Origin of the sequence: Jeotgalibacillus haloalkalitolerans (assembly GCF_034427455.1) — a bacterium.
In the GTDB taxonomy this organism is placed as follows: domain Bacteria; phylum Bacillota; class Bacilli; order Bacillales; family Jeotgalibacillaceae; genus Jeotgalibacillus; species Jeotgalibacillus haloalkalitolerans.
Genome location: NZ_JAXQNN010000003.1, coordinates 57,267 through 172,284 on the forward strand (window position 1 = coordinate 57,267; position 115,018 = coordinate 172,284).

Below are 115,018 nucleotides of genomic sequence, written 5' to 3' on the forward strand. Positions count from 1 at the left end.
ATACTTTGGCACTGAAGAACAAAAGCAAAAGTATCTGCCAAAGCTTGCTTCAGGAGAATATATCGGCGCTTACTGTCTAACAGAACCTAATGCCGGATCAGACGCACTTGCCGCCCAGACAACAGCTGTATTGAATGATGAAAAAACGCATTTCGTATTAAATGGAACGAAACTCTACATTACGAATGCAGTCTTCTCAGATACATTTATCGTATATGCAAAAGTGGATGGACAGCATTTCACAGCATTTATCGTGGAAAAGGATTTCCCGGGTTTATCGCTTGGACCTGAGGAAAAGAAGATGGGAATTAAAGGGTCGTCTACAAGATCAGTCATTTTTGAAGACTGCCTGGTGCCGGTTGAAAATCTGCTGGGTGAAGTCGGCAGAGGGCACGTCATTGCGCTGAATGTACTGAATCTCGGACGCTTCAATCTCGGCTCTGCAGGGGCAGGGGTATCAAAGACCGCGTTAAAGAAAACAATTGGCTTTGTAAAAGAGCGTAAGCAGTTCAAACGCTCAATTGCTGAATTCCCTGCGACAAAACAAAAGATCGCCTGGATGGCTGCACGCATTTACGCAGCAGATTCCCTGCAATACCGGACAGCGAGCCTCATCGAAGACGCGCTCGGTGATTTAGCCGAGACGTTTGACTATAAGCTGATCGGAAAACAGATGGGTGAATACGCGGTGGAGTGTGCGGTGTGTAAGGTGTTCGGCTCAGAAACGCTTGATTATGTCGTGGATGAAGCACTTCAGCTGCACGGCGGCGCCGGCTTTATCCAGGAATACGGCATTGAGCAGATGTACCGCGATTCAAGAATCAACCGGATCTTTGAAGGCACAAACGAAATTAACCGTTTGCTGATCCCGACTCATTTATTCAGAAAAGTGATGAAGGGGGAAGTGGATCTGGCTGCCCGTGTGCAGGAGGCTTTTGGAGCGCTTAGTAACAGTGCGTCCGTTGAAGACGGCATTCTGGCACAGGAGCGGGCGGCAGTTGAGACGATCCGGAATCTGTTCTTAGTCAATGCGGGACTTGTCTATGAAGCGTATGGTGAATCATTAGTGGAGGAGCAGGAAGCACTGATGAATCTTGCGGACCTGGCGATTTTACTGTTCGCAGCCGAGTCAGCTATGGCCAGAACGCAAAAGGCTGTATTGAAAAACGGAGAAGAGAAGGAATCGCTGAAAATTGATTTGGCGAGAACGTATCTTGATAGCGCAATGTGGGATGCAGAGCGGATTTCGAGGGTGCTGGCCGGGAATGTGTGCACGGGTGAGAAGCGGGATGAAATGATCGCCTTGACGGTGCGGGCATGCAGTCGTTTTGGTTCTCTTGGCGGGCTGGTTGAGAAGAATCGGGGGATTGCGGAGCGGCTGGTTGAGAAGGGTGAGTTTGTTTGTTGAATAGATCCCTTTAAATAGAAGGACTTCTTCTCATCATGAGAGGGGGTTCTTTTGTTCGTTCACTCACTTCTGAGTTCCGTTTTTAGAATTGACTTGATAAAACTCATATCCATAACTATGGATTTTAAACTGGTTTCTAGCACGCTATATTTTATCTGCGAAGTATGTTAAAATAAATTAACAAATATGTTAAGTTATCAAAAGTGTTGTTTTTGAATATAATATTAAGGAGAAACGGGCTCATGGAATTTAATAAAGATGGTCTTCTCCCACCAGAGGATTATTCATTGACGCTAAATGAGCTGAGAAGTTCAATTCTTGTTCGTGGACCGCACAATGACTTGCCTTGGGATGTAAAGTGGAGATTATATTTAGTTGATAATTTAGAAGCATTGGTTCAGCAGTTATGGGATGTAGGTATTGAGAATATTTATATAGATGGATCTTTTGTTGAAGAAAAAGCTCATCCTAATGATATTGACGGTTATTTTGAATGTGATTTGAAGGAGTTAGCATCGGGGGAATTGGAGAGAAAACTCAATGCGCTGGACCCTTATAAGATTTGGACATGGGATAGCAGCAGTCGCAAGTCATACCGGGGCTTCACTAAAAAGCAATTACCTATGTGGCACAAATATCGAGTTGAATTATACCCGCATTTTGGTCAGCCTTCAGGTATTTTAGATGAATACGGTAACCAGCAGCAATTTCCTGCTGCTTTCAGAAAGACAAGGGATTCTTTTCTTCCAAAAGGAATTGTAAAAATTATAGATTAAAGGTGGTGCGCAGTATGATTAAAACTGAATCAGCTTATAAAAAGGCATTAGAAAAACTTCAGGAAGATCAAGACTTTATTCAGAAACAAAGAAAAGTGCTGGCAGACATGGACCTTACAAAAGAGCAAGTGGAGAAAGCGCTCCAGCCGGCGATCACTTTTCATGAACAATTAAAAGAAGAAGTCATCTATTATGAGCGGATCAAAAGAGGAGAGTTTGAACCGATTATCAATTTTCATAACTTAGGGAAGTCTTTAATTGCCTATCGTATCTATCTCGGCTTAAGTCAACAGGAACTTGCAGAGCGTTTGGATGTCTCTCCTTCGCAAGTTTCCAGAGATGAGCGGAATGAGTATTATGGAGCAACCCTTGAAAGACTTCAACACGTAATGGAAGCGATGCAAATGATTGCGAAAACGGAGATTCAGTCAGAGAAATTGTTGCTGGCATAGAAGAAAAGACTCTGATCAATTAAAGCTGATCAGAGTCTTTTATATATGGGGAGAATGTAACTGGCTCATCCAGTGTACGGGTATTATATCCATCACTGAAATCATTTCAGGTTTTTCTCATAACAATTGCATTCATGGACGCGCTTAAATTTGGCTTTAATATCATCCTGTTGATCCCCGGCATAATGTGCAAATGCCTGTATGATCTTAAATTTAGGATCATCCGCTTTCATTACTTCTTTGACTTCATTCTTTCCTTCAGCAAACACATGGAGATATGAGTAGGTCTTATCAAATCGGCTCTTTTCATACCATTTATTCACCCATTTATCATCCCTGGTCCAGGCTTCGAGATAGTCCAGCCCTATTTCTTTAGCCATCTGCTCTGCCTTTTTCAACAGCTTAGTTGCAATCCCTTTTCTTTGAAAATCGGGATGTGTGGCAATATGCCAGATCATGCCGCCAAGGCCTTCACCTCTTGTGCATACTGTTGTTTCATTTGCATCATATTCAATATCCAGCAGGCCAACAATTTGATCATTCTCTACTGCTACCAGTTCAATCGCTGGATTTTTATAGGTTTCTTTGTTCTTAAGTACATTGTCGTAATAGGCTGTATCCAGAAATGATAACACCCTGCAACGGACCCAGCCGACTTCATCGTCAGTCTTATAGTTTCTGATAATCAAATTTCATCCTCCAGTTTTAAAACGTAACCCTATGTTGATGTTATTGCAATACATTTATGTAATCAGACAAACTCATGTCGGAATAATATCAGTTTTCTTTTTTCTTACCGCCAGCAGCTACAATGCCCCCGATTAATGCAACCGCTATAGCTACCCAAGTCCAAAAGCTCATTAAAACCTCTCCTATCCTAAAAAGATTACGATGATCTTAAATTCTGTATTCTAGTTAAAGTAAAACTTAATTTGTTAAAAATTGATACCTTGGAATAGAGAGATGGTGAGTACGAGTGTCAATAATGAACCCGCAGAAGTTAACGTAATGATTTTTCGATTGTTATGTATTTTTTCAGGTTTTAAAAACTCAAGGATTAAAACGATCCATATAACAGAGGCTATTAAGGCAATGATTCCAGTTGACATCATATCATTTCCTTTCTTTGTATCCAGTTATTTTGTGTAATATGTCAACCTAAGTTTACCACATATTGAGGTATTTGTCATTTTGTTTCCATAGAAAAATGAAGTGATTTAGTGCGAATTTTACTGAGTGTAGAAGCTGCTTATTGTCTACAATTCACGATGGATCTCATATTAATACGAGGGATATGTTGTGAAAATTTTCTGAATATAGATTGTGAATATGATGTATGTTTGAAATAATTGGTATGAATCATGTTTGCATGTATTTACTATTATGAATATGTTTTTCTGAAATTTCACCCATAAGAGGAGTGAGGTAATGAAAGCTGTAAAAATCGGAAGCATTGTAATCATTCCTTTTATGATTCTGTTTTTGATGTTCAGTACCTGGATTGGTTACATTGCTGAAAATATTAGAGATTTCTATAATTTTAAATGGCTTGCAATTGCAGGCATGATAACGGGATACATACTTCAGTTTTATAAGATGTGGGCCGGAGTGATCGTGATTGCTGTCAGTATTTTTGTGTGGTTTTTATTATAGGCACAGCTTTTAATTTCTCAACATATAAGGAGAGTATGGATGATGTTTATCGTAAATGTGGAGGCAGCCATTTATAGAGATGACAGGTGGCTGATGATTCGTCGCAGTGAAAAGGAAGAGCATGCAGGCGGCGGGCTTGCATTTGTTGGAGGACAGGTGGACCAGGAAGGGTTTTCTTATGACATTCTGGAACGCAGTCTTGAGCGTGAAGTGTTTGAAGAAGTTGGTATTAAAGTTGAGGTAGAACAATATGTGAACAGTTCCTCTTTTATCACTGATACGGGAAAGCACGTTGTGGACATTGTCTTTTTGTGCAGACATATCAGTGGAGAAGCTTTTGCGAAAAGCGGGGAAGAGGTGGACAATGTCTACTGGTTCACAAAGGAAGAACTGCTCCGTCAGGATGAATTACCGGATTTTTTGAAGAGGAATCTTGAGATGGCGTTTAGGAAGGCCGTTTTAAGTGAGAGATGACGATCATGCTCAAATGTTTCGTGTAAAGGACCAAAAAAATTGTTTATAACACAAGGAACAATTTGGATGGGAAAAGGGATATAATGATGAAGTGAGTCGAAAGTCATGGGGGGTAAATAGATGACAATAAATGAAATAAACTTTTTGGGATATTATAAAAATCGTGATTTATTAGGGAGTAATTCATGGGAAAGCTTTAACAATTATAAGCTGTTAAATGCTGAACAGTTAAAATTCGATTGTGACCGTTCAAATGAAACAAAAAAAGCGTTAAAGAAGATATTTGGTGAGGCTCAATATACTGATACACTGATTAGTCCGCAAAGCTATGTAACGCTTTACATGCGGTATTATCATTCAGATTTATTAGCGTATAGCGAACGCTATAAGAAATTAATTGTGCCGGACATTTCAGGGTTAAAAAAGCAAATGGTGAGTGAAGGAATAGCTCAAAATACTGGAAAAATTAAAAATCAGGCAGTATGGGCATTTTTTGCTAAGAAAAATGATATTCATGTCCATGAATCGATGCTGGATTTTTTACAGGCAGTATATACATTGCCTAACTTCAGCAGTGTATGTCGTGGCTTTAATATCGGCAGGGCTGCTAAAACGAAAGATAACTTTATTATTGCTCTGCACCATATTTATCATTACTTTAAAAATCGGGAAGTGGAAAGTTCGAACTTAGACTCACGGGCTATTTTAACAAAGTTTTTAAGCTCGAATCATGTACGCCTGACGCAGGATGAAGTTGTAACAGAAGTGCAAAACTGGCTGGACCGTCACTCAAGTTTCGCAAGTTTTATAGAGACATACTATTTACAGGATTTCCTTGAAGATCCCGGTAACACTCACTCCAGTCCGAAAGAATTATGGGAGGGGATTTTTGATGGTAAGCTTCAGCCCTCTAAGCAAGAATTTATTCCGGCAATCACTTTCTTCACTGATGCAATAAAATCCAGAGGAGATCGAATGAGTGCTGTTTACTAATGTAAGAATTCATAGCTGAAAAATACGTATTAGCAGGCAGCAAAGATCATGATTTTATCTTATCACTGCCACTAATTCGATTGATGTAAAGAATGGGATGATACGTCCTGTCAATGGTTTAGCCAGCAAGAAATTTATGCGACGTTTGTTAAAGGGGAGATTAGCATTGGGAGAGACAATTAAAGCTTTAATGTTTGATTTTACAAGAGATAATCTGAATGCGTATGAAGTAGATAAAGCGATGCTGACTTCTGGGGAAAACCTGTTAAGTGATATCATGCAATTTGAAAGCATGAAATACATTGAATCCCCATTCACCAGGTTAATTGACATAGAATGTGATTACGCTAATAACCTCATTAAAGATGAAAAAATGAGTACTATTTTAGGGATAGATAAAGAAAATCTTTTCCATTATTATTTTTTCGATCGTATAAATAAAAAATCACACTCATCTACAAAGACCTATTTGAGTGCTGGTCATCCTGGAGAGTTTAGTATCCTGGCAAGTAAAACGATGCTTGAAGCAGGGGATCCTATTTTTGAAATACGTTTTAAACTGGAGGAGAAATGGTCTTCTTGGCAAGCAATCGCCGGTAAGTTTATTGTTGCGCAGAACTATCGATTCGGTCCTGGAGGTGTCGCTGAAGTCTACCATTCGATGACTGAAAAAGAAATAGAAAGCTTCAAACAGACATTTCAGATCAGATATAGTGGCTCTATCAGGTTAGCGTTAAACATGCCCGATACACTACGGAGAATGATTAACGATCCATTTGATCGTGATATTAGAAAATTGATTGATCCACATACTTTTCAAATATTGTTTGATTCGCAATTAATGCATGAGTTTTCTAGTGAAAAAAGTCAAGAGATCTGGAGTAAATTTGAAACCCGCTATAGATAATATGCTGGTACAGCAGATATATATAACACATCTATCACAGTACATCGTATCAATGAGACTGTCCGGTCGGTCATCCTGACGACTAAAATAAATCAGACTCCTGGTTCCTGTTATATAGTTGCAGTCATCAGCTCAAAGGAGGATCCGAATGTTTGAAGGAGTACAGCTTCCTGTCACGGCGACGCTAATTGCGGCGTCATACATAGTCATTTACCTGATTGACCGCTTGATCATGAAGGGAACATTAGCAGTTGCAGGTTTGTTGTTTTAAACATAACGTTATAAACGCAGAGAAGGAGCGGTTTGATGAAAAAGCGGTCTGAATTTGAAGCCTTCAATTGGATTAAGGAACAAACCATCCCGCTTCCGGAAAAGTGGGATGGATGCCGATTTAATCATCTGATTCCGCCTGTCTTTGAAGCATACTGTAAAATCATTCATCCGATTTACCGGGAGCTGAACGCACCGAATGATCAGGTATCCTGGAGGGAAACAGGGTTTTCGGATGGGTATCTTCAGCCGGGGGAGCGGATCCTGCTTCGTGATCTCGCGGAAAAGTATGGGCTTAACGTAACTAAGGAGTTAGAGCTTGCATCAATTGACCGGAAGACCGGTGAAAGGCCGCGATATCTGATTGGCGGAGGGGAAGGGGTATTAGACTACAAGTCACTTCATCAGGTGATTGAGATCATGAAGCCATTTACGAAAAATATGACTTGTTATTTCTATTATCATCTGTTAAAAACCGCTGATTATGAGGACAAATTATTTGAAGGCAGGCTCATTGACATCAAGCAGCTTCTTACAATGGAAGAAGTGAACGAGAACCCGAGTTACTTCTGGCCGGAAGATCGAAGCTGGTGTTTTTACTCAGACATTGATTTGGATTTTACACTTGTCGGAGGTAGCCGGGAGATGATTGATGCGTTGATGGCTGATACGTGGCTTGAATGTATCGAGACGGATGCAGACACGCGGGTGGATAATCAGGCTGATCAGCAGGAAATGTAAGGCAGCAAGTGTATGACTTAATTTGATTGCAGGAGATGTGACAGACGATGATTTTGAGAAAATTGATAGGTGTCTTTGTGGCGAGTCTTGCTACCATGTTCTTTTTTGCTGCCTGGCAGTATCAGACTGATCCATCCAATAGTTTCTGGGGCTGGTTCTGGTTTGTCGGGTTATACATTATTCCGTTCGTCTTATTTTACGGAATGCTGGTTTCTTTATTATCAGATATCCTGATCGGGAAATTCATTCATTACCCAAGGATGCTCTCTGCATTTATATTTCATTTGTTTTTTGGTGTGATATTTACCTTTGTAATCTATTTATTTCATGACACTTCTTTCGTTCAGTATTGGAATGAGGGCGGAGAGATCGTCATGATTGGAGCGGTTTTGAGTGCGTTGGTATTCTGGTTCGTTGATGAATTGCTGCGTAAGGTATTGGATCTTGAAAAAATCCAGCGCGCAATGTGATCCCCGTGAGAAAGTAAATCATCAAACAATAAAAAGTGACCTCCTGTAAGGTCGCTTTTTATTGTTTAAAATGGTGATGTTAATCGTAGAAAACAGTTTGCCAGCCTCTCAGGCCTGTTCATCGTCAGGCATGTCAATGTTCACTTCTTCTCCCTGCGGCACAATCATATAATGCACTTCACCGACAGCAGCATCAAGTATCCTGTCAGCTGGCACCTCGCTTACACCCTCAATCGGTTCATGGTTTCCATAAGCATATACTACTTTATTTCCGTTCTGCAGATCAAAACCGTCACTTGAATATGTACCCTCAGAATTCATATGATATGTACTCTCTTCGCGTACCCAGCCATCTTCACCTTCTGCAAATAGTGCAAGGCCGACACCGGAATCGTCACCGTTTTCCAATGCGAAAAAAGTCAGTTTCCCATATTCCGTATCAACTTCATCAAGGATGCCTGCATAATCATCTGTCAGATTGGCCAGCTGCTCTTCAATGTTTAACGACTGCTCGCTCTGATTAAAAAATGCAACGATCCCAAATGCTGCAAGAAACACAAATAGATAAAACGCAATCCACAAAATCCTTCTCAAGAGTATCCCTCCTCTAAATATTGGGAATGAATCTACTTAATATTAACATACATGTTTAAAGCTGAGTTGCTCTGAATAATTCTACGGGAGTCAATTTCAGTTCCAGGTCACTGATTATATAATTCAATTAATAGACATTTTCAACTACCAGTGCTAAACTCAAATAAATTAAAGATATCAAGAGTCTTTAATATCTCTTTTCAACCCCCCGGGAGGTCATCATGAAATATTCAAACGCAACTAACTATGCATTGCATACAATGGTTTATCTAACAATTCAGCAGGGAGAAAAGCTGGTAGGCGTGCAGGAGCTGGCTGATATGCAGCGGCTTTCACCAACGTATTTATCAAAAATTTTAACGAAACTTGCGAAGGCTGGTCTGATTGAGTCTACGCCTGGTGCGAAGGGAGGTTACAAAATCTCGAGAACTAAGCATGATATCTCTTTTCTGGATGTGATCAATGCAATCGAGGGTGAGACTAGCTTATTTGACTGTACAATCCATCATGAAGGCTGTCTGATTGAAAATGTGATGAGAAATGCAGAGGAGAATATGAAGACTGAACTGAAATCCAGGCTGTTAGTTGATATTGCTAAAGAAGCGGAAGCAGGGATGAAAAAAAGTTAATTTAAAAAAGGAGTGGAGCGCATGTTATTGGATTGTGCTGTGATTGGCGGTGGACCTGCCGGGCTGAATGCTGCTTTGGTACTTGGGCGGTCCAGGCGCAAAACAGTTTTGTTTGATGATAATAAACCGAGAAATGCGGTTACACAGGAATCTCATGGGTTTATAACCAGAGACGGAATTGACCCGCAGGAATTTAAGCGGATTGGGCAGGAGGAACTAAGCAAATATCCTGATGTAAGTATTGAAAGGCAGCGTGTACAGAGGATTACGAAAGTAGACGGACAATTCAGTGTGGAAGCAGAGGGTGGCGAAGTTTTTCAGGCAAAAAAAGTGATTCTCGCTACTGGCTTCAAGGAGGCACTGCCTGACATCCCTCGTGTTCATGAGTTCTACGGTAAGAGCCTGTTTGGCTGTCCCTTCTGTGATGGATGGGAATTGAAAGACCGTCCGCTTGCTATAATTGCAGAGGATCAGAAGGCCGTTCATATGGCAAAGCTGGTATCTAACTGGTCAGAGGGTTTAATCATATTTACCAATGGGCACCAGGTCATATCATCTGCAGAGAAGGCATTACTGGCCAGTAAAGGAATCGTAGTGAACGAAAAGAAAATCACTTCGTTAATTGGTAAAGAAGGACAGCTTGAAAAAATTCAGCTGGAGGACCAGACTGAAGTGCTTCGCAAAGGTGGATTCGTCGCCTCAGAATGGAAGCAGGCAGCAACGTTTGAATATGATCTTGGTTATCAGTTAAATGAACAGGGCGGAATTGAAACGGATCGTATGCAGCGAACTAAAACGCCAGGCGTATTTGCATGCGGCGATACCAGAATTTCCGGGGCATCTCAGTTGATTATGGCAGCAAGTGAAGGCAGTATGGCTGCAATTGCTGTAAATGCAGAGCTGGTCGAAGAGAAATTCAGTGAAAAGCCAGGACAGCAAAATAAGAAGGGGTGATGAACATGCATCACGGGAAAGTATCGTATTTAGAAAGTCCTTCACGCAGAGAGGAATTTTCACCGGAGCAGCTGCTGGATATGATTCCGTTGAATGAGTCGGATCACGTGTTAGACTTTGGAGCCGGAACAGGTTACTTCACTATTCCTGCTGCAAAAAGGGTAGAAGGAAGAGTCTATGCAATGGATATTGATCCTGACATGCTTGAGATGATCAATGAAAAGGTGGTGAAGGAGCAGCTCGACAATGTTGTCACTGTAGAGGGTAGCATGGAAGCACTTCCATCACCGGACGGTTCAATTGATGTCGTCATTGCTTCACTCGTCTTACATGAGATCCAGCCACTCGCCGCATTACTTGAACAAATGAAAAAAATTTTAAAGAAAAATGGATACCTCATTTGTCTCGAGCTTGAACCAAAGAAAAGTTCAGGACATGCCCCGAGGATTACACAGGAGGGAATGAAGCGGGAAATGATTGAAGCTGGTTTCGATATAAAGGAAGTATATGTTCCTGCGGACTCTTTGTATTTGGTGATTGCACAAAAGGTTAAATAATTTTTATTTAATTAGAGATATTAAGTGTCTTTAAAGTATTTAATAGGAAAACTATATGTCTACTCCTTATCTTGAAAACAATTTTGAACATCCACTACAAAAATATATTGCGTAAAAGAAATCCAGTTATTCTGATCAGGTCATGGATATATCTAGTAGTAGTAAATGTTAGAGGACAGGGAGTTGAGCTGATTAAAAGCTGTTGTGGAGAGTGTTTTCGAGGAAGGCACGCAGACTGGAATCTGCAGAAGTGACCGTTTAGACAATCCATTTAAACAGTATGTATAAATAAGACTATTAAACGTTTAAAAATCCCGCACCATTCAATTGAATGATGCGGGATTTTTTATTGTGATCTTGCTTTGTTAACGTCAGCTTCTAAACTGAAGTTAATTACAAAGCCACCCTAATCACTTTCTTATAATAAACCACCGACAAAATCCCAAAAATCGAATACAGTCCGGCATACAGGACCATCACAATGATCATCGGCGTCCAGAGCTCGGTTCCGAAAAAGAACCAGCCTGACCGGACAGCGAAATAGCTGTGAAGTAAGCCGACTGCGAGCGGAATCCCGAAATTGATGATCTGTTTTTGGAAGATACCCTTTAGCAGATCCTGTCGTGTAAAGCCTAGCTTTCTCAGGATTCTGTAATTCGGCTGTTCCTCGTCACCTTCTTCAACCTGCTTGAAGTAAAGAATGCAGCCTGATGTGATCAGGAAGGTGAGACCGAGGAAACCGACAACGAACATAATAAAGCCCATGCTTAGTTTCTGCATACGTTCTGTAGAATATTGGGAGGCACTGCCGGCTTCTTCGCTGAATGGCATGCTGTTAAACAGCTCATCAGCTTTTTCCACAGTATCAGGGTCCTCTAATGTAAACCCGATATACATTTCATATTCCCGCTGAATTTCCTCATTTATATCTTCAGAAAGCCTGTCATATACTGTCTCATCAACGACCGCTACAGGTAAGCCGCCCGTGAAATAAGAGGGCAATATATATTCATCACTCAAGCCTGCGTATTCCTTTTCAACCTCACTTGTAGCGCCGTACAGTGTGAGTGTTCCTTCATTCTGAAGATTCATCAGGGCCTGCACCGCATCACTGGAACCTGAGAATAAAATCTCATCAACGCTGATATCAAGTCCTTCAATCTGAGCATCACTCACAACTGACATGTTTGTTGTTCCGCCGTCAAATTGAAAGTCTTCCATATCAGTACCGACAATCTCTTCAATACGGATGTCTGCCTGTATGACATCAATCTGCTTTTCACTATACGCAATTGAATTGTCATTTAATACCTCGCCAAATGCTTCTGCATTTTCTGCCTGGGCAAATGTAAAATCATCAGGGGCAGAGGTCTGAGCCGTTCTTTCAGCAGAGTAGTAGGAGATATAGCTTAACGAGAGCAGTCCAATTGCCAGTGCTGACACCGTCGTAATAATCGTAAGCAGCATCGCGTTTGATTTCATACGGAACATAATTGAAGACAGCGACATGACCTGGTTGATATTCAGATAGCCGCCTTTATTCTTTCTGATCAGGTTAGCGATAAAGCTGACTGAACCTTTGTAGAAAAAGTACGTCCCGATGATTACACTCGCAAGGATAAAGATCATAGCTGAAAATAGCTGAGTGATAGATGAAAAATCTCCGTCAAACAGACGTGCCGATACATAATAGCCAGTCGCAATTAAGATGATCCCAAGCAGACCAATCAGAATTTCAACGAAGGACATCTTTTTCACTCTGCTCTCAGCTTTACTTTTCACATGGAAAAGAGAAAGGATGCTCTGCCGCTTAATATACAGCAGGTTCATCACCATGATTAAAAGGTAGACGGCGCTGAATACAAGCAGGGTCTGGAGAAATGCCTGAACCGAAAAGTTAAGTGCTGCCGTCTCGTCCACACCGGTCAGGCTGAAAAAGATCATCGCCACTAACTTTGAAATCGCAAAGCCAAAACCTGTTCCAATGATCAGAGAGAGGTAGTAGAGCAATAGATTTTCAGCGCTCAGAATAAGAAAAATCCGGTTCTTTGTCATACCGATCAGCTGAAACAGACCAATTTCTTTACTCCGCCGTTTGATAAATAAATTATTCGCATACAGCAGAAAGATTGAAACAATCCCGATTAACAGGACAGAAGCGGCCCTGATCCCTGCTGCGCCTCTTACCGAACCTTCAGCTTCATTCATTGAAGGATCAAACTGCAGTGTCACGAATGCAAAGTAGAGAGCAGCACTGAAAACCAATGCAAAGACATAAAGGTAATAGCTTTTCAGGTTCTTGCGAAAGCTCCTGAAGATCAGCTGATTAATGCTCATACTGAACACCACCCAATACACCCTGCGTTTTCATAATATCCTTCAGAAATGAGTTGCGGCTTTCGTCACCCTTATTTAGCTGTGTATAGATCTGTCCGTCCTTAATAAAAATGACGCGGCTGCTGTAGCTTGCAGCAACCGGATCATGACTGACCATTAAAATGGTTGACTGACGTTTTTCGTTTAAATGAGTCAGCTTGCCAAGCAGGTCAGATGCTGATTTTGAATCAAGTGCTCCGGTCGGCTCATCGGCAAAGATAATGCTCGGCTCGTGGATAAAGGCTCTTGCTGCAGAGGTACGCTGCTTTTGACCGCCTGATATTTCATTTGGGTATTTGTCAGCAATTTCTTCAATACCAAGATCCTGCGCGACTGTTTGGAATTGTTCAAGTGCATCTTTTTTAGACGTGCCGGTAATGGAAAGGGGCAGCAGAATATTTTCACGTACTGTCAGCGTATCGAGCAGGTTATAGTCCTGAAAGATAAACCCAAGATGGTGCTTTCTGAATTCTGCCAGCTTCTTTTCCTTACTTCTTGTCAGGTCTTCATTTTCGATAACAAGCGAGCCGTGACTCAGCCGGTCGATCGTTGAAAGGACATTCAATAGGGTGGTTTTACCGGAGCCTGACGCGCCCATAATCGTCACAAATTCACCCTTTTGAATGCTGATATCAATTCCTTTTAAGACTTCCTGCTTTGTAAACTTATTTCCGTAAAACTTATGAATTTTTTTCGCTTCAAGAATAGTCATTGCGAATTCCTCCAGGTGTTAAGATACATTTATTGTATCGGCTTAGGTGAGTGAAGTCCTTTGATTCTCCTAACAAAAAAGCAAAGCGTGTGACATTTTTGTCACACGCCCTGGATTTCAAGAAATTCATTTTCTTTTGGGAAGGTCAGCGTCATGGTCGTGCCGGAACCAGCCTCTGACTGAACGGAAATGCTGATCTCAAGCGGGTCTGCAGCTTTTTTTGCCAGATATAAGCCCATCCCTGTTGCATGCTGATCCTGATGATTGCCGGTTGATGTGAAGCCTTTTTCAAAGATTCTCGTCACATCACGGGGAGCGATTCCCCGGCCCTGATCTGTTACGGTCACAACCGTCTGACCCATCTGCTCACATGATTGAATCGTGATGTCAGTGCCTTCTCCGCTGTATTTAACGGCATTGGTTAACAGCTGCCGGAGAATAAAGGAGAGCCATTTCGCATCTGTGAGTACGTGCGTGGATTCAAGTTCAATCTCAAAGCCGATTTTCTTTCTCAGGCACCAGGAACGCAGCGTATGTATTTCACTATAGATCAGTGACTCAAGCTCAACCTGTTCAATAAACAGATCATTTTCAATAAAAGGGATCCGCTTCTGATGCAGCTGCTGGTCAAGCAGGTAATGAATTCTCAGCCATTCATACATGAGCGAAGACTTTAACTGGGGATCCTCTGTCCGGTCGATGATTAACTTCATCGCGGTCAACGGCGTTTTGACTTCATGAATCCATGACATCAGCTCATCCTTTTCCTGTTCAAGCAGCACCTTGTTCGTTGCAGCTTCTTTCTCAAGCTGTTCCAATGAGGACGTCACCTGCTCATAAATGGATGATTCAAACGGACTGTTCGGCTCAGGGAAACTGGCCAGGTCGGTTGAAGAATCCCGTATATCAAGCTCCCTGTAAAATGGTGTTTCTTTGTAATAGCGTACTGTGACAAATACAGCAGTAATCACAAGTGACAGAAACACATAATAAGTCATCGAGCTGAACGAAAGGGAAGGGTCCAGATACGCAATGATCATAGCTAAAAGCAGTAACAGCAAAATCAACAGGATCCAGCTGATTCTTTCCATTAGAAACTTTTTAATCATTTCTCCACCTGCTCAAGCGCAATGTACCCCTGGCCAACCTTCGTTTCAATCGCGTCCCCAAGCCCGATTCCGGCAAGTTTTTTGCGCAGTCTGTTGACATTGACAGTCAGTGTATTATCACTGACAAACCGCTGATCATCCCAAAGGAGATTCATCAGATCCTCTCTGCTGACCACCTTGTTCTTACGTTCAACAAGCAGCTTCAGGATAAAGATCTCATTTTTAGTGAGCTCAATCATACCCTGATCATTTTTAACCCGGTTACTCTCCATATCAATCGTTGCACCCATCCACATTCTCAGATCTGTTGTGGTAGAGCTGTAATTATATACCCGGCGCAAAATCGCCTGAATTTTTGCGATCAGCACTTCAAAGTGAAACGGTTTCTGGATAAAATCATCGGCACCCAGGTTCATCGACATGACCATATCTGTCGGGTGATCACGAGAAGACAGGAAGACAATCGGCACATTCGAATGCTCGCGGATCATGCGGCACCAGTGGAACCCGTCAAACTTAGGAAGCTGAATATCAATAATGACCAGGTCCGGCTGTACCTCAGTAAAGCTTTCCATGACCTTCTGGAAGTCCTTCACGCCAAATACATCATACTGCCAGTCCATGAGCCGGTCTTTGATCTCTTTAAATAGAGTTTCATCATCTTCAATTAATAGAATCTTAAACAAGAGAATCACCTGCGCTTTCAAGTAAAAGTATAGCAAATAGGAGAGATGGGAGGAAATGGGGGATGCGTATAGAAGAAAAACGCGGGTGATCATTCTCTTAGATATTGCGTAAAACGGTTCTCATGTATATTCTTTAATTAACTGGAGGTGATACCTGATGACAATTGTGAGTAACGTGCAGGCGTCAGAATTGGTACCGACTCATGCAAAGCCTGAATAAGTAGGCGATACTTTGCGTGGGGTTAAGGATCGACTATTAATCGCCAATCAATGTATCTTTCTATTCAGGTTTTGCACTTATCTCATAAATGAAAAGATAAGGAGCGGATAGAAAATGGATACAGCTAAAAAAACGGAACAAATGTTTATTCGAAATGACCAATATAATTTTATTGCACAGCAGGTCTACTTTATTGTGCACACTCAAAATACCGTGAATCATCAGGATACCCGGGATGGTGTAAAGCTTCATGCGATGGCAAAGGTGAGGGAGATGATTCCTGGCATGACAGAGAATCAGGAAGCCCTTCTGAACCGTATGACTGAACTTGAAAACGAGACTGAAGCGAGGACTTTTCTGAATGAGTTAAAACGCGACTGTGTGATTCCATTTCAGGCACTGACGAAGAAAAAAGTGGAAAAGCTATTTCCGAAAGCGAAAAAGCTGCAAATCCCTGATCTGGATGCGCTGGATTTTCAGCGGTTATCCTATCTTGGATGGTTTGATACGCGTGCTCATAAGCAGTATCTAATTGTAGAGTATCAGGGAAGATTGAAAGGGATAGCAGGTCACTTTGCTAACAGTAATAACAAAGGCATCTGCAGTATTTGCAATCATCTGGGTGAAGTTGCATTGTTTGTGACCAAAGTGAAAAGCGGTAAAGAGACGTATACAAGCAGAGGGAATTACATTTGCAAGGATAGTCATGTGTGCAATGAAAATTTGACGGATATAAAAAAGTTAGAGGTTTTTCTGGACCATCTTTTTCAATAGGGCGGTTCTCATGTAACGTTTAATCAAACTGTCTACGAAGCCATCGGAGATTCTTTCGATGGCTTTTCTATACACTAAACTTTAATTAGATCGCTGTTTTCTCTTCTGGGACTCATAAATTAACTGGTCCAGTTCCATACTCAGCCTAAGCGTTTCTGAATGCAGCAAACCGTTTGATAAACCGCTTTTGACCATGGCTTCGCGTTTACAAAGTATTGTAGACTCTAATTCACTTTCTGTTTTGTTCATGTGATCAGCTCCTTAAAAGTTTGACGTAGTAAATAGAAACGTTAAAACTGATGCATAGTGGAGCTCTTGGGTGTATGTAAAGAAAAAGTTTTCTTGCGTTTAGATCTTTTTGAGTATGGATTAACAGATATTTCAAATGAGCTATTTTCCTAATTTTAGATTTTATCTCTTCAACATTCTACATAATTTTACAGAAACATGTGGCTCATTGTAACAACAAAGGTTAATGTTTCTGTTTGCCACATTCACTACATCCGGTATCATTTTGTGTTTTAATAAATCATTATTAAATTGTTGGTTAATATTCTTACAAAAACAACGAGAATTGTGGCTTTAATTACCATAGAAACACCCATTCAATATATGTTTTATTGAATATAAGAGTATTAAATCACGTGATTGTACTTTTTAATGGTTAGGGGATCTGGGATAGCATGAAGCGGGAATGGTTAATTGAACTTAGAAAATCTAAAGGACTTACTCAACAAAAGGTTGCAGATCAATCTTTCATTGACCGGTCATATTATTCTCAGCTGGAAAATGGCTTGCGCGACCCCAGTCCATCAGTAGCCGAGAATATTGCACAAGTATTGGATTTTAACTTTATGAGATTTTTTACAGACTATATTTATTTTGGAGACTTTAATTCCCCTCTGAAAAAAGCTGTAAATGTAAACCAGGACGGTTTTTCTTACTTGAAAGACAAGAAAACTGGTCATGTGATGTACCACTATAGCAGTATTGAAGTGTTTTATAGTAATACGATTAAATTCATTCTTTCTAAAGTAGAACAAAACATCCATTGTATCATCATAGATCAATACCTGAATTATTCAAGAGTGATCAGTGAGTTAAAGAACTTACTGCCGAAAAATAAAATCGATAAATATGTTCATTTTTTTCATCATAACATCAGTACCGACCAACTCCCTCAGCACTTTTTTGCATTCATACATGAAAAAATAAATCCTGATACATATTTTAGTATATGGATTAGTGATACATCCTCAGATAGAAAAGATTCATTTCACTATATCAAAACTTTTATTGAGACCTGTGAGAAAGAGCTGAATGATCATGAGTGGCTGCTCGTTTGCTCATTTGATGCGCATAAGGTAACTGCAAATGAATATATTCGCATCATGAAGTTATTCGAATATATCATGACGGATCAGGAAATGGTTATGTCACCGTTTTATAGTGAGCATGCTAAGATGTTATCTTTCTTTAATCGTCTTGAAGATAAAGAGCATTGAATAAGAGACTGCGGAGGAAGCGTGCCCTTGCAGTCTCTTATTCTATCACTCGTTATTCGTTTAAACTCTGCCTTTCTCACTATATTGTGAAAGGTGGGTGACCTGATTATACTCCCTGATACACCACCTGCCTTCTGTAAAACCAATATGACTCATCCCCGCATTAATCAGCCTGGTCTTTCTCGAACCAATCTCACCGTTTGACAGGATGGATAAGATCGCACCAATTACTGCCCCGTGCGCCACAAGTAATATTTTTTGGTCCCCATAGTGATGATTGATTTTCTGCAGTCCATTCATGATCCGGCGATGGAAAGTTTCTTCTATTTCCTGATTGGGGTACTTTTTATCCGGAAAAGCTGCCACTCTATCTTCTTTCGTCATCCCTTCCGCATCCCCAAAATACCGTTCAGAAAATTCTTCCATCACGACAAAAGGAAGATACAGGTCCTCATTGATGATTTCCGCAGTCTTTCTTGCTCTTTGCAGCGGGCTTGTGATCATCACATCCCAATTTCCGCTGCTTAAAAACTGGCCGCATTCCTGTGCCTGGGCTACCCCGGTTTTATTCAGGTGGATATCCGTTGTCCCCTGAAGTCGTCCTGCTGCGTTCCAATCTGTTTCACCGTGTCTGACGATACAAATAGAAGTGATAATATCCAGCCCCTTTGGTTTCATTTCATAAAACTTTAATAATCCCTCACAACTCTGCCATCAAAAGCAGCCTCAATATGTTCATACTCACCGGTTGCCTCAACCAGTCTCGTCAGCATATTTTCCTCTGCAATAGAACTGAGATAGAGGTGGGAAGCAGATTCTTCATTTTCGATAGATGAATTCATTTGATAGACTTTGAGTGCTTCTGTTATATAAGAATAGAGGTCTCCGTTCCAGTACTTTTCAGCAAAATCCTCAAAGTTCATGGAAAGCTCCTTTCTGATAGCGTATTAAGATATTTCGTTTATTTTATCCTGAATCAGACCGGCAAGTAAATGATAACCTGCTTCGCCAAAATGAAGACCATCATTCATTAATCCTTTTAAGTATTCCGGATAATCCTCCAAAGAAAGCATATATGAGAAAAAATCAATAAAATAACTTCCTGTATCTTTGGCTACCTGCTCAGCAGCTGCTGCGTACTCACTGAGTATTTCGTTTGTTCTAGTAAACTGAACCTTTTCATCCACGGGTGAAGAGGAGATGATGATCGTTCTTTCAGGTTTCAGAAGCTGTGTGATCTGATAAAGATTTGATCTATATGTCTCGATATCTATCATTTTGTGAAATGCAGCATCATTCGCGCCAAATAAGACGGTGACGAAGTCAGGATTATACTGAATGACATCGTTCTCAATCCTCTTTAACGCATCATTTGTATTATCGCCTGCCACACCTGCATTGATAACTTCAGTGTTTTTTAATAGAGCAGTAAGCTTTGCCGTTAACATTGGCTCAGTAAAACCTTCATGTCTGGCAGTAATACTGTCACCAAAACAGACAAGTCTCAGCATAAACATTCCTCCTGCTCAATCCTTAATTAACCGACCTTCCAGAGCCGCAACGTACCTCTCAGCAGACCGCTGCACAGCCAGATCTGCCTGCCCGGTTACTTCTCTGTGAAAAGCATTATATAATTCACCGAACTTCAAAGGTTTCAGTTTCTCTGCAATATTCATGACGATTTCTGCCGGCAGCGGAATCAGGTTAGGGTAGCTGTACATGAAGCTGACCCACTTGCGGTCTGCGACTACCTGAATAATATCTCCTGTAAGCAGCACAGCCTGATGATCTGACTGCTTGGTCCAGTGCAAAACAGCGCCTCCATCAAAATGCCCGCCAAGTCTGTAAAGCACTAAACCTTCTGAGATCTCAAGTGATTCCCCGCTCCAGAAAATGATTCGATCAGTGTATTCCTGCACCCACTGTTTATCATCTTCATGTATGTAGATCGGACAGTTGAATGCCTCAGCCCATTCCACCTGTGTGGTGTAGTAATGAGGATGCGACAGCGCAATCGCGTCAAGTCCGCCTGCTTCATTTATGTCATTCTTCGTCTTATCATCTAAATACGCAATACAATCCCATAAAAGTCTGAAGCCCTGTTCTTCTATCAGATATGCAGTTTGACCAATTCCGAAATCCGGTATAGTCGTAATGCTTTTCATACCCTTTTGTTCATCAACGAAGTGATTTGAGTAATTCCCTGATTGCTGCATCTTCTCTAAAGTGGTCCATTGCTGACCATCGGGATGGACGTACTGTCTTTCCTCCTTGCAGATGATACATGCTTCTGGTGGGTGTGAAGATGCGGGGTACTGTGTGCCACACGTAATACAAATATACTTTTTCATACTTAATCGAAACCTCCATGTTGTTTCTTGCTAAATCCATTATATGGGCTTTTTACTGTAGAATATAGTGTAAGATAAGGGAAGGATTTACTTTGTTAAATAAATGAACACGTTTAGCTGAAACGCTCGTATAAAGGAGTGCAGAAATTGCGCATATTTGGAGAAAAAGAGAGCGGTAAAAACTATATCACCCGACCAGCTGTTTATGCTGTCATGTTCAATTCCGGAAAAGACATGATTGCAGTCATCCAGGTTCAGGATAGGAACTATTTTCTTCCCGGCGGCGGAATTGAAAACGGTGAAACCCATGAAGAATGCCTGGAAAGAGAAGTGCTTGAAGAGACGGGCATAGAGGTGAAGAACTGTCGCTTGATTGGCAGTGCCGGACGATATTTTTATGCTGTCAGTGAGGACACGTATTATCTGAGTGAAGGCCACTTTTATATGTGTGAAGCTGGTGAAAAGATAGGGGAGCCTATAGATGCGGATCATGTATTGAAGTGGATGGAGCCTTTTGAAGCAGTGGAATATCTGGTTCATGATCATCAGCGGTGGGCTATGAGAGAAGCTCTTAGCATTCAATAAAAAGGAGGCAATGAATAATGAGCAGACTTGAAGAGTTGCAACAGTTAATATCGGATATAAGCTTTACGGGAGCAGTGCTGGTTCAGCGTGATCAGGAAGTCGTGATTAAAGATGGATACGGCGAAGCAAATCGGAGTGATCACATTCTTAATTCTGCGGACACAAGATTCGGTATCGCCTCGGGCTGTAAAATCTTCACTTCCATAGCGATTTGTCAGTTAGTTGAAAAAGGCCAGCTGACGTTTGAGTCACTGTTGAAAGACTTGCTGCCAATTTCATTTCCCCATTATAGTGATGATGTCACTGTGCATCACTTGTTAACACACACATCAGGAATACCGGATTATTTTGATGAAAGTGAAACAGCTGATTTTGAAGACATCTGGAAAGACAGACCGATGTATCGTATGCAATCACCAGCAGATTTCCTGCCGATGTTCCAGCATGAAAAAATGAAGTTCGAACCGGGAGCGGAGTTTTCCTATAACAACTCAGGCTTCATTTTACTCGGACTGATTGTTGAAGAGCTGACAGGCATGGCTTTTACCGATTATGTAGAGGCTCACATTTTCAAGCCGGCTGGAATGACTGACTCAGGATACTTCAGAATGGATCAGCTGCCTGAGCGGACGGCGCTTGGATACATAGATGATGAAGATCACTGGAAGACAAATATTTATTCAGTTCCGGTGAAGGGTGGTCCGGATGGCGGAGCCTTTACAACGGTCAATGACTTGAATCGATTATGGAACAGTCTGTTAAGTGATGAAATCTTAAGTGAAGCATTCAGAAAGATTCTACTTACGCCGCACGTTCTGCAAAAGGGCGATATTTATTACGGTTACGGCGTCTGGATCTCTATGAAAGGGAAAGAAATATTGAAGTATTTCGTGATGGGCTTTGACCCGGGCGTGAGAATGTACTCTTCTGTGAATATGGTGACGAAGGTTCAAACGCATGTGTTATCTAACGCTGAAGAGAGTGTTTATCCGATTTTGGAAGCGGTGGATGAGTTTTTTGAGGAGTGACAGTTTGTATAAAGGAAGGAATCTAAAATGAAAAAAGTTGTGAAAGCCAGCGTTGATGATTTAGATCAACTTGTAGAGATCGACAGCGAAGTAATTGGCAACACAAGCCGAAAAGATTTCATTAAAAATGCGATTGAAGCAGAGGCTTGCCTGATCGCTTTAGAAAATGATGAGGTTGCAGGTTATTTAATTTATGACACTCACTTTTTTGGCTGTTCTTTCATCTCAATGATCATTGTATCGCCAGCCAAAAGGCGCAAAGGGTTTGCCAGCCTGCTGATGAATCATATGGTGAGTCACTCTGAAACTGAGAAGGTATTTTCATCTGCTAATCGTTCAAATCATGATATGCAAAAAGTGTTCGAAGCGAATGGTTTTGTTGAAAGTGGCGTCATAGAGAATCTGGATGAAGGAGATCCTGAGATTGTTTACTTTAAATCAGTGAAGGAGAAGCAATAATTGCTTGTTGACCTCTGAATTTCCTGGGAAATTAACTGAAAGAAAAATCATAACATCATTTCAAGGAGAACTGACATGAATAATAAAAAGAAACTGAGTATCCTGTCTATGACAGCTATAGCATTTCTAATGCTGTCAGCAGGTCTTAATGTTCAATCTTATAACCATGCGAAAAATGCCTGTATCGCAAATGACACGACCCCTGTGGTGGATAAAAGTCTGCTCGTTTTTAATTGGAGTGTTTCCTGTCGATAGAGCGTCACACAATCTGTTACATATTGAATCTCATTAAAAAAGAAGGTACGTGAATGGAATTACTGACTGAAAAACTATTATTTATCGCATTATTTATATTTATTATTCATTCAATCGAAACGCTTGCCTATGCTGTCAGGCTATCAGGTGCAAGGGTGAGAATGATCGCGTCCGCTTTATCCCTTTTTAATATCATGGTCATCGTTTCAAGGCTGGCCAATATGATGCAGCAGCCTTTCACAGGGAGCCTCATTGATACAGCGCCAAAGGAGAACACGCTTCAGTTTGTAGAGATGCAGTTCAGGATTCTGATTGGTGCATCAACGGTTGGAACCGTATTTGGCATCATTTTACTTCCTACCTTTATCGCATTATTCTCAAGAGCCATCATTCATTTATCAGAGGAAAAAGGTTCTGTTCCTTCTCTAATGAAAAGGTTACTTTCATTACAATACATAAAGCGGGGGATTACCCATTTCAGCCTGCCTAAGTTTTCATATCTGCAGAATACCGGCGTGAGGGATATTCCAATCAGACTGTTTTTAGTGAATATGGTCATCACCGCGATCTATACAATTGGCGTATTATCCGCTCTATATGCTGCTTTATTAGCGCCTGATAATGCGGCAACGGCGATCATGGCATCAGGATTGATTAATGGGATTGCAACGATACTGCTGGTTATTTTTATTGATCCGAAAATCTCCGTGATTGCAGACGACGTGGTCAATCAGAGAGGAAGCTATAACAGGCTGAAAAGTATGTCGATTATGATGGTGTTTTCAAGGCTGCTGGGTACAATCCTTGCTCAATTTTTATTCATATGGGGAGCAAAATACATTGCCTGGTTTACACATTTCCTTGCGTAGTTTATTGAAAATACGAAGTCTAAATTGGAATCATATGTCGTTCAATTTAGAATTGCAAAACTTAACGTTAACTTAAGAAATGAACACTTCATAGACTATAAAATGGCACCTTTTCAGAGTGCTATTTTAGATGAATTGATTTGTATAAAACTTTAACGGTTACTTAAAAAAGTTACCAAAATAAAAAAGCATCTCATTTTGAGGTGCTCTTTTTAGTGATTAGACATTGTGATTCCATCCTGCTTAATAAAAGACATTATCTAAGGAAATAAGCAAGGATAGGAAGTAGAATTAATACAACAAGACTTTGGATGAAAGTAATCATAATATCTTTTTTCCAACTGTTTTTTTCAGGGTAGCGATTAGCTACTCTTTGGAACACAAAAAACACTACCCACCAGAAGATGAGTGTTAAAAGTGCGGAACCGAAACTACCATACATATCAATATACAACCTGCAACACCCCCATGACATTAACAATTCTTATTTAAATGATAACACGAAGTTTTACTCTATTGGATTTATTCACTTTATTAAAATAATCCTCCCATATATGCAATCAGCAATTCCTTAAGAGGACTCATTTTTGGAGTCTTCTTTTTAAGTTATCTGCTAAATTAAGCTTGAGATACCCTGTGCATTTTGAAATAATTGGTATCAGAGAATGATTGGAACATGAAGAAGGCTGGTGAAAAATTAATGGAATCTCAACTGATTATTTTGCGTGGCAATTCAGGTAGTGGAAAAACGACGATTGCGAAGCGCCTGCAGCGGCATTTAGGTCTAGGTACGCTGCTGGTTTCCCAGGATGTTGTTCGCCGGGATATGCTGATGGTTCACGACCGGGAGGGGAATCCTTCGATTGATCTTACCCGGCAGATTGCTGAATACGGTAAAGGGACATGCGAATTTGTTATTGTAGAAGGGATTTTCAACAGCAGCCGTTACGGGGATATGCTAAAAGAGTTAATTGATTTTTATGACAAAAAGGCTTATACATATTATTTTGATCTATCATTTGAAGAAACTGTGAGAAGACATCATACGCGTGACAAGAAAATGGATTTTGGAGAAGATTCGATGCGTGCCTGGTGGAATCCGGTTGATGTGCTGGGAGTGGAGGGTGAGGTGCTGCTGACTGATGATATGTCAGAGGATGAAGTGCTGGAGCGGGTGTTGGCTTCGTTAAAAGTGGGACTCGAAAAAATATAAGTTAGGTGACAATACATCCCCATTATTAGTAAGCAGACAGGAGGAGTGGGAAGAATGAAGGTGGAGTACTTTATTGGAATCGTCCCACCCAGCGATTACATAGAACGAATCGAGCAGTTTAGAAGTAAATGGACAAGTCAGTCAGGAGTCGAACCGCATATTACTGTAAAAGCACAGGGAGGATTAACACCAGATAAAAAGTGGCTGGATCAGATAAGAAAAGTGTGTGTAAATGTTAAGCCTTTTCCAATCTCACTGGATGAACCAAATTTTCTTGGAGACCACATTTTATACTTGAGCGTACACTCTGATGGTTTACATCAATTGCATCGTAAATTAGTACATGAAATTTCACCTTCAGAAGACTTGATCAAGCAATACTTTGAACTTAACGCTTATATCCCTCACTTAACTCTTGTAAAAGGTCATAACGGTGGTAACTCTTCAGCCGGACCTGCTGAACAGAATCTAAAACAAATAATGGGAAGTGTGGTTGAGGAACTGACACCATATCCTGATTTTGAAGTAAATTTTATCCGGGTTTATGAACTGAATTTTGAAACGCAGGTATGTGAAAAGTATGAAGATATTACATTGGGTTATTGAAATTGTCTTTTCTTTGAAAATTCATTATACATTTATATTTAGATATAAGGAGAATCCAGCGGATGAAAATAGCTGTAATGACCGATATTCACGGGAATGCCCCCGCTTTGAAATCCGTTCTTCACGAGCTGGATCGGAGGGGAGATGTTAAACATATTTACTGTCTGGGAGATATGATAGGGATTGGACCGGATACAAATGAAGTCCTGGAGATTTTATTTGCCAGAAATGATGTCTCTATGATGACTGGTAACCATGATGAAGCAGTATTGGCCCTGCTTAAAGGAGAAGAACATCCGTTAAGTCATGCTCACGCCAAAGCGCATCATCAGTGGATCGCAGATAAAATGGACAAAATCTTTATCTCGCGATTAGATCAATTGCCAAGAACACTAAATGTAACGGTTGAAGGTCAGACGATCCTATTTACGCACTATCATATTGAACAAAAGAAACTAAATGATCATATCAGTCAGGATCCATTTAGCAGAATTGTTGAACCGGAATTAGAGAGCCTAAAGACTTTATTTAAGGAACACAAAGAAAGGTTAATTTGCTTTGGGCACCATCATCCACTTCATTATTTCAAAGATCATGACCAATATTTTTTGAATCCAGGGTCTTTAGGCTGCAGTTCAAAGCCAGCAGCCCCGTACGCAATTGTTAACGTGGAACAAGCTGGAATTGAAGTTAGTTTGCAAGAAGCGTTTTATGACAAGACAGAGTTTTTGGCCTCATATGAATTGCTCCAGGTTCCGGATCGGAATTTTTTAATGAGGGTGTTTCACGGGGAAAAGTAAATTTTACTACATATTTATGTGAAACGATTAAAAGATGAATAGAGCGGGTCGCATTTTGTATGGATGAAGGAGGGATGAAAATAATGGTGCATTTGAAATCTGTTCATATCAATCAGGACCGGATCCCGGTGAACGAGTATCCATTTAACCTGCCCATTATCAAAAACCTTGGATCACTGGCGTTTCATAAACAGGTCACGATCCTGGTTGGGGACAACGGAACAGGGAAGTCTACTTTACTTGAAGCGATTGCTTCTAACAGTGAAAGCATTTTAATTGGTGGTGAGGCGTTTGACTCTGAATTATCGGTAAAACTGAGAGATCAGCTGAAGTTAGTCTGGCGTATTAAAACGAGAAAAGGCTTCTTTTTCAGAGCAAATGATTTTAATCATTTTATTAACAGGTTAAAGGATATAAAAGCTGAATCCAGACAGGCCATCCGGGACATCAAGGAAAGAGATTCAAATTCTCTTGAGGTGATGCCTTATGCAAGAACATTAAGTGATTTGGAAAGGCTGTATGGGCAAGGTCTGGAAGTACGGTCACACGGAGAAAGTTTCCTGGATTTATTTCAGGCCAGGTTACAGCCTGATGGATTATATATTTTAGATGAGCCTGAGGCACCATTATCGCCTCTCAAACAGTTAACGCTTATCTCAATGATGAAAGAAATGGTGCAAAACAACTGCCAGTTCATCATTGCCACACATTCCCCTATCCTGATGGCTTTTCCGGATGCAGAGATATTATCCATCCAGGACGGGATGCTGCAGCAGGCAACTTACGATGAACTGGAGCACGTTACGTTAACGAGAGATTTCTTAAATCACCCTGAGCGTTTTTTGAGGCATTTATGATTTTGTAAAGAAAAACAGCTTTTAATCAGAAGAATAAGGGGAGGAGACAACTGTGGAGATCGTTTTTGTTAGACATGCCCAGGGTGAACACACTTTACAATTACCAGAAAGCCTGCAACTTCAGAATCCTGCCTTGACTGACGAGGGTATACTGCAAGCAGCAAGACTTCCAACTGAAATCCCTCTGACTGAAAGAGACATCATTGTCACAAGCCCTGTCAGAAGGACAATGCAGACTGCATCTGTCTGGAGTCAAAGCATTGATTGCAGAAAAATCGTCAGTCCGCTTGTATCACCAAGAATGTTTCCACAAAAACCTGATGGTCAGACACTGCCCTGCGACCGGATTCTGAATAAAGATGTCATTAATAAGGAATTTCCAAACTTTGTGCTCGAAAATGACCTACATGAGAAACTTTGGATTTCGGGCATTAATACATTGCCGGAACAGGCATTTCATCTAGTGGCACAAAGTTTTTTGAAGTGGTGCAAAAGGCAGAATGCTGAACGTATCTGCGTTGTATCACATGATGGAACGATCACATCTTATAGACAATTAATTAAAAACGAAAAGCTGACACGGGAAGACTTTTTAAAAGATGCCGGATGGGTAAGAGAAATCGTTCACCTTTAGCAAACAAGAGTACCTGAAACTGAAATCAATCCCCACGCCACTTGATCCAAATACATAAACACTCCTCAACCTGCAAATAACTAAAAAGTTAAAGCAGAATGGAGTTGAAAATAATGAAAGTAAAACGTATCAGTTCATTATTAATGATCGCGCTTATCTCTTTTAGTCCTCTTATGCAAAAATCAGAAGTGGAACTGATTCCACAAAACAAATATCCAACCGTAATGGAACTTGCCTTCCTGCGGGAGTTAGGACCGTCTATTCTGGAAGCAATGTATGCACAAGGTGACCGTCAGTTATTCACTTCTGAACGAATAGAGAAAATTGTTCGAAATAAGCAGGATGATCAATATGATGTCACAATTAGGGTGATTGGTTATGAAGGACCGTTTAACCCTCACTATCAATTAATCCGGCTGACATTGCGCATCCCTGGTGACGATGCAAAAGAGTTTAGTGTTGTGTCCTATGAGCGAAAATATATTACTGCAGACGAAGTGAAGAAATTGAGTGAATTTACTAAGTAATGAATAGTTGTCTTCTGTTTCTTAATACAAAAATAAATTTACCCTTAAGTTAAGTTCATCAGCTTTAATCGAAAATTTCTACACATTTTTGCAGTAAGAAAGGTATCCCATGAATTTAAATCACCCAATTGCAACCGGAAATACAGCCAGCATTTATTTACATAATGAAAAGGTTTATAAAATGTTTAACAGGAATCTCCCTGCAGATGAAGCATCACGGGAAGCAGTAAAGCAGCGCTACGCATATGCCTGCGGATTAAACGTACCACAGGTGTATGAGGTCATTGATATTAACGGACAGCAGGGAATCGTGATGGAGCATATGATTGGGAAATCGCTTGGAGAGCTGGCATTTGAAGACATCACGAATGCCGAACCGTATTTACACACTTCAGTTCAGGTTCAGCAGGAGATTCATAGAGTAAGAGCGGATGTCATAGAGCCAATGCACAAAAAACTGCAGCGGCAGATTGAATCTGCAGACCTTCTAACACATATTCAAAAGAGTCAATTACTGAAAAAGCTTGGTGATCTATCAGGTGAAAGCAGGCTTTGCCATGGTGATTTTCATCTGTATAACTTAATCAGTTCAGATAATAAAACTGTTATTTTGGACTGGGTGGATGCAAGCGCGGGAAGTCCTGCAGCAGATGTCTGTCGTTCTTATTTGCTCTACACACAGGTGTCTGAGCAAATAGCCAGCCTTTATCTGAAAATCTATTGCGATACAAGCAGCATCTCCCGCGATGAAATCATTGAGTGGGCACCAGTCATCGCAGGTGCCAGACTGGCTGAGCATGTACAATCAGAAAATCCTGAACGTTTACTTAGGATTGTGAGTAAACATTATTGAATAAGGGGGAGAAAGCATGAGTAAATCATTCATTGAACAGGTTCACTATATTAGAATCCCTGTAAGAGATTTAGAACAATCTGCAAAATGGTACAGTGACATTTTAGGTCTTCAATTGTTAACCATCACGGAAGAACCGGTTGCGATTATCAAAGTGAACGAAGGACCTTTTTTACTGGCATTGGTGCCTGCTGATGAAGAATCCTTTTCACATTTTACAATCAATAACGAACCGGCATTCAGCATTGGTTTCTCGAGTTCCAAATTACCTGAATTCCATCAGCATCTACTGGATCACGGGGCTAAGGTAGAGGATATTCAGGAATATCAGGGGCATTCATATTTCCACTTTTACGATCTGAATGGGAATAAGCTTCAGGTGCATTGGTAAGGTGATTTCAATCAAAAGCACACCAGAACGTATGGACAAGGCTGTAAAATAAAATCAAAGGAATATTTAAATACGCTTCATCTATCTGACCTTCATATACTCTTTTAAGACCGGCCGGACTTTTCGTGAAGCCTATATCAGTCTGTTGATTGCCGATGATTTTCACACTTCCAAATAACTTGGCTTTAAAAGTGATCTCAGGCTGACCTTCAATACTTATGTCGATTTGATCCGTTTTGAAAATGCCTTCAGGTGTTTTGATATGTCCGATTGGCTGATCATTTTTAAAAACCTGCCATTCTGCTCCCCTTGTGAGTTTGAAGCCGGTTTGATCAATCCTATAGATATCGCCGGTTTGAAATTCTTCAATTGTCATATTGACATCATATCTGGTTGTGCTGCTGGTGTTCTTGAAGTAGCGTTTTATTTGTCCGATTTCACGATGTTCATGCGAAATGATGACAGGTTTTTCTGTCCGTCCTATAAAAGGTGATTGATACTTGAAGTCCATTTGAATCCCTCTTTTACATCAGTTGTCTGTTAAGTAAATCTATAAATGATTCACCTTTAAGCCACTAAAACCGCTTCAATTTCTGAAGCTCCTTCACGCGCGTTCTCCTTTTTCGAAAATCATTATATATGGAAATTGTACAAGAAACATTTAACCAGATACAAACACTGTCCTTTTTTCGTGCAGTTTATATTCCGTTTATATTCAGGATGTAGACTTCACTGTGAAGACGAAAAAGGAAGTGACAAGATGAATCGGATTTTACAACCAATTACTGATTTCGTGTCTACACGAAAAGGCATGTGGCTCACATTAATCGCATGGGTGGTGCTGTCCGTCTTATTAAGTGCCGGCCCGCCTGCGTCTGAGTACCGGAGTGCAAGCTTTCAATCGCTCCCGGATGACGCGCAGAGTATCATTGCAGAAAATAAAGTGAAAGAACTGTTCCCTGATGATCAGGCGACACCTGGTATTCTTGTGTTTAATGCACAGGAGGAGATACAGGCTTCTGATGTGCAGGCTGTACTTGACGAGATCAGAGAGGCAGAACTGACAGGCGTTCAGGAAATGATGGATCTATCCGTGCTTCCGCCTCAGGCACTTGAAGGATTCTTCTCAGAAGACAGCCGGACGTTTATCTTTCCAATCGAGCTTGAGCCCGGCATTGGGAATGATAAGTATAGTGAAATCAATGATGAAATTCTCTCGATCGGGCAGACGTATGGAGAAGAGCAGGATGCTTTTGATTTTTATGTGACCGGACCTGCCGGCATTGCGGGCGATACGTTAAAACTGTTTGAGGAAGCTGACTTTGTATTATTGCTTGCCACAATCGGTATTATCTTAGTGCTATTAATTCTGATCTACCGTTCACCGTTACTTGCGGTTATTCCGCTGCTTGCGACGGCGATTGTGTATCAGGTTACAAACCAGATGATTGGTCTGCTTGGAGCGGGCGGTCTTGAGATTAACAATGCAACGACTTCAATTATGAGTATTTTATTATTTGCTGCAGTAACGGATTATTCACTGTTTGTATTTTCACGGTTTAAAGAAGAGCTTTATCAATACGAAAATAAGCATACAGCGATGGCAGTCGCAATGAGAGCGACCGGGAAGCCGGTTTTCTTTGCGGGGGCAACGGTACTTGCAGCCATGCTCGTTCTTTTCATGGCGGACTTCCGTGATTATCAGAACTTCGCGCCCGTGTTCAGTACAGCGCTCGTCGTGATTATTCTGGCGTCAGTGACCCTTGTGCCGGCTTTATTTACTTTGTTCGGACGTAAAGCTTTTTGGCCAAAGGTTCCGCATTACGGGAAGCAGCCGAAGGAGGAAAAGGGTCTCTGGACGCGCATTGCTGAACTGGTCACACGCCGCCCTTATGTATCAGGTGGAGCGGTGCTGGTCTTATTGATCGTAGCTTCACTGAATTTATTCAACCTTGAATATGAGTTTGATATGGTCAAATCATTCCCTGAGAATTTACCATCCAGGAGCGGCTATGAAATTGTTGAATCTAACTTCGATAAAGGTCGGCTGGCACCAATGACGGTTGTGCTCGAAGGGGAGGATGGGTTAAATGAAGAAGTGCGTACTTCATTTGAAGAGTTCCTGGCAAATGAGGATGCAGTGGCTTCCTTCCGTCCTGCAAATGAAACAGAGGATGGTTCAGCCGTCAGTTATTCCGTGACGCTGTCACTAAATCCTTATACGACAGAGGCGATGGATGCCGTAGATGCTATGAGAGCTGAAACAAGTGAATACGATGATGCTGCGGTCTACTGGTCAGGTATGACGCCGAAACTGGTAGATGAGCAGAATATCAACAATCAGGATATAATCAGGATCGTGATTGCAGAAACGATATTAATTATCGTACTGTTATTCTTTATGACACGTTCTTGGAAAATGCCGCTTTATATGATGGCGACGATTCTGCTTTCATTTACTGCAGCACTTGGGATTGGTATTTTTGCAGTTGATGTATTATTTGGCTATGAGGCGATCAGTACACGCGTGCCGCTGTATGCATTCATTTTCCTTGTGGCGCTTGGAATCGATTATAATATTATTTTAGTCTCACGCTTTTTGGAGGAACGGCAGAAGCTTGCGATTAAGCCGGCTCTGAAACGGTCAATTGCTTCAACAGGCGGCGTGATTTCGTCAGCCGGTGTCATTCTGGCTGCAACCTTTGCTGCGTTGATGACGATGCCGATTGCAGATTTATTCGTTTTTGGTTTTATCGTTGCGATCGGAATTTTAATCGATACGTTCCTTGTGCGCGGCGTATTGTTACCGGCACTGATTCTGTTTTTTGAAAAGGACAAAACAACGAAAGCATAAAAGGGGAGAGCTTCATGCGCATTTTAGTAGTAGATGATGAACTTCATATCCGGCAGCTCATTGCTATTCAACTGCAGCAGGCAGGCTATGAAGCTGTGTTGGCGAAGGATGCGCAGGAGGCACTCCGTTATCTGGAAGAAGAAGAGGTAAGTGCAGCCATTGTGGATGTCATGATGCCTGGGATGACAGGGTTTGAACTGACCCGTGTGCTGTCTCAGGAGCTGGACATTCCGGTGATTCTTGTGACAGCGAAAGGGCAGCTTGAGGATAAAGAAGAAGGTTTTCTGGCAGGATCGGAGGATTATCTGGTCAAGCCATTTGAACCGAAGGAATTATTGTTCCGCCTGCAGGCGATTCTGCGTCGCTATGGAAAAGCACAGCGGAATAAAATTCAGCTTGCCAACATGGTCCTCAACAGAACAACCTATGACGTGACAATTGATGATGAAACGTTAATTATGCCAATGAAAGAATTCGATATCCTGGCTGTTCTATCAAATTCATCCGGCCAGACGATCCCGCGTGCTGTCATTCTGAGAGAGGTATGGGATGACGATGAAGGGAAGCATGAGTTTTCGCTTAATACACATATAACAAGGCTGCGTGACCGGCTGAATCAACACGGTGCAAAGGTGGAGATTCAGACTGTGCGCGGGATCGGTTACCGGTTGGAGGTGACCGGATGAAAACACTCTACCGGCAATTTATACAGACGAGTCTGGTGTTTTTAGTGCTCAGTATTGTACTTGGGATCGTATTGACGAATGTGTATTATTTATCTTTTACAAAACAGGAAACGATAGAGCAGAATCTGGACCGGGCGAATGAGGTTGCTTTTACACTCGAGCAGATGCATGGAGATACTGCTGCCCTGGAACCCTTCCTATCTTCAGTTGCCAATCTTGGTTATCAGATTGCGCTCCTTGATTCGAATCAGCAGCTCACAACATTTGGTGAACCGTTTGAAGATCTGACGCTCACCGTTCAGGCGAAGCAGGTGCTAACCGGTCAGCAGATCTATACAGGTGAAAATTCAGGGCTGTCCTTCTTTATGACAAGTCACTTTTCCAGCCGGCTTGATAATACAGTAGGCGTTCCGTTTGAAGTGGATGGTCAACAATACGCCCTCTTTTTGCGTCAGGATATGAATCTGCTGTCATCTGATATTCATACGCTGCTACTGGCATTTCTGCTGTCCATTGCGGTTGTCAATCTGGCAGGGATGTTCCTGATGGCGAGACAGCTGACACGTCCGATCAGCCTGCTGCATCAGGCGACAAGGGAAGTGGCCAATGATAATTACAGTCATCAGCTTGCGATTTCACGACCGGATGAAATCGGGGATCTGGCAAACAGCTTTAATGAGATGATCGGCCGTCTGAGACAAAATGATGAGTCACGCAAAACCTTTATTACGAATGTCTCGCATGATCTGCAATCTCCATTAATGAATATTAAAGGATATGCTGAATTGCTTTCAGCTAAAGCAGCAGATGGATCTGATGAAAGAGAATATGCTGAAGTGATTGAGAGAGAAGCGAAGCGTTTATCCGGTCTTGCAAAGCAGCTGCTGCTTTTGAGCTCGCTTGACCAGCCTGCTTACCATCTGAAAGCGGACACTTATTCACTTGATGACCAGATCAGGGAAGCGATCAAACATTACAGATGGCGCCTTGAAGAAAAAGAGCTAGATGTGAGTCTGAAGCTGATGAAGGTAAGCGTGTATGCCGACCGGGAGTTAATGAATTATGTATGGGATAATCTGATCTCTAATGCAATTAAATACTCTCCGTCCGGCAGCTCAATTCGCATTCATTTAGCAGATGAGGAAGGCATCTCGGTTGTAATTGAAGACAATGGAATCGGTATCTCAGCAGCGGATCTGCCGTATATCACTGAGCGATTCTATCGGGCTGACCAGTCAAGAAGTGAGGAAGGCACAGGTCTGGGTCTTGCGATTGTAAAGGAAATTGTCAGGCTACATGAAGGAAAGATTGAATTTGAAAGTAAGAATGGAGAAGGTACAAAGGTTAAGGTGTATCTTCCGCAGTATGAGGAGGAGTAAAGAATGGAAAAGAAATGGGGATTACGCTTAATTCAGTTCTCAGCAATATTCGGTTTTATCGGAACATATCTTGGTTCACACATGGCAGGCGTGATGGATTATTCACTGCGTCCGATTCACGCGCATATTTTATTGGTTGGCTGGTTATCAGTCTTTGCATGGGGGATCTTCTATCAGATTTTTGAGATTAAATATAAAAAGCTGGTTACAATTCACAGTATTTCAGCCATGATCGGAGCGGTTGGATTAACGGCCGGTATGTGGTTTTATAACCTCAATCCATTGAATCTTGGTGATACATTTGTTCTTGTGTTCTTTATTGTTGGTGGAACGATTTTATTGATTGCATTTTTCCTTTTTGCGGTCGTTACGTTTTTTACGGTGCCGCGGGCGGAAAGAAATTAAATGATGGAAAAGCGAAGTCTGGGATGATGACCTGAACTTCGCTTTATTTGTGTGGAACAGGATTCCGCAATGCTATTCGCTTTAGTATGTCAGATAATAATTATTATCTATTTAACCGGCAGCAGAATTCGGAATATAGTCCCTTTACCGGGTTTACTATTAACATTAATTGAACCTTTGTGTAACTGCACCAGCTGTTTTGTAATTGCCATCCCTAACCCGGTACCGCTTCCGGAATCACTGGTATTGGTTCCACGGAAATAACGGTTGAAAAGGTGGTTCACAGTGGCCTGGTCCATACCGATCCCATCGTCAGCAATCTTGATCTGAAGGAGGTGCTGTTCAATTGTAGCAAGTGTTACAGTTATCTTTGTGCCGGCAGGATTGTATCTGAGTGCGTTTTCAATCAGGTTATTCATAATTCGCTGAAACCATTTAGGATCGATTTCAGCCATCATCTGATTGGATAATGAATGATAACTAAGTTTCTTGTCGCTATAAACAGGATTATTCATAAAGCTGATAATGGTTCGTCGGATCAGCTCATCAATATCTGTCTGTTCCATCTCAATCGGAAGGGCATCATTTTTAATACGATAGGTCAGTGTCAGGTCCTCAAGTAAATCTTTCATATAAATGGCTTTGCTGCTGATCGTTCCGGCGAATGCACGGGTTTCTTCAGCTGACCATGTATATTCCTCAGTCTCCAGCATATTGGCATAGCCTGAGATTGAAGAAAGAGGAGTTTTTAAGTCATGGGAGATACCGCTGATCCATTCTTCGCGAGTAGACGTCATCTTCTCACGCTGTTCCTCATTTTCTTTCAATGTCTGTGTTAAATGAGACAGGTTTAAAATTAGGTCTTTGTATAGTCTGTACTTTTTCTTAAGTCTCCCGTCTTTTTTATAGAGAACAGGCTCCTGAAGGTGATTAATCGGCTGCTGATAAATACCATTGCCTAATTGATCAATCCACTTCATCATCTGCAGCAGCGGGCTACTAAATTTACGGGTATACCAGAATGTGCTGCCTAACAGTAACAGAAATAACAGGATAGAGATCAACACGATGCTATTCTCAATCAGGCTATACAACGGTTCTTCTGACGCGGAGCCTGTTTGCTGCAGTTGAGTGCCGACCAGTAAAGTCTGATTAGTAGATTCATCATAAACAGCCTGGACAGCATTTATATCCGATTGGTTCAACCTAAGGACTTGTTCGATCGAGTAGGAATCAGGCTGACTCCCCGCATCATATTGATAGATTACTTTTCCGGACTGATCAATCAACTGAACCCATCCGCTATTCTCCTTCAGTAAATCAGTTGTTTCATCTTGAAGGGATAGCTGACTATTCTCCCAGTTAACCTGCTGTTTTACTTCTTCAAGAAGAACTGATTCTATCTTTTCGTGACCGAATATTACAACAGGTGAGTCGTCAGTTGTTTCATCCAGTTGCCAGTATGTATAGTCTGAGGTGTTATTGTTCAAAAGCTGACCGGAAAATCCATCAGCGTTTATTTGAGACACTACCTTTTCAGGAGCAAGATAGTCTCCAAGCAGCTTTCCATCTGCAGAGAAGACCGCCAGCCAGCCATTCTGATTTGCAACAATTTCTTTTAAATGATGATCAATAGAGACCGTTTTATCTTCAATTGATATATTTTCTGCTATAAAGTAGCTCTCTGCAGTGGACAAGTCTTTTTTTATTTCATTATCAGATACTGTAAATCCAATGATGGCGCCTAACAATATCATCAAAGAGCCGATCAGAAAAAAGATTAATACGAGTTGAAAAAACAGCTGTGTGGCAAAGCGTCTATGAATATTCATTCTTCAATTTCTTCCGTTACCAGCTTATAGCCAAGCCCGCGCACCGTTATAATGAGCTTCGGCTTGCCGGGGTTCTCTTCTATCTTCTCTCGCAGCTTTCTGATATGTACCATTACTGTGTTATCCTCACCCAGAAACTCTTCACCCCATACCTTTTCATACAGCTGATTTTTACTGAATAACTGGTTTGGATGCTGACAGAAAAAGACTAGCAATTGATAGACTTGAGCCGGCAAATCAATTTTCCGACCGTTCACTGTAACAGTTCCGGACATTTTATTGACTGTAAGTGGACCATACTCATAATAGCTGGATTGTTGCTCAGGCAAATAGCCTGTTTTTCTTTTAAGGTGGGCTTTCACTCGTGCGACAACTTCAAGCGGATTAAAAGGTTTGGTAATATAATCATCTGCTCCAAGTGCAAAGCCGGATAGCTTATCCAGATCAGTAGACCTCGCTGTGAGGAAAAAGATCGGTGCATCGGTCGTTTCCCTGATCAACGGACAAATATCAAAGCCGGTCCGGTCAGGAAGCATGACATCGAGTAAGATCAGATCGTATCTTTTATTTTTACATTTCCCTAAAGCTTCAGCAGCTGTTGCGGCAGTGTCAATGAATCTGAACTGTTCCTTCTTTAAAATGGTATATAACATCTGGCTGATTGCAATTTCATCATCTACAATCAGAATCTTGGCATCTTGCATAGTAGAGTCTCCTGTCTTGACAATAATATAGCTTCATCATATCAATTCTTAACTAGGAAAAATAGGAATTAAGGTAGAATTAAGGTAGAGATTGCAAGGAGTTAAGAGAGCCCATGTAAAGTGAAGGAGTAAATTAAATTCACAGTGCATGACGGAAGGAGTCAAATTAATGTTCGCTATAAGTAAAAGGGAGTTTTTGAGGTTAATTAAAGGAGTTAAGTCAATTATCATCATTGCAATCCTGCTAATTACTGCGTATTATTCTGCGAAATTTTCAGGTCTGCTTCTCACGCTGGCTGATTTTTCAGCCAGTGAAGCTGAAAGTATACAAACTGCAGGCTTATTAGTACTGATGCTTTTTTTCGGTCAGTTATTTGTCATGGGGTTATCGCATGATGTCATCAACCGTGAGACACATGACAGGACGATTCGCTTTTTGGTGACACGAACATCCAGGCTGTCAATTGTGATGGGGAAATTTTTAGGAGTATTTCTCTTCTGGCTAGTATGTATATCAGCATCATTTTTAATTATTTTCTTTTTCTCGAACAAGGTGGACTGGGTCAGTTTTTTACAGTTGATGAGCCTGTTAGTGTATCAGATCTCTTTTACAATCCTGTTATCTGTTCTAGTTCCGAAGCCCGGTTTCACAATGTTTCTGAGTATCATCGTGGGCTTATCTTTTCCAGTCGCGGGATTTTGGCTGACGTTAACGAACAATTCATGGTTCAGCTGGCTGAAATTTACGACACCGTTTTATTACCTGCAGGAGGATCATACATTTCCGATCATCCTGGTCCTGTCAGCATTACTACTGTCAGCGGCCCATCTTTTATTCAAAAGGAGAGAGTGTTAATGAGTGTCATCAATACAAAGCAGCTCTATAAAAAGTACGGAAGTGTTCCTGTAGTCAAAGGAATAGATCTGACAGTCGAAAAGGGCGAGATTTTCGGATTTCTCGGACGCAATGGTGCCGGCAAATCAACTTTTATCAATATACTAACAGGCATTATACATCCAAGCGCCGGATCATTTTCACTGTTTGGTGTTTCCGGACCGAACGATAAAGCTAAAACCCGGATTGGTGTCATGCCTGACTATACCAGCTTTGATGGATCCATGACCGCAATGGGCTACTTACGATTTTTATCAGAGCTGTCAGGCAATAAAGCATCAAAAGAGAAGTGTCTTGCCGTCTTAAAAAAAGTAGGGCTGGAAGGAGAAGCGAATAAGAAAACCGGCAAATTCTCTTTCGGTATGAAAAAGAAGCTTGGGATTGCTCAAGCCATTATCCATGAGCCGGAATTGATTTTTCTTGACGAACCCACATCAGGAATCGATGCGGAATCAGTCATTCACATTCATCAACTGATCCGTGAATTGAACCGTGAAGGGAAAACGATCTTTATGACGTCGCACAACCTTGATGAAGTTGAAAAACTGTGCACACGGATTGCGATTATGAAGGATGGTCAAATTGTTAAAATTGGCTCGATGGATGAGCTCAGATCTTATTATCAATCCACTATTATCGTTAAGATCAAGCACGGAAAAATCCCTTCATCAGAACTGAACCAGTTAAAGCAATGGTTGTTAAAAACCGGACAGGGGCTGGAGATGAAACAGCAGCATATGATTATTTCTGTTGATCAGGAAAAGAAAATTGCAGATATAATCCGTGCTTTTAATCAATGCAAAGTTGACATCTATCGGGTCGAAGTGGAAGAGCCGTCACTTGAGGAAATTTTTCTTGATGAGCAGGTAAGTGGAGCGATCAGGAAAGTCATGTAATGTATAGGCTTGAGAGACGCAGCGAATTAAACAAAAGGACGCCATGTGAGTCATCCAGTAATCGGATGATTCACATGGCGTCTTTTTTCGTTATTTACTATTTAAGAATCTTACAGCAAGTATAACGAAATCAGCGATACAGTTACGGCAAACACAAACCCGCCGGCTATTGAGGAGGCAACCCAGATTCTGTACTGGGGCAAATTGATTTCTTTTCGTTTATAAGCAAGCCTGGAGATTTTGATGATAGCAGATACCGTTATAAGTATGATGATGCATACGGAAAAAAAGAATGCAGCTAGTGAGATCACTTCCATAGATTCCTCTCCTTATCGTTTAAAATCAATGATTAGATATGTAAATCACCGTAAGTTAAGATAATCAGATTGTATCATGTATTTCCTTCTAAGCGCTGTTTTGGGTGATCTTGTCATGTATAATATAGGTAAATAGCATTGATTTTGCAGCATATCTTAATTTAAGTAGCACGGTGCTAAACAAATAAACTGAGGTGTAGTTCATGGCGCGGGGAAAAAGTATTAACCTGTTTCTGATAGATGGAAACGCGAATGGAAGAATTAAATGTACACTGGCAAATTGGACGGGAGTTGCGTACCGTCTGCCAAGGACGGAGATTGAGAAATGCCGTGATCGTGAAGATTTATCACAGACGGGTGTTTATTTCTTATTTGGAACGTCCGAAGATAACGGTGAGGATATTGTCTATGTGGGACAGGCCGGTGTGAGAAAAAATGGTGAAGGTGTTCTGAACCGTCTGATTGAGCACAAGAGAAGTCCGGAAAAAGATTACTGGACAGAAGCCGTCGTATTCACTACTTCAAATAATTCATTTGGACCGACTGAAATCAGCTATCTTGAGAGTCGTTTCTGCACGATGGCAAAAGAGGCTGAGCGATATGAAGTGAAAAATGGAAATGACCCTAACATCGGAAACTTAACTGAAGAGAAGATGAGTGAACTGGAAGAGTTCATTGATTACGCAAAGATTGTGATGGGGACGTTAGGACATAAAGTATTTGAGAAACTCAGTCAGAGTAATGCTGAAGTGCAGGCTGCGCCAGAGGTCGACGCTAGTGTAAACAAACTGCTTTACCTGAAACGGAAGAGTGGTAAAAGCGGCAGAACGATTGAAGCGAAGTGTGAACAAACCAACGAGGGCTTTGTTGTTTTAAAAGGAAGTATGATTGAGACAATCGATTCTAACAGGGTCCCTGTTGGCGTGAAAGCGAAAAGAGAACAGGTACATATTGGGGATGACGGCATCCTCTTAGAAAACGTCCTTTTTAAAAGCCCGTCCTACGCAGCAGCCTTTGTAATTGGTGGCAGTGCAAACGGGCTGACAGAGTGGAAGGATGAGCACGGCGTCAAGTTTGGAGAGATTGAAGAGAATCAGGGGGCGTAAACAATGAAAAATGAATCTGAAAAGAAGACGATCAATGTACCGTTAAATGTGTGGCTGAACGAAAAAAACGGACATATTCATATGAACGTGAATGGCGTATTAACGAGTGTAAATAATGACCCGAAATCTAAAAGGGGTAACCCGAGCCTGTTTTCAATTCTTGAAAAAGAGCTGATTAAAGCTGGGAAGATCCGTGAGGAAAGTGAAGTAGAATAGTTTTATTGACTGTGCCAGATGCAGTTCTTACACGCCTTTTTAATCGAATGAATGTGTGTGGGAATTGATTGCGGCACAGTTTTTTATTTAGTGTGACACATATTAGGGGGATGTATATGACCATCATTTACGAACATGATCTGCCGGCAAAAGAAGTTATTAGAGTGATTCAAACCGGTGAAACAGAAAAATTAAAACTGCTCGTTTCTGAAAATCCAGATTTGATTAAATCCAGAATTGTTGCAAGAGATCATGACCAAAATCAGCAAAGCCTCTCGCGCACACTGTTACATATCATCACTGACTGGCCCGGACATTTTCCAAATGGCGCGGAAACTGTCAAGGTGCTGGCAGATGCCGGTGCTGATGTGAATGCCAGATGCACCGGTCCGCATACTGAAACGCCTTTGCACTGGGCTGCGAGCAGTGATGATGTAGAAGTGCTGAACGCTCTTCTTAATGCCGGTGCTGATATTGATGCGGATGGAGCGGTCATTGGTGGCGGAACACCGCTGGACGATGCAGTTGCATTTGCTCAGTGGAAAGCAGCTCGCCGACTGGTTGAACACGGTGCGAAAACGAAGCTCTGGAATGAAGCAGCACTTGGTATGATAGATCAGGTTAAAAAACGATTTGAAAAAGGCAAACCGCCAACTCCTGACCAGATTACTGAAGCCTTCTGGTTAGCGTGTCACGGCAGTCAGCAAATGACAGCAGCATACCTTCTTGATCAAGGTGCTGATCTTAACTGGATTGGCTATGATGACATGACCCCACTTGATGTTGCAAGACGGAATCAGGATGAAGCGCTCGTTCAGTGGCTTGTTCGCAGAGGTGCCAGAGGTAAATAAATTCAATCATTTATGATTGATCTCAGACTATTATTTGCCAAAAAATGTTTGATTATCATCCAGTATTTTGAAATAATAGGAATATGAAAAAGCGATAGTCAAAAAGGGGGATTACATGAAATCAGCATTTTTCAGATGGGGAATTGCTTTTATACTCAGTGCGGTTTTGTTGGTAGGGACCTATTATTTCACGATGGACTTAGAGTTCGCGGGCTATGATGTAACAGAGCAGGGGCAATTTGTACTGATAGAGGGGTGGAAGCAGCCTTCGCCTTTCCTTAATACAGATGTTAGCAGTGAAACAGAAAGCCTGGCCCAGCTGGGTGCAGATATGGAACGGTTTAACCAGTGGCTGCTGATCGTATTGATTACAGTGGCATTTTTCATTGCGACCTATTATGCGCTTTTCAACAAACATAATACATTCAATCCTGCAAAAAGAAGAAAGTTCTTTTACGTGACCATCGCAGCGAATGCAGCTGTCGCCGGACTATTTATCTTTCAATTTATTCATTTTGTGGAAGTGGTTAATAACAGCATGAACAATGTGTTGTTTTAACTGAAAGCTGTTTCTTATCCTGGACCCGACGCTCACTCGATTTTTAATATTCCTTAAAAATTGAATGAGCGTCGTAAGTGATATTAGCCGTTTTTTCAACTTCCTATTCTGTAGGCACATATCCAATCACTGCGTTGGTCTCAGGATCAATTAGTATGGATGGTGTGCCGGTCAAAACAGTCCCTTTATCATTAAAGGTAACTCTTAATGCCGTCTCTCCTTCAAAATGTTCATCCAGTACCTCATAGCTCTGATCAGCAACGACTTCTGTTACCTCAGCGTTCTGCCAATCTTCTTCTGCAGTATCATCCCAATTTTGTTCCTTCACATAATTCCAGGCCGCTTCTTTTGCTTCAATATACTGTCCCGTCTCACTTTTAGTTTCTTCTGTCTGCTCATTTGAACACCCGACTAACATAAGCGCAGCAAATGTGCTCACCGTTAAATACCAGCATATTTTCTTCATAACAGCACAACCCCTTTTAACAGTAGACGTATACCTTCCAGATAAGTTCCAGTGCATCATTAATTAAGCCTTGTGCTAAGTGATGTTTTTTGAAATAATTGGAATTATAAGTGCGCTCCAAAATTGACAGAGAACAGTGAGGAAATGCATATGAAAAATGTTTTAGTATTGGTGACTAATGGCTTTGCGGATTGGGAAGCTGCCTATGTAACAGCGGAGGTAAATAAACCGGGAACAGGTTATCAGGTGAAGACGATCGCAGTCGATCTTCATCCCAAGACTTCAATGGGTGGCTTCAATGTACTGCCGGATTACAGCCTGCAGGACTTTTCTTTCGACCTCCCGTTCAGCATGCTGATTATTCCCGGTGGAACGGGTTGGAAAAGTGAACAGGATCAGAGGTTAAAGCAGCTTGTTCAGTATTGTGTGGATCATCAGATATCTGTTGCAGCGATCTGTGATGCAACGATCTTTTTAGGAAAAAACGGGTTCCTCGATCACTCAAAACATACAAGTAATACATTACCCTATTTAAAGCAGCACGCGCCGGATTATAAAGGAGAGCAAAACTATATTGATGCGCAATCTGTCAGTGGTGATGACCTTATTACTGCGAATGGGAGCGGAGCGGTTGAATTTTCGAGGGATATTTTAAGCAGATTGAACGTCCTTGAAGGTGAAGCGTTGAATCGTTGGTATGACATATTTAAGGTGGGGTTTGTCAAAGGTTAGGCAGGCAAACGAATGCTGTATAGGGCTGCAACAGATCTGCAGAGAATGGGGGTTGATTCAATGACTTTTCCGGAATTGGAAACTGAACGATTGAAATTAGTAAGGATGGATGAGCGTTATCTTGAGGCGTATTTCAATATCATGTCCAATGATCATGTCATGGAATTCTACGGGATGGAACCTTTAAAGCAAATAGAGGATGCTGAAAAGATCATCACTTCGATGAAGTATACATATGAAAGTGGAAACGGCATCAGGTGGGCGATTGTGTTGAAGGATACTGGAGCGTTTGCTGGGACATTGGGTTTGAATCTGTTGAGATTTCAGATGAAGCGGACCGAGATTGGTTATGAGCTGGGCACGGACTTTTGGGGTAAAGGCATTGCAAGTGAAGCGGTGAAAGAAGTGCTGCGATACTCATTTCAGGATCTTGGTTTATTCAGAATCGGAGCTGTCACTTTTCCTCAAAATGAGTCGTCAATCAAGCTGTTGAAAAAACTTGGTTTTATTGAAGAAGGAAGGTTGCGGGGCTATCTTTATCAAAACGAACAGTCACATGATGCGATGGTCTTTTCACTTTTAAGAACTGATGAGGCAGCAAGCGAATTGGTTTGCGTAGAACGGAGTGAGTCTGCTGGGAAAACAAAGTCCTAACATTTTTAATCATAGAATTATGTTGAGGGAAATCATTGAAAGTGACTGGTCTGCCATACATGAATACGCATCTCAGGAAATTGTATGTCAATATCAAGTATGGGGTCCTAATTCAGTTGAAGATACGAAGGCTTATGTCGATCAGGTGATGAAAGATACGCGTATTAAGCCGAGAACCAGGTATGTATTTGCAATCATCAATAACGATGATAAGCACCTGGCAGGCGTTGGTGAACTTATTATCAGAGACCCTCAAAACAGAAACGCAGAAATCGCTTATATTATTAACCCTGCCTATTGGGGCAAAGGACTCGCTACTGAAGCTGCCGGATTATTGATTCATTATGGGTTTGAAGAGCATAGAATGCACCGGATTTTTGCTACCTGTGCGCCTGAAAATATTGCTTCTTCTAAAGTGTTAAAGAAAAGCGGAATGGTTTATGAAGGCAGACTTCGAGAGAACTTGTTAATCGGAGAGAAATGGCGGGATTCTATGATTTACAGTGTGCTGAAAAATGAATGGAAAGCAGATGCTTACTGAAAGTACAAAGGAGTTTTAACTTGTATATAATAGGTGTTTTAACGACTGTTCTTTTAACTTTTGTTTGTACGATTGTATCTGTGTTGGGTTATAAAATGTTTGTGACAAAAGAAACGCCAACCAACTTTTACACGCCGTTTGATTATATTGCAGGACAGGATCGTGAAGAATTTCATGAAGAACGTAAAGAGGATGAGCAGGCGGAAGAAGCCGAAGCCGGAGACAATCGGAATACATATCGGTTTTAAATCAGGAGGTATTACATGTATACACCACCAAAACATATCATTGCAGTCTCTGCAAATGTAGTAAATGACCAGGGCCACACACTGCTGGTCAAAACACATCTGCGGCCAGACACCTGGGAGACGCCCGGAGGACAGGTGGAGGCCGGGGAGCCACTTGATCAGGCGCTGTGCAGAGAGATCTTAGAAGAAACCGGGCTGGTGATCACGCCGGTTGGCATTACAGGCGTGTATTATAATGCCACAAAGCAGTTATTATCTGTCGTATTTAAAGCGGAATACGTCAGTGGAGACATTCACATTCAGCCGGAAGAAATTCGGGAAGCTGAATTTGTAGCACTCACTGAACATAATATTGATCAATATATCACCCGGCCCCATATGAAATCCCGAACGATAGATTGTATGAAGGCTAAAAGCATTGTTCCTTATGAGACGTGGGAGGTTAATCCTTATAACTTAATAGGCAGGCTGTTTTAAGTGGCTGGGTCACTTCCGCCTTTTTACTGAGATGAAATTCAGTCTTTTGGGTCGTCATGAGGGATTCGAACTGTTTTACACTGAAGTAAATGGAGGTGTCATCATGGATTTTACATATTTTAAAGCAGCACAAATCAGAATGGCCAGACCGACTGACAGGATGAAGGAAATCATTCGTTTTTACGAAAAAGGACTTGGGTTGAAAAGAGTGGCAGCGTTTCAGGAACACGCTGGTTACGACGGTGTGATGTATGGATTACCTGGAACAGAGGTGCATCTCGAATTTACGAGTCACGCGTCAGGCAGTCCATGTCCGGACCCTGGGCGTGATCAGTTGCTTGTGTTCTATATTCCGGATGCTGTTCAGCTGAAGGAAATGGCGGACAGACTGATGGAAATGGGTTACCCGCCGGTTGAGCCTGAGAATCCTTATTGGAAAGAAAAAGGTGTCACGATAGAAGATCCGGATAAATGGCGGGTTGTGCTGATGAATACAGAGGGATTGATATGAACAGAAGGAAGATGTATGAGAATGAGCATCATGCATTAAAAAAGCAGATCCGCGTGGCTGTGGACTTAAGAGTATTAATATTAACGACATCTATTCATAAATTCGTTCATACATAATTATCGAAAGTGATGTGATACTTCTTTGAAAAAGATGCTTGTACTATTAGCGCTGCTATCTATTCTACTTAGTGGCTGTACATGGGGGGACCCTGAAAGTTATACAATATTTATTTTTGAGGGTGAAAGTGAAAGCTGGGAAGGATATATGGAATATGTTGACTTTAGTGAAGGTAAACACCCGGATGATTATGTAGAATTAACATTTAAAGAAGACCGTGCACCTGCCGATGCAGTGATAACAATTGCGGAAACGGATATCAGTCAAAAGCTTTCTTTCACATCCAGCTCAACCATGGTCACATTAAACGAATCTGACATCCGTCAATTAATTGAATTGAAAAAAAATGAGGACAATTCTATTAAGGATTCAATTGACGTTAACATTTCATGGGAAGGTGAGCAGGAAACGATCTCAATGACTTTCAGTACATCCGTGAGGAGAGATGGCAGGGACTTATAGTAGAAACTGCTGAAGATCCGAAAGACGTTTACAGTATGTAAATGATGAAAATAGAAGCAGCTCTTATCTCATGTTTTAACGATCATGTGATTCAACTATATAAAGACTAAAGGAACTTTAGATTAAAGAAGTTCCTTTTTTTAATGAAACGCTTTGTTAAAGTCCATTGTTGTTTCTGCACAGCTGGTGATCGAAGCGTCCCTTTGAAGCGGACATCAACGGCCAACTCAAACAAATTCTAATGAAATAAAATATTTATTAAAAAATCCCAATAAAATCTGAAAGATAACCGTCTACTTAATGTGAAGGGAGGCAGCAAATGAATGAGATGAGTAAACAACAATCAGAAAAACCGGCTGAACATTATGAGGAGTTTAAGCAATTATTCAGTGATCATAAAAAGCATGTATTTGCGATGGCTTTATCGGTCTTAAGGGATTTTGAACTGGCTGAAGATGTTATGCAGGAAGTGTTTATTAAATTATTCCAGCATATGAAGTACAACGATATATCCAACACAAAAGCATGGTTAATCAGTGTTTCGAGAAATACTGCTCTTGATCTCTACCGGAAAAAAAGACGTGAGCTAACAGGTTTTGATGAAGCGTATTTTGAGCAGGTTCCTTATCTGAGTGAGGATCCTTTAGACAAAATCGTATTAGCGAAATACCTTGCCCTGCTTAACGCAGAAGAACGACAGATTGTCGTGATGAAGGATATTTCCGGATTAAAGCACAGAGAAATCGCGAAGATTCTCGATATTCCATTAGGTACGGCGATATGGAAATACAACAGGGCGCTGAAAAACATGAAAAAATCGGTTGAGTGAGGAGGGATTCTGATGAATGAAAAACAGATTAAAAAGCATTTAAACCAGGCAATTGAAAAGCAGGTTCCGGACGTCTGGGACGAATTGGAGCAAAAACTACATAACGCAGATCTGCAGCATTTTAAAGAACCTGTTTCACTCAATCAGGTTAAAGTTCGTAAAAGAAAAAAATTCCCGGGGAAATTAAGCCTTACTGCAGCGATCTGTTTAATTGTTTTCTCGACGCTCACGTTTACCCCCGCACTTGCAGCTCTGCAGGAAGTGTATGAGCAATTATTCTCAAGTGAGCGTATTGATGATACCGGCGTAAGGCATGCAATAGAAATGGGATACGGTAAAGAAATTAATCAGACATATTATGATGAAGAAAATGATATCACGGTCCGCTTTGAAAAGATTATGACTGACGATAAAGAAACTAAATTACTGGTTACCTATCAGAGCGACCGGACGGATTTAGAGGATTATTCTATCGATCTCTTTGAAGGAGACAGTAAAATTTACTTAATTGGGCAAGGTGAAGAAAAGACGGAATTGAATGATGTGGGCTGGGGAAGCAGTTATTACGATGCCAAAGAAAACAAAGTAATCAGCGCATTGTCATTTGAATCCATTAAGCAGTTTGAAGGGAAAGATATCCGATTAGAAATAGAAGATCTGACCATTTACGGTAAAAACTCCAGTGATAAGGTTGAAGCGTTATGGCCGCTTGATCTTACCCTGGATGGAGCAGCCGTTTCAGAAAGGGAATCAGTTGAAGTGGGTAAGGAATTTGAATTTAATCATATGACTTATCGTATCAAACGGGTTGAATATTCAGCATTGGAGACGCGTATTGTGTTCACAGGTGATGACACCAGTGTGCTGACTGATCCCAGCGGAATGAGATATGAAATCATAGGTGAATTGGAGAGTCAGTTTTTAAATGCCAGGAAAATAGATAAGGAATACGGATATATTGTAGATGAGGAAAAATCCGGTGTGTTTTTAAGATCAGCCGGCAAGCGGGTGGATCCGATCTTCAGTAAAGGTGAAGTTCAGGGAGAAGACGATGAGCTGATTTTAGTTTTCGCTCCGGTTGAGGATCGGTCTGACACGGTTCTTGAGGTTGGGGAAGAGATTGAGGTTTCGTTGAGTCCCTGATTGTTTACCAAATAACATTAAAACGCGTACACGATTCAGTTCATCGTGTACGCGTTTTTCAGTAACTTAAAGGTTATTAATTCACTTTCGCAAAACCAAATCCAGAAGCTAAGTCATCACCAACAGCAGCACTGCGTCCGCCGAGGATGTCATTTGCTTTTGCACGGTTCTGAAGCTCAGTACGAAGCTGGACGTGAGAGAAGCCAGGGTTTTCTGCCCATACTTTTGCTGCAAGTCCTGCTACGTGTGGAGAAGCCATTGATGTACCGCTGATTGTGTTATAACCGCCATTTGGCCATGTTGAGAAAATCGCTGCACCTGGAGCTGAGATTTCAACGTCACCTTCCTGAATCAGGTAGTCTCCATCACCTTTACGTACGCCTCTTGAAGAGAAATCTGCGACACGGTATGTACCGTTTTCAAATCTGTTTTCAAGCGCTGCGACTGCAATTGCATTTTCAAGTGCGCCAGGGTAGCCGATTGAACCTACGCGGAATCCTGAGTTACCTGCTGCCGCTACAACAAGAACGCCTTTATCGTATGCATAGTTCACTGCATCCTCAATCAGCGGGCTGTTTGCTGATGAACCAAGAGACATGTTAATCACAGTATTTGTACCTGTTGCAACTGCCTGATCAGCTGTGTGGCGGATAGCCGCTGCGATATCATCTGAGTAACCTGAGCCGTCATCACCAAGTACTTTGTAAGCCCACAGGTCAGCATCCGGTGCTACGCCGTATACGCCTGAACCATCACTGCCGCCATCTGCAAGAACAGAACCTGCAACGTGCGTGCCGTGACCATCTACATCGTTACATGATCCGTTTACAAGTGGAGTAGCCTGTGTGAAGTCTTTACACTGCTCAACTGTACCCTGAAGGTCGTGGTGACCAGTGAATACGCCTGTATCCAGCACAGCTACATTAATGCCTGAACCACCAGACGTTGCTCCTACGTTGGCATCGTTATAAATTGCTTCAATGCCCCATGGCGTCTGGTCTGCCGGTGCAGCGAATGCATTTGTCACATTTTCATTGTTTCTGAGCGCATCCACAGACACCTCGTCCACCTTTGTCAGTTTCAGATTCTTATTGTTTTGAAGGGCGTTAAATTGCGCCTCATTCATATCAGTTGAAAATCCGTTGGCACTCAGCTCCCAGCGAGAATCATATTGCTTCTGCAATGAAGCTTTCGTTTTTTGAGCTGACTCTCCAGATACCTCAACATATACGCGGAATTTTTCAGCATTATTTGACTGCTGATCCGGCGCAGCACTTGCCCCTGCTGGTACTGCCAGACTTGCTGCAAGTAATAGACTCATTGCGATACTTCTTGATTTCTTCATTTCCCCGACTCCTTTTGTCAAAATATTTTGTGAATAAACCTATCCTAACAAAAGGAGCGGGTGTTGTTTATCGGGAAAATTAAATCAGCTTTCATACGGCAAAGGGGTATAATTCCCTTTATCTGTATCGGTTTTAACGGAATGTTGCCGTTCGGAACTTTTAGTGGTTGGGAAAATTTAAGGGAAGGTGAGAAATTTATGCTGAATTTTCTGTAAATATTTTTTTAGAAGTCTGTAAAAGGCGCATTTAAATCACTACTCAATCTATATTTTTACATTTTTCCCTTTCATTCATAGCGAAAATCAAGCGTTATTTTTAAAAGTTTTATTGCTAAAAAGAACATTTGTTCGTATAATTTTCTTAAAAGTGGGTAATAGTATAAAAAGAAATTGATGCTGAACAGAGGAGTGAAGGTGATGGAAGTTGACTATTCGCTTGAAAAGAAAAAAGAAATTCTCTGCGTTGATATGCGAAGCTTTTATGCCAGCTGTACGGCAGTGGAGCTTGGTCAGGATCCATTGACATGCAAAATTGCGATTATCGGCAACCAGGAGCAAAAGGGCAGTGTCGTGCTTGCTGCGTCTCCGCGTGCAAAAAGTGAACACGGTATCAGAACCGGCACAAGACGTCATGAGATCCCCAACATCAGTGACCTTCAATTAATTGAACCGGATATGGGACAGTACCTCAGACTGTCCACTGAAATCACGAAAATTTTTACAAGGTTCGTTCCAAAAGAAAATATACATGTCTACAGTGTAGACGAAAGCTTTATTCAGGTGGATGGCACCTCTTCATTATGGGGAGGACCGCATGCTGTTGCTCAAAAGATCTCTGATGATATGATGCGGGAATTTGGCCTGCCATGTGCAATTGGTATAGGTCCTAATATGCTGATCGCAAAGCTTTGCCTTGATCTGGAAGCGAAAAAGAAGGGTATCTGTGAATGGACGTTTGAGGATATTCCGAAGAAGCTTTGGCCGCTTCAGCCACTTTCAGCCATGTGGGGGATCGGGCGTCAGCTTGAAAAACGATTAAACAGAATGGGCATTTACTCAGTTGGAGATCTCGCGGCCCATGATTTGAGCCATCTTGAATCAGTATTTGGTGTGATGGGGAATCAGCTGTACTATCACGCACATGGCATTGACCGCTCCGAGATCGGTGCGCCGATTATTCAGGGACAGGTGAGCTATGGAAAGAGTCAGATCCTCCTCAGAGACTACAATAAAATAGAAGAAATTGAGGCAGTGCTGCTGGAAATGTGTGAGGAAGTAGCGAGAAGAGCGAGAAATAAACACTTAGGCGGTCGGACAATTCATTTAGGTGTCGGGTACAGCAAGCGCACACCGATCAAATCATTTCACCGTTCAAAGTCACTGGATAAGCCGACATCTATTACAATGGAGATTTACGAAGTCTGTCTTGAAATCCTCCATGATAACCTGCAGCCATTTCCAGTCAGGAAAATTTCAATCTCACTAACCAACCTGGCAGATGACTCAGCTCTGCAGCTTGATCTGTTCAATCCGGGACGCGAAAAAGTTCACCGGCTCGGCTATGTGATGGATGATGTACGTCAGCGATTCGGGTCTACTGCATTACTAAGGGCGATTTCCTACACGGAAGGCGGTACGACAAGAAGAAGGTCAAGATTAATTGGGGGGCATATTTCGAAGAAGTCGATGAGTTGAAGGTGATGCAAATTGAGAATAACCAAAAAAATATTGGAATGATTTTGCGTTAGTGCTTAATTTATTTGTAAAGAGAGCACCAAAGCCAAAAATAGATTTCATGATAAAGGTTTTTTATTAAAGTCCATCTTTATTTCTGCACAGCTGGTGATTGAAGCGTAAGGGGGGCGACTCCTGTGGCAGGAAGGGACAGGTGAGACAGAGCATGGCGAAGCCTGCTGGCTCACCGCCCGGCCACGGAAAGCGTCCCCCCTGAAGCGGAAATCATCAGCCAATTTTAGCAGAACCATAAAAATAAGCAAAGCCCGAAAGAACCTGAACTTTGCTCAAGAATTCAGTAATCCTGCAACAACTCAACCGCCTCAACAATCTCCTCATAAGGCACATCCACCGACATCTCATACTGCTCAAGTATCCGATCACCCACCATCAGATAAAGGGACGTACTATGCACAAACTGATCAGATCCCTCCACGCGCGCAGCAGGGGACAGAAATCCTCTGTTAGCAAACAGTTCAACGTCTTCCTGTTCATACCCCGATACGAAATCCCAGTTGTCGAAATTCACTTCAAACTGTTCTCCATATGACTGTAGAACTTCTGGCGTATCTCTTTCAGGATCAATCGTGAAAGAAACAAACTGATAGTTCAGATCTTTTTCATCCAGCTGATCCTGCAGCTCTGACATGTTATAGGTCATCGGCATGCAGACTGTATCACAGTTTGTGAAGATGAAAGCGGTAAGCCAGATTTGATCTTCCATATCATCAGTATGAAAAGGTTCTTCGCTTTGATTGACTGCCTGCAGGTCAGTGACTTCCCCGTTTAGAGAAAAATGTTCATCCAGGTTAACCCCGGATGAACATCCCTGCAGGATCAGCAGTGCAAAGCATGCTGTGATCCATTTTTTCATCTTTACTGTGCACTTCCTACTTCTGTGTCCTGTGGAACAACTAATTCATCAAACTCAGGCTTTTCTTTCAGGAATTGCAGATCATGTGAAGAGTCAGCGAAGGCCTGAATCACCTCTGCATTGACTTCAGTTGTATAAGTTACGCGCTCCCATGCACTTGCAATGATTGACTCATCCATGCGCTGGTTTGTGATTTCTTCGATCGAGTCAACTGCGATTGTTTGTGCTTCTTCAGGGTTTTCGTTAATAAATTCAATGCTCTTTTCATGCGCTGCTGTAATCTGGTCAACCAGTTCCCCTTGTTCTTCAATCAGCTTGCCGCTGGTCACTAAAACCGTATTCGGTAAAGTTGTTCCATAGGCAATCTCATCTGTATCCACGATGATTTTTGCGCCGTTTGCTACGAGTGTAGAAGCCCATGGCTCAGGTACGGCTGCAAGGTCAACTTTACCTGATTCGAACATTGCCTGATACTGTGCCGGGTTACCTGTTACGTGCTTCAGTGTACCGCCAATCCGTGCTGATGTGATGCCTTGTTCTTTCAGGAATGTTTCCATTTGAACATCATGTGTACAGCCAACGCCCGGTGTAATAAATGTATGGTCACCTAAATCTTCTAAGCTTTCAATTCCACTTTGTTCACTGGCTACTACAACAGTACCACCTGATGATGCACCGGCAAGAATTTTAACATCCGCACCGTTTGCGTAGTTATTCATGACAGGACCGGGGCCGACAAATCCTGCATCAATATCACCTGTTTTCAGTGCTGTCATAAATGCACCGCCATCAGGAAATGTTTTGTATGATACTTCTACACCTTCACCCAGTTCTTCTTCAAAGTACTGCTTTTCTTTTGCGATCATCGCAGGAACGTGGTCAATATTCGGGAAATAGCCAATCACAACTTCATCCTTGCTGCCACCTGATGAGCTGTCTGATCCGCAGGCTGATAGTACCAGTATTGCAGCCAGAAAAAATAGTGCACTAAGATTCTTTTTCATTCATTTCGCCTCCAAAATTTTTAATCTGTTGCCAGTCCCCATTTTTTAAGGACTTTCTTTTCAACACGCTGGAAAAACAGTAAGTCGACAATAATACCAATTAACATAATCATGAGCATGATCGCGATGACGCGGCTCATATCTCCAAAATCTGATGCGAAACGTAAGGAGTAACCAAGTCCAGGGCCCGTGCTGAGCAGCTCACCGGCCATCAGTGCGCGCCAGGCAAATGCCCACGCGAGGCGGATACCAGTCACTGCGTACGGGATAGAAGCAGGAATCGTTACTTTACGGAATAACCTGAAGCCTCTGTAATTCATTGTCTTTGCTGCTTTTATGAAAAGCGGAGGAACATTCATGATCCCCGTGCGGACATTAATCGTCATCACAATCGTTGCACCAAGTACAACAATAAAGATGACGGCCATTTCATTCAGGCCAAACCACATAATTGCAAGTGGTAGCCAAACGATACTGGGTACTGACTGTAGTGCCAGGATCAGAGAACCAAGTGTTTCATCAGCTGTTTTTGACTTTGCCAGCAGCACACCGAGTAAAAGTCCCAGCACAAGTGCAATGGCAAGACCGATAAATAATCGTCTGAAGCTGGCTGCGAGGTCATAGACCAGTGTAAGATTACTGAACCCTTCATATAATGAAGCGAAAACATCTGTTGGTGCCGGCAGAAGTGATGGTGATACGTCAAATACGTAGACAGCACCCTGCCATATGGAAAACAGTAGTACGTAAAAAATAATTCTCTTAACGGCTGGCTGCATTTTTCTGCTCCTTTTCCGTTACCTTATCAATTTCAGATTTCAATAACGCCTGTATTTTTTCTTCATAATAGAGAAGCTCTTCCTTTGATTGAGACCGGGGTCTCGGGAAGTTAAGTTCAATGACTTCCAGAATTGTGCCCGGCTGTGTACCCATAACTACAATCCGGTCAGACAGCTTCAATGATTCTGCAATACTGTGCGTGACAAAAAGAATCGTCTTCTTTGTCTCAAGAAAGATCTTTTCCACAATCTCATGCAGCCGTGAACGCGTCTGCTCATCGAGTGCCCCGAACGGTTCATCCATTAAAAGCAGTGCCGGGTCCATCGCAAGTGCCCGTGCAATTGCTACACGCTGCTGCATCCCGCCAGATATCTCATGTGGTGAGTGCTTTGTGTAGGCACCCAGCTGCACCATTTGTAAATATTTCTGAGCTTTTTGCTGCGCTTCCTTTTTAGACATATCAGGTAAAAGCGGGAACATCACGTTCTCTTCAACCGTCAGCCATGGAAACAAAGCAGCCTGCTGGAACACCATGCCGCGTTCCTTTCCCGGTCCTTTAATTGTTTTACCTTCAAGCTCAATCGATCCTTCCGTTGCATGTGCAAGGCCGGCAACAATTGAGAGCAGCGTAGACTTACCGCAGCCTGATGGTCCTAAAATCGAAACAAACTCGCCTTCTTTTACATCCAGCTGAATATTTGAAAGTACAAGCTCAGTCTTCCCATTGTTCGTAAAAGACTTATGTACATTGTTCATTGATAAAAACAAAACATCACCTGCTTATCTCTTTAATCCTATAAAAATAATCGGAATTGTATGTAAGTATAGCTGAAGTAAATAAAAAGTCAATACTTTTTCGTTTACTTCTTTAACGTGGTGGCGGGGTAGAGAGAAGGGGGGAACCGGGTCTTCTTATTTAATGTATGCAATGGTTTTTAGTTTGTGAGAAGCAGTAGTCCTAACTGCTTCTGATGATAGAAACAGCATGGAATTTTATAAGCTGCTTAACTCCCTCTGAAAGCAGAACCTCCACCATCACAGGAGGTTCTGTTTTTTGGAATAAAACCCATTATTATTCACCACAAATCCATTTAAAACTTCTATTAAAATAAAAATAATTCATAATTTAATTTTACCGACTTTTAACCGGTAAAAAGTGATTGTAACCGATTTCAAACGCTGATATCTTTTATTCACAAGATAAATAACCAAATAATCGGTTAACAAAAGGGGTGATTTTACTTGGCAAATATTAGAGATGTGGCAAACAAATCCAACGTATCCATTGCAACGGTTTCAAGAATTCTGAATGGAGATAAAAACCTGGTTGTACTAGAAGAAACAAGGCAGCGGGTGCTGGATGCAATTGAAGAGCTTGAGTATAAACCCATCGGTGGACGTGGAAGAAAGAAGCAGCACCAGATTGTACTTCCTAAAAGAAAGATTGGCCTACTGACGTGGAATTCTGAAGAAGATGACAAGGCAGATCCTTACTTCAAGGAAATTATTTTTGGAATCGAAGATAAAGCGAAGGAGCTGAATATGGATATTGTCTCAACGCATCGCCTGAGACAGTGGAAGCAGGATGACCAGCTTGAAGGGATGGAAGGCATTATCGTCATAGGTAAATCAAGTGCTGCGGATATTGCTGGAATCTTTCCGGGAAACAATATTGTATTTATTGATCAGAGTCCTGAAAAACATCAGTTTGATTCTGTCAGACCTGACCTTGAGCAGGCGACAGAGGAGGCGCTCGAACATTTAATGTCACTTGGTCACAGGAGTATCGGGTTTATCGGCGGAAGAGAGTTCAAAGAGCGGCTTCTATCGAAAAAACTTGAAGTACATGATGCGCGTTTTACTCATTTTAGACGGTATATGCTTGAGCGGGATTTATACCGGGAAGAGTATGCGTTTCTTGGTAATGATGATGTAGGGGACTGGACGACAAAAGCAGGTTATGAACTGATGAAGAAAGCAATTGCACAAAAGCGTCTGCCTACAGCATTTTTTATCGCAAGTGACCCAATGGCGATTGGGGCAATGCGTGCGCTTCATGAGGCAGGTTACAGGGTGCCGGAGGATGTTTCGCTTGCCAGTGTTGATGATATAGATTTTGCGCTTTATGTTACACCACCTCTCACGACAACGCGTCTTTTCAGCCGTCAGATCGGAATGTCCGCTGTGCAGCTGCTGAAGGAGCGGATAGAAGGTCGTGAAGTCCCTCTTACGATCACGGTATCAACAGAGTTGAAGATCAGACAGTCTACTGGAAAAAAAGAATCTTAACTTTATATAACAAGGGAGGAATTCAGAATGAAAAAATCAGCATTTGTAGTATCAGTAGCTGCAGCAGCAGTACTTGCAGCATGTGGAGGAAATGGCGGGAGTGGCGATGGGGAAGTGACACTGGAGTTTTTTCAGTATAAACAGGAAGCAGTCGGCACATTTGATGAACTGATTGCAAAGTTTGAAGAGGAAAACCCGGGCATCACAGTTGAGCAAAACAATGTGCCGGAATCAGATACAGTCCTTCTGTCTCGTCTGACACAGAATGATGTGCCGGATGTGATTAGCGTAAATGGCGGGGTGATGTATGGGGAGCTTGTCAGAGCAGGCGTACTGACTGAAGTCACTGATCATGAAGCGCTTGACGGTATTAATGATGAATATTCAGATATGATCGCAAGGATTGCAGGCAGCGAAGTTGAGGGTCATTACGGCTTTCCACACACAGTAAATGCGAACGGCGTGATTTACAATAAAACAATGTTTGAAGAACTCGGACTTGAAATTCCACAGACGTGGGACGAGTTTATTGCATTGGCTGAAGAAATTAAAAGCGCAGGAGAGACACCATTCTACTCCACGTATGGTGAAGCATGGACAATCCTCCCTCCATTAAATAGTCTGGCATCTAATATTCAGCCTGATGATTTCTATGAACAGCTGGAAGCCGGAGAGACATCATTCTCTGAAGAGTATGGTGAAGTTGCTGATAAGCTGCAGCAGCTGCTTGAGTATACGGAAAATGATGTGTTTGGATCGGATTACAGCAGAGGGAATATGGAATTTGCACAGGGAGAAGCTGCGATGTATATGCAGGGGATCTGGGCGATCGGACAGGTGCAGGAAGCTAACCCTGATATAGAACTTGGTGTGTTCCCGCTACCGGCGACGAATAATGCTGAAGAAAACAGACTTGTATCCGGCGTTGATCTTGTACTTGCAACTGCAGAAGATGGGGATCACCCGGAAGAAGCACAAAAGTTTGTTGAATTCCTGCTTGAAGAGGAAAATCTGCAGCTTTACATTGATCAGCAAAGACTGTTCTCAGCAGTTGAAGGACCGGAGCAGACGGATGAAGCCATTAGTGAACTGCAGCCGGTATTTGAAGAGGGAAGAATTACTTCATTTGCTGACCATTACTACCCTCAGGGATTTGGAATCGATACAATGTTCCAGAATTTCCTGCTTGAAGGGGACAAGGCAGCATTGCTTAATGAGCTTGATTCAGAGTACGAAAGGTTATCAGGTCAATAATCCAATATAGAAGGGTTTCGGCCCTTCTTTTTTATTAAATGAAAGGGGCAGTCATGATGAAGAAAAAGCCGTCTGTATATGTCTGGATGCTGCTTCCGGCGGTCATTCTGTTCTTCAGCTTTCATACGCTTCCTGTGCTGCAGGGGATCTTCTACAGTTTTACGAATTTCAGAGGTTACGGAGTATGGGAGTTTGTCGGACTTGATAATTACATTAGAATTTTCAATGACCGTAATGCGCTGAATGCATACGGATTTACGTTTCAATTTGCAATTGTTTCAACCATCCTTGTAAATATTATCAGTCTGGTCATTGCACTCGGACTGAATGCAAAAATAAAGTTTCATAAAACTTTGCGCGGTATCTACTTTATGCCGAACATTTTAAGTATCTTGATCGTTGGCTTTATTTTTAACTATATCTTTTCTATTTTCATTCCGGAAATTGCTGAAAACACTGGCCTTACCGGTTTAACGACGAGTATTCTGGGAAGCCCGGATCATGCCTGGATTGCTATCGTGATTGTAGCGGTTTGGCAGGCGGCTGCATTTAATACAATTCTCTATTTGGCTGGGCTCGCAACGATTCCACAGGACTTATATGAAGCCTCGGCACTTGATGGTGCCAGCAAATGGCAGGAGTTCTGGAAGATTACGTTCCCGCTGATCGCGCCATTCTTTACGATCAACATGGTACTTGCGATGAAAAACTTTCTGATGGTGTTTGACCATATCGTCGCATTGACAGGCGGAGGTCCTGGACGGGCTACACAATCTATTTCACTGCTCATTTATCAGGACGGTTTTGCCGGAGGACAGTTCGCTTACCAATCTGCTAATGCAGTCATTTACTTTGTGGTCATCGTGACAATCTCAGTGTTCCAAATCCGTATTCTTCAAAAACGGGAGGTGCAGCTGTAATGAAAATAGGCAAAACCAATTGGCCGGTTACTTTGTTGTTGATTGCAGGAACGATTCTGATCCTGTTTCCGCTCTATATTACAGTCGTGAATGCATTTAAAACGCCCGCTGAAACTGCTGAATCAATTCTGGCGTTGCCTGTTGAGTGGACATTTAATAATTTTACAACGGCGATTGAAATGACGAATTTCTTTAATGCTTTTGGCAATAGCTTTTATATCACGATTGTGACTGTTGTTTTTACAGTGCTTACTAATTCACTTGTTGCTTATGCGATTGCACGTAATATGCATAAAAAAGCTTATAAATTTCTATTTTACTATCTTGTAAGCGCGATGTTTGTACCATTTCCAATTATCATGCTGCCAATCGTCAATCAAATGAGTTCGATTGGTCTAATGAATCAGAATGGTCTTATACTCCTTTATATTGTGTATGGGCTATCATTTAATGTCTTTTTATATGTTGGATATATCAAGACGATTCCAAAAGAGCTTGAAGAAGCGGCAATTGTTGACGGATGCACCAGATGGGGTGTGTTCTGGCGCATTATTTTCCCGATGCTGTCGCCAATCAATGCGACTGTGGGGATTTTGACAGCGCTCTGGGCATGGAACGATTTCCTGCTGCCGCTTGTCATCCTGAGTGACCGGGGAGACCATACTTTGCCACTGGTGCAATATGTGTTCCAGTCACAGTTTGCAACAAATTATAACCTGGCGTTCTCATCTTATCTGATGGCACTGCTGCCAATGCTGGTACTTTACTTATTCCTGCAGAAATGGATCATCAGTGGCGTCACACAAGGAGCGATTAAATCCTGATGAACAACCTATCGAACAAAACAACTGGGATCTTTGTCAGTGAAGACCGAAAAACATTTCATCTTCAGACAGAAGAGACCAGTTATATCATTGAAGTTCATAAAGAATATCTTACCCATGTGTACTGGGGGAAAAGAATTGATGCATACAATGGTCTAATGCATCACCGCTTCAGGGATCGCGGCTTCTCGCCGAATCCGGATAGCAGTGACAGAACTTTTTCTCTGGACACGCTGCCACAGGAATATCCGTCCTACGGGCATACAGACTTCAGGGATCCTGCTGTTCATATTCAGTGGTCTGACGGATCGACGGTTTCTGATTTCAGATTCTCAGAATATGAAGTTAGCAGCGGCAAACCTGCGCTTGAAGGGCTGCCTCACGTATACGCAGAGGCAGCAGAAGATGCAGAAACGCTGGTTATCAGACTGAAGGATCAACTCAAACATGCAGTCATAGAGCTTTCGTATTCAGTGTTTGGAAAAATGAATGCAATCACCAGAAGTGCGCGCTTTGTTAATGAAGGAACGTCATCCTTTCACCTTCAAAAATGTGCGTCAGTCAATGTAGATTTTACAAGAGACGATTTTGATGTAATCAATCTTCCCGGTGCGCATGAAAGAGAGAGGGAGATGGAGCGTTCACATCTTGGCAGACATGCTATTTCACTTGAAAGTCGCAGAGGCTCAAGCTCACATCAGCAAAATCCTTTTCTCGCACTTGCTGAAAAAGGAGCCGGCGAAGAGCATGGAGATGTCTACGCATTTAACTTTGTGTACAGTGGAAGCTTTAAAGCGCTGGCTGAAGTGGATCAATTTAAAAACACCCGTGTAAACATGGGAATTCATCCTTTTGACTTCAACTGGCTACTTGAGCCGGGGGATGCCTTTCAAACACCTGAAGCTGTACTCGTCTATTCTGATGAAGGACTTGGGAAGATGTCGAGAACGTTTCATCAGCTTTATAACACGCATCTGGTAAGAGGTGAGCATAAAGGAAAGGAAAGACCTGTTCTCATTAATAACTGGGAAGCGACTTATTTTGATTTTACTGAAGAGAAGATTAAGGAAATCATTCGTGCAGCTGCCGGTACGGGTATTGAACTGTTTGTGCTGGATGATGGATGGTTTGGTAAAAGAGATGATGATAAAAGGTCGCTCGGTGACTGGATTGTTCATACACAAAAGCTGCCAGGCGGCCTCTCCGGAATTGCAGATCAGGTAAATAAAGCGGGGATGAAATTTGGACTCTGGTTTGAACCGGAAATGGTATCGCCTGATAGTGAACTTTACAGGAAACATCCCAACTGGTGCCTTCATGTTCCGGGCAGAAGACGATCGGAAAGCAGGAGTCAGCTTGTGTTGGACTTTGCTAATCCTGAAGTCAGACATAATATTGTGCAGCAGCTGAAAACGATTTTATCCAGTGCCAATATTGACTATGTGAAATGGGATATGAATCGTAATATGACTGAGATCGGTTCACCTTCACTGCCTGCAGAAAGACAGCGTGAAACCGCCCATCGCTATATGCTTGGATTATACGAAGTGATGGAGGAAATCACTGCAGCGTTCCCACATATTCTGTTTGAGAGCTGCTCAGGCGGTGGGGGGCGGTTTGATCCGGGAATGCTCTACTATATGCCTCAGACCTGGACAAGTGATAATACGGATGCAATCAGCAGAGCATCCATTCAATACGGTACAAGTCTTGCTTACCCAACAAGCACAATGGGTGCTCACGTATCAGCCTCACCGAACCACCAGACCGGTCGCATCACATCGTTAAAGACGCGTGGTCATGTAGCGATGGAAGCGAATTTTGGCTATGAACTAGATGTCACTAAGATGACTGAAGCACAACTATCCATGATGAGCAAACAAATTGAATCTTATAAAAGCATTCGTTCAACTGTACAGTTTGGAGATCTTTACAGACTTCAAAATGTTCACGAGCACTATTGTTATGCAACGATCAGGGTCAGGCGTGATCAATCTGAAGCAGTTTTTCTCTATTTACACATCCTGAATGAAGCAAATGGCGCTTTCAAACGCGTGAAATTAAGAGGATTAGACTCCTCTGCATTCTATTATGTTGATGGGCTTGATCATGTGTATGGCGGAGACGAACTGATGAACGTGGGAGTGCCGATTCCTTATCCGGATGGTGATTTTGATAGTTTGTTGTGGTGCCTGAAGAAGGTTGAGCATTATGGAAGAGCGAAGTAAGGGACAGACCCTTACTTCGCTCTTATCATTGGTGCTAAAAATTGTAGGAATAAATGCATTGTTTTACAATAGTTTTGTAAGCGGATTCCTCTTTGTGAATTGTTTTAACACTACTTTGAAACAGGAGTGAATGAAAATGAAACGATTTGATGGCAAAGTTGTATTGATTACCGGCGGGGCATCAGGGCTCGGCTATGCTTCAGCGTTGCAGGTAGCAAAAGAAGGCGCGAAATTATCATTGGTTGATTTAAATGGTGAGGCGCTTGAAAAGGCGAAAAGTGACATTTTAGCAGAAGTACCTGAAGCGGAGATTATCACGATTACAGCAGACGTGGCAGATGAAGAAGCGGTCAAACATTATGTGAATGAAACCGTATCAGCTTTTCAGAAAGTTGATGGATTCTTTAATAATGCCGGTATTGAAGGGAAGCAGAATGAGACTGAAAACTATGGCTCAGATGAGTTTGAGAAGGTTGTCTCTATTAACCTGAACGGCGTATTTTATGGGATGAAGCACGTATTAAAGGTCATGAAAGAGCAGGGAAGCGGTTCGGTCGTGAATACAGCTTCCGTCGGCGGGATCCGGGGAATCGGGAATCAGTCAGGCTATGCAGCAAGCAAGCACGGTGTTGTCGGATTAACGCGTAACTCAGGTGTTGAGTACGGACAATATGGTATCAGTATTAAAGCAATAGCACCGGGTGCAATCATGACCCCGATGGTGGAAGGCTCACTTCGTCAAATGGGAGGGGACGACTGGGAAGCAGTTGGAGAGGAGTTCGTAAAGTCTAATCCAATGCAGCGCTTCGGTAAGCCTGAAGAAATCGGCTATCTTGTTGCCTTTCTATTGTCAGATCAGGCAGGATTCATTAATGGCGCTGTCATTCCGATAGATGGCGGGCAGTCTTATAAATATTAAGCATGAACAATAGAGCGAAAAGAAAGGACGACTCAATGTGCTACGGTACATGAGTCGTCCTTTTTTGATTTTAACCACAGAAGGGATCTTTAATTCGTGAAATACTTTGTTTTCAGTTCATGCAGATGATGCAGCTCATGTCCTGCAGAAATATAGGCAAGGGCCCGGGCAGAAAACACGTATTCACCTAACTTCCCCTGATGCAGCCAGTTCTCATCTTTTACATTTTCACATGTTGTGATCATCAGCTGACGGGTGTCCCAAAAATAATTAAACAGCCGTTCAACCGGAATTGAGTCATAATCAATTTGCTGAACAGATTTTTCTCTTTCGAAAAACGGAAGAGAATCTTCAAAGCCTCTGGTGATTCGGAAGATGCGGTAGAGCATGTTCATTTCGTTATCAATCATATGACCGAGTACTTCCTTTGCATTCCACTTACCTTTAGCATAGCGCTTATGCCAGTCAGCAGATGGAACGGATTTTAAAAATTCATTTGTTGTCTGCTGGTGAAGTTTTAATAGATCAATCAGGCTTCCATCAGGGACAAAGTCAATATATTGCTTAAAAGGATTGGCGTATTCACTGCTTTCCGGCTTCATTAGCATGTTTATCTTTCCTTTCGTCCATCATGATTAATCAAGTATGATCGCTTTTCCTTCTTTCCGCAACTTTTCAATGGAAGCAAGCATCTGATGAATCTGTTCATCTGAATGCCTTTCCCAGGAACCTAATTCAGCAACAATTTTTAAAGGTGATGTTGATCTGTAAGAGCGTGTTGGATTGCCTGGAAACCTTTTATCAGTAACATTCGGATCATTTTCAAATTCACCAAGCGGCTCAACCAGATAAATTCTTTCTTTTGCATCGGACTTAGCTAATTCAGCACCCCATTTCGCTGCTTCCAAGGTGGCTGTGAAATAGATATGGTTGGATTTTTTATCCTGGTAGTTTGAAAGGTACTGCGGTTCTAACAGATCACCAATGTTTAATTCAGCTTTTGTCCCATGAAAGAAAGGACCCCGGTCCAGCACATCTTTTTTATCCGTCATCCAGCTCCGCCTCCTGCGTTTTTGGCATTGTCTACACCAGTATAGGGCAGGTTTTTGGAAAAGAGTAGTCTGTAAATGATGCTGGATCAGTAGTATAATGAAGGTAGAGAGCACTACAGTAAAACCCGTCTTCCCGGAAGCAGATCCGGAAAGACGGGTTTTTTAGTGCGACTGCTTTTTACTCAGTATGGTGATTGTCACTAAGATGAGCACCATGCCAAGTACTTGCAGCATATTTAAATAATCTCCAAGCAGAAGTACGCCGAATAATGAAGCTGTTACCGGCTCTACCATTGCAACCATTGAAGCGGTAGTCGCTGTCGTATGGCGGATTCCAATGACATACAGGAAAAATGAAACGCCTGCGCCGACAATGCCGAGTAGTAAAAACAAGGCGGCATCCTCTGAAGTCATTGCGCTTACAAGGTCCTGCTTATCACTAATCGCAAAGAGTATCAGACAGAATACAAAGAAGGCAACTAATAGGGATGACTGCGGCCTTCCATAGGAGGAAGTGTTTTTAAAGCCGAAGATGAATAATGCATAGGATAGGCCTGCTGCAAGTCCCGTAATTGCTCCAGTCACACTGACCGAAATAGAGGTGAAATCATAAGCGCCCGTCAGCAGAATGATCCCGACTAATACGCCAAAAATGCATCCCCATTTAAACCAGGTTGACCGTTCGATCCGAAACATAAAAGAGATTAACAGCACGAATACTGGTGCTGTATACATTAAAGTAGCCGCGATTGCGATACTTGAATGCTCAATACTCAGAAAATAAAAAGTGAAATTCCCGGCAATTCCAATACCGGCAAGTGTTGCCCATATGAATAAACGTTTATTGAACGTCCTGTTTTTGCTGAGGCGGGAAAGAAACCATACAAGAAAGAAGACGAGTCCAACAACGCCTCTGTAAAAGGAGATAACCGTTGGATCCCATCCCTTATTCATTAAAATGTCGGCAATCCCGCCGCTGACTCCCCAAAATACAGCAGCCATCATGACTAAGCCTATTCCCTTAAACTTCATTGTTAGCCTCCTTTAAAACTGAAAAAATGTAAAACTGCCAGTGATTTGGGGGAATTTTTATAAACCATTTAATTGGTATTAGAGGTAATTCCTTCTAAAAACATTGCGTAAACATAGAATATTGAATTAAAAACAGGATTATGATAATCAAACGAAAAAAGCCCATTCCCTCAGGCTTTCGCTTGAGAAAATGAGCTTTTTTAACTAGATAAATAATATAGACTGCAACACCCAGACTAAATCATTATGAAATTAAAATCATGAAAGATACCATGAACATGAATAACGTGATGATCAAAAAATGTATGATTAGAGTTTTTTCAGAAGATATAAGGTTAACTCATCGCTATTATTACAGTCAGCATATTGCGCAAGTGGTTTTCCTTTATACCAGACGCCAGAGCCGTCAGGTATATAACCGCGCTTAATATAAATCCTTTGAGCAGATCCATAACCGGAATGCAAACCGACTGCTAATGAAACAGATTCACTCTTTTCTTTAGCTAACTTTTCAGAGGTATCCATGATTTTATGGCCTATCCCATTCTTCTGAAATTTAATGAGTACATTTAAATCTGCTATTTCAGGAGTATTGGTTGTCTGGAATGGCCCGTAATGAGCTCCAGGTTTCAGCACTGCATACCCTGCAACCCTGTCATCATTTTCAGCAACAATCACTTCTATTTCTTTTTTTGATTGCTGCATATAGTAATCTTTGTATAACTCCTGTGGTTTGTACCATCCCTGCTGTTCAAAGGCAAGCGGGAAATCTTCTATATCGCTTTCCTTCATAGAGCGGATCGTTAAATTGCCTTCTTTTAAATAAATCATACTATACTCCATTCTTAATCAGATGTTTTCATATAAATGAATCAGGTTGAACAACCGACTTTGTGCCATCTTTAAACATATATGCAGGTAAAGTACCAATTACCTTAGCCTGGTGATCTTCAAGTAGAATTCCTGTTTCCTCAGGCAATGCAATGACGGGATTTGAAGAGGTCTGTATATATCTAAGAATCAGTTCTTCGTCCGTCTCCTTGTAATGACACCAGATAGCATAGGAATTCACTAATTCTAAACCGCTGCAATCCTGCAGGTGTACGTGATTAGGATCTGTGTGATCACAAGTTTTAATGTCCGTTCCCATTATAATTGCCCCGGCACTGCCACCATAAAGGATGCCATTATCCTGCACATAGTGATATATTATTTGATCAAATCCGGAAGCCCTCATAGCATTGAGCAAACGATAGGTATTACCGCCACCAATGTATACGGCAGAAAAGGACGTTAAATCATCAATCCTTTTATTGTTTAAATCAGTCCACATCATGACAGTTATTCCAAAAGGATTAAAAACATCAATTATCCATTGATAACAATCATCAAATTGAGAAGAATCCATTGCGATCGGTATGTATAACAAGGGTTTTGTTTTATCGATTTTTTCAATAAAGATCGCATCAATCACTTTTGTCTGATCCTGATCCCCGCCACCGGATAAAAAAAGACTTCCCAAGGTTTTGACCTCCTCACGCCTGCCTTGATTCCCGCTCAAGTTCAGCATCCGACTTATAATTCAATAGCTTCCCAATATGTACAAATCCATAAATAAGGACAGCGGAAATCGTCCAGCTTAGCACCTGTCTGAGTACAAGTCCTTTATCAAAAGCTTCAACGCCATAATTCATGATCAGCCAGACTTTGATGGAAGCCAGCAGAATACCCTGAAAAGCAAAGCCGAATGTAATGAGTTTAAAGATAAAAAGAACTTTTTTCTGATAGAATTCCTGTTTCAGAATCTCTCTGTCTCTACCCCTGAGTTCCATCACATCGACAGCAAACAGCAGATATAGCGGCCTATTGATTGCGATGCTGAAGAGTAGAAGGAGGGAGAGCGCATAACTGTAAAACACACTGTTCCAAAGCATTTGCATGGCTGACCCTGCAAGAACGTCTATCAGGGTTCCAATTGCCAGCGTGGCCATTAAATAAATGCCTAAAAAATTCACTTTCTTTAGAATCACGAATCGGATAATACTATAGATGAATCCCGGTACTGTTGAGATGAGCATGGCATAGTAGTCGCCAATATACTCCCTCGTACCATGCCAGATGACGAGCGGAAAGATGGCATAACAAATTAAATCCCATAATACGATATTATTTTTCAGTTTAAGTCCCTCCAGGTATATGTTTCTTTGGTAAACTGCCTGCTGCTGAGTGGTTTTAGGTAACACGTTTTACAGTTGTCTTAAGGAGCAGGATCCAATTGCAGAGTAAACAAGAGTATTAAAAACACAATCCAATAGATCACAAAAGATAGTGAGAGCATAAAAGAAATCGCCGGAATGATATTTTTTTCCGTATTTTTTACAAGTCCGATGATTGATAAAATGAGGCCTGCCAGCGTTAGAAGATAAGTGAGAATATCCCCGGCTCCACTCCCGATATGTACGATTCGTGTTGGCGGAATAAAAACAATGAAAAAGCAGATGATCCCTATGGTGAGGGCAGAATAGCTAAGTTTAGTATGCTTCTTTTCATTTTTACTGCTCAAATCAAAACAACCTCTCGAATTACAAGATATAAGGCAATTCTAACACATTTTTCCACGATTGAAGGATGTGATTTGCATTCGTTTACCTGTTTAGAAACAGGGGTATTGAAAGAGGATTAACATCAGAGTGTCTATAAACCAGAGGAAGGCATGTGAGGGACAAGTGGATTTTAAAAAATATTTGGTTGAGGGAAATAAAAAAGTGCAATTGCAGGATTATGCGACGAAAGAGGATCATGGTTTTACTGAAGATGAACTTCGTGATGAGATCCTACCTGAAAGCATTGATAAATTGAAAGAGTTGCACTGGCGTTTGCATGCTGCAGAAAAGAGGGGCATTGTTGTTGTCCTGCAGGCGATGGATGCTGCCGGTAAAGATGAGGCAATCAGTTATATCTTTTCAAATCTGACAGCACAGGGGCTGAAGACAGCTTCATTCCAAAAGCCTTCTGAAACAGAACTCAAGCATGATTACCTCTGGCGGATTCGTGAAGGCCTTCCGGCGAGAGGTCAGGTTGGCATTCTGAACCGTTCCCATTACGAAGAAGTCATTGCGCCAAAAGTTCACAAGGATCAATTAAAGGATGAGATGTATCCTGAAGATATGGAAAAAGATGAAGTATGGCCAATGCGCTACCGTCAGATCAAAGACTTCGAGCAGCATCTTGATGAAAATGGCTTTGAAGTGATTAAATTCTTTTTCAATATGTCAAAAGAAGAACAGCGCGAGCGGCTGCTTGAGCGCCTTAAGAACCCGGAGAAAAACTGGGAGTTTTCCTTTAATGATATAAAAGAGCGCCGTCACTGGGATACGTATCAGGAAGCGTTTGAGGATATGCTTGAGCACACGTCTACTGACTTTGCACCGTGGTATGTGCTCCCTGCTGATGATGAATTGTATTCCCGTTACGTTATTACAGAGGTCATGGTGGACTGCCTTAACAAAATAGATCCGCAATTCCCGGAAATTTCAGATGAAGACCAGGAGAAATTGGATGAAGCCATTGAAGAACTTGAGAATGAAGAGAACTGAGACATTGAAAAAAAGACTGCAAATTGCAGTCTTTTTTATATGAAAATACACGCTTAATGTGTTTCATTTACACGATTATTACGTTTAAATCCAATCAGTTTTTCAATCGAAAACCAGCCGATCATAATAACGAACACTGAAATAAAAATATTGCGCAAAGATCCGATCGTTACGTCAAAATTCTGCTTAGTGATTGAAAGGGTGGTATCAGCGTATTTTGCAGTGTACTGGAAGAACAATGACTCCCCGCTGTACTGAATCACCGAAATGATCGTACCAACAACAATACCGCTTAAAAGAAGTATCCAGAATTTCTTCATGGCAGCTCTCCTTCTCTATTCCGCTTTTAATTGTCTTCTGTACAAAAGCATACTTAACACAATACTGATCACGATCGAAATGCCAGCTTTCAAATAAAAGTGACTCAAAAGCCCGTCAACCACATAGCCTCTCAGCTTTTGAACAACCGTCGCCCCGGGAACCCAGTCAATGACATACCCGACTCCAAAGATGGCAGGGAGGCTTAATAATATAAATACGCTTACAAAAGTAATAATGAATGCTTTTGTTTTCATTTTATGTAACTCCTCAACCTGCTTGATTTAAAAAGATAAAAGGATTATGGTTAATTATACCATAAGTGGATCTTGATTAAGATGAAAGGAAGGATTTGTTGAATAAATATAGTATTTTATCAATCTCTTTACTTTTTACAGGACTTTTATTATTCGGAATCAACTGGGTAAGTAATGGATATTCCGAAATATTGATATTCATTAGTTTATTAACTCTGTTAGTTGGACTTGGGCTAAATTTTATCTCTCTCGCAAAAGGAGAAAAGGGATCACTAAAGTTCATATCACTAGTTTTATATATAGCAGTACTTTTTGGAGTGACCTGGTTCGGACCCTATCACATTCTGCGCATCATCACATGGCTGAAAAACGCCGCAGCATTCATACTTTGATTCATGCGAATAATAAAAAGCAGTCCATTGAAAAGATAATTTGCTGATAGGGGGATTACAAGTGGATTCCAGTCTGATTGCCATTCTCGTCTTTTTTGTGGTTATGATGATCATCAGTTCAAGTGTGAATATACTTTTGAAAACAACCAGTAAAATGGATTGGGTGGTTACATTATTAGTAAGCCTTGGCTTTTCGATCGTATTTACAGGTGTATTTATTGTCTATTAACTCATTAAGAATTGCGCTCCATATTAAAAATGCCACCATGATTAAGTAACAGGTGGCATTTTTAATATGTATTAATCTACTATTTTTAAGCCCAGCAGCGCTGCAAACTGAATAGCCTGCTGAGTCGACACTTTGCAGCCCTTCAGATCTTCAAGGGAAAGAATCAGCGACTCAAATGTTGAAGAACTGATATCAACCGTTTTGAGCGGGGATCTTTCGAAATTCACACTGTTCAGGTTGCATCTTCCAAACTCCACTTTTTTCAGGATGCACTCATAAAAATCAGCACTTTCCATTGAAGCATGTTGGAATAGTACCTTTTCAAGCTTCGAGCTTCCAAAGGCGGACAGGTTCAAAATCGATTCTTCAAAAAGCACATTGCCGAACCGCGAATCAGTCAGGTCAGTGCCTGTAAATTTACAGTTATTGAAGCTGGTCCGGTGGATCGAGGATTTGCTCAGGTTGGCATTTGAGAAATCGCAGTTTTCAAACTGCACGTCTGTCAGGCTGATTGAAGTAAAATCTGTTCCGTTAAAGCGGCAGTTTCTGATGACCATTGCAGACAGGTTCACTCTGTGTAGTGCTTCATTTTCAAAGTCAGTATCACTAATCTGGCATTTGTCGAGCTCCGGGTAATCCTCATAAAAGATATCGTGAAATTTTCTTTCAGGCAGTTCGCTTGGAATCTTTGGTGATTCAAGTTTCATATGATGACCTCTTTCTATCATGCCGGTTAAATAGATTATTTAACAACCAGTCTACAGACAGCCGAATAGAAAAAACACCCTATATTTTTAAGTGAAGTTGTGTCAACGGATATTTTTAATTAAGCACATGAATATAGAAGTTGTCCAGGGGTTATTCAGCAATATCTATATTAAAAGTAAATACCATTGATCCTGTTACTTCACCATCAGCATCAGTCCAGCTGCCTATAACAGAATAGATTTTTTGACCTTTTCCTTCAAGGTTAAATGATTGGTTTTCAATTGATTCATCAACAATTGTGCGATTATCATCTAATGAAATGTAACTCATTGAGTCGGGTTGATGATCTTCAAATGAAATGTTTACTTCAGAACCAAAAGAGCCTGAATGATTATAGTCGGTTATGGATAATTCTTCGGGGTCAATTCCCGTATTAGAACCTGAAGCCTCCTGACACTCACCCCAGCAAAGTGTTTGTTTATCATAGCTTATTTCTTCGCCGGACAAAGTAATTGAAGCATTGATATCTTCCTGCTGAGGTAACCTCTCACTTTCGGCTTCCGGTTCTTCCTGGGAACATGCAACTAAGAGCAGGAGCGGGATTGATAATGCGGTAATCCGCGTGGGTTTCAGAATGAATCTTCCTCTCTATATAAATAATTTGTATTGGTAATATATTTCCTGTTATGCATTTTTTGAAACTATTGTGCTTATTTACTGGATCATTCTGATTTAATCAATGATTATATTTAAAAGGACTTTTTTTGAAAAAAATGCACCTTACCTCATGACTGTTAGATCAGGGTTGCGAACGCATTCATTCAATTTGACCATACCTTACAGATGTTTACATCAATTTTCTCTGAGGAAAAGATTGGTATCTTAAAATAAAGGAGCTGGATGAAATGGATATTCAAAATCGACAGCAGGGTGGACAACCCGGACAGACACAGGCAGAACAGCCGGGGATTGAGTCGAAGATGGGTCCTCGACCACTTCAGCCGCTTCATTATAAAGGCAGTGAAAAACTGACTGGACGTGTAGCGCTCATTACAGGTGGAGACAGTGGTATTGGCCGTGCTGTCGCAATTGCCTATGCACGTGAGGGAGCGAATCTGGCTATTAATTATCTTGAAGAAGAGCAGAGTGATGCAGAAGAAACGAAAAAGCTGATCGAGGAAGAAGGCGTGAAGTGTCTGTTGATTCCCGGAGACGTGTCAAATGAAGAGACATGTAAGAGCTTAATCGAGAAAACGGTGGATCATTTAGGACAGCTGGATATTTTAATTAATAATTCCGCAGTTCAATACCCGACTTCAAATCTTGAAGACATTTCATTTGAACAATGGGATAAAACGTTTAAGACGAATATGTATTCAGTATTTCATATGACGAAGTTTGCGCTGCGTCATTTAAAAGAAGGCAGTGCGATTATTAATACGACGTCAGTGAATCCGTATAAAGGAAATCCACAGCTGATCGATTATACGTCTACAAAAGGTGCAATTGTCGGCTTCACACGCAGTATGGCAGCGAACTTAGCTGACAGAGGGATCCGTGTGAATATGGTGGCACCGGGACCAATCTGGACACCGCTGATCCCATCTACATTCGATGAGGAAAAAGTAGAAGAGTTTGGAACAGACACATTAATGGGACGTCCGGGTCAGCCGTCTGAGCTGGTCGGACCTTACGTATTGCTTGGATCAGATGATGGTTCTTATATGACAGGTCAGTGTATTCATGTGAATGGCGGACAGGTGATGTCGTCTTAATTCGTATAGATTTATTTGAAAAACCTTTGGCTTGAATTGGCCAAAGGTTTTTTTATGGAAAATTTTAAAAAGGAAGTTGCAAAAAATGGAGGTTAGACATATACTTATATACATAACTATATAACCATAAAACAAAAGGCGGTGATTTTCTATTGAGCCACTCACTGAATGACAGTAAGCCGATTTTTATACAGATCAAGGAACGAATTGAGGATCAGATTGTGAATGACCAGCTGAAGGCAAATGATCAAATCCCATCAACGACACAGCTTGTAAGCTTTTATAAAATTAATCACTTAACCGTCGCGAAGGGCATTAACCTGCTTGTGGATGCAGGCGTCATTTATAAAAAAAGGGGTGTTGGCATGTTTGTTGCAGAGGGGGCAAAAGAAATGCTGATGGAACAGAGAAAAGAAGGGTTCGTGGATCAATATATGCTGCCTATGCTGCAGGAAGCAGAAAAACTGGGGATCTCTCAGGAGGAATTAACAAAAATCATGGAGCAGTTGAAAGGACGGGGTGGACAGTGACCGCTAATATTCTGGTTGATCAGGTTTCAGTAAAATATAAAAAGTTTCATGCACTGGATCAGGTATCGCTGAAGCTGGATGGAGAAAAGATTTATGGATTAATCGGCCGTAACGGTGCCGGGAAAACGACGCTTCTGTCACTGCTTGCTTCTTTTGCAGAACCGGATGAAGGAACGATCAAGGTCAATGGACAGCCCCTTTTTGAAAATGCCGAACTGATGCAGCAGGTGACATTTGTCTACGAAAAAGACTTCAAAGAAGAGTCTGAAAAAGTAAAAACATATCTTAAGGCAGCTGGTGAGTATAAGCCGGACTTTGATACAGAATATGCGATGGAATTAGTGGAGATTTTTAATCTGCCGTTAAATAAACCTGTGCATAAGCTTTCTAAAGGAATGCAGTCAGTGCTTAATGCAGTGATCGGGCTTGCTTCACGCTCACCAATTACTATTTTTGATGAAGCATATTCCGGGATGGACGCACCGACACGGGAAATTTTTTATCAGCAGCTCTTGGAAGATCACGCCCGTCACCCGAGAACGATGATTTTATCTACACATCTTGTTTCTGAAATGGATTATTTATTTGAAGAAGCGATCATTCTCCATAAGGGAAAGGTTCTTTTGCATGAGCCTGTTGATGTTGTCCTGGAAAAAGGAGCATCTGTCACTGGTGCTGCAGACCTGGTGGATGATTTTGTTGAGGGAATGAATCAGATTCACACACAAAAGCTCGGTGGGACTAAGTCAGTGATGGTGATTGACCCGCTTACTGAAGAACAGCTGGCCCGCGCTTCACAAAAAGAGCTTGAAATCGGACCTGTCTCACTTCAGGATCTGTTTATTCATCTCACGAAGGAGGACGTGCAGCATGGAACAAAGTAAACGGAAGGACTTAAAAATCGCTTTTAATCTGACATTTATGCAGCTTGGCTGGTCAACATGGATGATTGGAATTGTACTGCTAATGTTCATCACGTTACAGATTTTTACTGATTTTAAATTGTTTTTAAATGATGAAGAAGTCGCATTTCAGGGGTTTATTCACTTTATAGAAAATCCTTATAAGATTTTCATGCTGGTTGTCGGCATTATGTCAGTACCAAAGTTTTTAAGCTGGTTTGTGAAAACAGGGGTGACCAGGAAAGATTACTTCACAGGTACTGCTGTTGCATCAGCGGGCCTATCGGTCATTTTTATGATCATTGCGCTTGTGATTGCCGGGATCGAACAACTGGTTGCGCCTGTTGAGGTTGTGACATTTCTGGGTGAAGACGCAACATGGTTAATGATCTTTATCGTCTATACGCTAAATATTTTTGTTTATTATCTTGCAGGCTGGCTGATTGGTGCCGGGTATTATCGCTTTGGTTTCTGGGGCTTGCTCTTATCTATTGCCGGAGCACTTGGACTGATCTTCATGATGGACCTGCTTTGGACGAATGAGCTGGAGACACCGCTGCATGCATTTGAAAATATGCCAATATTTATTTCGTTCGGTGTAACAGTTATTTTAATTGGAATTTCTCTCTGGGTGATTCGGATGACTACGAAGAGAGTGAGGGTGAAGCTGTAGAGACCAGGTTGCGCAGGAGTGAGGTGTTTTACTTTGGCCTTCGGGTAATGAAATGACTCATAAAAAACAGAAAGACCGCATGGTGCTCCTGAGCACTTTCGGTCTTTCTGTATGAGTGTGTGATTTATTCTAAGTTTGCATGTTTGCCATACATCGTATCAGAATCCAGCCCTTTTTTCTCCATAAAACGAAGAATCACTGCGTCAAAGAATAATAGCAGGGTTTGTTCGAAAAGAGATCCCATCGGCTGAATGGTTTCATACGCATCTTCTGATTGATCTTTCGGGGAACCAGGCATCTTAATGACCTTATCTGCGAGTTTTCCAATCGTTGAATCTGCATTAATCGTGACGGCAATGACCGTTCCACCCAGGCTTTTGGCTTTTTCAGCCATTGAGACTAAGCTTTTCGTCTCCCCGGATCCGGAAGCGATAATCAGGACATCATCTTGTTCCAGGTTTGCAGTCACTGTCTCGCCAACTACATAAGCATCCAGCCCCATATGCATCATGCGCATCACAAAGGATTTGCCCATGAGACCTGATCTGCCGGCTCCTGCCACAAAGATTTTATTTGTGGCAATGAGTTGTTTCACGAGCTGTTCAGCCTGCTCTTCTGAAAGTAAGTCTGCTGCACGACTTAACTCATCAAGAATGCTTTTAAAATAGTGAGTAGTCTGCGTCATGACTAATTAACCCTGTGTAATGAGTTCTTTCATTTTAGAAGCTGCAGCCTGCTTATCATCCTGCCCTGTAATACCACCGCCAACGATCACAAGATCCGGCTGTGCTTTAATGACTTCCGGAAGTGTATCCAGCTTAATGCCGCCTGCAACAGCTGTTTTAGCATTTTTTACAACGCTTTTTATCGTTGCCAGGTCTTCAAATGAATTCTGACCGACTGCCTGTAAATCATATCCAGTGTGAACGCAGATATAATCTACACCAAGCTCATCAAGCTCTTTCGCACGGGTAGCAATATCTTTCACAGCAATCATATCAACAAGGATCTGCTTGCCCTGTTTTTTTGCTTCTTCAACGGCGCCTTTGATTGATGCGTCTTCAGCAGCACCAAGAATTGTCACAATATCAGCACCCGCAGCAGATGCCTGGCTTACTTCATAACCGGCTGCATCCATGATTTTCAGATCAGCAAGAACAGTCAGTTGAGGGAACGCAGCTTTCATTTCTTTCACTGCTTTAAGTCCTTCGTTAATCACAACCGGTGTCCCAATTTCGACTACGTCTACATAATCTTCTACTTCCTTCACCAACTCAATGGCCTGTGGAATATTTACTAAATCTAATGCTAATTGCAATTTCATCGACAATCACTCCTAAACAGAATTTTGTGGTGTAAGGACTGATCATCCTTATTGTTAATGTTTCTTCGAACGATCTGCAGGCTTTATGTGGTCAGTTATTGTGTCTTCACGAAAAAAACCTTCGCTGAAGACCCTCACAATTAAAGCCGTTTTTGTAGTCTAATCCTAATCAGTCTTATTATCAATCAAAGAGGCTTGTACAATGCGCGCGTCTTTGTCTCTGTTTCTCCAGTGACGTTGGTATTTTCCCGATCGACGTAGCGATACACCCGGGTTGAGTGCAGTGACTGCTGAGTTGAGTGCAGTGAAAAGGTAATCGAGTGCTGTTTCCGTAAAACCGGGTGCAGTACCACCCCTGTTGATGCTTTTAAGAAACTAAAGGCGAGTGACCTAAAGGCATCAAGCGTGTGGAGTATTCGAACGTTGGATAAATACGATCGAGGTAGGTAAGGAGAACAGCGACGTAGCGATACATCCGGGTTGTAGTAGGTATTAGCGTAGTTGACTGCCGTGAAAACAAAATTGAAGTAGGTGAGAGGCCGCGCCACTGTTCTCATGCCTGCTTTAAACCGTCCTTTCACACTGTTTACTGTATCTCTCAACGGGTAGAGTCAATATATTAGTCTAATCTTTAAAAGAGGTGTTCAAAAATGAAAAATGCTATAACCATTAAACATAAACTCGGTCTCGGAACAGCGCCGCTTGGCAATATGTTCAGAGATGTGCCTGAAGATGAGGCGATGGAAACGATTCAGTCAGCGTGGAATGAAGGCATCCGTTATTTTGATACGGCACCGTTTTATGGAGCGGGACTCGCTGAAATCAGACTGGGGGAAATTCTGTCGTCATATAAACGTGATGAATATCTTCTGAGTTCAAAGGTCGGCCGTCTGGTCCTGGATGAAACAGAAGAAAAGGAAGGGCTGTTTGAATACGGCAGGAAAAATAAGATCCAGACAGATTATACGGAGGACGGCACGCTCAGATCTATCGAAGACAGTCTGAAGCGACTGAAGACGGACCGCCTGGATATGGTGTATGTGCATGATATTTCGCCTGATTTTCTTGGAGATGAGTGGATAACGAAGTTTGATGAAGCGCGTAATGGTGCGTTCAAAGTGCTGGATCGCCTGAGAGATGAAGGTGTGATTAAAGCATGGGGGCTTGGCGTTAATACCACACCGCCAATTGAAGTAGCGCTTGAGCTTGAAGAAGCGCATCCTGATCTGAGCTTATCCGCTACACAATACACACTGCTTCAGCATGAACGCGCACTTGAGCGAATGATGCCGCTTGCTGAGAAGAGTGGTGGCGGACTAGTAATTGGATCAGCATTTAACTCAGGAGCACTGTTAGGTGGAGACCACTTTGACTATCAGGAAATAACGCCTGAGATTAAAGCACGTGTGAACAAGTTCAATGAAGTTGCATTGAATCACGGCGTGAAACTGAAGGATGCTGCACTGCAATTTTCAACGGCACATTCGGCGGTGAAGGCTGTGGTAACCGGCTCTACAAGACCTGATCGGATTAAAGAGGATCTGCAGGCGTTAAGAGCAGATATTCCTGCTGGTTTCTGGGATGAGCTGGTGGAGAAGGGGCTTGTTTCTGAAAAAGCGCCTACCCCGGGAAAGTAATAGTTCAGGATAACCATTGTTTATAAAAAGGCACCGTAGTTTAAAAATGCGGTGCTTTTTGGGTTATAGAAATCTGAATGATTTTGAATAAAACACCAGCTAATTGAAAATAACGCTCAGCCTTTCTCCATTAGACACAACACCTAATGTAAAAATGACCAAAATAATGACCAGAAGGAAAGGTTTTTTTATTTGTGTTTTTTTCCAAATGGATCGGTTAGTAGATAAGATGACTGAAAAGTAAACTAAACTTACAATAGTCGTTCCAATCAGCACGGGAATTAACAGACCCTCATCCAAAGTCGGGTCGAGCGTTTTCCCGAGCGCTTCAGATATATAAAGAAAGAGTAGTACAAACAGAATAAGTACATATTGAAGCAAGTAGCCATATATGAAATTGAAACTGGCCACTAATGACAGGATAAGAATATGAATCGTTTTTTTAGACATACAAATCTCCGCCTCATCCTCTTTTGCCCCGATTATACAGTATTTTTTAAAATGATATAGTCCTTCCTGCTCTTCCGCAGATGGAGTTAGTTGACTGTCTTCACATACTTCGCGGTTTTATTATAAAGATTATTCCCACTAACAGGAACGAATGTTCTATAATTGAAGTAAGACAATGCGGAGGTGTTAAATTTGAGGCCAGATCTGACAAAACATATTAGCTTAGAGAGTTTTAAAGACTTCTACTGGTTAAAAGAAGAACTACAATCTTTCTGCAGGGAAAATGGAATAAGTGCTTCTGGTTCAAAAATAGAGATTTCCGGTAGAATTGAAACATTTCTTCTGACAGGAGAGGTACAAAAGCCAATCAGAACATCAAAAGTAAAAAGTAAGCGGGAACCACAGGTCGAATTAAGTCTTGATACAATCATTTCCGAAAACCATCGTTGTAGTCAAAGAGTAAGAGCTTTCTTCAAGACGGTGATTCCTCATTTTCATTTCTCTACCTTTATTCAAAACTATTTTAAAACTAATATTGGAAAGACATATGGAGACGTTGTAGATGCCTGGTATGAGGAAGAAGAGCGAAAGAAAGATCCGGCGTACAAGAAAAAAATTGCTCCTCAGTTTGAATACAATCAATTTATTCGTGATTATTTTGCTGACTCTAATAATCAGGGGAAAAGTCATGAGGAAGCAATTAAAGCCTGGAGAAATATCAAAGAACTTCCTGGAAGTAATACATACAATAATGCATCCAACACATCTCAACGTTTTTAATTTGATGTGATTTACATGAATAGAAAATAAGACTATGTAAAGAAATGATAGATGTACTTATAATATTCATATTGACGAATATTCCTTTTATGGTATATTTGAAAATAAGAAGGTGATTTAAATGTCTGATGCGAATCATATAAAAATGTTCCAGGCGGTTGGAGACGAAAAACGTTATAAGATATTAGAGCTCTTGCAGGGAGGGGCCAGGACAGTTGGTGAGATCGCTGATGAGCTGGGGTATCTTCAGCCTCAGACCTCCAAACATTTAAAAATTCTGCATGAGGCAGGTTTGGTCCGTGTTGAAGCAGTTGCGAACAAACGGTTTTACCATCTGGAGAAAAGCGGGTTTATGGCTTTACAGAATTGGCTGTCATCATACATTCAACAGTGGGAAGACCAGCTTGACAGGCTGGATGCGCACCTAAAAGAGGAGGAATCATGATGAACGTGAAAACAGAGGGGACCAAACTGATCATTGAACGTACTTTTTCCGTATCGCAGGAGCGGCTGTTTAAGGCTTTTACAACTTCCAGTGAATTAGAAGCATGGTGGGGGCCAAAAGGGTGGAAAACAACAAACAAGCGTTTTGAATTTGAAACGGGTGGATACTGGCACTACTGTATGAAGTGTGAAGATAAAAGCCAGGGTGATTTTTATGGAATGGAGTCATGGGGACTGGCAAAATTTAAGGAAATTCAAGCACCGGAGCGATTCCTTTATGAAGATATGTTTTCTGATGAAGAGGGGAATGTAAATACTGACTTGCCGGGCATGGATATTGAAGTTCTTTTTGTTCCGACAGAAGGGGGAACAAAGCTGATCACCACAACTTTCTTTGATTCAGCAGAGTCTCTTGAAAGACTGAGCGAAATGGGCATGGTGGAAGGTACAGCCTCGCAGATGGACCGGCTGGAGGAATATTTGAAATAAGTAGTTTCTTAATACATCTCAGTGTAACCCGGAGCACAGCCTCAAGCCTGTTGAAAAATGATTGAATAAGAAAGAAAGGGTTCCGGTTTTTAAAAACTGGAACCCTTTTTAGATAGACTATAAATAGAAACAAACTGGAACTGAATATAATTGTCCGGCTACAAAGGGAATCATTGAGAGGATATAGAACTTTAACAGCAGGTAAACAATACAAATTGGGTTGAGGGGGGATAAGGTGAATGCATCCTTTACAATACGTCTAAAGGCTTTTTTACTGGACTATATCTTCATATTCTTTTACCTGATTGCCCTAATGCTCCTGAGCCTGTTCATCCTGCCTGAGCTGCAGCGCTTTTTAAATGATGCTTCTTTGTTCATGAGACAGTTTGCAGGGTTTATGCTTGTGACTTTCCCGGTGTCTCTATACTTCGTCATCAGTGATTCTAAAATTGGTCTTCAGTCTTTTGGGAAGAGAAGGCTGAACATCCGGGTGGTTGATCAAAACGGAGACGCCGTTTCAGTATTACGTATGACGTTTCGGACATTTCTTAAGTTTTTGCCGTGGGAGATCTCACACTTCTTTGTTTATCAAATTACTGCGGGTAATGACAGCACAGTTTTTTTAACTCTATTTGGTGTATTGATTTATGGTTTAATGCTGCTGTATATCCTGACAGCTGTTTTTACAAAAGAAAAACAATCGGTGTATGACATGATTGCTAAAACGAAAGTAATAAAAGTTTGATATGAGGAGGAAATACGATGAGTAAATATAGCCTGTTCGGCAAGTTCACTGTACAGGAAGGTAAGCGGGATCTGCTCGCCGATATTCTATTAGAAGCAGCCGCATCAATGAAGGATCTTGATGAATGTGAAATCTATATCGTGAGTATATCTGAAAATGAGCCGGATGCGGTATACGTTTATGAAACATGGGAGAATGAACAGGCGCATCAGAATTCATTATCACTTGAAGCAACCCGGACGCTGATCAGCCGTGCAAAGCCGATCATTACGGGAATGGAGAGGATCAGCACGCTTGAGACTGTTGGGGGAAAAGGGATTTGAATGGAGCCCCGGCTTCCGGCACAATTTCTTCCTCTTATATAAGATAAAGGAATTGTGTTAATATTGTGTTCAGCATAGGAACATAGAAAAAAGGAGCCGCATTATGACACAGATTTTCCTCGGATTACTTTTGATATTTTTTAAGCTCGACATCAACTTCCTTGATATTAGTCTTACATATTCAATTACCAATCTCTTAGGTTATATCCTGGTTTTTCTTGGCGTAAAGGACCTGGGGAGAAAATATGAAAGAATCGAAAAGGTTCAGTCTTTAGTAATTTTTATGATTTTTCACAGCGTTGCATTTCTTGTGTTGAACGCTACCGGGAACTCACCTTTGACGCTTCCGCTTGATTCGTACTTAGCTATCGTATCTTTTGTGGGTCTCGCGTTCGTTATTGCAGGTATGTTCATGGTGTTTGTGATTATCTCCCGTCTGATCGAAGGGATTGAGGATGGGGGAGAAACCGCTCATACACGAAGATTGAAAAGGCTCTGTGCCATCATGATGACTGTATATGTATTAATTGGTATGTTCTATTTCATGTTCACTATGGTCCCGGAAATCTCGCAGATTTTAATGGGCGTCTTACTGCTGTTAAAGATCATATTTCTGATGGAGTTTTACAATATTTTTATGAAAAGTAAAAGTGGCGTGGCAGCTGAAAGGTAGAGGAGGGACAGACCCTCCTCTACCTTTTTCTGAGTCTTTAGACCAGTTGAAAACGAATAAAAACAGTTCTACACTAATTAGGAATGAATGTTCATTCCGTAAAAAGAGGAGGTAGTGAGATGCCGGCAGCTACAACGAAACGTGAGGATATCCTGCAAAGTGCTTTGACGTTATTTGCAGAGCGTGGTTTTGATGCAACGACGATTCCGATGATTGCAACTGATGCCAAGGTGGGAGCGGGGACGATCTATCGCTATTTTGAGAATAAAGAAGTGCTTGTGAATACTTTGTTCCAGCATTATGTCAGTCTGTTCAGGCAGACGCTTGAGCATCAATATCCATCTGACCAGGGAATACGTGAACAGTTTCATCATTTGTTTCAGGGAATGATCCGCTTTACGAATGAGCATGACCATGCCCTGTATTTTATCAAGACACATAACGCTTCTTATTTTCTGAATGAAGAGAGCCGCGGAGAATTTCATCGTTTGCTGATGATCCTCGAGCATTTTCTTGATGAAGGTAAGAATAAAAAGCAGATCAGGCTGCTGCCATCAAAAGCATTAATTGCGATTATGTTTGGCGGCTTCCTTGAATTATATAAATTGATCCGTGCAGGTGAGATTGAAGCATCAGAAGCTTTACTTGCCGGCGTAGAAGAAAGCTGCTGGGATGCTGTACGTCATCATTCATGATGAGGTTCAGCTTTCTTTTCCTATTAACGGAATGAATATTCATTCCGCGCTAAAAGCAGATAAATTTTAAAAGAGGTGTAAGCATGATAGAGATAAAAAACCTTCCGCAGCCAAAGACATATGGTCCGCTTGGAAATTTACCCGTGATTGATAAAGAAAAGCCGGTGCAGTCTTTTATGAAACATGCAAGAGAGCTTGGACCAATTTATCAATTTCACTTTCCGGGCCGTGCGAGCACATTTGTATCAAGTGCCCGCCTGGCTGCAGAGATTTGTGATGAAAAACGTTTTGACAAGCAGGTCGGTCCTGCACTCCAGAAAGTCCGTGCATTTGGCGGAGATGGTCTTTTTACGAGTAAAACAGAGGAACCGAACTGGAAGAAAGCTCATCAGATTCTATTACCCAGCTTCAGCCAGCAGGCAATGAAAGGCTACCATGATAAAATGGTTGACCTTGCCCTGCAGCTTGTACAGAAATGGGCACGGCTGAATGCGAATGAAGAAGTGCAGGTGCCGGATGATATGACACGCCTGACACTGGATACGATTGGACTGTGCGGATTCAACTACCGGTTTAACAGTTTTTATCGTGAGGATGCCCACCCATTTGTAGAAAAAATGGTCAATGCCCTTGATGAATCAATGAACCAGACCCAGCGTCTTGGTATTCAGGATAAGCTGATGGTTCGTTCTAAGCAGCAGTTTAAAGAAGATATTGATTATATGTTCAACCTTGTAGATCAGCTGATTGAAGAGCGTAAGGAATCAGGGGACCAGGGCGAGAATGACTTGCTTTCGCATATGCTGAAAGGAAAAGATCCTGAGACTGGTGAGACGCTGGATGCAGAAAATATCCGCTATCAGATTATTACCTTTTTAATTGCAGGCCATGAAACCACAAGCGGACTGCTGTCATTCGCGATTTATTATTTACTTAAGCATCCTGAAAAATTACGTAAAGCCTACGCTGAAGTAGATGAAGTGCTGGGTGACGGGGTCCCTGATTTCAAACAGGTGAAAAAGCTGAAGTATGTCAGAATGATTTTAAATGAAGCGCTCAGACTCTGGCCAACTGCGCCAGCATTTTCAGTGTATGCGAAAGAAGATACAACGCTTGCAGATGAAGTAAAGGTTGAAAAGGGTGACACCTTTACACTCCTGATCCCTGAATTGCATCGTGATACTGCAGTATGGGGAGATGATGTGGAAGCATTCAGACCTGAACGTTTTGAAGATCCATCAGCCATTCCGCATCATGCGTACAAACCATTTGGTAATGGACAGCGCGCATGCATCGGGCAGCAGTTTGCACTTCACGAGGCGACACTTGTGCTGGGCATGGTACTGCAGCATTTTGAACTGGAGGATCATTCGAATTATGAGCTGGATGTGAAAGAAACACTGACCTTTAAGCCGGAAGGACTGAAGATGAAGGTTAAAGCGCGAAAAGAACAGATTCAGACGCAGACACCTGTAAAAGAAAGTCATGAGGCATCAGAATCTCAGGAAGCTGCCATTGCATCGCATGGTACACCTTTACTTGTTCTTTACGGATCAAATATGGGCACGGCTGAAGGGATTGCGCTTGAGCTTGCTGATACAGCCCGTTTTAAAGGGTTTGAAGCTGAAGCTGCACCGCTTGATGAATATACAGAAAATCTTCCATCTGAAGGAGCTGTCCTCATCGTTTCAGCTTCTTATAACGGAAATCCGCCTGACAATGCAGTTGATTTTACAGACTGGCTTGTAAAAGATGAGTCTGCGGATCTGAAGGATGTGACTTATACGGTATTTGGCTGCGGTGACCGGAACTGGGCAAATACGTATCAGCGGATTCCTCAGGTGATTGATGAACAGCTTGCAGCGAAAGGGGCTTCAAGACTGCTTGAACGCGGGGAAGGTGACGCAGATGATGACTTTGACGGAGATCTGGAAAAATGGCAGTCGCGTCTGTGGCCGGCACTGGCTGAACAGTTTGACCTTGAGCTTGAATCTGATGATCATGCATCCGCTTCAGTATCTATGGAATATGTCAGCGGCGTCAGCTATACACCGATTGCCAGAACATATGAAGCATTCTCATCCGTGATCCTTGAGAACCGCGAACTTTTACGGACTGATCAGCGCAGCACACGTCATATTGAAGTTGCACTTCCTTCAGGCGTCCCGTATCAGGAGGGAGACCACCTTGGCGTACTGCCTGAAAATGCACAAGCGTTAATCGACAGAGTGCTGAATCGCTTCGGATTAAACGGTGCTGAGTATGTGGTGCTTGGTGATGGAGCAGGGCGTGCAAACCATTTACCAGCGAATCAGCCCGTATCTCTTTCAGAATTGCTGTCCCGATATGTTGAACTGCAGGAGCCTGCTACACGTGCACAGATCCGCGCACTTGCAGCAAGCAATCCATGTCCGCCGCATAAAATGGAACTGGAGCAGCTGACTGAAGATGAGGCTTATAAGCGTGAGGTTCTCAGCGTCAGAAAAACAATGCTTGAACTGCTTGAGGACTTTTTATCATGCGAGATGGCATTTGAAGAATTTATTTCTTTACTACCACCTTTAAAAGCAAGATATTATTCCATTTCAAGCTCACCGCGCAAGACAGCTGACCAGGCAAGTATCACAGTCAGCGTGGTCCGCGGAGCTGCCTGGAGTGGTAAAGGTGAATATGCGGGCGTGGCATCCAACTATCTCGCGACAAGACAAGCAGGAGAGAAAATTGCCTGCTTTATCCGCACGCCTCAGTCATCATTCCAGCTGCCTGAAGATCCGGAAACACCGGTCATTCTCATTGGACCCGGCACTGGTGTTGCACCATTCCGCGGATTTATCCAGGCACGCCGCGCGCTTCTGGAAGAAGGCAGAACACTTGGAGAGGCACATCTTTATTTCGGATGCCGTCACCCACAGCAGGACTTTTTATATGAGGATGAACTGAAGGAAGCTGAACAGCATGGCGTGATTCAGCTATACAGCGCCTTTTCAAGACAGAGTGATGAAAAAGTATATGTGCAGCATTTGATTGAACAGAATGCAAACACAATCATGCCCCTTCTGGAACAGGGAGGTAAAGTATACATTTGTGGAGATGGCAGTAAAATGGCACCGGCAGTCATGAACACGCTGGTCCGCAGCTATCAGAACATTCATCAGACAAGTCAGGAAGAAGCCGAAGCATGGCTTGATGAGCTGGAACGGTCCGGCCGTCTTGCAAAAGATGTGTGGGCAGCGAAGTAAGTTTGTAAGGCAGAGAAGGTAGAGCAGGGGTAGACCCGTCTCTACCTTTTTTTGCTATAATAAAAGTGAAACAAAAAAGAAACAAAGGAGAGACAACCATGAGCAAAAGTAAAGCGAAAAAACTGCGACTGCACGCAATGAGAAATGGCAGATTTGACGTTGAGTTGAAGCGCGGTACTCAGACTGATATCAGTACACATGTCAGAAAGACAAAAACGAAAAAGGAGAAGCTGGATCAGATGAGAAACAAACACAAAAAATCGACATCGGGGTGGAGGGTAGAAAAAGTTGCCTGATGGAATAAGGAACATGATTAAAAAACCTGTACTCTTTTGTTCCTTGTGGGAACTGAAAAATTTTTTATAAGATTCATTCCAGCTAACGCGCCTGTTGTATTCAGGCGCGTTTAAATAGGTCTGAACTAAAAGTAAGTTAAATGAATATCTAAAATACCTATTGCAATCGTTTTCAATCTATCATATACTTCTAAACATTAAGAAGATCCGAAACGTTTCGGGAGGTGCTAAAAGGTTGACGACAATTAAAGACATAGCAAAAACTGCCGGTGTTTCTGTGACGACGGTATCGCGTGCATTAAATGGATATTCGGATGTAAATGAGGCAACGCGGAAAAAGATTATGGAAACGGCAAGGCAGCTTAATTATGCACCTAATACAATTGCAAGAAGTCTTGTGATGAAAAAGTCTAAAACAATTGGTCTTTTAGTTTCGGGATTTATCCGGGAGAGTGTGAAGGATAATTTTATGCTTGATGTGCTTTCGGGTGCGAATGATTATATTTCCAATACGGATTATGATGTGATCCTTTTTAACACCAATTCTTCAAAACAGCGTGAAAAGACGTATCAGCAGTTATGTCGGGAGCGCCAGGTTGATGGTGTAATTATTCAGGGAATTAAAACGGATGACCCTTATTTAGAAGAGATTGTGAACGGCGATACACCGTGTGTGCTTGTCGATATCCCTAAAATGGGAACTAAAACCGGTTATGTGATGACTGACAATGTGGCAGGCGCATATGATGCAGGAAAGCACTTCATTGATTTGGGACATGAAAAGATTGCGATGATTAATGGACACAATCAGGCTTTTGTCAGCAAGGAGCGACTGGAAGGTTTTGAGAAGGCATTAAGTGAATCGGGCTTATCGCTGGTCGAAGTGATGAACGGTGACTTTACTGAAGAGAGTGGAAGGCAGTGTTTGCATGACCTCATTCAGCAGCACCCTGAGATCACTGCTGTATTTTGCGCAAGTGACCTGATGGCGATCGGAGCATTGACTGCTTTAAAAGAGCTTGGGAAAACATCACCAGATGATCTTTCTATTGTGGGATATGATGATATTCTGCTTGCCAGATACGTCACACCAGCTCTGACAACCGTTTCACAGGACATTCACGGACTCGGCTATGAAGCAGCAAAAATGCTCGTTGGATTATTAAATGATGAAAAACCGGATAAAACGATTATTAAACATGAACTGATCATTAGAGACTCAAGCCAGAGGTTTCAATAAAATAATTGAACTTAAAAAGCTTGAGTATTTTTTTTGACTAAATCCGAAACGTTTCGGATGTGATTGGAGAGGCATTTATGAATTACAGAGTAATTAAAGAGAACGATTTATTCTTATTAACTGATGAAAAGGGAGATATCACTCCTAACCATACATATGAACTTGGATTGTATACAAAAGATACACGCTTTTTAAGTGAATTTAAGCTGCTTATTAATGGAGAATCACCAATTCCGCTGCATTCAGATGGCGGAGAAAATTATAGATCAACAATCCTGCTGACTAACCCTCATCAGGAAAAAGATGGTGAACTGATTCTCTGGAGAGAGTCTATACAATTTGAGCGGACAAGATTCATCCACAATGATGTTTTATATGAAACGGTGAAGGCAACGAGTTATTTTCCGAAAGAAGTATCCTTCAATATTGGACTTCAGTCGGATGCTGACTTCACTGACATGTTTATTGTCAGAGGGTTTCAAAATGGTGAGACAGGAACAAAGGCACCTGTGACATCTGAGCCGGGAAAAATAACTTTCTCATACAATGGAATTGATCAGATTGACCGGAAAACAGTCATCAGCTGGGATCAGCCGGAAAAGCAGGTTGAAGGAGGCAGTGTGACGTTTAACTGGACACTTCAGCATGGTGAATCAAAAGAAGTGACGTTTACAGTGGAAGCGCTTCACCAGGAAACAACGGGTGTGGCGGCGGATCGACAAAGCGCTATGCAGGCACTCCAGGATTCATATAAAGTCTGGAACGAGTCACTTCCGAAAGTTCAGTCGAATCATCAGCAGTTAAATCGTTTAATACAAAGAGGGACTGATGATTTAAGAGTGCTGCTGACAGATGTGGGTTTTGGTTCATTCCCGGTTGCAGGCCTCCCATGGTTTGGCGTTCCATTTGGCCGGGACAGTCTGATTGCAGCGCTTCAGCTTCTGCCGTTTAACGCTGAGGTAGCAAAAGGAACACTTCGGACAATGGCTCATTATCAGGGAACGAAAGTCGATGCATGGAGAGATGAACAGCCCGGTAAGATCATGCATGAAATCCGCTACGGTGAACTTGCAAACACAAACCAGATTCCATTCGCTCCTTATTACGGAAGCGTGGATTCAACGCCATTGTTCCTGATGCTGCTGGTTGAAACGATCAATTGGACAGGGGATCTGACACTTGCAGAGGAATTGAAGCCTAACATCGACCGTGCGCTGAACTGGATTGATGAGTATGGCGATCGTGATGGAGACCTGTTTGTTGAATACCATCAGGAGGCTTCAAAAGGCATCGCAAATCAGGGCTGGAAAGATTCAGGTGATTCCATTGTTCACAGAAATGGTGATTATGCAAATTCTCCAATCGCATTGAGTGAAGTGCAAGGCTACGTTTATCAGGCAAAGACAGGAATCGCCACACTGTTTGAGGCACTTGGTGATTCAGGACGTGCTGATCAGTTAAGAGCTGAGGCTGAGCGACTGAAGGAGAAGTTCAATCAGGATTTCTGGATGGAGGATATCGGTTATTATGCAATTGCGCTTGATGAGCATAAAAAACAAGTCGGTACGATCACCTCAAATCCTGGTCATGTGCTGCAGTCAGGTATTTTAACTGAAGAACGCGCAAGAAAAGTATCAGCTCATTTGACAGAAGAAAAAATGTTTTCAGGTTATGGTATCCGCACGATGGCTGAGGGTGAAGCCGGCTACAATCCTATGAGCTATCATGACGGCAGCGTATGGCCGCATGACAACAGTATGATTCTCCTTGGTATGGGTAAGCTTGGTCATCATACGGAAATGAACAAGGTTATTGGTGGGCTGATTGAGGCATCACGACACTTTGAATATGACCGCCTGCCGGAGCTGTTCTGCGGATATGATGAGTCACTTAAAAAAGCAGTACCTTACCCGGTTGCCTGCTCACCCCAGGCCTGGGCTGCAGGTACGCCACTGTCGTTTATTCAATCTTTGTTAGGGATCTTCCCTGACAGTCTTAATAAAAACATAGTCATTAACCCGGTATTACTTGAGTCAATGGATGAACTGCAAGTCAATGATATGAAGGTGGGTGAAGGGGTTCTATCGTTAGAGGTTAGAAGGATTAACGGAAAAGTGGATGTGAAGGTACTCAACAATACGACCGGTTTTGAAGTTGTCAGTCAGCAATTAACGAAGCACTTTAATTAAAAGAAAAAGGAGAGAGATGATATGAAGAAAAAGTGGATGGTTTCATTTAGTGCAATGGCTTTACTAGCTGGAGGAGCGCTTGCAGGATGCAGCTCGGATAATGGCGGCGGTGACAGCAGTTCAGGTGATGAAGGTAGTAAAACGGAAATCACACTTGCCGGCTGGGGAGGTAACCCGACTGAGCAGGATCTGCTGCAGCAGACGTTAGATGATTTTGAAGAGCAGAACCCGGATATCGATGTGAAACTTGAAGTTATCGCAGACCAGTATATGGACGTAATGAAAACCCGTCTGATTGGGGGAGAGGGACCGGATGTTTTCTATCTGGATGCTTTTGAAGCACCTGCGTTAATTGAAACTGGCGTCCTTGAGCCGCTGGATGATTATGTAACTGAAGAGTTTGATGTTGAAGATTTTGAAACACCTTTACTTGAAGCATTCCAGCAGGACGGGGTCACTTACGGATTCCCTAAGGATTATTCAACACTCGCACTTTTCTATAATAAAACGATGTTTGAAGAAGCAGGCGTTGAAGTACCGACTACATGGGAAGAAATGATGGAAGTATCTGAAGCACTGACAGGTGATGGCGTATATGGCTACGGGGTAGCACCGGAGCTTGCGCGTCAGTACTTTGTTGCAGAATCTCTTGGTGGAAGTGTAGTGGAAGATAACATGGCGAACTTTGGAAGTGATGAAGTCATTGAAGCGCTTCAGCCAATTATTGACCAGCACAATGTAGCTAAAACGTCAGCACAGCCATCAGAAGTCGGTGCTTCATCCGGCGGGGATATGTTCGGTCAGCAGCGTGCAGCAATGGTACTTGAAGGGAACTGGAATATTCCTTACCTGGAAGAGACATTCCCAGAGCTTGAATATGGTACTGCGGAAGTTCCAACAATCAATGGTGAAAAAGGAACAATGGCATTTACCGTTTCTTATGTGATGAACGCAGCTTCTGAAAAGAAAGAGGCATCATGGAAGCTGATTGAATATCTGACTGGTAAAGAAGGAATGGAAACTTGGACAAGTAAAGGTTTTGCTCTTCCTACGAGAAAGTCTGTTGCTGAGAAGCTTGGATATGCAGATGATGAGCTGCGCGGTTCACTCGTAGCAGGTGCAGAATATGCAACAGTTTGGTCTAACGGAACAAACCTTCCAATCATCACTAACAACTTTAACAATCAATTTGTCAGTGCGTTTCTTGGCGACCGTCCACTTGACGAAGCATTAAAAGAGGCTGAAGAGCAGGCAAACAGCGAGATTGAAGCCAATAATTAAGTTTGCAACTTTAAAGATTAAGAAGCTGGCTGAGGTCAGCTTCTTAATTGAAATGGGAGTGACATAAAATGAACCGTAAGTATAGCCGGAAGAAATTGCAGGAAGCGGGACAGGGATATTTCTTTATGTCTCCAACCCTTTTCGTACTAGCCTGTTTTATCCTTGGACCAATCTTTTATGCGGTATTTCTATCGTTTCATAACGTACGACTGCTTGGCGAAACAGCCTATAACTTTGTTGGGTTCGCAAACTATGAAAGAGTGTTTGATGACAGAAGAGCACTGATTGCACTTTGGAATACGTTCAAATATGTAATCATTGTCGTGCCGTCACAAACGATCCTTGCGATTATTCTGGCAGCAACGCTGAATGCAGGGATGAAAGGTGAAAAGTTTTTCAGAATTGTATACTTCTTACCTACTTTGACTTCTTCAGCAGTTCTGACACTGATCTTTATGTGGATGTATAACCGCGAAGGATTGATTAACTTTGGGCTGGAATCAATCGGTCTCCCTACATACGATTTTATTGGAGACCCAAATATTGCACTGACAGCTATTATGATTATGAATATCTGGGCTACTGCACCCTTTTTCATGGTGATCTATCTGGCAGCCCTTCAGGATATACCGGATTCGCTATATGAAGCTGCAGAGCTCGATGGCGCAGGTCCGATTCGGAAATTCTGGTCGATTACAGTGCCACATCTGAAGCCAATTACTTCATTTGTTGTGATCATGGGGATTATCGGTACATTCCAGCTGTTTGACCAGTCTTATATCTTCTCAGGCGGTTCAGGCGGACCGGATAACTCCACTCTGACTGTCGTACTATTAATCTATCAATATGCATTTAAGTCATTGGATACAATGGGATATGCAACAGCGATCGCATTCATGCTCGCAATTGTCATCCTTGTTGCAACATTACTGCAGCGTAAATTCTCAAAAGAAGAAAATCTTTACTAGAAGGGTGGGGTTGAAATGAAGAAAAAACGAAGCGCAGGCAGAGTCATCCTATATGGAATTCTTTGTCTCTATGCCGTCATTACACTGATCCCATTTTTATGGGCACTATCTTCATCATTCAAACCGCTTTCTGAAATCGTCAGCGGCGCAATTACATTTATCCCGGAAAATTTCACCTTCGATAACTATCGTCAGATCTTTATAGAAGAAGAACTTTTCCCACGCTGGATGTTCAATAGTGTCTTCATCGCAACAGTCGGAACAGGGTTAAATATCATTTTTAACTCGATGGCAGGATATGCACTTGCAAGATTGACATTCCCGGGCAAAAAAGGATTGTTCATTATTATCCTTGCTGTACTGATGATCCCGGCTCAGGTAACAATGATTCCAAACTATCTGATCCTGCGTGAATTCGGATGGCTCAACAGCTACCAGGGCATGATCGTCCCATCCATGATAAACGCAACATTCATTTTTATGATGAGACAGTTCTTTGTCAACTTCCCTAAAGAACTCGAAGAAGCGGCAGCTATTGACGGACTCAGCAGAATCGGCACATTCTTTAAAGTCGTTCTGCCACTCGCCAAGCCGGCACTTGCAGCACAGGCAATCTTCGTCTTCATGGGCTTCTGGAACGACTTCATGCGCCCGCTGATTATCATGACAGATTCAAGCATGTATACATTACCACTCGGTCTGAACACGTTCAAAGGACAATTCGTCAGCTACTGGAACTACATCATGGCAGCGTCTATGGTCTTTACTTTACCGGTCCTGGTGATCTATGCGTTCTTTAATAAGTACTTTATTAAGGGACTGTCATTGACTGGCGGGAAATAAGGAGAATTGAAGGCGAGTGTCAGGTCCAGTTTACAGGAAAACAGATCCTCTCAGCGCATAGCGCTGGGAGGATCTGTTTTTGCTGTTTGAACCGCTGTTTTTTGACTGATTGCAATAAAGAGTTTCATCACGGCTTAATGCTTTATCAAGTGGGGGGAGATCGAATGCTGTATAAGTGCGATCGAAGTAGGTGAGGATTGCAGCGACGTAGTGATACGCCCGGATTGAGTGCAGTGAAAGGGCAAATGAGTGCTGTATCCGCAGAACCGGGTGCTACACCAGCCCCTCTTGATGCTTTTAAGAAACTAAAGGTTTGTGACCTAAAGGCATCAAGAGTGTGTGGCAATCGAACGTTGTATAAGTGCGATTGAAGTAGGTGAGGAGTGCGGCGACGTAGCGATACACCTGGGTTGAGTGCAGTGATCGCGGAGTTGAGTGCAGTGAAACGTCCAACGACTGTCATGAACTCAGGATCGACTGTCATGCCCTCGCAATCGACGCTAGCGACAGCCCGCCGTCTCCCGCAACAGCCCACACCCAAACATTCAAACAATCATTTGAATATAATGTTGACATTCACAACACCACACACATACACTATAACTAAACAATCAAACAAATATTTGAATGAGGTGTAAACATGGTTAAATCAGCGAATCATACATCACAGGATACATGCGAAACGTATTGTTATGACGAAGCAGTTGTCAATCGTGTACAGCCGAGAATAGCTGAAGCAGAAGGCGTGGAGCTGATTTTTAAAGCCCTTGCAGATGCTACACGTGTAAAAATTACGTATGCGCTCACACTAGAAGATGAGCTTTGTGTCTGTGATATCGCGAATATTATTGGCTGCACAACAGCGACTGCCTCGCATCATCTCAGATTGCTCCGTAATATGAAGCTTGCAAAGTACCGCAAAGAAGGAAAGCTGGTTTTTTACTCACTTGCTGATGATCATGTGCGTCAGCTTGTGTCGATCGCATTAGTTCATGCGAATGAGGAATAGGGGTGTTTAATATGCAAAAAACTGAACAGGAAGAAAAATCAGCCTGCTGTTCCACTGAAATTGCGCAGGAGCAAACAGCAGTGTCATGCTGTTCGAATAAAGATGCACAAACTGAACAATTGGCAGATCCGGGTGATATTAAAACCTATAAAGTAACCGGTATGGATTGTCCGTCGTGTGCGTCAACTCTTGAAAAGGGTTTGTCAAAAAGAGAAGGCATTCAATCTGTCAAAGTGAATTACGCAGCAGGGAAAATGGCTGTCGGTGCTGTGAATGCTGATATTTTCGAGGCGATCCCGGGGTATGTGAAGAAGTTCGGCTTTGAAGCCGAGCCGGAACGCCCGGCCAGAGACGCCCGTGTTTACCAGGTAAGCGGGATGGACTGCAGCTCGTGTGCTGCAACACTTGAAAAGCACATGACGGGAAATCCGGGTGTGCAAAGTGTGCGCGTGAACTTTTCAACCGGAAAAATGCATATTGCACACACACTGACTGATGAACAAGTCATTAAAGAAGTGCAGAAGTCAGGCTTTGACGCAAAACCTGCAACACTCCGGAATCAAAAGAAAGAAGCTCAGCAATCAGTCAAACCACTTCCGATTACAACAATATCAGGGCTCCTTTTAGCACTCGGATTCATCGGATCCTTCACCGCCATTCCGGATTGGCTGGTCACAGTATTTTACGCAGCTGCGATTGTGATCGGGGGATATAAACCTGCGAGAAGTGCTTTCTATGCAGTTAAAAGCCGCTCGCTTGATATGAATGTACTGATGGTGACTGCAGCAATCGGGGCAGCACTTATTGGGGAATGGTTTGAAGGGGCGACGGTTGTCTGGCTGTTTGCGCTTGGGAATGCACTGCAAAACCGGTCAATTGAACGCACGAGAGATTCAATCCGCAGTCTGATTAACCTGACACCTTCAGAAGCTGTAATAAAAACAGCGGGCGGCACTGTTGTAAAGGATGTCGAGGACGTTTCGCTTAATGATATTATGATCGTTAAGCCGGGTGAAAAAATTCCACTCGATGGTGAAATTACTGCCGGACTATCGAGTCTGAACCAGGCGCCGATTACAGGTGAATCACTGCCGGTTGATAAAGAACCGGGGGATACGGTATATGCAGGTACAGTGAATGAAAGCGGCTCTCTGGAAGTAAAAGTTACGAGACTGTCAGAGGATACCACGATTGCACGAATCATTCATTTAGTAGAAGAAGCGCAGGAGAAAAAAGCGCCGACGCAGGCCTTTATCGACCGGTTTGCGGCGGTCTATACGCCGATTGTATTTGTACTTGCGCTGCTTGTGATGGTCATTCCGCCGCTTGCAGGATTTGGTGCATGGGGTGAATGGTTCTATAGAGGACTTGCGCTATTAGTCGTTGCCTGTCCGTGTGCACTGGTGATTTCAACGCCGGTTGCCATTGTGTCAGCGATCGGAAATGCTGCACGGAACGGTGTACTGATTAAAGGTGGTACGTTCCTTGAAAAGGCGGGTGCCATTAAAGCGATCGCGTTTGATAAAACGGGCACGCTGACAGAAGGAAAGCCGAAAGTAACGCAGGTCATTACACTGCAGGACGATAGTGAAACGCTGGTCAGTATCGCAAAAACGATTGAAGAGCATTCAACGCATCCAATTGCACAGGCCGTCATCAGCTATGCAAATGAACGAAACATCGCATCTAAATTGGGCAGTGATTTCAGTGCAATTGCTGGAAAAGGTGCAACTGCAGTCATTGATGGCACTGAATATTTTGCAGGTAAACCAAAGCTATTCAGTGAAATGGGCATTTCAACAGCACACATTGATGAGCGCATTGACGTGTTGCAAAATGAAGGGAATACGCTTGTCGCAGTCGGTACGCGGGATCACATCCTCGGACTGATCGCAGTGGCTGACACGGTCCGCGATATCACCGTTCGTTCGATTGAAAAGCTGAAGCAGGCAGGCATTAGTGAAATGGTCATGCTGACAGGTGATAATGAGGGGACTGCGAAGAAAATGGCTGCTGAAACCGGAGTGGACCGCTATTTTTCCGAGCTGATGCCTGAAGATAAGGTAAGTGCTGTGAAGAAGCTGCAAAGTGAAGGGAAGCAGGTCGCTATGGTAGGTGATGGCATTAATGATGCCCCGGCACTTGCGACTGCAGATCTCGGCATTGCCATGGGCGGCGCCGGAACCGATACGGCGATGGAAACAGCGGATATCGTACTGATGGCTGATAACCTTGAAAAGCTGCCGCACACGATCCGCCTGAGCCGAAAAGCACTCACGATTATTAAGCAGAATATCTGGTTTTCTCTTATTACGAAACTTGCTGCACTTATGCTGATTTTCCCGGGGTTCCTGACACTGTGGATGGCTGTACTGAGTGACACGGGTGCTGCACTGATTGTGATTTTGAATAGTATGCGTTTGTTAAGAATGAAGTGATATGAAGCAGATCCATTTCGGGTCTGCTTTTTTAATTAGAGTGAGAGACGCGGACTTTCGCATTTAATTATGAAGATAGATAAACCAAAGACTTTCAACCAGGATTCAATAATAAAAGCTGACCTGACTCTAAAACTCAAGTGTCAGGTCAGCTCCCTGAAAAACAAATCAACTCTGCTGCGCCTGATAAACTTCTTCATAAGGCTGCACCACAACAAATCCATTCCCTGAAAACTTCATCTGCACAGACTCTCCGCTGCCCCGTCCGAAGAAGCTTTTCAGCTGAACGTCTGTGACAAACTCAGGCTCAAGGTTACCCGACCACGCCACTGTTGCGTTCGGGTCAGTAAAGACTGGTTTGTCTGGCGTAACATGTAACGTAAGCGGCTCATAGTGTGAGGTAAAGGCAACAAGACCCTGACCTTCAAGCCGAACGTTGAACAGTCCGCCAGCCATCATGCCTGCCACACGTCTCATCATTTTTATATCCCAATCAAGGCCGTCCTGAAAAGCGAGTAAGTCATTTCCGTTGATATACACGCTTTCACCTTCAAGGTCGAGTATTGTGATCTTCTTACCCATATCTGCAATATACAGTCTTCCCTGGCCATTTGCTTTCATCAGCTGAGTACCCTCACCGCTGATAGCTTTTTTGACGAACTTCCCAAGCCCATGCTCAAGCATACCCTCGCGTTCAAATTTAATATTTCCATCATAAGAAATCATAGAGCCCGCTTTCGCCCAGACCCTTCCGTTTAGATTCACCTCAAGCATACGGTCAGTCTCCAGCTCAAAAAAATCACGTGCGCTGTCTTCCTGCTGTGTTTCCTGTACAAATTGTCTGATCGAGTACTTTGACATTTGAATTCCTCCCTGGTTTGGATAACAGTATATACGATTGACCCAAGAAATAGTTTCGTTTCTGGAGAGACTTCAAAACGGACTTGCAGGTTATTTTTAAAAAAGAGAAGCATAAACTTCACCAAGCTTACAATGGCAGGTGAACGAACCTATGCATGAAATGTCTCTCATGTCAGAAATTATTCAAGCCGTCTCTGCAGATGCACAAACGAGAGGGATAAAGAGGGTTGAACGTATTGATGTGATTGCAGGTGAGCTGTCCAATGTTTTACCCGATGCTTTGGAGCTGGCCTTTTTTTATTTTCAGAAGCAGGGGATTCACTGTATTGATGAGAGCACAACATTAAGAATCAGTACGGAACCCGCAATAGCCAGATGTGAAGAGTGCCAATTAGAATTTAAGCCGGATTACCGGATTGCCCTTTGCAGTAAATGTATGAGGACGAGCTGTGTGTTGTTATCCGGCGAGACATTTAAGGTTGAATCATACGAAGGAAGTGAATAAGTTTGAAAGTACACCTTCAGGAAGACATATTAAAGGATCAAAAACGTGCTGCGGCTTTTAACAGAGAGCGGTTCAATCTTTCTAAAACACTTGTGATTAACCTGATGAGTTCACCGGGAGCGGGGAAAACGACACTTCTGGAAAAAACAATTAAAAACCTCAATGGTAATTACCGCATCGCTGTCATTGAAGGGGATTTAGCGACAGAAAGAGATGCAGAACGTCTGCGGGCTTTAGGTGTGCAGACAGTCCAGATTAACACGGTCGGGGGCTGTCATTTAGACGCGAGAATGATCGCAAAGCAGCTTCCACATTTTCATCTTGAAGAAATTGATCTTTTATTTATTGAGAATATAGGTAACCTTGTCTGTCCATCAGGGTATGACCTTGGACAGAACTACAAAGTAGTGCTGTTAAGTGTGCCTGAAGGAAACGATAAAATCCCCAAGTATCCGATCATGTTCAGGCGTACTGATATGACAATCATTAATAAGATCGACCTGCTGCCTTTTGTAGATTTTGATCTCGCAGAAGCTGAAAGTGATTTGAGGGCAATTCATCCTGAAGCTCATTTTAAAGCGCTGTCAGCTAAGACAGGGGAAGGTTTTGAGAGCTGGATAGACTGGTTGAGGGATGTTCATCAAACATGCACAAGGCATTAGAAGTCACGGTAAAAGGAAGGGTCCAGGGGGTGGGATTCCGTCCGTTCATCTATTCACTCGCAACGAAACATCAGCTGACAGGCACTGTTCAAAATAACGCCGGCAGTGTGCTGATACATATTGAGGGGTACGACAATAACCTTTCCAGGATGGTCAGGGATATACAAATGCATGCACCTCCGCTATCACAAATTATTGATATAAAGGTTCAGCATGTAGCAGTAAAACCTTGTGAAAAATTTTTGATTATCCCGAGCACAAAGAATTCCGGTTCTTTGCCCTGGATCAGTGCAGACGCTGCGGTTTGTGACCAATGCGTAGAGGAGCTGATGGATCAGAAGAATCGCCGTTTTCATCATCCTTTTATTAACTGCACCCAATGCGGTCCGCGATACACGATTATTCAGGACCTTCCGTATGACCGTCCTCATACTACGATGCGTCATTTTGATATGTGTCCTGAATGTCAGAAGGAATATATGGACCCGGGTAACCGTCGCCACCATGCCCAGCCTAATAGCTGTAAGTCCTGCGGGCCGGTCCTGAAGCTTTTTGATCAGCATCAAATGTTAATAGCTGAAAGGCAGGAAGCAGTCAGGGCAGCCATTGATGCTCTTAGCCGGGGAAAGACAGTCGCGATCAAAGGGATCGGTGGCTATCATTTAGCCTGCGACGCTCTCCAGGAAAACGCGATAAGGGAAGTGAGGAAAAGAAAGCACCGCCCTCATAAACCTTTAGCTGTCATGTTTGATTCATTAGATTCAATCAAAAAGTATTGCCGGGTCTCTGATGATGAAGAAGAGGTGTTAAAGTCACCTGAAAAGCCTATTGTGGTTTTACATAAAAGACCCGACAGTGTGCTGTCTGATGGATTGTCACCCGGGTTAACTACTGTCGGTGTCATGCTGCCGTACACGCCTTTGCATCATTTGCTGTTTGAAAACGGGAGGCTGACATGCTTAGTCATGACAAGCAGTAATCTCTCCGGTCACCCAATTCAATACGGGGACCGTGATTTAGATATGCTTCATAAAACCGGCGATTTTATTTTATCTCATGACCGGGCGATCCATGTCCCGTTGGATGATTCAGTTGTTCAATTCGAGTCAGATAAAAAAACGTTCATTAGAAGAGCGAGAGGATTTGTGCCGGATCCTTTCCCTGCACAATCAAATGTTGATGAAATCATTGCGCTCGGTGGACAGCAGAAAAATACGTTTGCCATTGGAAAGCAGAATTATATCTGGGTGGGACCACATATTGGTGATCTTGAAAATGAAGAAATAATTCATTCTTTTTTAAAACAGCTTCACCATTTTAAAGAATGGCTGCAGATTCAGGGAAAAGTTATTGCAGTAGATCAGCATCCCGGGTACACGACATCGTATTTAGCAAAGGAAATGAATGGCTCAGTCATCGCTGTACAGCATCATCACGCACATCTTGTCTCATGTATGGAGGACAATGGTTTAACAGATCCGGTGCTCGGTCTCATTTTAGACGGTACAGGCTATGGAGAAGACGGATGTATATGGGGGTTTGAGTTTTTATATGGAGATGCCCATTCATTTGAGCGGGCTGCTCATCTGGCTTATACACCACTTCCGGGGGGAGAAAAGGCAGTGAAAGAACTCTGGAGAATTGCAGCAGGAATGATCCTGCATCATTGGCCGGCAGATGGAATGAAAATAGCCGGACAGCTTTTTCCGGGGAAACAAAAGGAAATTAAGTTGATTGAGCGGATGATCTTAAAAGATATTAACAGTCCAATGGCTGGATCATGCGGACGCCTGTTTGATGCGGTCAGTGCAATACTGGGTGTTTGCCTCACCTCTACGTATGAAGGAGAAGCAGCAATAAAAATTTCGGACATGATGAATGGAACCGGAGAAGAATCAAATGCTGAATCTTACCCCTACCTCGTGAATAAAAGAGATGATGGAATATTAGCGCTTGATTTCTCTCCAATGCTTCAACGGATCATTGATGAGAAATGTGCTTCTCAATCAATTAAAACGATTGTCCGGAAATTCCACATGACCATCATTACTGCCTGTGTGGAAACAATTGTACTATTGTTTGACAACCACTCCGACTGGGACCGGACAGTTGTGTTTTCAGGAGGGTCTTTTCAAAATCAATTTTTAACAAGAGAAATAAAAGTGCGGCTTGAAAAGCATGAGATTAAGGTTTATACCCATAAAAAAGTTCCATGCAATGATGGCGGATTATCACTCGGTCAGCTCATCATTGCCGCAAGTAAACGTAAAAGGCGGTGACATGATTGTGTATCGGGGTTCCTGCGAAAGTGCTGGATATACAGAATGAAGAAGCATTGGTTGATGTAATGGGATCAAGAATGTACGTTGGAACTTTTTTTGTCCCGGAAATAAGCATCGGGGATTATGTCCTGTTACATGCAGGTCAGGCGATGACCATCGTCAATCAATTATTTGCGATGGAGAGTATTGAAGAATGGAGGAACATTCTACGTGAATAAACTGGACCTATTTTCTGATCATCATCTTGTACGCCAGTCCCTTGCCGCTGTCATTGAGATTGCAGAAGCATTCAAACTGGAAAAAGGGCGTATGCCTGTATTAATGGAAGTGTGCGGTTCACATACAATGGCTTTTGCCAGAAGCGGCATTAAACAAAGGTTAATGGACCATGTAAAGCTGATTGCAGGGCCGGGGTGTCCTGTTTGTGTGACGGATCAAAAATCCATTGATGCGATGATTCAATTAGCGGATGAACCTGATACGATTCTTTGTACTTTCGGTGATATGATGCGCGTTCCCGGATCTGCATCCACATTAATGAAGGCAAAAACAGAGGGTAAAGATATACGGGTCGTCTACTCTCCGCTCGAAAGTGTAAAAATTGCTCAGCAGCATCCTGATAAAGAAGTCATTTTTTTAGGAATCGGATTTGAAACTACGATTCCAATTCTGGCGCTTGCGATCAGAGAAGCTGAAAAGATGGAACTGCATAACTTTACGATCTGGATGACAACAAAACTTGTTGAGCCTGTATTACGTGAACTGCTTGATGCCGGGGAGGTAAAAGTGGATGGGTTTTTACTGCCTGGTCATGTATCTGTGGTACTCGGAAAGACTAGCTACGATTTCTTAATGAAAGAATATCAGGTGCCGGGTGTGATCTCTGGCTTTGAGCCTGTGCAGTTACTGACAGGAATGTATAAATTGATTGACCTTCTTCACAATCAAAAGGTGGACATACTCAATGATTACACCCATGTAGTAAAAGAACATGGGAATGCGGTTGCCCGGGAGTTATTACATACCTATTTTGAATTTGGGGATGAAGCGTGGAGGGGCATGAATGTCATTCCCAAAAGTGGGCTTGTCCTTAAAGACCAGTATGCAAGGTTTGATGCGAAAAAGAAATTTAATGTAGCGGTGAAAGAACCCCGAAAGGTAAAATGCCGCTGTGGAGAAATCATTAGAGGTCTAATCAATCCTGAAGAATGTGTGTTATTTAATAAAGGCTGTACGCCAGTTCATCCCATTGGTCCCTGTATGGTTTCATCTGAAGGAACCTGCGCTGCACATTATCAATATATGAGGGAGGAATAAAGCTTGGCTCAGCGAATCAGTATGGCCCACGGGGAAGGCGGAGAATTAACACATGAGCTGATTAAAAACGTATTCATGAAATACTTTCATAATCAGACACACGCCAGACTCGATGCTGCAATTCTTCCCTGGAATTCGAATGAAATTGTCATGACAACAGATAGTTACGTTGTAAAACCGATCTTTTTTCCGGGCGGTGATATCGGTAAATTGGCCATTACCGGAACGGTGAACGATCTCGCAGTATCAGGCGCGAAGCCTGTTGCAATAACTGCAGGATTTATTATTGAAGAAGGATTTAGCATTCGTGATTTAAAAGAAATTGTGAAAAGCATGGCACTTGAAGCAGAACATGCCGGTGTTCAAATCATTGCCGGGGATACAAAAGTTGTAGAGAGAGGGAGTGCAGATGGTGTATTCATTAATACAACCGGCATTGGACAACTCTTTGAACAGCGGTTGGAACCGGATGCAATCACAGAGGGAGATACCGTCATCATTAGCGGTCCTGTCGGAGAACATGGTGTTGCGATCATGAGCGCTAGAAAAGAGCTTGGATTAATCACTGACATGACAAGTGATTGTGCTTCACTGCATCACTTCATTGAAGAAGTGGTTACAAACGTTAAGGGGGTAAGAGTCATGCGGGATCCTACCCGTGGAGGGCTCGCGACAACACTCGTTGAACTATGTGAAGATTTCCGGTTTGATCTGGAGCTTGAGGAGTCATGGATTCCAGTCCCGGACGCAGTCCACGGGGCATGCGATATTTTAGGATTTGATCCATTATATTTAGCTAATGAAGGAAAAGTGGTTTTCATCGTAGAAGCGGAACAGGCAAAAAAGATGATGGAAGTTATTAAAAGCCATCCGTTAGGGGCAAGCGCACAGGTAATCGGCCGGGTGAAATCCTGTGATAATGCCTCCGGGAAATTGTATTTGAAAACGCCGATTGGAACGACCAGGCGTTTATTTCGTCTGTCAGGCATGCTGTTACCCAGAATTTGCTGATGAACGCAAAGGCTGGCGCATAGGGTAAGAAAGAATTGGTTACATGAGGAGGATGACATGCATAACACTCCGGAATTGCTCGGGTTGCAGATGAGGCACCTGATTGTTTTGGCACAGCGGGATCTTTACAACTTTTCTGAAGCGCGAAATCCCTATATGAATGCTGAGCGGACGCTGCAGCGGCTAAGGGAAACATTATTCTCGATACAGGCGGTAGGAGAACAATTAACTCGGCAGCACGCTGTTTCACAATTATCAAATCAGACACCGGCATCCGTCTTTTTAGGACACCCGGCGATTCCACCGATCACGCCGACACCTCCGCTTCAGTTCTATCAGCAGAATCTTCGCGATTTAACCGTCGAGGAATTAGCCACTTTTGACGGAAAAAATGGCAGGCCTGCCTATGTTGCCGTCAACGGTGTTGTGTATGATGTAACGAATAATCGTGCATGGGCGGCAGCTACGCATTTCGCATTAACAGCAGGCAAAGACCATAGCGGTGCATTTGCGAGCTGTCATGCAGGGCAGGAGTCAATTTTGACAACATTACCAGTGGCAGGGAGGCTTGTCTGATGGAAGGTTATATATTACCGCCTGAAACGCTGACAAATGAGGCGATTGCTTCAAGGTTAAAAAATGAGGTGAATGAACAGATCAGGCAGGGACTGATTAAAAAGAGAAACCTCGTTTACCTTGAACTCAACGGCTGTTCAGGTAATATTATATCTTTATTAAATGGCCAGAACCCGGATTTCGAATATACGCTGAACTCAATGGTCAACCTCCGATACAGCAACAGCTTAATGGCTGCTGAAGGGGAACAGGCAATTGAACAGCTGATGGAGGTGCTGGATGAAGATTATATTCTCGCTGTGGAAGGTGCCGTCGCGTTAAAAAACGATGGGTTGTATAATGTGATCGGACGATGGAAAGGTGAGCCTTTTACAGGATTGCAGGCAGCTCAGATGTTAGGGGAGAAAGCTTCACATATTCTGGCCGTAGGAGCCTGTGCAACGCATGGAGGCGTATCAGCTGCCAAGCCTAACCCTTCGGAATCAGTCGGTCTGCAGACAGTTTTGCCTGACAGGAACATCATCAAATTAACTGGCTGCCCGGTCAACCCGGACTGGTTTCTAGGCACCCTTGCGCACATTTTGCTGTACGGTGAGCCTGAGACTGATAATTTAAACAGACCTCTGATGTTTTACAGCACATTGATTCATGACCGCTGTCCGCGACGGCCGTTTTTTGACAGGGGAATCTTTGCTGAAAAGCTTGGTGATAAAACGTGCCTGTTCAAACTTGGGTGCCGGGGGCCTGTAACGAGAGTGGATTGTCCGACCCGTCAATGGAACGGTCATGTGAACTGGCCGGTCGGGGCATCGACTCCCTGTATTGGGTGTGCATCATTCGGGTTCCCTGATGCAATGGAGCCTTTTGTCAGCTACGACACTACAAGGATTGTACAGGATGAATAGAAAAATCATCATTAACCCTTTAACAAGGATCAGTGGTTTTATGGAAATAGACGTGACAGTTGAAAATAACAGGGTAGTTGATGCAAAGACAAAGGGAAATTTATTCCGCGGTTTTGAACAGATGATGGTTGGCAGAAAACCTTTTGATGCCGTCTACTTTACACAGCGTATCTGCGGGATCTGTTCGGCTGCCCACTCAATGGCGTCTTCTATTGCTTTAGAGGATGCATTGAATATCACCCCGATGGAACAGGGGAGATATTTGAGGGATATCATTCATTGCTGTGAGTATCTTCAGAATCATATCCGTCATTTTTATCAATATACCGTTCCTGATTTTGTGAGAATGGAACAAAACACACTTTTGGCGTCCGATCACGAAGATTTCCGGCTGCCGAAAACAGTCAATGACCGGATTGCCAAGCATTACTTTGATTCTCTTCCGATCAGCCGGTCAGCTCATCAGATGCTTGCCGTATTAGGCGGGAAAGCACCGCACAATCATGGCGTATTTATCGGTGGAGTGACCACGCAGGCGACTGCAGAGAAAGTCGTCACACTTGATTCTCTACTTGATGACATTATTGCATTTATTGATGACAAAATGATTCCTGATGTATATGAAATTGCTCATTACTATCCGGAGTATTTTCAAATAGGCGGAGGATATGGAAATCTACTCTCCTATGGAGCTTTTGATCATTATGGAGAACTGGGCACTCTGTATGTGGATCCGCTTGTCTATGCCATGAATACGATTGAAGCCTTTGATGAAAGCAAGATTAAAGAAAAAATCGACTATTCCTGGTTTCAGGCGCCTGCAGATACGTACAACCCTGATTCACTGATGCCGGTTCCTGATCAAAATAAGCAGAAAGCCTATTCCTGGGTAAAAGCCCCGAGATATAATGGTTTGCCTTTTGAAGTGGGACCACTTGCGAGGTTAATATTGAGCGGGAATTATCAGAATAGGGTCTCTGCAATGGACCGGACCATTGCACGTGCACTGGAAGCAAAAAAGATAACAGCAATCATGAAAACACTGCTTTCACAGATCATCCCTGACGTTGATGTACAAAAGAAGTATGAAGTTCCTGAAAGTGGAGAAGGAAGAGGACTTGTAGATACAACAAGGGGAGCACTCGGACACTGGTTGAAAATAAAAGACAAAAAATTATCCTTCTATCAGATTATCACCCCTTCAACATGGGATTTTTCCACAAAGGATGATGAGGGATACAGAGGAGTTGCTGAAGAAGCGCTTATCGGTACACCTATTCAAAACCCGGACAAACCGGCTGAGATTGGACGGATTCTCCGGTCATTTGACCCCTGTATGTCTTGTGCGACTCATGTGTACAGACCGGGGAAACAAGTCAAAACGATTAAGGTATTTTAATGGAAAAAGTCATTGTTCTGGGTATTGGAAACCGGCTGATGATGGATGACGGGATCGGAATTTATGTTGTGGAAGCACTGGCGGAAAACCATAAAGATGATCAGGTTCAATATCTGATTGGAGAATCTGACGTGGATTACTGTCTGGAACAAATTCACGGAGCGGATACAGTCATCATTGTGGATGCAGTTTTTAATAACAAAAAGGCTGGCGAAGTGAGTATCATTCCCCTTGAAGAACTTCGGGAACAACAGAGTCTGGACATCTCACCACACAATATCCATCTGTTTAACGCGCTGTATCAGCAAAAAGATGAAGTAAAAGGATACCTGATTGCGATTGAACCATCTGTCATCCATTTTCATATTGGGCTGAGTAAAGTGCTGGATGGAAAATGGGAACAGATAAAAGCTGAAGTGGAACAGAAAATTAATTTGCTGAAGGTTGAAACTGAAGGATAGGGTCAGACCCTTTCCTTCAGTTTTTTCTTTTTAAATCAATAATAATGAAAATGGTCTGTATGGCATTAAATGTTAATATATTCTTATTATCAAGAAAAATGTTGTGATTAGTGGTGAAAAATAAATCAGGATAAGGAGCACACAATGAAAAAAACAGGCATTGCAATACTCATTCTGGTTTTACTTTCAGCCACAGGCTTCGGTTTTATGAAAGCTGTACAGGCAAGTGTTGAAAAAAGCGTCATTGAATATCTGGTGACTGAAAAGAATATTTCAGAAGATCAGATTCTTGTCAGTGAACCTTTCATTGCCAACCTGCCTGGCGATAAAAACTGGATGGTCGGGATCGAATTGAAAGATGATGAGAAAATCTATTATTACTACAGAAGCAATGGGAAAGTGATTTTAGAGTCATATACGGAAGATGGAGTGGAGTATGTACAATAAAAGCAGTGAAGGAGAGAGAATCAGGCCTCCTTCACTGCTTTTTAAAATAAGACTCTTACTTTCACCAGGTCAATGATACTCCCATCGTTTGCGCTTCTTGCGTAGACCCACAGTTCGCCTGTCTGAGCGGTTGGGTTACGGTCAAATTTAATTGGAATGGAATAGGAGCCAAATGCCGGTCCGCCTTCAGAGGCCTGAATGGGAGCTTCATTGGTGACTGTTGTTCCATTTGCGTCTGCTATTTTGTATAAAATCGCACCTTCAAATGCCCGTGCGAAACCGGCGAGTTTTGTTCCCCGTGTGATTTGTGTGCCCGGGAATGGACTGAAGACGACGATGTTAGCTGATGAGGGAAGCGGGATCAGGAAGCGATAGCCGGGATAGATGACGTCCGGTGAGAACCCTGGCCGCTGTTCATTTGCTTTCAATACATCTGACAGCGGCATCCCGAACTGACTGGCAATTTTGTTGAGTGTATCACCTGTTTCAACCTGATAGACAAATGCCGGAATGAGCAGCTGATCATTGACATAGATCAAACCCGGATCGGCCAGCTGTGGGTTGATGCCAAAAAGTAAATCGACAGTCGTTGAGTAACGCTGGGCGAGACGATAGAGGTTATCGCCGGGGGCAATGACCTGACTCGTCTGATTTGTCCCCGGTCTTGTCACAATGAGCACCTGCCCCGGGAAAATCAGCCCGGGATCTGTAAATGGCGGATACAGCGCATTTGCTGATTCAATGTCAGCCACGCTGCTGCCAAATCTCCGGGCAATCGAAAATAACGTGTCACCCGGCTGAACCGTATAAACAAAATGCATTCCACTAACAATCGGCATATGATTTCACTCCTTAGAATGTCAGATCCATATTCTATTTAAGGTATTCAGTTCATTTCCGGGTCATGATTGGAATTTTGAATTTCTAGCTGACATCATGAACCAAAAGAAATGAAACTTTTCAAAACATTTCCACGTAAAGAAAGCAAGGAAGGGTGGGGATGGGATGAAGAGAGTAATTGGATTGGGGATGGTGTCTGTCCTGCTGCTGTCAGCATGTGTGGAGGCAGATCAGGTTGAAGTTGAGGAACAGGTAGAGGAGCTTGTGATCAGCAGGAATTTTGAAAAGCCGCCTGGAGCAGCTGATTATCTGCATAACTATCAGGATACAGTTATTCCTGAACTCGATACAGATACGCTTCAATCTCTGACTGAAGAGCGTGAATTAGCTGATCGGCTGACCCGTGAGGAAATGGAAGAGGATCTTAAGACTTTTTTAAGTGCGATGCGTTATGGGTATGGTCCTTATGAATTTTATGGTGGCGATGAAGCATTTCTGTCTGCTGCGGATGACATGATGCAGTGGGTCAGTTCTGCAGATGCTGAAGTCGAGGGAGAGGATTATGCAGATCAATTGAGAGAACACTTTTCGTTTATAAAAGACCAGCATTTTGTGATCCATGGACAGAATGCGTATGAGAAAGAACTGGCTCAATATGGTGTGGAGGAATGGACATTCACGAAGGAAAATGAAGCATACTTTTTCAATGATGAAGAAGTTACGCTGATTAATGATGAATCACCGGAAGATCTATTAAAACCATCATTTGATGAAAATGGGGAATTAATTTACCGGGCAGTATCGCTGTCAGAGGGTGAGGCTGAACAATGGGAGATTGAAACAGCGGCAGATATTTATACAGGAAAGCCGGAAAAACTGTTTACGAATCCGGGCGGGATGAAGCCGTTTGAGGTAAGTGAAACAGATACAGACATTCCTGTCATTACATGGCGGACAATGCTGGCATACGAGGATGACCCATATACTTATGATGATATGCTGGATACAGTTGATTTGATTAAAGAAGCGCCTGCAGCCATATTAGACTTAAGAAATAACATGGGGGGAAATCTTTATTTAGTAAACAAATTTATTCATGAGTTGACAGGCTCCCCACCTTCACACTCAGAAACTGTTTTTCTCGAGACGAATACTGTTCACGCGTTACTATCTCATACAAGAGAAACGTTAGAAGAGACCGGCCTAGATTCGGAAACGTTCTACGATCACCTGCCAGAGGCCGTTTATGGAGAATATGATGCGAACTTTACAGACGTGAGCCCAATTTCAAGAGTAGAGACATTTGGCACGGAATGGGCAGGTACAGGGGTGGAAATCTCAAAAGAACCATCTCTTGACACGCCACTCTATGTGCTGATGAATGAAAACACAGCATCAGCCGGTGAAATCATGGTTGAAGCACTGATGGAATATGACAATACAGTTCTCATTGGCGGACCTTCAGCAGGCGTTTTTACAAGTGATATGGGATCAATGTTATTTTTACCGCATTCAGGGATTATGATTGGCATGCCCTCCACCCTGATTATGAGTCCTTATTCTTATGGAAGGGAAGCAGTGGGACTTGAGCCGGATGTATGGCTCTCAGGTGATGGCGTAATGGTGCGGACGGTCGAGTGGGCAGAACGCATGTTAGCAGAAGAGGAACTTGCAGAGGAAGTGGCCCAATGAAAAAGTGGTCAGGTGCAGCAGCTGTCTGTCTGAATGAAAACAATGAAGTCCTGATGGTGAAAAGCTTTGGTTCAGATGCCTGGGCGGTTCCCTCAGGTGGAATGGAAGAAGGGGAGACGCCTGAGGAATGCTGCGCGAGAGAAGTGATGGAGGAAACGGGGTATGAAATTGAAATCATGGGTCAGCTGTTTTTCAAAAAAGCAGTGATCAAAGGGTATCAGGTGGAAACCTACTACTTCAATGTAAAGAAACTGAAGAATAGCAGTGGAATTAATGACCCTGACAAGACTATAGAAAAGACTGCCTGGATGTCACAAACACAGATTGAAAATGTAAACCATGTATACCCGGAGGACAAAAATCTGTTAAAATCTGTAATGAAGCGTGTGGATGTTCAGAACTGAGGTGATATCGTTGAAAAATAAAAAGAATCTGATCAGATTGGTTGTTTCATTATTTTTGATATTGTCTATTACTCTGAATATATTTCTCTTCCGGCAGAATCTTGCTTTTCAGGCGCAGCAGGGATCTTATTATATCCGAACAGTAAATAATTCCTTGTTTGATCTGGAAACTTCCCCTGATGATTGGGTCAGTGAATCGGCAGAAGGATCTTTCCCTCATGCCTTTTCACTCCATCAGGGGAAGTTACAGTCGCAGTCCGTTGATTATGATTTTATGAATGGAAAAGTCAGCGTGATTGGTAATCAATTCACGGTTTTATCCAGACAATATGCACAGCTTGAGAAACAGGTAAGCGAAGACGGGAGTATTTCTGCAGAAACACTGAATGAATGCATAGCGAACTATGAATTTCTGAGAGAGGCGCTTATGCTGATTGATGACAGCCTTGATGAAGAACCGGTCAGCTGGTATCAGGAGTTATCGGATCCGGGTTCAGCATTGTCTGAGGATATATGGTCACTATATAAGGATTACGAGGAGCGGCTGAAATAATCAGCTGTTTGTTTTCAAATAAAAACTGGTACCCGGAAGAAAGCAGCTGTTCTTTGGGGTACCAGTTTTTTGTATGAACATGCTGAATCCATATTACAGCTTAAGTAAAATAAAGCACATAAATCACACCGGCCAGCACGATCCGGTAAATCGCAAATGGGATCAGGCGAATCCGGTTGATCAGCTTCAGAAAGAATTTGATCGAAATCAATGCAAAGATAAAGGCGCTCACAAAGCCTACTGTGAAAAATGGCAGCATCTCCACTGTGAAGTATTCCCATTTACTTAATAATGAGATGGCGCTTGCTCCCATCATGATGGGCACTGCCATAATAAAAGTGAAGTCGGCTGCAGCCCTGTGGCTGAGACCAAGCAGGACGCCTCCAGAAATGGTTGAGCCTGAGCGTGAAAATCCCGGCCATAAAGAAAGACACTGAATCAGACCAATAGAAAAGGCCTGTCTGTAGGATATTTGATCAACCGTTTCGATCTTCATTTTCTTTCCGCTTACCAAGTCAGCAGCAATCATCAGAAATGCCCCGATTACAAGTCCAATCAGTACCGTTTCAAGTGAAAACAGGTGTTCATCAATATAGTCCTCAAATAACAGACCAAGCACTCCGGCAGGAAGCAAACCAATAAATACATGGGATAAACGCAGTTTCTCCTGTTTCCCCCTGGTTTGCGTATTAAGTCCAATTAAATCTATGATCCGCTGACGAAACACAACAACAACTGCCAAAATCGAACCGAGCTGAATCACAACTTTAAATGTATTAGCCACTGGACTCCCCAAAAATTCAGAAGACCTCAGCCATAAGTCATCTACTACAATCATGTGCCCGGTTGATGACACCGGTGCAAATTCCGTTAATCCTTCTACCAATCCCAGCAAAAAAGCAACAAACAGCTCCCACACACTCATCCTGCGCAATCTCCTTCTCAACTTTCAATGATGTAATGAACTGGAAAAGAAAATCATACTTTATTTTTTATGAAAACGACAGGTTAGATAGACCTTATTTTTGTGAGGTTAAGTGGGGAATGGCGGTATGTTTAAAAGTGATTGGTTGATCTGGTTAGAATAGCTGGTGAGTACTTTTATAATAAAGCTTTGAGGACAGAGAGGTGGTCTGTTTTCAATGTCCTCAAATACACTTTCTAAATATCATTTTCACCTTCGAACCGGCTGAAAATCCACCTGTAAATCAAATAATAAATAATCCCAACCAGGGCAGCTGCGATCCAATACAGAATCCCCTGTACAACCCCGTCTTTCGGCATATACAGTCCATAATAATAAGAGATGATCGTGCCGGTTATAAAAATATAAAGGATCTTTAAAAACTTCATGACTCTTTTTTATGTAAAAGCATTTTTTTAATTACCCTGATCTGTCCGCGATGGTTGACCTCATCTTCCATCACGTGATACCAAAACCAGTATTTATTATGGGCCACGCCATTGTCCCATTTGCCTTCCTCGAACAGCCATTCTTCATTCTTTGAGCTTAAAATTGATAGTGTTTTTTCTCTGGTTGCATTTAAGAGATTTAAGTAATAATCAAGCGGCTGGTTCCGGATCTCATGAGATGCTTCAGGACCGAGAAACAGGGCAGTCTTCCATTCGGAAAATTCTTTTTCATTCAAGTCTCTGTCTTCATGCGTGATCAGCTGATGAACAAATTCGACAGAGGCGATATGCTTCAGCAGTGCCCCAATTGAATTCGCTCCTTCATATGCAATGAAATCCAGATCTGACTGGCTCAGACCCTTTATATCACTGAGTAAAACATCCCTTGAATAATCCAACATTGAAACCAGCTCACCAATTTTACCTTCAAAACCATCTCTTTGTTTAATTCGGCAATCCATATAAAGCCTCCCTTAAAAAGTAGCGTCTACACCATCCTATCAGTAAATAAATGGAGAACAAGACTGAAATCAGAAGACAATTCGTGTTATCATTTAATCAGACATACTAGTAGAATCCGTGACAGGATTAATCAATTGATGTATAGTGAATTTACTATAAAAGAGGAGGGTTGTTAAAAATGTATTCAGTGAGACTACGCCAGCAAACTTTGAACAATTAGTAATTTCATATGTTCAAAGGCTCTGTTTTCATTAACGGAGTAAACGGGAGAAGTCTGCACATTTTTAATAATCTTCAACGGATCAGTTTTTTGACGATGAAGAAAGGCAGATGAGATCTGTCTTTCTTTTTGTATTTAAAGGGAGACGTTTTTTGTTGTACGCCCGTTTACCCAGAACCCCGCAGAGCGATCTGCGGGGTTTTTAAAAACATAAAATTGGAGGTTTATAAAATGAAACACGAAGAGATTATACAATTAGCAAAACAAGAGGGACTCCTTTTTACTGAAGAGAGGTTAAAAATAAATGAATCCGGAGTAGATTTCCAGGTGGCGCATGCGACAGACCTGAACGGAGAAAAGTGGATTCTGCGCATTCCGCGTCAAAAGGAGTCGATGAGACATGCGGCTGTTGAGAAACACGCTCTCGATATTCTGAATGAAAACGTCTCTTTTCAGGTGCCACGCTGGTCAGTATTTACAGAACACCTGATTGCCTATAAGCAGCTTGACGGTGTTCCGGCTGCAACGATTGATATGGAGCAGCAGGCATATGTGTGGGAGCTGGATGAGCAGAACCCGCCTGATGTATTTTACCGCTCGATGGGTAAAGCGATGGTGGAGCTGCATACTTTAAAGGTTGATCTACTCAAAAATGCGGGTATCACAATCATTGAAGGTAAAGACATGAGGACTGCAATGAAGAAGAGAATGAATCATATCAAAGAACACTTTGATATCCATCCCGCGCTATGGGAGCGCTGGGAAAACTGGCTGGCAAATGAGCAGATCTGGCCGGCACATGCAGGAGTCAGACATGGTGATTTGCACCCGGGTCATATTCTGATTAATGAACAAAGTGCCGTGACAGGATTCATTGACTGGACAGAAGTGAGCGTGGGTGATGTATCATTCGATTTCACAGCGCACCTGCAGATTTTCGGGAAAGAGGGACTTCGAAAGCTGATTGACTCCTACGAGGCTGCGGGTGGACGTACCTGGCCAGGAATGGCTGAACATATTGAAGAGGTGCAGGCGGCTGGTCCAATTGTGGTTGCTGAATATGCTTTAGTATCCGGGTTGGAAGAGATGCATGAGATGGCAGTGCAGATGTTAGGGGCAGAGGAATAAAACCATGAATAGTTCAAAGGGACCCTGGTTTTTGAGCGGTCCCTTTGAATTTTTATCAAAAATATTGAATCGTAAAGTAGAATTGTGTCGTCAATAGGGAAGAATACTAATAGATGACGATGGTCGTGCATGCTTTTATGCAATCATTCGAAAAAATGATCATATTTTGGGAATGTTTGTTACCATATACATAACTAATCAACTTTGGGGGTCTTTGATGAAAACAAAACTGGCAGGGTTATTGTTCGTGCTGGCGGCTGTCTTTTTAGCAGGTTGCAGCGATGAACCAGTCACACCGGAAGAACGGTTAAGTGAATACGTCTCACATTGGAATGAAGAAGGTTTTGATGTGATGTTTGAAGAGTACTCAACAACAGAATCGAAGGACACATTTACAGAAGAGCAAATGGTCGATTACTGGACTAAAGTGTATGGTGATATCGAAATGTCTAATCTGGAGGTAACAATGGCTGAGGTTCCTGAGGATAAGGAATGGCCTGAGGAAGAGCCTGCTGAGATTGGCATTAACGTCGCTTTTGATACATTTGCAGGACCGGTTTCCTACAGCAAAAACGTGACGCTGATTAATGAGGAACGTGAGGAAGAGACGAACTGGTACGTTGATTGGGAACGTTCTTTTATTCTTCCTGATCTTGAGCCGGAGGATGCTATCATGATTTCTTCTATCCCCGGCGTTCGCGGAGAACTGTATGACCGAAATGGTAATCCGTTAGCGATCAATGGGGAAGGCTATCAGGTAGGTGTCGTCCCCGGGGAATTGACAGATGAAGCAAAAAGCACGCTAGCTGAAGAACTGTCTATCACGGTTGAGTCCATTGACAATGCATTATCACAATCATGGGTTGAGGACGAATTATTTGTACCGATTCAAAAGGTATCAGGAAATCAACAGGAGCTTGTCACGTCTATTACATCTCTCCCTGGTATCTATTCACAGTCAGTTGAAATGAGGGAGTATCCTTATGGAGAAGCGGTGTCCCATCTGACAGGCTACATTACACCCATTACTGCTGAGCAATTAGAGGAGCTTGAGGGTGAAGGCTACACGTCCACTGATATGATCGGCAGAAGAGGACTTGAACAGTTACTGGAAGATCGTCTGCGTGCAACATCAGGAGGCGTCATTGGGATCGAAAAAGAAGCGGAAACAGTCACAGTGACTGAGATGGCACCACAGGACGGCGAAACGATCACCTTAACCATTGATGCTGAACTTCAAAAAACTGCTTATGAGTCAATGAAAGGTCAGCCGGGCACAGCTGCTGCAGTGGATCCAGGTACTGGAGAGACGCTTGTACTGGCAAGTTCACCAGGTTTTGATCCGGCAGAATTAGCGCTGGGTGTGAGCAGTGAACGACTGACAGAGCTGCAGGAGGACCCGAATCAGCCTTTACTGAACAGGTTTTCAGCTGCTTTTGCGCCGGGATCAACGCAAAAAACCATTACAGCTGCCATTGGATTAAAAGCCGGAACGCTGGACCCGAATAAAGGAATCACGATTGAAGACGGGCTGACCTGGCAAAAAGAAGGCTGGGGTGATTTCCGGGTAACACGCGTATATGAAACAGAAAATCCTGTTGACCTGAACAAAGGTCTCGTTTACTCTGACAATATTTATTTTGCTCAGATCGCACTTGAGATGGGTAAGGAAACTTTAATTGAAGGTCTGAAGTCATTCGGTTATGAAGAAGAACTGCCATTTGCTTATCCAATGACCGTTTCCCAGGTTTCCAATGACGGAACAATCGGTTCAGAAGGACAGCTTGCAGATACTTCATACGGTCAGGGAGAAATGCTCACAAATATTCTGCACCTGGCTTCCATGTATGAAGTCGTATTAACAAACGGCACAATCATGAAACCTCTGCTGCTTGAGGAGGAAGAGCCTGAAGTCTGGAAAGAAGGCATTCTTTCCGAAGAAGACGCGGCACTTTTGAGAACTGATTTACGTGAAGTTGTTACTGAAGGCTTTGCACAGCCTGCAAATGTCGATGAGATCAACATCGCAGGAAAAACGGGCACAGCTGAACTGAAGCTTGCGGGTGAGGAGTCAGGAAAAGAAAATGGCTTCTTTGTCGCATATGATCAGGATAATCCAAGGTTTGTCCTTGCAATGATGATTGAAGGCGTCGAAGACAAAGGAGGCAGCACATACGTTTCCGAGCTTGCAACTGAGGTATTTTTGAATCAATAAGTCAAACGTTGAGACGCAATTTATTGCGTCTCTTTTTTGTGGTGAAATGTAGACCCGGGACAGACCCGGGTCTACACTATGAAACTTTGGAGCAAATAAAAAACACGGAGGCTAACCCCGTGTTAAAGTCAATTCTCTTCAACGATTTGTTCTTCAGCTGCCTGATATTCACCAGTATCTCCTATGTAAATGGGACCGTTAGCATGATCAATTCTGATTGGCCACTCATAAGGTACCTGTAAACGTCTTCCGATCTGTCTCCAGAAATCAGTTGAATCCTTTTCAAAGTCCTGAAAATCCTTTAATAGTTCTTTATAAGAGGAACCATCGAACTGAATATTCATATCCTGAAGCCGCATAAATGCAACATGCCGGATTTCAAGGTTTGCAGCCTGTTCC

General features: G+C 42.4%; 131 protein-coding genes (2 of these 131 only partly in view). 92 read left to right on the forward strand and 39 right to left on the reverse strand.

The window, feature by feature from the left end; translation table 11 throughout:
* From UFB30_RS10310 to UFB30_RS10320, 3 genes are all read left to right on the forward strand, one after another.
* A protein-coding gene (locus tag UFB30_RS10310) for an acyl-CoA dehydrogenase FadE (protein WP_322421609.1) crosses the window boundary here: on the forward strand, positions 1-1,408 show its 3' portion. It extends 368 nt beyond the left edge of the window; 1,408 of the gene's 1,776 nt are visible here — the last part of the coding sequence; its start codon lies beyond the left edge, outside the window; it ends in the stop codon at positions 1,406-1,408.
* Positions 1,409-1,650: 242 nt separating this feature from the next.
* Positions 1,651-2,184, forward strand: coding sequence for a DUF6932 family protein (locus tag UFB30_RS10315; protein ID WP_322421610.1), 534 nt, complete (start codon positions 1,651-1,653; stop codon positions 2,182-2,184).
* Between the two features lie 14 nt (positions 2,185-2,198).
* Complete coding sequence (locus tag UFB30_RS10320; protein ID WP_322421611.1) at positions 2,199-2,636, forward strand: helix-turn-helix domain-containing protein; 438 nt, start codon at positions 2,199-2,201, stop codon at positions 2,634-2,636.
* 101 nt (positions 2,637-2,737) lie between these two features.
* Here UFB30_RS10320 and UFB30_RS10325 read toward each other — a convergent pair whose 3' ends face one another.
* Entirely contained in the window at positions 2,738-3,325 is a 588-nt protein-coding gene (locus UFB30_RS10325) for a GNAT family N-acetyltransferase (RefSeq protein WP_322421613.1), read from the reverse strand.
* 739 nt (positions 3,326-4,064) lie between these two features.
* Here UFB30_RS10325 and UFB30_RS10330 point away from each other — a divergent pair.
* The 7 genes from UFB30_RS10330 (at position 4,065) to UFB30_RS10360 (ending at position 8,144) form a co-directional block, all read left to right on the forward strand.
* Positions 4,065-4,289 carry a hypothetical protein gene (locus tag UFB30_RS10330; protein WP_322421614.1) on the forward strand — a complete coding sequence of 75 codons (225 nt, stop codon included), beginning with the start codon at positions 4,065-4,067 and terminating at the stop codon, positions 4,287-4,289.
* 42 nt (positions 4,290-4,331) lie between these two features.
* Positions 4,332-4,763: an NUDIX domain-containing protein gene (locus UFB30_RS10335; RefSeq protein ID WP_322421615.1), complete on the forward strand. Its 432-nt coding sequence runs from the start codon at positions 4,332-4,334 to the stop codon at positions 4,761-4,763.
* Between the two features lie 120 nt (positions 4,764-4,883).
* Complete coding sequence (locus UFB30_RS10340; RefSeq protein WP_322421616.1) at positions 4,884-5,756, forward strand: hypothetical protein; 873 nt, start codon at positions 4,884-4,886, stop codon at positions 5,754-5,756.
* A 166-nt stretch (positions 5,757-5,922) separates the two neighbouring features.
* Positions 5,923-6,663: a hypothetical protein gene (locus UFB30_RS10345; protein ID WP_322421617.1), complete on the forward strand. Its 741-nt coding sequence runs from the start codon at positions 5,923-5,925 to the stop codon at positions 6,661-6,663.
* Between the two features lie 148 nt (positions 6,664-6,811).
* Positions 6,812-6,934 (forward strand): hypothetical protein, encoded by a 123-nt coding sequence (locus UFB30_RS10350; protein WP_322421618.1) that lies wholly within the window; start codon positions 6,812-6,814, stop codon positions 6,932-6,934.
* A 35-nt stretch (positions 6,935-6,969) separates the two neighbouring features.
* Positions 6,970-7,674, forward strand: a complete 705-nt coding sequence (locus UFB30_RS10355) for a hypothetical protein (protein ID WP_322421619.1) — start codon at positions 6,970-6,972, stop codon at positions 7,672-7,674.
* 47 nt (positions 7,675-7,721) lie between these two features.
* Positions 7,722-8,144 (forward strand): hypothetical protein, encoded by a 423-nt coding sequence (locus UFB30_RS10360; RefSeq protein ID WP_322421620.1) that lies wholly within the window; start codon positions 7,722-7,724, stop codon positions 8,142-8,144.
* A 108-nt stretch (positions 8,145-8,252) separates the two neighbouring features.
* On the opposite strand, the gene UFB30_RS10365 is transcribed toward UFB30_RS10360, so the two are convergent.
* Positions 8,253-8,738, reverse strand: coding sequence for a hypothetical protein (locus UFB30_RS10365; RefSeq protein WP_322421621.1), 486 nt, complete (start codon positions 8,736-8,738; stop codon positions 8,253-8,255).
* Between the two features lie 221 nt (positions 8,739-8,959).
* On the opposite strand from UFB30_RS10365, the gene UFB30_RS10370 reads away from it, so the two are divergent.
* From UFB30_RS10370 to UFB30_RS10380, 3 genes are read left to right on the forward strand one after another with little or no spacing between them, the layout of a single operon-like run.
* A complete protein-coding gene (locus UFB30_RS10370; protein WP_322421622.1) occupies positions 8,960-9,367 on the forward strand; it encodes an Rrf2 family transcriptional regulator in 408 nt (135 codons plus the stop codon).
* Between the two features lie 21 nt (positions 9,368-9,388).
* The gene (locus UFB30_RS10375; RefSeq protein WP_322421623.1) at positions 9,389-10,321 is read left to right on the forward strand and encodes an NAD(P)/FAD-dependent oxidoreductase; all 933 of its coding nucleotides are present in this window, start codon (positions 9,389-9,391) and stop codon (positions 10,319-10,321) included.
* A 5-nt stretch (positions 10,322-10,326) separates the two neighbouring features.
* Positions 10,327-10,878: a class I SAM-dependent methyltransferase gene (locus tag UFB30_RS10380; RefSeq protein WP_322421624.1), complete on the forward strand. Its 552-nt coding sequence runs from the start codon at positions 10,327-10,329 to the stop codon at positions 10,876-10,878.
* Between the two features lie 393 nt (positions 10,879-11,271).
* Here UFB30_RS10380 and UFB30_RS10385 read toward each other — a convergent pair whose 3' ends face one another.
* The 4 genes from UFB30_RS10385 to UFB30_RS10400 form a co-directional block, all read right to left on the reverse strand.
* Positions 11,272-13,215: an ABC transporter permease gene (locus UFB30_RS10385; protein WP_322421625.1), complete on the reverse strand. Its 1,944-nt coding sequence runs from the start codon at positions 13,213-13,215 to the stop codon at positions 11,272-11,274.
* Positions 13,205-13,966, reverse strand: coding sequence for an ABC transporter ATP-binding protein (locus tag UFB30_RS10390; protein WP_322421626.1), 762 nt, complete (start codon positions 13,964-13,966; stop codon positions 13,205-13,207). The genes UFB30_RS10385 and UFB30_RS10390 overlap by 11 nt, the downstream gene beginning before the upstream one ends.
* 101 nt (positions 13,967-14,067) lie before the next feature.
* Complete coding sequence (locus tag UFB30_RS10395; RefSeq protein WP_322421627.1) at positions 14,068-15,075, reverse strand: sensor histidine kinase; 1,008 nt, start codon at positions 15,073-15,075, stop codon at positions 14,068-14,070.
* On the reverse strand, positions 15,072-15,761 hold the full coding sequence (locus tag UFB30_RS10400) for a response regulator transcription factor (protein WP_322421628.1): 690 nt from the start codon (positions 15,759-15,761) through the stop codon (positions 15,072-15,074). The genes UFB30_RS10395 and UFB30_RS10400 overlap by 4 nt, the downstream gene beginning before the upstream one ends.
* Before the next feature lie 334 nt (positions 15,762-16,095).
* Between UFB30_RS10400 and UFB30_RS10405 the strand changes: the two genes are divergently transcribed.
* The gene (locus tag UFB30_RS10405) at positions 16,096-16,755 is read left to right on the forward strand and encodes a FusB/FusC family EF-G-binding protein (RefSeq protein ID WP_322421629.1); all 660 of its coding nucleotides are present in this window, start codon (positions 16,096-16,098) and stop codon (positions 16,753-16,755) included.
* Positions 16,756-16,836: 81 nt separating this feature from the next.
* Here UFB30_RS10405 and UFB30_RS10410 read toward each other — a convergent pair whose 3' ends face one another.
* Positions 16,837-17,004 (reverse strand): aspartyl-phosphate phosphatase Spo0E family protein, encoded by a 168-nt coding sequence (locus tag UFB30_RS10410; RefSeq protein ID WP_322421630.1) that lies wholly within the window; start codon positions 17,002-17,004, stop codon positions 16,837-16,839.
* A 434-nt stretch (positions 17,005-17,438) separates the two neighbouring features.
* Between UFB30_RS10410 and UFB30_RS10415 the strand changes: the two genes are divergently transcribed.
* Positions 17,439-18,260 carry a helix-turn-helix domain-containing protein gene (locus UFB30_RS10415; protein ID WP_322421631.1) on the forward strand — a complete coding sequence of 274 codons (822 nt, stop codon included), beginning with the start codon at positions 17,439-17,441 and terminating at the stop codon, positions 18,258-18,260.
* A gap of 60 nt (positions 18,261-18,320) precedes the next feature.
* Here the strand turns inward: UFB30_RS10415 and UFB30_RS10420 are convergent, their stop codons facing one another.
* The 4 genes from UFB30_RS10420 to UFB30_RS10435 are packed head-to-tail and all read right to left on the reverse strand — an operon-like array spanning position 18,321 to position 20,611.
* A complete protein-coding gene (locus UFB30_RS10420) occupies positions 18,321-18,914 on the reverse strand; it encodes a histidine phosphatase family protein (protein WP_322421855.1) in 594 nt (197 codons plus the stop codon).
* A gap of 35 nt (positions 18,915-18,949) precedes the next feature.
* On the reverse strand, positions 18,950-19,183 hold the full coding sequence (locus UFB30_RS10425; protein ID WP_322421632.1) for a DUF6407 family protein: 234 nt from the start codon (positions 19,181-19,183) through the stop codon (positions 18,950-18,952).
* Positions 19,184-19,207: 24 nt separating this feature from the next.
* Complete coding sequence (locus UFB30_RS10430; RefSeq protein WP_322421633.1) at positions 19,208-19,771, reverse strand: SGNH/GDSL hydrolase family protein; 564 nt, start codon at positions 19,769-19,771, stop codon at positions 19,208-19,210.
* A gap of 15 nt (positions 19,772-19,786) precedes the next feature.
* Entirely contained in the window at positions 19,787-20,611 is an 825-nt protein-coding gene (locus tag UFB30_RS10435) for an MBL fold metallo-hydrolase (protein ID WP_322421634.1), read from the reverse strand.
* Positions 20,612-20,758: 147 nt separating this feature from the next.
* Here UFB30_RS10435 and UFB30_RS10440 point away from each other — a divergent pair, with 147 nt between their 5' ends.
* From UFB30_RS10440 to UFB30_RS10495, 12 genes are all read left to right on the forward strand, one after another.
* A complete protein-coding gene (locus UFB30_RS10440) occupies positions 20,759-21,196 on the forward strand; it encodes an NUDIX hydrolase (protein WP_435390879.1) in 438 nt (145 codons plus the stop codon).
* A 17-nt stretch (positions 21,197-21,213) separates the two neighbouring features.
* Positions 21,214-22,224, forward strand: a complete 1,011-nt coding sequence (locus UFB30_RS10445) for a serine hydrolase domain-containing protein (protein WP_322421636.1) — start codon at positions 21,214-21,216, stop codon at positions 22,222-22,224.
* A gap of 27 nt (positions 22,225-22,251) precedes the next feature.
* The gene (locus tag UFB30_RS10450; RefSeq protein WP_322421637.1) at positions 22,252-22,683 is read left to right on the forward strand and encodes a GNAT family N-acetyltransferase; all 432 of its coding nucleotides are present in this window, start codon (positions 22,252-22,254) and stop codon (positions 22,681-22,683) included.
* A 308-nt stretch (positions 22,684-22,991) separates the two neighbouring features.
* The gene (locus UFB30_RS10455; protein WP_322421638.1) at positions 22,992-23,807 is read left to right on the forward strand and encodes a lipid II flippase Amj family protein; all 816 of its coding nucleotides are present in this window, start codon (positions 22,992-22,994) and stop codon (positions 23,805-23,807) included.
* 700 nt (positions 23,808-24,507) lie between these two features.
* Entirely contained in the window at positions 24,508-25,020 is a 513-nt protein-coding gene (locus tag UFB30_RS10460; RefSeq protein ID WP_322421856.1) for a kinase, read from the forward strand.
* A 54-nt stretch (positions 25,021-25,074) separates the two neighbouring features.
* Positions 25,075-25,626, forward strand: coding sequence for a 2'-5' RNA ligase family protein (locus UFB30_RS10465; RefSeq protein WP_322421639.1), 552 nt, complete (start codon positions 25,075-25,077; stop codon positions 25,624-25,626).
* A gap of 62 nt (positions 25,627-25,688) precedes the next feature.
* Positions 25,689-26,426 carry a metallophosphoesterase family protein gene (locus UFB30_RS10470; RefSeq protein WP_322421640.1) on the forward strand — a complete coding sequence of 246 codons (738 nt, stop codon included), beginning with the start codon at positions 25,689-25,691 and terminating at the stop codon, positions 26,424-26,426.
* A gap of 83 nt (positions 26,427-26,509) precedes the next feature.
* Complete coding sequence (locus UFB30_RS10475) at positions 26,510-27,283, forward strand: AAA family ATPase (RefSeq protein WP_322421641.1); 774 nt, start codon at positions 26,510-26,512, stop codon at positions 27,281-27,283.
* 52 nt (positions 27,284-27,335) lie between these two features.
* Complete coding sequence (locus UFB30_RS10480; protein WP_322421642.1) at positions 27,336-27,917, forward strand: histidine phosphatase family protein; 582 nt, start codon at positions 27,336-27,338, stop codon at positions 27,915-27,917.
* Positions 27,918-28,030: 113 nt separating this feature from the next.
* Entirely contained in the window at positions 28,031-28,444 is a 414-nt protein-coding gene (locus UFB30_RS10485) for a hypothetical protein (protein ID WP_322421643.1), read from the forward strand.
* 109 nt (positions 28,445-28,553) lie between these two features.
* Positions 28,554-29,297 carry a phosphotransferase family protein gene (locus tag UFB30_RS10490; RefSeq protein ID WP_322421644.1) on the forward strand — a complete coding sequence of 248 codons (744 nt, stop codon included), beginning with the start codon at positions 28,554-28,556 and terminating at the stop codon, positions 29,295-29,297.
* A gap of 16 nt (positions 29,298-29,313) precedes the next feature.
* Positions 29,314-29,688, forward strand: coding sequence for a VOC family protein (locus UFB30_RS10495; protein ID WP_322421645.1), 375 nt, complete (start codon positions 29,314-29,316; stop codon positions 29,686-29,688).
* A 7-nt stretch (positions 29,689-29,695) separates the two neighbouring features.
* Here the strand turns inward: UFB30_RS10495 and UFB30_RS10500 are convergent, their stop codons facing one another.
* The gene (locus UFB30_RS10500; protein WP_322421646.1) at positions 29,696-30,199 is read right to left on the reverse strand and encodes a hypothetical protein; all 504 of its coding nucleotides are present in this window, start codon (positions 30,197-30,199) and stop codon (positions 29,696-29,698) included.
* A 249-nt stretch (positions 30,200-30,448) separates the two neighbouring features.
* Between UFB30_RS10500 and UFB30_RS10505 the strand changes: the two genes are divergently transcribed.
* From UFB30_RS10505 to UFB30_RS10520, 4 genes are read left to right on the forward strand one after another with little or no spacing between them, the layout of a single operon-like run.
* Complete coding sequence (locus tag UFB30_RS10505) at positions 30,449-32,542, forward strand: MMPL family transporter (protein WP_322421647.1); 2,094 nt, start codon at positions 30,449-30,451, stop codon at positions 32,540-32,542.
* 14 nt (positions 32,543-32,556) lie between these two features.
* A complete protein-coding gene (locus UFB30_RS10510; RefSeq protein ID WP_322421648.1) occupies positions 32,557-33,228 on the forward strand; it encodes a response regulator transcription factor in 672 nt (223 codons plus the stop codon).
* Entirely contained in the window at positions 33,225-34,607 is a 1,383-nt protein-coding gene (locus UFB30_RS10515) for a sensor histidine kinase (protein WP_322421649.1), read from the forward strand. The genes UFB30_RS10510 and UFB30_RS10515 overlap by 4 nt, the downstream gene beginning before the upstream one ends.
* Before the next feature lie 3 nt (positions 34,608-34,610).
* The gene (locus UFB30_RS10520) at positions 34,611-35,012 is read left to right on the forward strand and encodes a hypothetical protein (RefSeq protein WP_322421650.1); all 402 of its coding nucleotides are present in this window, start codon (positions 34,611-34,613) and stop codon (positions 35,010-35,012) included.
* A gap of 107 nt (positions 35,013-35,119) precedes the next feature.
* On the opposite strand, the gene UFB30_RS10525 is transcribed toward UFB30_RS10520, so the two are convergent.
* Complete coding sequence (locus tag UFB30_RS10525) at positions 35,120-36,844, reverse strand: sensor histidine kinase (RefSeq protein WP_322421651.1); 1,725 nt, start codon at positions 36,842-36,844, stop codon at positions 35,120-35,122.
* A complete protein-coding gene (locus UFB30_RS10530) occupies positions 36,841-37,548 on the reverse strand; it encodes a response regulator transcription factor (RefSeq protein ID WP_322421652.1) in 708 nt (235 codons plus the stop codon). Before UFB30_RS10530 ends, UFB30_RS10525 begins: the two co-directional genes overlap by 4 nt.
* Before the next feature lie 169 nt (positions 37,549-37,717).
* Here UFB30_RS10530 and UFB30_RS10535 point away from each other — a divergent pair, with 169 nt between their 5' ends.
* The 6 genes from UFB30_RS10535 (at position 37,718) to UFB30_RS10560 (ending at position 42,388) form a co-directional block, all read left to right on the forward strand.
* Positions 37,718-38,404: an ABC transporter permease subunit gene (locus tag UFB30_RS10535; protein WP_322421653.1), complete on the forward strand. Its 687-nt coding sequence runs from the start codon at positions 37,718-37,720 to the stop codon at positions 38,402-38,404.
* A complete protein-coding gene (locus UFB30_RS10540) occupies positions 38,404-39,339 on the forward strand; it encodes an ABC transporter ATP-binding protein (protein ID WP_322421654.1) in 936 nt (311 codons plus the stop codon). The genes UFB30_RS10535 and UFB30_RS10540 overlap by 1 nt, the downstream gene beginning before the upstream one ends.
* A gap of 520 nt (positions 39,340-39,859) precedes the next feature.
* Positions 39,860-40,762, forward strand: coding sequence for a GIY-YIG nuclease family protein (locus tag UFB30_RS10545; protein ID WP_322421655.1), 903 nt, complete (start codon positions 39,860-39,862; stop codon positions 40,760-40,762).
* Between the two features lie 3 nt (positions 40,763-40,765).
* A complete protein-coding gene (locus tag UFB30_RS10550) occupies positions 40,766-40,978 on the forward strand; it encodes a hypothetical protein (protein WP_322421656.1) in 213 nt (70 codons plus the stop codon).
* Positions 40,979-41,094: 116 nt separating this feature from the next.
* Positions 41,095-41,829: an ankyrin repeat domain-containing protein gene (locus UFB30_RS10555; RefSeq protein ID WP_322421657.1), complete on the forward strand. Its 735-nt coding sequence runs from the start codon at positions 41,095-41,097 to the stop codon at positions 41,827-41,829.
* A 115-nt stretch (positions 41,830-41,944) separates the two neighbouring features.
* A complete protein-coding gene (locus UFB30_RS10560) occupies positions 41,945-42,388 on the forward strand; it encodes a hypothetical protein (protein ID WP_322421658.1) in 444 nt (147 codons plus the stop codon).
* Between the two features lie 103 nt (positions 42,389-42,491).
* Here UFB30_RS10560 and UFB30_RS10565 read toward each other — a convergent pair whose 3' ends face one another.
* Complete coding sequence (locus UFB30_RS10565) at positions 42,492-42,854, reverse strand: hypothetical protein (protein ID WP_322421659.1); 363 nt, start codon at positions 42,852-42,854, stop codon at positions 42,492-42,494.
* Positions 42,855-43,004: 150 nt separating this feature from the next.
* On the opposite strand from UFB30_RS10565, the gene UFB30_RS10570 reads away from it, so the two are divergent.
* From UFB30_RS10570 to UFB30_RS10610, 9 genes are all read left to right on the forward strand, one after another.
* Positions 43,005-43,586 carry a type 1 glutamine amidotransferase family protein gene (locus tag UFB30_RS10570; RefSeq protein WP_322421660.1) on the forward strand — a complete coding sequence of 194 codons (582 nt, stop codon included), beginning with the start codon at positions 43,005-43,007 and terminating at the stop codon, positions 43,584-43,586.
* A 12-nt stretch (positions 43,587-43,598) separates the two neighbouring features.
* Positions 43,599-44,240, forward strand: a complete 642-nt coding sequence (locus UFB30_RS10575; protein ID WP_322421661.1) for a GNAT family N-acetyltransferase — start codon at positions 43,599-43,601, stop codon at positions 44,238-44,240.
* A 19-nt stretch (positions 44,241-44,259) separates the two neighbouring features.
* Entirely contained in the window at positions 44,260-44,781 is a 522-nt protein-coding gene (locus tag UFB30_RS10580) for a GNAT family N-acetyltransferase (protein WP_322421857.1), read from the forward strand.
* A gap of 20 nt (positions 44,782-44,801) precedes the next feature.
* Positions 44,802-45,029, forward strand: coding sequence for a DUF3951 domain-containing protein (locus tag UFB30_RS10585; RefSeq protein WP_435390880.1), 228 nt, complete (start codon positions 44,802-44,804; stop codon positions 45,027-45,029).
* A gap of 15 nt (positions 45,030-45,044) precedes the next feature.
* Entirely contained in the window at positions 45,045-45,506 is a 462-nt protein-coding gene (locus UFB30_RS10590; protein WP_322421662.1) for an NUDIX hydrolase, read from the forward strand.
* Between the two features lie 103 nt (positions 45,507-45,609).
* On the forward strand, positions 45,610-46,017 hold the full coding sequence (locus UFB30_RS10595; protein ID WP_322421663.1) for a VOC family protein: 408 nt from the start codon (positions 45,610-45,612) through the stop codon (positions 46,015-46,017).
* 141 nt (positions 46,018-46,158) lie between these two features.
* The gene (locus UFB30_RS10600; protein WP_322421664.1) at positions 46,159-46,596 is read left to right on the forward strand and encodes a hypothetical protein; all 438 of its coding nucleotides are present in this window, start codon (positions 46,159-46,161) and stop codon (positions 46,594-46,596) included.
* Positions 46,597-46,915: 319 nt separating this feature from the next.
* Positions 46,916-47,425, forward strand: coding sequence for an RNA polymerase sigma factor (locus tag UFB30_RS10605; RefSeq protein WP_322421665.1), 510 nt, complete (start codon positions 46,916-46,918; stop codon positions 47,423-47,425).
* Between the two features lie 12 nt (positions 47,426-47,437).
* Positions 47,438-48,568: a DUF4179 domain-containing protein gene (locus UFB30_RS10610; protein ID WP_322421666.1), complete on the forward strand. Its 1,131-nt coding sequence runs from the start codon at positions 47,438-47,440 to the stop codon at positions 48,566-48,568.
* Between the two features lie 76 nt (positions 48,569-48,644).
* Here UFB30_RS10610 and UFB30_RS10615 read toward each other — a convergent pair whose 3' ends face one another.
* Positions 48,645-49,913 (reverse strand): S8 family serine peptidase, encoded by a 1,269-nt coding sequence (locus UFB30_RS10615; protein WP_322421667.1) that lies wholly within the window; start codon positions 49,911-49,913, stop codon positions 48,645-48,647.
* A 417-nt stretch (positions 49,914-50,330) separates the two neighbouring features.
* On the opposite strand from UFB30_RS10615, the gene UFB30_RS10620 reads away from it, so the two are divergent.
* Positions 50,331-51,608: a Y-family DNA polymerase gene (locus UFB30_RS10620; RefSeq protein ID WP_322421668.1), complete on the forward strand. Its 1,278-nt coding sequence runs from the start codon at positions 50,331-50,333 to the stop codon at positions 51,606-51,608.
* Between the two features lie 334 nt (positions 51,609-51,942).
* Here the strand turns inward: UFB30_RS10620 and UFB30_RS10625 are convergent, their stop codons facing one another.
* Genes UFB30_RS10625 through UFB30_RS10640 form a run of 4 tightly spaced genes read right to left on the reverse strand, consistent with a single transcriptional unit; the run spans position 51,943 to position 55,073 of the window.
* Positions 51,943-52,521 carry an SCO family protein gene (locus tag UFB30_RS10625; RefSeq protein WP_322421669.1) on the reverse strand — a complete coding sequence of 193 codons (579 nt, stop codon included), beginning with the start codon at positions 52,519-52,521 and terminating at the stop codon, positions 51,943-51,945.
* A 2-nt stretch (positions 52,522-52,523) separates the two neighbouring features.
* Positions 52,524-53,525: an ABC transporter substrate-binding protein gene (locus UFB30_RS10630; protein WP_322421670.1), complete on the reverse strand. Its 1,002-nt coding sequence runs from the start codon at positions 53,523-53,525 to the stop codon at positions 52,524-52,526.
* Between the two features lie 20 nt (positions 53,526-53,545).
* Positions 53,546-54,304 (reverse strand): ABC transporter permease, encoded by a 759-nt coding sequence (locus tag UFB30_RS10635; RefSeq protein WP_322421671.1) that lies wholly within the window; start codon positions 54,302-54,304, stop codon positions 53,546-53,548.
* Complete coding sequence (locus UFB30_RS10640) at positions 54,288-55,073, reverse strand: ABC transporter ATP-binding protein (RefSeq protein ID WP_322421672.1); 786 nt, start codon at positions 55,071-55,073, stop codon at positions 54,288-54,290. The genes UFB30_RS10635 and UFB30_RS10640 overlap by 17 nt, the downstream gene beginning before the upstream one ends.
* Before the next feature lie 474 nt (positions 55,074-55,547).
* Between UFB30_RS10640 and UFB30_RS10645 the strand changes: the two genes are divergently transcribed.
* From UFB30_RS10645 to UFB30_RS10670, 6 genes are all read left to right on the forward strand, one after another.
* Positions 55,548-56,594 (forward strand): LacI family DNA-binding transcriptional regulator, encoded by a 1,047-nt coding sequence (locus tag UFB30_RS10645; protein ID WP_322421673.1) that lies wholly within the window; start codon positions 55,548-55,550, stop codon positions 56,592-56,594.
* Between the two features lie 27 nt (positions 56,595-56,621).
* Entirely contained in the window at positions 56,622-57,848 is a 1,227-nt protein-coding gene (locus UFB30_RS10650; RefSeq protein ID WP_322421674.1) for an ABC transporter substrate-binding protein, read from the forward strand.
* 56 nt (positions 57,849-57,904) lie between these two features.
* Positions 57,905-58,768, forward strand: a complete 864-nt coding sequence (locus tag UFB30_RS10655) for a carbohydrate ABC transporter permease (RefSeq protein WP_322421675.1) — start codon at positions 57,905-57,907, stop codon at positions 58,766-58,768.
* A complete protein-coding gene (locus UFB30_RS10660) occupies positions 58,768-59,592 on the forward strand; it encodes a carbohydrate ABC transporter permease (protein ID WP_322421676.1) in 825 nt (274 codons plus the stop codon). The genes UFB30_RS10655 and UFB30_RS10660 overlap by 1 nt, the downstream gene beginning before the upstream one ends.
* Positions 59,592-61,820, forward strand: coding sequence for an alpha-galactosidase (locus tag UFB30_RS10665; protein ID WP_322421677.1), 2,229 nt, complete (start codon positions 59,592-59,594; stop codon positions 61,818-61,820). Before UFB30_RS10660 ends, UFB30_RS10665 begins: the two co-directional genes overlap by 1 nt.
* 136 nt (positions 61,821-61,956) lie before the next feature.
* A complete protein-coding gene (locus UFB30_RS10670; RefSeq protein ID WP_322421678.1) occupies positions 61,957-62,739 on the forward strand; it encodes an SDR family oxidoreductase in 783 nt (260 codons plus the stop codon).
* Between the two features lie 89 nt (positions 62,740-62,828).
* Here UFB30_RS10670 and UFB30_RS10675 read toward each other — a convergent pair whose 3' ends face one another.
* The 7 genes from UFB30_RS10675 to UFB30_RS10705 all read right to left on the reverse strand — a co-directional run bounded on the left by UFB30_RS10675 (position 62,829) and on the right by UFB30_RS10705 (position 67,386).
* On the reverse strand, positions 62,829-63,347 hold the full coding sequence (locus UFB30_RS10675; RefSeq protein WP_322421679.1) for a DinB family protein: 519 nt from the start codon (positions 63,345-63,347) through the stop codon (positions 62,829-62,831).
* Between the two features lie 27 nt (positions 63,348-63,374).
* Entirely contained in the window at positions 63,375-63,791 is a 417-nt protein-coding gene (arr, locus tag UFB30_RS10680; RefSeq protein ID WP_322421680.1) for an NAD(+)--rifampin ADP-ribosyltransferase, read from the reverse strand.
* 162 nt (positions 63,792-63,953) lie between these two features.
* Positions 63,954-64,823, reverse strand: a complete 870-nt coding sequence (locus UFB30_RS10685; RefSeq protein WP_322421681.1) for a DMT family transporter — start codon at positions 64,821-64,823, stop codon at positions 63,954-63,956.
* Positions 64,824-65,132: 309 nt separating this feature from the next.
* Positions 65,133-65,654, reverse strand: a complete 522-nt coding sequence (locus UFB30_RS10690) for a GNAT family N-acetyltransferase (protein ID WP_322421682.1) — start codon at positions 65,652-65,654, stop codon at positions 65,133-65,135.
* A gap of 28 nt (positions 65,655-65,682) precedes the next feature.
* Positions 65,683-66,345, reverse strand: coding sequence for a Type 1 glutamine amidotransferase-like domain-containing protein (locus UFB30_RS10695; RefSeq protein WP_322421683.1), 663 nt, complete (start codon positions 66,343-66,345; stop codon positions 65,683-65,685).
* Positions 66,346-66,358: 13 nt separating this feature from the next.
* Complete coding sequence (locus UFB30_RS10700; protein ID WP_322421684.1) at positions 66,359-67,066, reverse strand: VC0807 family protein; 708 nt, start codon at positions 67,064-67,066, stop codon at positions 66,359-66,361.
* A gap of 14 nt (positions 67,067-67,080) precedes the next feature.
* Entirely contained in the window at positions 67,081-67,386 is a 306-nt protein-coding gene (locus UFB30_RS10705) for a hypothetical protein (RefSeq protein ID WP_322421685.1), read from the reverse strand.
* 163 nt (positions 67,387-67,549) lie between these two features.
* Here UFB30_RS10705 and UFB30_RS10710 point away from each other — a divergent pair, with 163 nt between their 5' ends.
* On the forward strand, positions 67,550-68,419 hold the full coding sequence (locus UFB30_RS10710) for a PPK2 family polyphosphate kinase (protein WP_322421686.1): 870 nt from the start codon (positions 67,550-67,552) through the stop codon (positions 68,417-68,419).
* A gap of 53 nt (positions 68,420-68,472) precedes the next feature.
* Here the strand turns inward: UFB30_RS10710 and UFB30_RS10715 are convergent, their stop codons facing one another.
* Both UFB30_RS10715 and UFB30_RS10720 read right to left on the reverse strand, forming a co-directional pair.
* Positions 68,473-68,739: a hypothetical protein gene (locus UFB30_RS10715; RefSeq protein WP_322421687.1), complete on the reverse strand. Its 267-nt coding sequence runs from the start codon at positions 68,737-68,739 to the stop codon at positions 68,473-68,475.
* A gap of 15 nt (positions 68,740-68,754) precedes the next feature.
* The gene (locus UFB30_RS10720; protein ID WP_322421688.1) at positions 68,755-68,994 is read right to left on the reverse strand and encodes a hypothetical protein; all 240 of its coding nucleotides are present in this window, start codon (positions 68,992-68,994) and stop codon (positions 68,755-68,757) included.
* Positions 68,995-69,447: 453 nt separating this feature from the next.
* Between UFB30_RS10720 and UFB30_RS10725 the strand changes: the two genes are divergently transcribed.
* Positions 69,448-69,615: a hypothetical protein gene (locus UFB30_RS10725; protein ID WP_322421689.1), complete on the forward strand. Its 168-nt coding sequence runs from the start codon at positions 69,448-69,450 to the stop codon at positions 69,613-69,615.
* A gap of 71 nt (positions 69,616-69,686) precedes the next feature.
* Here UFB30_RS10725 and UFB30_RS10730 read toward each other — a convergent pair whose 3' ends face one another.
* Together UFB30_RS10730 and UFB30_RS10735 are read right to left on the reverse strand one after the other, a co-directional pair.
* On the reverse strand, positions 69,687-70,322 hold the full coding sequence (locus tag UFB30_RS10730; protein WP_322421690.1) for a pentapeptide repeat-containing protein: 636 nt from the start codon (positions 70,320-70,322) through the stop codon (positions 69,687-69,689).
* Between the two features lie 151 nt (positions 70,323-70,473).
* Positions 70,474-70,830, reverse strand: a complete 357-nt coding sequence (locus UFB30_RS10735; RefSeq protein WP_322421691.1) for a hypothetical protein — start codon at positions 70,828-70,830, stop codon at positions 70,474-70,476.
* A 398-nt stretch (positions 70,831-71,228) separates the two neighbouring features.
* Here UFB30_RS10735 and UFB30_RS10740 point away from each other — a divergent pair, with 398 nt between their 5' ends.
* The 4 genes from UFB30_RS10740 (at position 71,229) to UFB30_RS10755 (ending at position 74,203) form a co-directional block, all read left to right on the forward strand.
* A complete protein-coding gene (locus tag UFB30_RS10740) occupies positions 71,229-72,098 on the forward strand; it encodes an SDR family oxidoreductase (protein ID WP_322421692.1) in 870 nt (289 codons plus the stop codon).
* Positions 72,099-72,250: 152 nt separating this feature from the next.
* Positions 72,251-72,628, forward strand: a complete 378-nt coding sequence (locus tag UFB30_RS10745; RefSeq protein ID WP_322421693.1) for a GntR family transcriptional regulator — start codon at positions 72,251-72,253, stop codon at positions 72,626-72,628.
* Entirely contained in the window at positions 72,625-73,512 is an 888-nt protein-coding gene (locus UFB30_RS10750; protein ID WP_322421694.1) for an ABC transporter ATP-binding protein, read from the forward strand. Before UFB30_RS10745 ends, UFB30_RS10750 begins: the two co-directional genes overlap by 4 nt.
* A complete protein-coding gene (locus UFB30_RS10755; RefSeq protein ID WP_322421695.1) occupies positions 73,499-74,203 on the forward strand; it encodes a hypothetical protein in 705 nt (234 codons plus the stop codon). Before UFB30_RS10750 ends, UFB30_RS10755 begins: the two co-directional genes overlap by 14 nt.
* 124 nt (positions 74,204-74,327) lie before the next feature.
* Here UFB30_RS10755 and hxlB read toward each other — a convergent pair whose 3' ends face one another.
* Together hxlB and hxlA are read right to left on the reverse strand one after the other, a co-directional pair.
* On the reverse strand, positions 74,328-74,888 hold the full coding sequence (gene hxlB / locus UFB30_RS10760; protein WP_322421696.1) for a 6-phospho-3-hexuloisomerase: 561 nt from the start codon (positions 74,886-74,888) through the stop codon (positions 74,328-74,330).
* 6 nt (positions 74,889-74,894) lie between these two features.
* Complete coding sequence (hxlA, locus tag UFB30_RS10765) at positions 74,895-75,527, reverse strand: 3-hexulose-6-phosphate synthase (protein WP_322421697.1); 633 nt, start codon at positions 75,525-75,527, stop codon at positions 74,895-74,897.
* A 650-nt stretch (positions 75,528-76,177) separates the two neighbouring features.
* Between hxlA and UFB30_RS10770 the strand changes: the two genes are divergently transcribed.
* The 17 genes from UFB30_RS10770 to UFB30_RS10850 all read left to right on the forward strand — a co-directional run bounded on the left by UFB30_RS10770 (position 76,178) and on the right by UFB30_RS10850 (position 95,266).
* The gene (locus UFB30_RS10770) at positions 76,178-77,164 is read left to right on the forward strand and encodes an aldo/keto reductase (RefSeq protein ID WP_322421698.1); all 987 of its coding nucleotides are present in this window, start codon (positions 76,178-76,180) and stop codon (positions 77,162-77,164) included.
* A gap of 642 nt (positions 77,165-77,806) precedes the next feature.
* Positions 77,807-78,394: a DUF6434 domain-containing protein gene (locus UFB30_RS10775; RefSeq protein ID WP_322421699.1), complete on the forward strand. Its 588-nt coding sequence runs from the start codon at positions 77,807-77,809 to the stop codon at positions 78,392-78,394.
* Between the two features lie 121 nt (positions 78,395-78,515).
* Complete coding sequence (locus UFB30_RS10780; RefSeq protein WP_322421700.1) at positions 78,516-78,839, forward strand: ArsR/SmtB family transcription factor; 324 nt, start codon at positions 78,516-78,518, stop codon at positions 78,837-78,839.
* A complete protein-coding gene (locus UFB30_RS10785) occupies positions 78,839-79,327 on the forward strand; it encodes an SRPBCC family protein (RefSeq protein WP_322421701.1) in 489 nt (162 codons plus the stop codon). The genes UFB30_RS10780 and UFB30_RS10785 overlap by 1 nt, the downstream gene beginning before the upstream one ends.
* Positions 79,328-79,562: 235 nt before the next feature.
* Positions 79,563-80,072, forward strand: a complete 510-nt coding sequence (locus UFB30_RS10790) for an RDD family protein (RefSeq protein WP_322421702.1) — start codon at positions 79,563-79,565, stop codon at positions 80,070-80,072.
* Positions 80,073-80,089: 17 nt separating this feature from the next.
* Entirely contained in the window at positions 80,090-80,395 is a 306-nt protein-coding gene (locus UFB30_RS10795) for a putative quinol monooxygenase (protein ID WP_322421703.1), read from the forward strand.
* A 103-nt stretch (positions 80,396-80,498) separates the two neighbouring features.
* Positions 80,499-81,068 carry a hypothetical protein gene (locus UFB30_RS10800; protein WP_322421704.1) on the forward strand — a complete coding sequence of 190 codons (570 nt, stop codon included), beginning with the start codon at positions 80,499-80,501 and terminating at the stop codon, positions 81,066-81,068.
* Between the two features lie 119 nt (positions 81,069-81,187).
* A complete protein-coding gene (locus UFB30_RS10805) occupies positions 81,188-81,763 on the forward strand; it encodes a TetR/AcrR family transcriptional regulator (protein ID WP_322421705.1) in 576 nt (191 codons plus the stop codon).
* 83 nt (positions 81,764-81,846) lie between these two features.
* Positions 81,847-85,002, forward strand: a complete 3,156-nt coding sequence (locus UFB30_RS10810) for a bifunctional cytochrome P450/NADPH--P450 reductase (RefSeq protein ID WP_322421706.1) — start codon at positions 81,847-81,849, stop codon at positions 85,000-85,002.
* A 98-nt stretch (positions 85,003-85,100) separates the two neighbouring features.
* Complete coding sequence (gene brfA, locus UFB30_RS10815; RefSeq protein WP_322421707.1) at positions 85,101-85,298, forward strand: ribosome rescue factor BrfA; 198 nt, start codon at positions 85,101-85,103, stop codon at positions 85,296-85,298.
* A 235-nt stretch (positions 85,299-85,533) separates the two neighbouring features.
* The gene (locus tag UFB30_RS10820) at positions 85,534-86,538 is read left to right on the forward strand and encodes a LacI family DNA-binding transcriptional regulator (RefSeq protein ID WP_322421708.1); all 1,005 of its coding nucleotides are present in this window, start codon (positions 85,534-85,536) and stop codon (positions 86,536-86,538) included.
* Positions 86,539-86,615: 77 nt separating this feature from the next.
* Positions 86,616-88,727 carry an amylo-alpha-1,6-glucosidase gene (locus UFB30_RS10825; protein WP_322421709.1) on the forward strand — a complete coding sequence of 704 codons (2,112 nt, stop codon included), beginning with the start codon at positions 86,616-86,618 and terminating at the stop codon, positions 88,725-88,727.
* Positions 88,728-88,748: 21 nt separating this feature from the next.
* Positions 88,749-90,008, forward strand: coding sequence for an ABC transporter substrate-binding protein (locus tag UFB30_RS10830; RefSeq protein WP_322421710.1), 1,260 nt, complete (start codon positions 88,749-88,751; stop codon positions 90,006-90,008).
* A gap of 68 nt (positions 90,009-90,076) precedes the next feature.
* The gene (locus tag UFB30_RS10835; protein ID WP_322421711.1) at positions 90,077-90,976 is read left to right on the forward strand and encodes a carbohydrate ABC transporter permease; all 900 of its coding nucleotides are present in this window, start codon (positions 90,077-90,079) and stop codon (positions 90,974-90,976) included.
* A gap of 15 nt (positions 90,977-90,991) precedes the next feature.
* Positions 90,992-91,819: a carbohydrate ABC transporter permease gene (locus UFB30_RS10840; protein ID WP_322421712.1), complete on the forward strand. Its 828-nt coding sequence runs from the start codon at positions 90,992-90,994 to the stop codon at positions 91,817-91,819.
* 640 nt (positions 91,820-92,459) lie between these two features.
* Positions 92,460-92,828 carry an ArsR/SmtB family transcription factor gene (locus tag UFB30_RS10845; RefSeq protein WP_322421713.1) on the forward strand — a complete coding sequence of 123 codons (369 nt, stop codon included), beginning with the start codon at positions 92,460-92,462 and terminating at the stop codon, positions 92,826-92,828.
* 11 nt (positions 92,829-92,839) lie between these two features.
* Entirely contained in the window at positions 92,840-95,266 is a 2,427-nt protein-coding gene (locus UFB30_RS10850; protein WP_322421714.1) for a heavy metal translocating P-type ATPase, read from the forward strand.
* A gap of 168 nt (positions 95,267-95,434) precedes the next feature.
* Here UFB30_RS10850 and UFB30_RS10855 read toward each other — a convergent pair whose 3' ends face one another.
* Positions 95,435-96,127, reverse strand: a complete 693-nt coding sequence (locus UFB30_RS10855; protein WP_322421715.1) for an AIM24 family protein — start codon at positions 96,125-96,127, stop codon at positions 95,435-95,437.
* 151 nt (positions 96,128-96,278) lie between these two features.
* On the opposite strand from UFB30_RS10855, the gene UFB30_RS10860 reads away from it, so the two are divergent.
* The 11 genes from UFB30_RS10860 to UFB30_RS10910 all read left to right on the forward strand — a co-directional run bounded on the left by UFB30_RS10860 (position 96,279) and on the right by UFB30_RS10910 (position 105,692).
* Complete coding sequence (locus tag UFB30_RS10860; protein WP_322421716.1) at positions 96,279-96,632, forward strand: hydrogenase maturation nickel metallochaperone HypA/HybF; 354 nt, start codon at positions 96,279-96,281, stop codon at positions 96,630-96,632.
* 2 nt (positions 96,633-96,634) lie between these two features.
* Positions 96,635-97,294, forward strand: a complete 660-nt coding sequence (hypB, locus tag UFB30_RS10865; RefSeq protein WP_322421717.1) for a hydrogenase nickel incorporation protein HypB — start codon at positions 96,635-96,637, stop codon at positions 97,292-97,294.
* A complete protein-coding gene (hypF, locus tag UFB30_RS10870) occupies positions 97,279-99,573 on the forward strand; it encodes a carbamoyltransferase HypF (RefSeq protein WP_322421718.1) in 2,295 nt (764 codons plus the stop codon). The genes hypB and hypF overlap by 16 nt, the downstream gene beginning before the upstream one ends.
* A 5-nt stretch (positions 99,574-99,578) precedes the next feature.
* Positions 99,579-99,794 carry a HypC/HybG/HupF family hydrogenase formation chaperone gene (locus tag UFB30_RS10875; RefSeq protein WP_322421719.1) on the forward strand — a complete coding sequence of 72 codons (216 nt, stop codon included), beginning with the start codon at positions 99,579-99,581 and terminating at the stop codon, positions 99,792-99,794.
* Positions 99,787-100,893, forward strand: a complete 1,107-nt coding sequence (gene hypD, locus UFB30_RS10880; protein ID WP_322421720.1) for a hydrogenase formation protein HypD — start codon at positions 99,787-99,789, stop codon at positions 100,891-100,893. The genes UFB30_RS10875 and hypD overlap by 8 nt, the downstream gene beginning before the upstream one ends.
* Positions 100,894-100,896: 3 nt before the next feature.
* Entirely contained in the window at positions 100,897-101,904 is a 1,008-nt protein-coding gene (gene hypE / locus UFB30_RS10885) for a hydrogenase expression/formation protein HypE (RefSeq protein WP_322421721.1), read from the forward strand.
* A 57-nt stretch (positions 101,905-101,961) separates the two neighbouring features.
* Positions 101,962-102,480: a cytochrome b5 domain-containing protein gene (locus UFB30_RS10890; RefSeq protein WP_322421722.1), complete on the forward strand. Its 519-nt coding sequence runs from the start codon at positions 101,962-101,964 to the stop codon at positions 102,478-102,480.
* Entirely contained in the window at positions 102,480-103,385 is a 906-nt protein-coding gene (locus UFB30_RS10895) for a hydrogenase small subunit (RefSeq protein WP_322421723.1), read from the forward strand. Before UFB30_RS10890 ends, UFB30_RS10895 begins: the two co-directional genes overlap by 1 nt.
* Positions 103,378-104,784: a nickel-dependent hydrogenase large subunit gene (locus tag UFB30_RS10900; protein ID WP_322421724.1), complete on the forward strand. Its 1,407-nt coding sequence runs from the start codon at positions 103,378-103,380 to the stop codon at positions 104,782-104,784. The genes UFB30_RS10895 and UFB30_RS10900 overlap by 8 nt, the downstream gene beginning before the upstream one ends.
* Complete coding sequence (locus UFB30_RS10905; protein WP_322421725.1) at positions 104,784-105,245, forward strand: hydrogenase maturation protease; 462 nt, start codon at positions 104,784-104,786, stop codon at positions 105,243-105,245. Before UFB30_RS10900 ends, UFB30_RS10905 begins: the two co-directional genes overlap by 1 nt.
* 144 nt (positions 105,246-105,389) lie before the next feature.
* Positions 105,390-105,692, forward strand: a complete 303-nt coding sequence (locus UFB30_RS10910; protein WP_322421726.1) for a hypothetical protein — start codon at positions 105,390-105,392, stop codon at positions 105,690-105,692.
* Positions 105,693-105,733: 41 nt separating this feature from the next.
* Here UFB30_RS10910 and UFB30_RS10915 read toward each other — a convergent pair whose 3' ends face one another.
* Positions 105,734-106,531 (reverse strand): LysM peptidoglycan-binding domain-containing protein, encoded by a 798-nt coding sequence (locus UFB30_RS10915; protein ID WP_322421727.1) that lies wholly within the window; start codon positions 106,529-106,531, stop codon positions 105,734-105,736.
* A gap of 166 nt (positions 106,532-106,697) precedes the next feature.
* Between UFB30_RS10915 and UFB30_RS10920 the strand changes: the two genes are divergently transcribed.
* Genes UFB30_RS10920 through UFB30_RS10930 form a run of 3 tightly spaced genes read left to right on the forward strand, consistent with a single transcriptional unit; the run spans position 106,698 to position 109,181 of the window.
* On the forward strand, positions 106,698-108,224 hold the full coding sequence (locus UFB30_RS10920; protein WP_322421728.1) for a S41 family peptidase: 1,527 nt from the start codon (positions 106,698-106,700) through the stop codon (positions 108,222-108,224).
* Positions 108,221-108,628: an NUDIX hydrolase gene (locus tag UFB30_RS10925; protein ID WP_322421729.1), complete on the forward strand. Its 408-nt coding sequence runs from the start codon at positions 108,221-108,223 to the stop codon at positions 108,626-108,628. The genes UFB30_RS10920 and UFB30_RS10925 overlap by 4 nt, the downstream gene beginning before the upstream one ends.
* 10 nt (positions 108,629-108,638) lie before the next feature.
* On the forward strand, positions 108,639-109,181 hold the full coding sequence (locus UFB30_RS10930) for a hypothetical protein (protein ID WP_322421730.1): 543 nt from the start codon (positions 108,639-108,641) through the stop codon (positions 109,179-109,181).
* A 100-nt stretch (positions 109,182-109,281) separates the two neighbouring features.
* Here the strand turns inward: UFB30_RS10930 and UFB30_RS10935 are convergent, their stop codons facing one another.
* From UFB30_RS10935 to UFB30_RS10945, 3 genes are all read right to left on the reverse strand, one after another.
* Positions 109,282-110,106 (reverse strand): undecaprenyl-diphosphate phosphatase, encoded by an 825-nt coding sequence (locus tag UFB30_RS10935; RefSeq protein ID WP_322421731.1) that lies wholly within the window; start codon positions 110,104-110,106, stop codon positions 109,282-109,284.
* Between the two features lie 236 nt (positions 110,107-110,342).
* The gene (locus UFB30_RS10940) at positions 110,343-110,534 is read right to left on the reverse strand and encodes a hypothetical protein (RefSeq protein ID WP_322421732.1); all 192 of its coding nucleotides are present in this window, start codon (positions 110,532-110,534) and stop codon (positions 110,343-110,345) included.
* Positions 110,531-111,055, reverse strand: a complete 525-nt coding sequence (locus UFB30_RS10945) for a DinB family protein (protein WP_322421733.1) — start codon at positions 111,053-111,055, stop codon at positions 110,531-110,533. The genes UFB30_RS10940 and UFB30_RS10945 overlap by 4 nt, the downstream gene beginning before the upstream one ends.
* A 452-nt stretch (positions 111,056-111,507) precedes the next feature.
* Between UFB30_RS10945 and UFB30_RS10950 the strand changes: the two genes are divergently transcribed.
* Together UFB30_RS10950 and UFB30_RS10955 are read left to right on the forward strand one after the other, a co-directional pair.
* Entirely contained in the window at positions 111,508-112,404 is an 897-nt protein-coding gene (locus tag UFB30_RS10950) for a macrolide 2'-phosphotransferase (RefSeq protein WP_322421734.1), read from the forward strand.
* Positions 112,405-112,621: 217 nt separating this feature from the next.
* Entirely contained in the window at positions 112,622-114,619 is a 1,998-nt protein-coding gene (locus UFB30_RS10955; RefSeq protein ID WP_322421735.1) for a penicillin-binding transpeptidase domain-containing protein, read from the forward strand.
* 128 nt (positions 114,620-114,747) lie between these two features.
* Here UFB30_RS10955 and UFB30_RS10960 read toward each other — a convergent pair whose 3' ends face one another.
* Positions 114,748-115,018, reverse strand: the 3' portion of a protein-coding gene (locus UFB30_RS10960; RefSeq protein ID WP_322421736.1) for a hypothetical protein. 104 nt of this gene lie beyond the right edge of the window; the window shows 271 of its 375 coding nt (coding positions 105-375); its start codon lies off the right edge, out of view; its stop codon occupies positions 114,748-114,750.

Coding starts and splice junctions, on each gene's coding strand:
- UFB30_RS10495 (WP_322421645.1), top strand. CDS start 29,314: ATGAGTAAATCATTCATTGAACAGGTTCACTATATTAGAATCCCTGTA.
- brfA (WP_322421707.1), top strand. CDS start 85,101: ATGAGCAAAAGTAAAGCGAAAAAACTGCGACTGCACGCAATGAGAAAT.
- arr (WP_322421680.1), bottom strand. CDS start 63,791: ATGACGGATAAAAAAGATGTGCTGGACCGGGGTCCTTTCTTTCATGGG.
- UFB30_RS10530 (WP_322421652.1), bottom strand. CDS start 37,548: ATGCAAGATGCCAAGATTCTGATTGTAGATGATGAAATTGCAATCAGC.
- UFB30_RS10560 (WP_322421658.1), top strand. CDS start 41,945: ATGAAATCAGCATTTTTCAGATGGGGAATTGCTTTTATACTCAGTGCG.
- UFB30_RS10575 (WP_322421661.1), top strand. CDS start 43,599: ATGCTGTATAGGGCTGCAACAGATCTGCAGAGAATGGGGGTTGATTCA.
- UFB30_RS10485 (WP_322421643.1), top strand. CDS start 28,031: ATGAAAGTAAAACGTATCAGTTCATTATTAATGATCGCGCTTATCTCT.
- UFB30_RS10720 (WP_322421688.1), bottom strand. CDS start 68,994: ATGAAAACAAAAGCATTCATTATTACTTTTGTAAGCGTATTTATATTA.
- UFB30_RS10510 (WP_322421648.1), top strand. CDS start 32,557: ATGCGCATTTTAGTAGTAGATGATGAACTTCATATCCGGCAGCTCATT.
- UFB30_RS10915 (WP_322421727.1), bottom strand. CDS start 106,531: ATGCCGATTGTTAGTGGAATGCATTTTGTTTATACGGTTCAGCCGGGT.
- UFB30_RS10525 (WP_322421651.1), bottom strand. CDS start 36,844: ATGAATATTCATAGACGCTTTGCCACACAGCTGTTTTTTCAACTCGTA.
- UFB30_RS10860 (WP_322421716.1), top strand. CDS start 96,279: ATGCATGAAATGTCTCTCATGTCAGAAATTATTCAAGCCGTCTCTGCA.
- UFB30_RS10950 (WP_322421734.1), top strand. CDS start 111,508: ATGAAACACGAAGAGATTATACAATTAGCAAAACAAGAGGGACTCCTT.
- UFB30_RS10785 (WP_322421701.1), top strand. CDS start 78,839: ATGAACGTGAAAACAGAGGGGACCAAACTGATCATTGAACGTACTTTT.
- UFB30_RS10825 (WP_322421709.1), top strand. CDS start 86,616: ATGAATTACAGAGTAATTAAAGAGAACGATTTATTCTTATTAACTGAT.
- UFB30_RS10890 (WP_322421722.1), top strand. CDS start 101,962: ATGCATAACACTCCGGAATTGCTCGGGTTGCAGATGAGGCACCTGATT.
- UFB30_RS10845 (WP_322421713.1), top strand. CDS start 92,460: ATGGTTAAATCAGCGAATCATACATCACAGGATACATGCGAAACGTAT.
- UFB30_RS10455 (WP_322421638.1), top strand. CDS start 22,992: ATGGAATTACTGACTGAAAAACTATTATTTATCGCATTATTTATATTT.
- UFB30_RS10580 (WP_322421857.1), top strand. CDS start 44,260: ATGTTGAGGGAAATCATTGAAAGTGACTGGTCTGCCATACATGAATAC.
- UFB30_RS10660 (WP_322421676.1), top strand. CDS start 58,768: ATGAAAATAGGCAAAACCAATTGGCCGGTTACTTTGTTGTTGATTGCA.
- UFB30_RS10500 (WP_322421646.1), bottom strand. CDS start 30,199: ATGGACTTCAAGTATCAATCACCTTTTATAGGACGGACAGAAAAACCT.
- UFB30_RS10625 (WP_322421669.1), bottom strand. CDS start 52,521: ATGAAAAAATGGATCACAGCATGCTTTGCACTGCTGATCCTGCAGGGA.
- UFB30_RS10800 (WP_322421704.1), top strand. CDS start 80,499: ATGACACAGATTTTCCTCGGATTACTTTTGATATTTTTTAAGCTCGAC.
- UFB30_RS10910 (WP_322421726.1), top strand. CDS start 105,390: ATGAAAAAAACAGGCATTGCAATACTCATTCTGGTTTTACTTTCAGCC.
- UFB30_RS10350 (WP_322421618.1), top strand. CDS start 6,812: ATGTTTGAAGGAGTACAGCTTCCTGTCACGGCGACGCTAATTGCGGCG.
- UFB30_RS10805 (WP_322421705.1), top strand. CDS start 81,188: ATGCCGGCAGCTACAACGAAACGTGAGGATATCCTGCAAAGTGCTTTG.
- UFB30_RS10475 (WP_322421641.1), top strand. CDS start 26,510: ATGGTGCATTTGAAATCTGTTCATATCAATCAGGACCGGATCCCGGTG.
- UFB30_RS10425 (WP_322421632.1), bottom strand. CDS start 19,183: ATGAACTTTGAGGATTTTGCTGAAAAGTACTGGAACGGAGACCTCTAT.
- UFB30_RS10415 (WP_322421631.1), top strand. CDS start 17,439: ATGAAGCGGGAATGGTTAATTGAACTTAGAAAATCTAAAGGACTTACT.
- UFB30_RS10355 (WP_322421619.1), top strand. CDS start 6,970: ATGAAAAAGCGGTCTGAATTTGAAGCCTTCAATTGGATTAAGGAACAA.
- UFB30_RS10755 (WP_322421695.1), top strand. CDS start 73,499: ATGGAACAAAGTAAACGGAAGGACTTAAAAATCGCTTTTAATCTGACA.
- hypF (WP_322421718.1), top strand. CDS start 97,279: ATGCACAAGGCATTAGAAGTCACGGTAAAAGGAAGGGTCCAGGGGGTG.
- UFB30_RS10410 (WP_322421630.1), bottom strand. CDS start 17,004: ATGAACAAAACAGAAAGTGAATTAGAGTCTACAATACTTTGTAAACGC.
- UFB30_RS10780 (WP_322421700.1), top strand. CDS start 78,516: ATGTCTGATGCGAATCATATAAAAATGTTCCAGGCGGTTGGAGACGAA.
- UFB30_RS10740 (WP_322421692.1), top strand. CDS start 71,229: ATGGATATTCAAAATCGACAGCAGGGTGGACAACCCGGACAGACACAG.
- UFB30_RS10380 (WP_322421624.1), top strand. CDS start 10,327: ATGCATCACGGGAAAGTATCGTATTTAGAAAGTCCTTCACGCAGAGAG.
- UFB30_RS10370 (WP_322421622.1), top strand. CDS start 8,960: ATGAAATATTCAAACGCAACTAACTATGCATTGCATACAATGGTTTAT.
- UFB30_RS10385 (WP_322421625.1), bottom strand. CDS start 13,215: ATGAGCATTAATCAGCTGATCTTCAGGAGCTTTCGCAAGAACCTGAAA.
- UFB30_RS10895 (WP_322421723.1), top strand. CDS start 102,480: ATGGAAGGTTATATATTACCGCCTGAAACGCTGACAAATGAGGCGATT.
- UFB30_RS10605 (WP_322421665.1), top strand. CDS start 46,916: ATGAATGAGATGAGTAAACAACAATCAGAAAAACCGGCTGAACATTAT.
- UFB30_RS10850 (WP_322421714.1), top strand. CDS start 92,840: ATGCAAAAAACTGAACAGGAAGAAAAATCAGCCTGCTGTTCCACTGAA.
- UFB30_RS10565 (WP_322421659.1), bottom strand. CDS start 42,854: ATGAAGAAAATATGCTGGTATTTAACGGTGAGCACATTTGCTGCGCTT.
- UFB30_RS10535 (WP_322421653.1), top strand. CDS start 37,718: ATGTTCGCTATAAGTAAAAGGGAGTTTTTGAGGTTAATTAAAGGAGTT.
- UFB30_RS10330 (WP_322421614.1), top strand. CDS start 4,065: ATGAAAGCTGTAAAAATCGGAAGCATTGTAATCATTCCTTTTATGATT.
- UFB30_RS10920 (WP_322421728.1), top strand. CDS start 106,698: ATGAAGAGAGTAATTGGATTGGGGATGGTGTCTGTCCTGCTGCTGTCA.
- UFB30_RS10635 (WP_322421671.1), bottom strand. CDS start 54,304: ATGCAGCCAGCCGTTAAGAGAATTATTTTTTACGTACTACTGTTTTCC.
- UFB30_RS10360 (WP_322421620.1), top strand. CDS start 7,722: ATGATTTTGAGAAAATTGATAGGTGTCTTTGTGGCGAGTCTTGCTACC.
- UFB30_RS10470 (WP_322421640.1), top strand. CDS start 25,689: ATGAAAATAGCTGTAATGACCGATATTCACGGGAATGCCCCCGCTTTG.
- UFB30_RS10545 (WP_322421655.1), top strand. CDS start 39,860: ATGGCGCGGGGAAAAAGTATTAACCTGTTTCTGATAGATGGAAACGCG.
- UFB30_RS10620 (WP_322421668.1), top strand. CDS start 50,331: ATGGAAGTTGACTATTCGCTTGAAAAGAAAAAAGAAATTCTCTGCGTT.
- UFB30_RS10810 (WP_322421706.1), top strand. CDS start 81,847: ATGATAGAGATAAAAAACCTTCCGCAGCCAAAGACATATGGTCCGCTT.
- UFB30_RS10855 (WP_322421715.1), bottom strand. CDS start 96,127: ATGTCAAAGTACTCGATCAGACAATTTGTACAGGAAACACAGCAGGAA.
- UFB30_RS10770 (WP_322421698.1), top strand. CDS start 76,178: ATGAAAAATGCTATAACCATTAAACATAAACTCGGTCTCGGAACAGCG.
- UFB30_RS10590 (WP_322421662.1), top strand. CDS start 45,045: ATGTATACACCACCAAAACATATCATTGCAGTCTCTGCAAATGTAGTA.
- UFB30_RS10335 (WP_322421615.1), top strand. CDS start 4,332: ATGTTTATCGTAAATGTGGAGGCAGCCATTTATAGAGATGACAGGTGG.
- UFB30_RS10430 (WP_322421633.1), bottom strand. CDS start 19,771: ATGCTGAGACTTGTCTGTTTTGGTGACAGTATTACTGCCAGACATGAA.
- UFB30_RS10555 (WP_322421657.1), top strand. CDS start 41,095: ATGACCATCATTTACGAACATGATCTGCCGGCAAAAGAAGTTATTAGA.
- UFB30_RS10795 (WP_322421703.1), top strand. CDS start 80,090: ATGAGTAAATATAGCCTGTTCGGCAAGTTCACTGTACAGGAAGGTAAG.
- UFB30_RS10570 (WP_322421660.1), top strand. CDS start 43,005: ATGAAAAATGTTTTAGTATTGGTGACTAATGGCTTTGCGGATTGGGAA.
- UFB30_RS10955 (WP_322421735.1), top strand. CDS start 112,622: ATGAAAACAAAACTGGCAGGGTTATTGTTCGTGCTGGCGGCTGTCTTT.
- UFB30_RS10690 (WP_322421682.1), bottom strand. CDS start 65,654: ATGATTTATTTAAAAGAAGGCAATTTAACGATCCGCTCTATGAAGGAA.
- UFB30_RS10905 (WP_322421725.1), top strand. CDS start 104,784: ATGGAAAAAGTCATTGTTCTGGGTATTGGAAACCGGCTGATGATGGAT.
- UFB30_RS10405 (WP_322421629.1), top strand. CDS start 16,096: ATGGATACAGCTAAAAAAACGGAACAAATGTTTATTCGAAATGACCAA.
- UFB30_RS10375 (WP_322421623.1), top strand. CDS start 9,389: ATGTTATTGGATTGTGCTGTGATTGGCGGTGGACCTGCCGGGCTGAAT.
- UFB30_RS10835 (WP_322421711.1), top strand. CDS start 90,077: ATGAACCGTAAGTATAGCCGGAAGAAATTGCAGGAAGCGGGACAGGGA.
- UFB30_RS10730 (WP_322421690.1), bottom strand. CDS start 70,322: ATGAAACTTGAATCACCAAAGATTCCAAGCGAACTGCCTGAAAGAAAA.
- UFB30_RS10505 (WP_322421647.1), top strand. CDS start 30,449: ATGAATCGGATTTTACAACCAATTACTGATTTCGTGTCTACACGAAAA.
- UFB30_RS10460 (WP_322421856.1), top strand. CDS start 24,508: ATGGAATCTCAACTGATTATTTTGCGTGGCAATTCAGGTAGTGGAAAA.
- UFB30_RS10900 (WP_322421724.1), top strand. CDS start 103,378: ATGAATAGAAAAATCATCATTAACCCTTTAACAAGGATCAGTGGTTTT.
- UFB30_RS10490 (WP_322421644.1), top strand. CDS start 28,554: ATGAATTTAAATCACCCAATTGCAACCGGAAATACAGCCAGCATTTAT.
- UFB30_RS10390 (WP_322421626.1), bottom strand. CDS start 13,966: ATGACTATTCTTGAAGCGAAAAAAATTCATAAGTTTTACGGAAATAAG.
- UFB30_RS10515 (WP_322421649.1), top strand. CDS start 33,225: ATGAAAACACTCTACCGGCAATTTATACAGACGAGTCTGGTGTTTTTA.
- UFB30_RS10630 (WP_322421670.1), bottom strand. CDS start 53,525: ATGAAAAAGAATCTTAGTGCACTATTTTTTCTGGCTGCAATACTGGTA.
- UFB30_RS10675 (WP_322421679.1), bottom strand. CDS start 63,347: ATGCTAATGAAGCCGGAAAGCAGTGAATACGCCAATCCTTTTAAGCAA.
- UFB30_RS10395 (WP_322421627.1), bottom strand. CDS start 15,075: ATGATTAAAAAGTTTCTAATGGAAAGAATCAGCTGGATCCTGTTGATT.
- UFB30_RS10595 (WP_322421663.1), top strand. CDS start 45,610: ATGGATTTTACATATTTTAAAGCAGCACAAATCAGAATGGCCAGACCG.
- hxlA (WP_322421697.1), bottom strand. CDS start 75,527: ATGAAATTGCAATTAGCATTAGATTTAGTAAATATTCCACAGGCCATT.
- UFB30_RS10465 (WP_322421639.1), top strand. CDS start 25,075: ATGAAGGTGGAGTACTTTATTGGAATCGTCCCACCCAGCGATTACATA.
- UFB30_RS10945 (WP_322421733.1), bottom strand. CDS start 111,055: ATGGATTGCCGAATTAAACAAAGAGATGGTTTTGAAGGTAAAATTGGT.
- UFB30_RS10665 (WP_322421677.1), top strand. CDS start 59,592: ATGAACAACCTATCGAACAAAACAACTGGGATCTTTGTCAGTGAAGAC.
- UFB30_RS10840 (WP_322421712.1), top strand. CDS start 90,992: ATGAAGAAAAAACGAAGCGCAGGCAGAGTCATCCTATATGGAATTCTT.
- UFB30_RS10935 (WP_322421731.1), bottom strand. CDS start 110,106: ATGAGTGTGTGGGAGCTGTTTGTTGCTTTTTTGCTGGGATTGGTAGAA.
- UFB30_RS10550 (WP_322421656.1), top strand. CDS start 40,766: ATGAAAAATGAATCTGAAAAGAAGACGATCAATGTACCGTTAAATGTG.
- UFB30_RS10435 (WP_322421634.1), bottom strand. CDS start 20,611: ATGAAAAAGTATATTTGTATTACGTGTGGCACACAGTACCCCGCATCT.
- UFB30_RS10450 (WP_322421637.1), top strand. CDS start 22,252: ATGAAAAAAGTTGTGAAAGCCAGCGTTGATGATTTAGATCAACTTGTA.
- UFB30_RS10670 (WP_322421678.1), top strand. CDS start 61,957: ATGAAACGATTTGATGGCAAAGTTGTATTGATTACCGGCGGGGCATCA.
- UFB30_RS10655 (WP_322421675.1), top strand. CDS start 57,905: ATGAAGAAAAAGCCGTCTGTATATGTCTGGATGCTGCTTCCGGCGGTC.
- UFB30_RS10940 (WP_322421732.1), bottom strand. CDS start 110,534: ATGAAGTTTTTAAAGATCCTTTATATTTTTATAACCGGCACGATCATC.
- hxlB (WP_322421696.1), bottom strand. CDS start 74,888: ATGACGCAGACTACTCACTATTTTAAAAGCATTCTTGATGAGTTAAGT.
- UFB30_RS10540 (WP_322421654.1), top strand. CDS start 38,404: ATGAGTGTCATCAATACAAAGCAGCTCTATAAAAAGTACGGAAGTGTT.
- UFB30_RS10340 (WP_322421616.1), top strand. CDS start 4,884: ATGACAATAAATGAAATAAACTTTTTGGGATATTATAAAAATCGTGAT.
- UFB30_RS10925 (WP_322421729.1), top strand. CDS start 108,221: ATGAAAAAGTGGTCAGGTGCAGCAGCTGTCTGTCTGAATGAAAACAAT.
- UFB30_RS10520 (WP_322421650.1), top strand. CDS start 34,611: ATGGAAAAGAAATGGGGATTACGCTTAATTCAGTTCTCAGCAATATTC.
- UFB30_RS10715 (WP_322421687.1), bottom strand. CDS start 68,739: ATGAAGAAATTCTGGATACTTCTTTTAAGCGGTATTGTTGTTGGTACG.
- UFB30_RS10650 (WP_322421674.1), top strand. CDS start 56,622: ATGAAAAAATCAGCATTTGTAGTATCAGTAGCTGCAGCAGCAGTACTT.
- UFB30_RS10445 (WP_322421636.1), top strand. CDS start 21,214: ATGAGCAGACTTGAAGAGTTGCAACAGTTAATATCGGATATAAGCTTT.
- UFB30_RS10610 (WP_322421666.1), top strand. CDS start 47,438: ATGAATGAAAAACAGATTAAAAAGCATTTAAACCAGGCAATTGAAAAG.
- UFB30_RS10830 (WP_322421710.1), top strand. CDS start 88,749: ATGAAGAAAAAGTGGATGGTTTCATTTAGTGCAATGGCTTTACTAGCT.
- UFB30_RS10615 (WP_322421667.1), bottom strand. CDS start 49,913: ATGAAGAAATCAAGAAGTATCGCAATGAGTCTATTACTTGCAGCAAGT.
- UFB30_RS10315 (WP_322421610.1), top strand. CDS start 1,651: ATGGAATTTAATAAAGATGGTCTTCTCCCACCAGAGGATTATTCATTG.
- UFB30_RS10320 (WP_322421611.1), top strand. CDS start 2,199: ATGATTAAAACTGAATCAGCTTATAAAAAGGCATTAGAAAAACTTCAG.
- UFB30_RS10685 (WP_322421681.1), bottom strand. CDS start 64,823: ATGAAGTTTAAGGGAATAGGCTTAGTCATGATGGCTGCTGTATTTTGG.